Annotated in this window: 110 protein-coding genes and 4 pseudogenes (1 of these 114 cut by a window edge); 55 read left to right on the top strand and 59 right to left on the bottom strand. The window is 73.6% G+C overall.

All coding sequences use genetic code 11. From position 1 onward, the window contains the following. The 3 genes from H0H10_RS13470 to H0H10_RS13460 form a co-directional block, all read right to left on the bottom strand. Positions 1-150 carry the 5' end (the start) of a flavoprotein gene (locus tag H0H10_RS13470; RefSeq protein WP_188181167.1) on the bottom strand. Its footprint begins 396 nt before the window's first position, so 150 of the gene's 546 nt are visible here — the first part of the coding sequence; its start codon is at positions 148-150; its stop codon lies off the left edge, out of view. An 87-nt stretch (positions 151-237) separates the two neighbouring features. Further along, positions 238-450: a ferredoxin gene (locus H0H10_RS13465; RefSeq protein ID WP_188181166.1), complete on the bottom strand. Its 213-nt coding sequence runs from the start codon at positions 448-450 to the stop codon at positions 238-240. A gap of 12 nt (positions 451-462) precedes the next feature. Next, positions 463-1,656: a cytochrome P450 gene (locus H0H10_RS13460; protein WP_188181165.1), complete on the bottom strand. Its 1,194-nt coding sequence runs from the start codon at positions 1,654-1,656 to the stop codon at positions 463-465. Positions 1,657-2,111: 455 nt separating this feature from the next. On the opposite strand from H0H10_RS13460, the gene H0H10_RS13455 reads away from it, so the two are divergent. Beyond that, positions 2,112-2,561, top strand: a complete 450-nt coding sequence (locus tag H0H10_RS13455; protein WP_188181164.1) for a nitroreductase family deazaflavin-dependent oxidoreductase — start codon at positions 2,112-2,114, stop codon at positions 2,559-2,561. Positions 2,562-2,628: 67 nt separating this feature from the next. On the opposite strand, the gene H0H10_RS13450 is transcribed toward H0H10_RS13455, so the two are convergent. Beyond that, positions 2,629-3,549, bottom strand: a complete 921-nt coding sequence (locus tag H0H10_RS13450; protein WP_188181163.1) for a cation diffusion facilitator family transporter — start codon at positions 3,547-3,549, stop codon at positions 2,629-2,631. A gap of 177 nt (positions 3,550-3,726) precedes the next feature. Here H0H10_RS13450 and H0H10_RS13445 point away from each other — a divergent pair, with 177 nt between their 5' ends. Together H0H10_RS13445 and H0H10_RS13440 are read left to right on the top strand one after the other, a co-directional pair. Next, the gene (locus tag H0H10_RS13445) at positions 3,727-4,752 is read left to right on the top strand and encodes a glutathione S-transferase family protein (RefSeq protein WP_188181162.1); all 1,026 of its coding nucleotides are present in this window, start codon (positions 3,727-3,729) and stop codon (positions 4,750-4,752) included. A 49-nt stretch (positions 4,753-4,801) separates the two neighbouring features. Next, positions 4,802-5,101, top strand: coding sequence for a DUF4235 domain-containing protein (locus H0H10_RS13440; RefSeq protein WP_188181161.1), 300 nt, complete (start codon positions 4,802-4,804; stop codon positions 5,099-5,101). Positions 5,102-5,155: 54 nt separating this feature from the next. On the opposite strand, the gene H0H10_RS13435 is transcribed toward H0H10_RS13440, so the two are convergent. Together H0H10_RS13435 and H0H10_RS13430 are read right to left on the bottom strand one after the other, a co-directional pair. Next, positions 5,156-5,548 carry a VOC family protein gene (locus H0H10_RS13435; RefSeq protein ID WP_188181160.1) on the bottom strand — a complete coding sequence of 131 codons (393 nt, stop codon included), beginning with the start codon at positions 5,546-5,548 and terminating at the stop codon, positions 5,156-5,158. 79 nt (positions 5,549-5,627) lie between these two features. Beyond that, positions 5,628-6,350 carry a TetR/AcrR family transcriptional regulator gene (locus H0H10_RS13430; RefSeq protein ID WP_188181159.1) on the bottom strand — a complete coding sequence of 241 codons (723 nt, stop codon included), beginning with the start codon at positions 6,348-6,350 and terminating at the stop codon, positions 5,628-5,630. A gap of 135 nt (positions 6,351-6,485) precedes the next feature. On the opposite strand from H0H10_RS13430, the gene H0H10_RS13425 reads away from it, so the two are divergent. The 4 genes from H0H10_RS13425 (at position 6,486) to H0H10_RS13410 (ending at position 11,196) form a co-directional block, all read left to right on the top strand. Continuing rightward, entirely contained in the window at positions 6,486-7,988 is a 1,503-nt protein-coding gene (locus tag H0H10_RS13425) for an APC family permease (protein ID WP_188181158.1), read from the top strand. 34 nt (positions 7,989-8,022) lie between these two features. Continuing rightward, on the top strand, positions 8,023-9,654 hold the full coding sequence (locus H0H10_RS13420; RefSeq protein ID WP_188181157.1) for an amidohydrolase: 1,632 nt from the start codon (positions 8,023-8,025) through the stop codon (positions 9,652-9,654). Between the two features lie 56 nt (positions 9,655-9,710). Further along, entirely contained in the window at positions 9,711-10,661 is a 951-nt protein-coding gene (locus H0H10_RS13415; protein ID WP_188181156.1) for an NADP-dependent oxidoreductase, read from the top strand. Between the two features lie 148 nt (positions 10,662-10,809). Continuing rightward, positions 10,810-11,196 (top strand): anti-sigma factor antagonist, encoded by a 387-nt coding sequence (locus tag H0H10_RS13410; protein WP_188181155.1) that lies wholly within the window; start codon positions 10,810-10,812, stop codon positions 11,194-11,196. Here the strand turns inward: H0H10_RS13410 and H0H10_RS13405 are convergent. The 9 genes from H0H10_RS13405 to H0H10_RS13365 form a co-directional block, all read right to left on the bottom strand. Then, positions 11,162-12,115 (bottom strand): ribose-phosphate diphosphokinase, encoded by a 954-nt coding sequence (locus tag H0H10_RS13405; RefSeq protein WP_188181154.1) that lies wholly within the window; start codon positions 12,113-12,115, stop codon positions 11,162-11,164. The genes H0H10_RS13410 and H0H10_RS13405 overlap by 35 nt on opposite strands. Positions 12,116-12,274: 159 nt before the next feature. Next, positions 12,275-14,047 carry a complex I subunit 5 family protein gene (locus tag H0H10_RS13400; protein ID WP_188181153.1) on the bottom strand — a complete coding sequence of 591 codons (1,773 nt, stop codon included), beginning with the start codon at positions 14,045-14,047 and terminating at the stop codon, positions 12,275-12,277. Then, on the bottom strand, positions 14,047-14,394 hold the full coding sequence (locus tag H0H10_RS13395; protein ID WP_188181205.1) for a sodium:proton antiporter: 348 nt from the start codon (positions 14,392-14,394) through the stop codon (positions 14,047-14,049). The genes H0H10_RS13400 and H0H10_RS13395 overlap by 1 nt, the downstream gene beginning before the upstream one ends. A 19-nt stretch (positions 14,395-14,413) precedes the next feature. Next, complete coding sequence (locus H0H10_RS13390) at positions 14,414-15,199, bottom strand: MnhB domain-containing protein (RefSeq protein WP_188181152.1); 786 nt, start codon at positions 15,197-15,199, stop codon at positions 14,414-14,416. Next, positions 15,196-15,459, bottom strand: coding sequence for a hydrogenase subunit MbhD domain-containing protein (locus tag H0H10_RS13385; protein ID WP_188181151.1), 264 nt, complete (start codon positions 15,457-15,459; stop codon positions 15,196-15,198). The genes H0H10_RS13390 and H0H10_RS13385 overlap by 4 nt, the downstream gene beginning before the upstream one ends. Next, positions 15,452-15,904, bottom strand: coding sequence for a monovalent cation/H+ antiporter complex subunit F (locus H0H10_RS13380; protein WP_188181150.1), 453 nt, complete (start codon positions 15,902-15,904; stop codon positions 15,452-15,454). Before H0H10_RS13380 ends, H0H10_RS13385 begins: the two co-directional genes overlap by 8 nt. Then, a complete protein-coding gene (locus tag H0H10_RS13375; protein WP_373566837.1) occupies positions 15,901-16,056 on the bottom strand; it encodes a hypothetical protein in 156 nt (51 codons plus the stop codon). The genes H0H10_RS13380 and H0H10_RS13375 overlap by 4 nt, the downstream gene beginning before the upstream one ends. 419 nt (positions 16,057-16,475) lie before the next feature. Further along, positions 16,476-16,712, bottom strand: a complete 237-nt coding sequence (locus H0H10_RS13370; RefSeq protein WP_188181148.1) for a hypothetical protein — start codon at positions 16,710-16,712, stop codon at positions 16,476-16,478. 57 nt (positions 16,713-16,769) lie between these two features. Then, positions 16,770-17,579 carry an SDR family oxidoreductase gene (locus H0H10_RS13365; protein ID WP_188181147.1) on the bottom strand — a complete coding sequence of 270 codons (810 nt, stop codon included), beginning with the start codon at positions 17,577-17,579 and terminating at the stop codon, positions 16,770-16,772. A 137-nt stretch (positions 17,580-17,716) separates the two neighbouring features. Between H0H10_RS13365 and H0H10_RS13360 the strand changes: the two genes are divergently transcribed. The 4 genes from H0H10_RS13360 to H0H10_RS13345 all read left to right on the top strand — a co-directional run bounded on the left by H0H10_RS13360 (position 17,717) and on the right by H0H10_RS13345 (position 22,209). Next, on the top strand, positions 17,717-18,754 hold the full coding sequence (locus H0H10_RS13360) for a PHP domain-containing protein (protein WP_188181146.1): 1,038 nt from the start codon (positions 17,717-17,719) through the stop codon (positions 18,752-18,754). 74 nt (positions 18,755-18,828) lie between these two features. Continuing rightward, positions 18,829-19,485 carry an HAD family hydrolase gene (locus H0H10_RS13355; RefSeq protein WP_188181145.1) on the top strand — a complete coding sequence of 219 codons (657 nt, stop codon included), beginning with the start codon at positions 18,829-18,831 and terminating at the stop codon, positions 19,483-19,485. A 61-nt stretch (positions 19,486-19,546) separates the two neighbouring features. Beyond that, positions 19,547-20,827, top strand: coding sequence for an FUSC family protein (locus H0H10_RS13350; RefSeq protein ID WP_188181144.1), 1,281 nt, complete (start codon positions 19,547-19,549; stop codon positions 20,825-20,827). Between the two features lie 350 nt (positions 20,828-21,177). Beyond that, positions 21,178-22,209, top strand: coding sequence for an SDR family oxidoreductase (locus H0H10_RS13345; RefSeq protein ID WP_188181143.1), 1,032 nt, complete (start codon positions 21,178-21,180; stop codon positions 22,207-22,209). Positions 22,210-22,272: 63 nt separating this feature from the next. Here H0H10_RS13345 and H0H10_RS13340 read toward each other — a convergent pair whose 3' ends face one another. After that, complete coding sequence (locus H0H10_RS13340) at positions 22,273-22,626, bottom strand: hypothetical protein (RefSeq protein WP_188181142.1); 354 nt, start codon at positions 22,624-22,626, stop codon at positions 22,273-22,275. A 176-nt stretch (positions 22,627-22,802) separates the two neighbouring features. Here H0H10_RS13340 and H0H10_RS13335 point away from each other — a divergent pair, with 176 nt between their 5' ends. Next, positions 22,803-23,297: an FBP domain-containing protein gene (locus tag H0H10_RS13335; protein ID WP_188181141.1), complete on the top strand. Its 495-nt coding sequence runs from the start codon at positions 22,803-22,805 to the stop codon at positions 23,295-23,297. Positions 23,298-23,341: 44 nt separating this feature from the next. Here H0H10_RS13335 and H0H10_RS13330 read toward each other — a convergent pair whose 3' ends face one another. Continuing rightward, on the bottom strand, positions 23,342-24,703 hold the full coding sequence (locus tag H0H10_RS13330; RefSeq protein WP_188181140.1) for an erythromycin esterase family protein: 1,362 nt from the start codon (positions 24,701-24,703) through the stop codon (positions 23,342-23,344). Between the two features lie 238 nt (positions 24,704-24,941). On the opposite strand from H0H10_RS13330, the gene H0H10_RS13325 reads away from it, so the two are divergent. The 3 genes from H0H10_RS13325 to H0H10_RS13315 are packed head-to-tail and all read left to right on the top strand — an operon-like array spanning position 24,942 to position 28,596. After that, on the top strand, positions 24,942-26,216 hold the full coding sequence (locus H0H10_RS13325) for an FUSC family protein (RefSeq protein ID WP_188181139.1): 1,275 nt from the start codon (positions 24,942-24,944) through the stop codon (positions 26,214-26,216). Between the two features lie 48 nt (positions 26,217-26,264). Further along, positions 26,265-27,326 (top strand): hypothetical protein, encoded by a 1,062-nt coding sequence (locus H0H10_RS13320; RefSeq protein WP_188181138.1) that lies wholly within the window; start codon positions 26,265-26,267, stop codon positions 27,324-27,326. A gap of 46 nt (positions 27,327-27,372) precedes the next feature. Beyond that, complete coding sequence (locus H0H10_RS13315) at positions 27,373-28,596, top strand: lactonase family protein (RefSeq protein WP_188181137.1); 1,224 nt, start codon at positions 27,373-27,375, stop codon at positions 28,594-28,596. On the opposite strand, the gene H0H10_RS13310 is transcribed toward H0H10_RS13315, so the two are convergent. After that, positions 28,564-29,289: a DUF2470 domain-containing protein gene (locus H0H10_RS13310; RefSeq protein ID WP_188181136.1), complete on the bottom strand. Its 726-nt coding sequence runs from the start codon at positions 29,287-29,289 to the stop codon at positions 28,564-28,566. The genes H0H10_RS13315 and H0H10_RS13310 overlap by 33 nt on opposite strands. A 161-nt stretch (positions 29,290-29,450) precedes the next feature. Next, positions 29,451-30,059 carry a TetR/AcrR family transcriptional regulator gene (locus H0H10_RS13305; protein WP_188181135.1) on the bottom strand — a complete coding sequence of 203 codons (609 nt, stop codon included), beginning with the start codon at positions 30,057-30,059 and terminating at the stop codon, positions 29,451-29,453. Between the two features lie 109 nt (positions 30,060-30,168). On the opposite strand from H0H10_RS13305, the gene H0H10_RS13300 reads away from it, so the two are divergent. Further along, positions 30,169-31,698: a cytochrome P450 gene (locus H0H10_RS13300; RefSeq protein ID WP_188181134.1), complete on the top strand. Its 1,530-nt coding sequence runs from the start codon at positions 30,169-30,171 to the stop codon at positions 31,696-31,698. On the opposite strand, the gene H0H10_RS13295 is transcribed toward H0H10_RS13300, so the two are convergent. The 5 genes from H0H10_RS13295 to H0H10_RS13275 form a co-directional block, all read right to left on the bottom strand. Continuing rightward, the gene (locus H0H10_RS13295) at positions 31,660-32,490 is read right to left on the bottom strand and encodes a pentapeptide repeat-containing protein (protein WP_373566836.1); all 831 of its coding nucleotides are present in this window, start codon (positions 32,488-32,490) and stop codon (positions 31,660-31,662) included. The two genes, H0H10_RS13300 and H0H10_RS13295, sit on opposite strands and share 39 nt — an antisense overlap. Positions 32,491-32,578: 88 nt before the next feature. Continuing rightward, positions 32,579-33,487 (bottom strand): RNA polymerase sigma factor SigJ, encoded by a 909-nt coding sequence (sigJ, locus tag H0H10_RS13290; protein ID WP_188181132.1) that lies wholly within the window; start codon positions 33,485-33,487, stop codon positions 32,579-32,581. A gap of 4 nt (positions 33,488-33,491) precedes the next feature. Continuing rightward, positions 33,492-34,235, bottom strand: coding sequence for a PIG-L deacetylase family protein (locus H0H10_RS13285; RefSeq protein ID WP_188181131.1), 744 nt, complete (start codon positions 34,233-34,235; stop codon positions 33,492-33,494). A 42-nt stretch (positions 34,236-34,277) separates the two neighbouring features. Further along, a complete protein-coding gene (locus H0H10_RS13280) occupies positions 34,278-35,579 on the bottom strand; it encodes an alpha/beta fold hydrolase (RefSeq protein WP_188181130.1) in 1,302 nt (433 codons plus the stop codon). 109 nt (positions 35,580-35,688) lie between these two features. Then, positions 35,689-36,714, bottom strand: a complete 1,026-nt coding sequence (locus H0H10_RS13275) for a LacI family DNA-binding transcriptional regulator (RefSeq protein WP_188181129.1) — start codon at positions 36,712-36,714, stop codon at positions 35,689-35,691. Between the two features lie 236 nt (positions 36,715-36,950). Here H0H10_RS13275 and H0H10_RS13270 point away from each other — a divergent pair, with 236 nt between their 5' ends. The 4 genes from H0H10_RS13270 (at position 36,951) to H0H10_RS13255 (ending at position 41,051) form a co-directional block, all read left to right on the top strand. Then, positions 36,951-37,703: a (Fe-S)-binding protein gene (locus H0H10_RS13270; protein ID WP_188181128.1), complete on the top strand. Its 753-nt coding sequence runs from the start codon at positions 36,951-36,953 to the stop codon at positions 37,701-37,703. Beyond that, positions 37,700-39,178 carry a lactate utilization protein B gene (locus tag H0H10_RS13265; protein ID WP_188181127.1) on the top strand — a complete coding sequence of 493 codons (1,479 nt, stop codon included), beginning with the start codon at positions 37,700-37,702 and terminating at the stop codon, positions 39,176-39,178. Before H0H10_RS13270 ends, H0H10_RS13265 begins: the two co-directional genes overlap by 4 nt. Next, positions 39,175-39,831 (top strand): LutC/YkgG family protein, encoded by a 657-nt coding sequence (locus tag H0H10_RS13260; protein WP_188181126.1) that lies wholly within the window; start codon positions 39,175-39,177, stop codon positions 39,829-39,831. The genes H0H10_RS13265 and H0H10_RS13260 overlap by 4 nt, the downstream gene beginning before the upstream one ends. A gap of 65 nt (positions 39,832-39,896) precedes the next feature. Continuing rightward, on the top strand, positions 39,897-41,051 hold the full coding sequence (locus H0H10_RS13255) for an ABC transporter ATP-binding protein (RefSeq protein WP_188181125.1): 1,155 nt from the start codon (positions 39,897-39,899) through the stop codon (positions 41,049-41,051). A 26-nt stretch (positions 41,052-41,077) separates the two neighbouring features. Here the strand turns inward: H0H10_RS13255 and H0H10_RS13250 are convergent, their stop codons facing one another. From H0H10_RS13250 to H0H10_RS13240, 3 genes are read right to left on the bottom strand one after another with little or no spacing between them, the layout of a single operon-like run. Next, a complete protein-coding gene (locus H0H10_RS13250; protein ID WP_188181124.1) occupies positions 41,078-42,013 on the bottom strand; it encodes an ABC transporter substrate-binding protein in 936 nt (311 codons plus the stop codon). After that, positions 42,010-42,681 (bottom strand): ABC transporter permease, encoded by a 672-nt coding sequence (locus H0H10_RS13245; RefSeq protein ID WP_188181123.1) that lies wholly within the window; start codon positions 42,679-42,681, stop codon positions 42,010-42,012. Before H0H10_RS13245 ends, H0H10_RS13250 begins: the two co-directional genes overlap by 4 nt. Continuing rightward, positions 42,678-43,358 (bottom strand): ABC transporter permease, encoded by a 681-nt coding sequence (locus H0H10_RS13240; RefSeq protein ID WP_188181122.1) that lies wholly within the window; start codon positions 43,356-43,358, stop codon positions 42,678-42,680. The genes H0H10_RS13245 and H0H10_RS13240 overlap by 4 nt, the downstream gene beginning before the upstream one ends. 240 nt (positions 43,359-43,598) lie before the next feature. Here H0H10_RS13240 and H0H10_RS13235 point away from each other — a divergent pair, with 240 nt between their 5' ends. The 4 genes from H0H10_RS13235 (at position 43,599) to H0H10_RS13220 (ending at position 48,084) form a co-directional block, all read left to right on the top strand. Next, complete coding sequence (locus H0H10_RS13235) at positions 43,599-44,390, top strand: ABC transporter ATP-binding protein (protein ID WP_373566835.1); 792 nt, start codon at positions 43,599-43,601, stop codon at positions 44,388-44,390. A gap of 3 nt (positions 44,391-44,393) precedes the next feature. Further along, complete coding sequence (locus H0H10_RS13230) at positions 44,394-45,704, top strand: FtsX-like permease family protein (protein WP_188181120.1); 1,311 nt, start codon at positions 44,394-44,396, stop codon at positions 45,702-45,704. Between the two features lie 167 nt (positions 45,705-45,871). Next, complete coding sequence (locus H0H10_RS13225; RefSeq protein ID WP_188181119.1) at positions 45,872-46,729, top strand: AAA family ATPase; 858 nt, start codon at positions 45,872-45,874, stop codon at positions 46,727-46,729. After that, a complete protein-coding gene (locus tag H0H10_RS13220) occupies positions 46,726-48,084 on the top strand; it encodes a VWA domain-containing protein (protein WP_188181118.1) in 1,359 nt (452 codons plus the stop codon). Before H0H10_RS13225 ends, H0H10_RS13220 begins: the two co-directional genes overlap by 4 nt. 51 nt (positions 48,085-48,135) lie before the next feature. Here the strand turns inward: H0H10_RS13220 and H0H10_RS13215 are convergent, their stop codons facing one another. Together H0H10_RS13215 and H0H10_RS13210 are read right to left on the bottom strand one after the other, a co-directional pair. After that, entirely contained in the window at positions 48,136-48,495 is a 360-nt protein-coding gene (locus H0H10_RS13215) for a cupin domain-containing protein (protein ID WP_188181117.1), read from the bottom strand. A 140-nt stretch (positions 48,496-48,635) separates the two neighbouring features. Next, positions 48,636-49,613, bottom strand: coding sequence for a threo-3-hydroxy-L-aspartate ammonia-lyase (locus H0H10_RS13210; RefSeq protein WP_188181116.1), 978 nt, complete (start codon positions 49,611-49,613; stop codon positions 48,636-48,638). A 176-nt stretch (positions 49,614-49,789) separates the two neighbouring features. Here H0H10_RS13210 and H0H10_RS13205 point away from each other — a divergent pair, with 176 nt between their 5' ends. After that, positions 49,790-49,996: a hypothetical protein gene (locus H0H10_RS13205; RefSeq protein ID WP_223179821.1), complete on the top strand. Its 207-nt coding sequence runs from the start codon at positions 49,790-49,792 to the stop codon at positions 49,994-49,996. Between the two features lie 45 nt (positions 49,997-50,041). Here the strand turns inward: H0H10_RS13205 and H0H10_RS13200 are convergent, their stop codons facing one another. Further along, positions 50,042-50,347: a hypothetical protein gene (locus H0H10_RS13200; RefSeq protein ID WP_188181115.1), complete on the bottom strand. Its 306-nt coding sequence runs from the start codon at positions 50,345-50,347 to the stop codon at positions 50,042-50,044. Positions 50,348-50,672: 325 nt separating this feature from the next. Between H0H10_RS13200 and H0H10_RS13195 the strand changes: the two genes are divergently transcribed. Next, positions 50,673-52,337, top strand: coding sequence for an alkaline phosphatase D family protein (locus H0H10_RS13195; protein WP_188181204.1), 1,665 nt, complete (start codon positions 50,673-50,675; stop codon positions 52,335-52,337). A gap of 117 nt (positions 52,338-52,454) precedes the next feature. Next, positions 52,455-53,831 (top strand): trypsin-like serine protease, encoded by a 1,377-nt coding sequence (locus tag H0H10_RS13190; RefSeq protein ID WP_188181114.1) that lies wholly within the window; start codon positions 52,455-52,457, stop codon positions 53,829-53,831. A 100-nt stretch (positions 53,832-53,931) separates the two neighbouring features. On the opposite strand, the gene H0H10_RS13185 is transcribed toward H0H10_RS13190, so the two are convergent. The 6 genes from H0H10_RS13185 to H0H10_RS13160 all read right to left on the bottom strand — a co-directional run bounded on the left by H0H10_RS13185 (position 53,932) and on the right by H0H10_RS13160 (position 58,315). Beyond that, positions 53,932-55,011 (bottom strand): serine hydrolase domain-containing protein, encoded by a 1,080-nt coding sequence (locus H0H10_RS13185; protein WP_188181113.1) that lies wholly within the window; start codon positions 55,009-55,011, stop codon positions 53,932-53,934. Continuing rightward, the gene (locus tag H0H10_RS13180) at positions 55,008-55,928 is read right to left on the bottom strand and encodes a DUF6895 family protein (RefSeq protein WP_188181112.1); all 921 of its coding nucleotides are present in this window, start codon (positions 55,926-55,928) and stop codon (positions 55,008-55,010) included. Before H0H10_RS13180 ends, H0H10_RS13185 begins: the two co-directional genes overlap by 4 nt. Then, on the bottom strand, positions 55,925-56,962 hold the full coding sequence (locus tag H0H10_RS13175) for a DUF6895 family protein (RefSeq protein ID WP_188181111.1): 1,038 nt from the start codon (positions 56,960-56,962) through the stop codon (positions 55,925-55,927). Before H0H10_RS13175 ends, H0H10_RS13180 begins: the two co-directional genes overlap by 4 nt. Beyond that, on the bottom strand, positions 56,959-57,666 hold the full coding sequence (locus tag H0H10_RS13170) for a hypothetical protein (RefSeq protein ID WP_188181110.1): 708 nt from the start codon (positions 57,664-57,666) through the stop codon (positions 56,959-56,961). The genes H0H10_RS13175 and H0H10_RS13170 overlap by 4 nt, the downstream gene beginning before the upstream one ends. Before the next feature lie 22 nt (positions 57,667-57,688). Beyond that, positions 57,689-57,877, bottom strand: a complete 189-nt coding sequence (locus H0H10_RS13165) for a hypothetical protein (RefSeq protein WP_188181109.1) — start codon at positions 57,875-57,877, stop codon at positions 57,689-57,691. Positions 57,878-58,057: 180 nt separating this feature from the next. After that, positions 58,058-58,315: a hypothetical protein gene (locus H0H10_RS13160; protein ID WP_188181108.1), complete on the bottom strand. Its 258-nt coding sequence runs from the start codon at positions 58,313-58,315 to the stop codon at positions 58,058-58,060. 164 nt (positions 58,316-58,479) lie between these two features. Between H0H10_RS13160 and H0H10_RS13155 the strand changes: the two genes are divergently transcribed. Further along, positions 58,480-59,217, top strand: a complete 738-nt coding sequence (locus H0H10_RS13155) for a D-Ala-D-Ala carboxypeptidase family metallohydrolase (RefSeq protein ID WP_373566834.1) — start codon at positions 58,480-58,482, stop codon at positions 59,215-59,217. A 77-nt stretch (positions 59,218-59,294) separates the two neighbouring features. Here the strand turns inward: H0H10_RS13155 and H0H10_RS13150 are convergent, their stop codons facing one another. Continuing rightward, on the bottom strand, positions 59,295-59,930 hold the full coding sequence (locus tag H0H10_RS13150) for a class I SAM-dependent methyltransferase (protein WP_188181107.1): 636 nt from the start codon (positions 59,928-59,930) through the stop codon (positions 59,295-59,297). A gap of 228 nt (positions 59,931-60,158) precedes the next feature. Between H0H10_RS13150 and H0H10_RS13145 the strand changes: the two genes are divergently transcribed. The 8 genes from H0H10_RS13145 to H0H10_RS13110 are packed head-to-tail and all read left to right on the top strand — an operon-like array spanning position 60,159 to position 68,322. Continuing rightward, positions 60,159-60,515, top strand: a complete 357-nt coding sequence (locus H0H10_RS13145) for an NADH-quinone oxidoreductase subunit A (RefSeq protein ID WP_188181106.1) — start codon at positions 60,159-60,161, stop codon at positions 60,513-60,515. After that, on the top strand, positions 60,506-61,714 hold the full coding sequence (locus H0H10_RS13140) for a hypothetical protein (RefSeq protein WP_188181105.1): 1,209 nt from the start codon (positions 60,506-60,508) through the stop codon (positions 61,712-61,714). Before H0H10_RS13145 ends, H0H10_RS13140 begins: the two co-directional genes overlap by 10 nt. Continuing rightward, positions 61,707-62,651, top strand: coding sequence for an NADH-quinone oxidoreductase subunit H (locus H0H10_RS13135; protein WP_188181104.1), 945 nt, complete (start codon positions 61,707-61,709; stop codon positions 62,649-62,651). Before H0H10_RS13140 ends, H0H10_RS13135 begins: the two co-directional genes overlap by 8 nt. A 31-nt stretch (positions 62,652-62,682) precedes the next feature. Beyond that, a complete protein-coding gene (locus tag H0H10_RS13130) occupies positions 62,683-63,243 on the top strand; it encodes an NADH-quinone oxidoreductase subunit J (protein WP_188181103.1) in 561 nt (186 codons plus the stop codon). Continuing rightward, the gene (nuoK, locus tag H0H10_RS13125) at positions 63,240-63,545 is read left to right on the top strand and encodes an NADH-quinone oxidoreductase subunit NuoK (protein ID WP_188181102.1); all 306 of its coding nucleotides are present in this window, start codon (positions 63,240-63,242) and stop codon (positions 63,543-63,545) included. The genes H0H10_RS13130 and nuoK overlap by 4 nt, the downstream gene beginning before the upstream one ends. Then, entirely contained in the window at positions 63,542-65,389 is a 1,848-nt protein-coding gene (locus H0H10_RS13120; protein WP_188181101.1) for an NADH-quinone oxidoreductase subunit 5 family protein, read from the top strand. The genes nuoK and H0H10_RS13120 overlap by 4 nt, the downstream gene beginning before the upstream one ends. Before the next feature lie 6 nt (positions 65,390-65,395). Continuing rightward, entirely contained in the window at positions 65,396-66,901 is a 1,506-nt protein-coding gene (locus tag H0H10_RS13115) for a complex I subunit 4 family protein (RefSeq protein WP_188181100.1), read from the top strand. Continuing rightward, positions 66,898-68,322: an NADH-quinone oxidoreductase subunit N gene (locus H0H10_RS13110; RefSeq protein ID WP_188181099.1), complete on the top strand. Its 1,425-nt coding sequence runs from the start codon at positions 66,898-66,900 to the stop codon at positions 68,320-68,322. The genes H0H10_RS13115 and H0H10_RS13110 overlap by 4 nt, the downstream gene beginning before the upstream one ends. Here the strand turns inward: H0H10_RS13110 and H0H10_RS13105 are convergent. Beyond that, positions 68,310-69,116, bottom strand: a pseudogene (locus H0H10_RS13105) (cytochrome c oxidase assembly protein); the annotation flags it as partial. The gene H0H10_RS13110 and the pseudogene H0H10_RS13105 overlap by 13 nt on opposite strands. Next, on the bottom strand, positions 69,116-69,664 hold the full coding sequence (locus tag H0H10_RS13100; RefSeq protein WP_188181098.1) for a DUF2243 domain-containing protein: 549 nt from the start codon (positions 69,662-69,664) through the stop codon (positions 69,116-69,118). The gene H0H10_RS13100 and the pseudogene H0H10_RS13105, both read right to left, overlap by 1 nt. Before the next feature lie 221 nt (positions 69,665-69,885). Here H0H10_RS13100 and H0H10_RS13095 point away from each other — a divergent pair, with 221 nt between their 5' ends. After that, positions 69,886-70,320 (top strand): TIGR03618 family F420-dependent PPOX class oxidoreductase, encoded by a 435-nt coding sequence (locus H0H10_RS13095; protein ID WP_188181097.1) that lies wholly within the window; start codon positions 69,886-69,888, stop codon positions 70,318-70,320. Between the two features lie 42 nt (positions 70,321-70,362). Here the strand turns inward: H0H10_RS13095 and H0H10_RS13090 are convergent, their stop codons facing one another. Then, positions 70,363-71,736: a PP2C family protein-serine/threonine phosphatase gene (locus H0H10_RS13090; protein ID WP_188181096.1), complete on the bottom strand. Its 1,374-nt coding sequence runs from the start codon at positions 71,734-71,736 to the stop codon at positions 70,363-70,365. A gap of 290 nt (positions 71,737-72,026) precedes the next feature. Between H0H10_RS13090 and H0H10_RS13085 the strand changes: the two genes are divergently transcribed. From H0H10_RS13085 to H0H10_RS13070, 4 genes are all read left to right on the top strand, one after another. Continuing rightward, a complete protein-coding gene (locus tag H0H10_RS13085; protein ID WP_188181095.1) occupies positions 72,027-73,949 on the top strand; it encodes an NAD(P)-binding protein in 1,923 nt (640 codons plus the stop codon). A 94-nt stretch (positions 73,950-74,043) separates the two neighbouring features. Beyond that, complete coding sequence (locus H0H10_RS13080) at positions 74,044-74,595, top strand: SRPBCC family protein (protein ID WP_188181094.1); 552 nt, start codon at positions 74,044-74,046, stop codon at positions 74,593-74,595. Between the two features lie 153 nt (positions 74,596-74,748). After that, positions 74,749-75,252 (top strand): hypothetical protein, encoded by a 504-nt coding sequence (locus tag H0H10_RS13075; RefSeq protein WP_188181093.1) that lies wholly within the window; start codon positions 74,749-74,751, stop codon positions 75,250-75,252. A 26-nt stretch (positions 75,253-75,278) separates the two neighbouring features. Continuing rightward, a complete protein-coding gene (locus tag H0H10_RS13070) occupies positions 75,279-75,932 on the top strand; it encodes a phosphoribosyltransferase (protein WP_188181092.1) in 654 nt (217 codons plus the stop codon). A 36-nt stretch (positions 75,933-75,968) separates the two neighbouring features. On the opposite strand, the gene H0H10_RS13065 is transcribed toward H0H10_RS13070, so the two are convergent. After that, on the bottom strand, positions 75,969-76,796 hold the full coding sequence (locus H0H10_RS13065; protein ID WP_309141782.1) for an alpha/beta fold hydrolase: 828 nt from the start codon (positions 76,794-76,796) through the stop codon (positions 75,969-75,971). Positions 76,797-76,965: 169 nt separating this feature from the next. Here H0H10_RS13065 and H0H10_RS13060 point away from each other — a divergent pair. Both H0H10_RS13060 and H0H10_RS13055 read left to right on the top strand, forming a co-directional pair. Then, a pseudogene (locus H0H10_RS13060) lies at positions 76,966-77,142 on the top strand (ABC transporter ATP-binding protein); the annotation flags it as partial. Between the two features lie 72 nt (positions 77,143-77,214). Further along, positions 77,215-77,792, top strand: a pseudogene (locus H0H10_RS13055) (CobW family GTP-binding protein); the annotation flags it as partial. On the opposite strand, the gene H0H10_RS13050 reads toward H0H10_RS13055, so the two are convergent. The 5 genes and pseudogenes from H0H10_RS13050 to H0H10_RS13030 form a co-directional block, all read right to left on the bottom strand. Beyond that, positions 77,789-78,817 (bottom strand): LacI family DNA-binding transcriptional regulator, encoded by a 1,029-nt coding sequence (locus tag H0H10_RS13050; protein ID WP_188181091.1) that lies wholly within the window; start codon positions 78,815-78,817, stop codon positions 77,789-77,791. The pseudogene H0H10_RS13055 and the gene H0H10_RS13050 sit on opposite strands and share 4 nt — an antisense overlap. Beyond that, a pseudogene (locus H0H10_RS13045) lies at positions 78,814-79,017 on the bottom strand (hypothetical protein); the annotation flags it as partial. The gene H0H10_RS13050 and the pseudogene H0H10_RS13045, both read right to left, overlap by 4 nt. 49 nt (positions 79,018-79,066) lie before the next feature. After that, positions 79,067-79,621, bottom strand: coding sequence for a glycosyl hydrolase 2 galactose-binding domain-containing protein (locus H0H10_RS13040; protein WP_373566833.1), 555 nt, complete (start codon positions 79,619-79,621; stop codon positions 79,067-79,069). Continuing rightward, entirely contained in the window at positions 79,618-80,481 is an 864-nt protein-coding gene (locus H0H10_RS13035; protein ID WP_188181089.1) for a LacI family DNA-binding transcriptional regulator, read from the bottom strand. The genes H0H10_RS13040 and H0H10_RS13035 overlap by 4 nt, the downstream gene beginning before the upstream one ends. After that, positions 80,478-82,973, bottom strand: a complete 2,496-nt coding sequence (locus tag H0H10_RS13030) for a glycoside hydrolase family 2 protein (protein ID WP_188181088.1) — start codon at positions 82,971-82,973, stop codon at positions 80,478-80,480. Before H0H10_RS13030 ends, H0H10_RS13035 begins: the two co-directional genes overlap by 4 nt. Positions 82,974-83,122: 149 nt before the next feature. Between H0H10_RS13030 and H0H10_RS13025 the strand changes: the two genes are divergently transcribed. Then, positions 83,123-85,306 carry an alpha-galactosidase gene (locus tag H0H10_RS13025; RefSeq protein WP_188181087.1) on the top strand — a complete coding sequence of 728 codons (2,184 nt, stop codon included), beginning with the start codon at positions 83,123-83,125 and terminating at the stop codon, positions 85,304-85,306. Positions 85,307-85,370: 64 nt separating this feature from the next. Here H0H10_RS13025 and H0H10_RS13020 read toward each other — a convergent pair whose 3' ends face one another. Genes H0H10_RS13020 through H0H10_RS13000 form a run of 5 tightly spaced genes read right to left on the bottom strand, consistent with a single transcriptional unit; the run spans position 85,371 to position 90,945 of the window. Then, positions 85,371-86,273 carry an ABC transporter ATP-binding protein gene (locus H0H10_RS13020; RefSeq protein WP_188181086.1) on the bottom strand — a complete coding sequence of 301 codons (903 nt, stop codon included), beginning with the start codon at positions 86,271-86,273 and terminating at the stop codon, positions 85,371-85,373. Further along, complete coding sequence (locus tag H0H10_RS13015) at positions 86,270-87,193, bottom strand: ABC transporter ATP-binding protein (protein WP_188181085.1); 924 nt, start codon at positions 87,191-87,193, stop codon at positions 86,270-86,272. Before H0H10_RS13015 ends, H0H10_RS13020 begins: the two co-directional genes overlap by 4 nt. Next, entirely contained in the window at positions 87,190-88,197 is a 1,008-nt protein-coding gene (locus H0H10_RS13010; RefSeq protein WP_309141781.1) for an ABC transporter permease, read from the bottom strand. The genes H0H10_RS13015 and H0H10_RS13010 overlap by 4 nt, the downstream gene beginning before the upstream one ends. Positions 88,198-88,217: 20 nt before the next feature. Then, positions 88,218-89,207, bottom strand: a complete 990-nt coding sequence (locus H0H10_RS13005) for an ABC transporter permease (protein WP_188181084.1) — start codon at positions 89,205-89,207, stop codon at positions 88,218-88,220. A 52-nt stretch (positions 89,208-89,259) separates the two neighbouring features. Next, the gene (locus H0H10_RS13000; RefSeq protein ID WP_188181083.1) at positions 89,260-90,945 is read right to left on the bottom strand and encodes an ABC transporter substrate-binding protein; all 1,686 of its coding nucleotides are present in this window, start codon (positions 90,943-90,945) and stop codon (positions 89,260-89,262) included. Positions 90,946-91,306: 361 nt separating this feature from the next. On the opposite strand from H0H10_RS13000, the gene H0H10_RS12995 reads away from it, so the two are divergent. Further along, on the top strand, positions 91,307-92,608 hold the full coding sequence (locus tag H0H10_RS12995; protein WP_188181082.1) for an ROK family transcriptional regulator: 1,302 nt from the start codon (positions 91,307-91,309) through the stop codon (positions 92,606-92,608). Between the two features lie 174 nt (positions 92,609-92,782). Further along, positions 92,783-93,607, top strand: coding sequence for an alpha/beta hydrolase family protein (locus tag H0H10_RS12990; protein ID WP_188181081.1), 825 nt, complete (start codon positions 92,783-92,785; stop codon positions 93,605-93,607). On the opposite strand, the gene H0H10_RS12985 is transcribed toward H0H10_RS12990, so the two are convergent. Further along, positions 93,597-93,785 (bottom strand): hypothetical protein, encoded by a 189-nt coding sequence (locus H0H10_RS12985; protein ID WP_188181080.1) that lies wholly within the window; start codon positions 93,783-93,785, stop codon positions 93,597-93,599. The genes H0H10_RS12990 and H0H10_RS12985 overlap by 11 nt on opposite strands. On the opposite strand from H0H10_RS12985, the gene H0H10_RS12980 reads away from it, so the two are divergent. The 4 genes from H0H10_RS12980 to H0H10_RS12965 all read left to right on the top strand — a co-directional run bounded on the left by H0H10_RS12980 (position 93,784) and on the right by H0H10_RS12965 (position 97,395). Continuing rightward, entirely contained in the window at positions 93,784-94,554 is a 771-nt protein-coding gene (locus H0H10_RS12980; RefSeq protein ID WP_188181079.1) for an SDR family oxidoreductase, read from the top strand. The genes H0H10_RS12985 and H0H10_RS12980 overlap by 2 nt on opposite strands. 43 nt (positions 94,555-94,597) lie before the next feature. Then, positions 94,598-95,377: an SDR family NAD(P)-dependent oxidoreductase gene (locus H0H10_RS12975; protein ID WP_188181078.1), complete on the top strand. Its 780-nt coding sequence runs from the start codon at positions 94,598-94,600 to the stop codon at positions 95,375-95,377. Between the two features lie 234 nt (positions 95,378-95,611). Then, positions 95,612-96,940, top strand: a complete 1,329-nt coding sequence (locus tag H0H10_RS12970) for an MFS transporter (protein WP_188181077.1) — start codon at positions 95,612-95,614, stop codon at positions 96,938-96,940. A 44-nt stretch (positions 96,941-96,984) separates the two neighbouring features. Then, entirely contained in the window at positions 96,985-97,395 is a 411-nt protein-coding gene (locus tag H0H10_RS12965; protein WP_188181076.1) for an SRPBCC family protein, read from the top strand. Here the strand turns inward: H0H10_RS12965 and H0H10_RS12960 are convergent. Beyond that, positions 97,392-98,588: a nuclear transport factor 2 family protein gene (locus H0H10_RS12960; RefSeq protein ID WP_188181075.1), complete on the bottom strand. Its 1,197-nt coding sequence runs from the start codon at positions 98,586-98,588 to the stop codon at positions 97,392-97,394. The two genes, H0H10_RS12965 and H0H10_RS12960, sit on opposite strands and share 4 nt — an antisense overlap. Positions 98,589-98,683: 95 nt before the next feature. Between H0H10_RS12960 and H0H10_RS12955 the strand changes: the two genes are divergently transcribed. Further along, positions 98,684-99,583: a LysR family transcriptional regulator gene (locus H0H10_RS12955; RefSeq protein ID WP_188181074.1), complete on the top strand. Its 900-nt coding sequence runs from the start codon at positions 98,684-98,686 to the stop codon at positions 99,581-99,583. A gap of 72 nt (positions 99,584-99,655) precedes the next feature. On the opposite strand, the gene H0H10_RS12950 is transcribed toward H0H10_RS12955, so the two are convergent. The 5 genes from H0H10_RS12950 to H0H10_RS12930 all read right to left on the bottom strand — a co-directional run bounded on the left by H0H10_RS12950 (position 99,656) and on the right by H0H10_RS12930 (position 104,027). After that, positions 99,656-100,342, bottom strand: coding sequence for a TetR/AcrR family transcriptional regulator (locus tag H0H10_RS12950; RefSeq protein WP_188181073.1), 687 nt, complete (start codon positions 100,340-100,342; stop codon positions 99,656-99,658). 118 nt (positions 100,343-100,460) lie between these two features. Continuing rightward, positions 100,461-101,648 carry a CaiB/BaiF CoA transferase family protein gene (locus tag H0H10_RS12945; protein ID WP_188181200.1) on the bottom strand — a complete coding sequence of 396 codons (1,188 nt, stop codon included), beginning with the start codon at positions 101,646-101,648 and terminating at the stop codon, positions 100,461-100,463. 162 nt (positions 101,649-101,810) lie between these two features. Further along, complete coding sequence (locus H0H10_RS12940; protein ID WP_188181072.1) at positions 101,811-102,242, bottom strand: MerR family transcriptional regulator; 432 nt, start codon at positions 102,240-102,242, stop codon at positions 101,811-101,813. Positions 102,243-102,279: 37 nt separating this feature from the next. Continuing rightward, positions 102,280-103,359: an MDR family NADP-dependent oxidoreductase gene (locus tag H0H10_RS12935; RefSeq protein WP_188181071.1), complete on the bottom strand. Its 1,080-nt coding sequence runs from the start codon at positions 103,357-103,359 to the stop codon at positions 102,280-102,282. Positions 103,360-103,475: 116 nt separating this feature from the next. Next, the gene (locus H0H10_RS12930; protein WP_188181070.1) at positions 103,476-104,027 is read right to left on the bottom strand and encodes a MarR family winged helix-turn-helix transcriptional regulator; all 552 of its coding nucleotides are present in this window, start codon (positions 104,025-104,027) and stop codon (positions 103,476-103,478) included. Positions 104,028-104,066: 39 nt separating this feature from the next. Between H0H10_RS12930 and H0H10_RS12925 the strand changes: the two genes are divergently transcribed. The 4 genes from H0H10_RS12925 to H0H10_RS12910 all read left to right on the top strand — a co-directional run bounded on the left by H0H10_RS12925 (position 104,067) and on the right by H0H10_RS12910 (position 107,288). Further along, positions 104,067-105,050: an EamA family transporter gene (locus tag H0H10_RS12925; RefSeq protein WP_188181069.1), complete on the top strand. Its 984-nt coding sequence runs from the start codon at positions 104,067-104,069 to the stop codon at positions 105,048-105,050. A 14-nt stretch (positions 105,051-105,064) separates the two neighbouring features. After that, a complete protein-coding gene (locus H0H10_RS12920; protein ID WP_188181068.1) occupies positions 105,065-105,508 on the top strand; it encodes a CBS domain-containing protein in 444 nt (147 codons plus the stop codon). Positions 105,509-105,674: 166 nt separating this feature from the next. Then, on the top strand, positions 105,675-106,412 hold the full coding sequence (locus H0H10_RS12915) for a DUF899 domain-containing protein (protein ID WP_188181067.1): 738 nt from the start codon (positions 105,675-105,677) through the stop codon (positions 106,410-106,412). Positions 106,413-106,472: 60 nt separating this feature from the next. Beyond that, positions 106,473-107,288 (top strand): DUF2182 domain-containing protein, encoded by an 816-nt coding sequence (locus tag H0H10_RS12910; protein WP_188181066.1) that lies wholly within the window; start codon positions 106,473-106,475, stop codon positions 107,286-107,288. Positions 107,289-107,396: 108 nt separating this feature from the next. On the opposite strand, the gene H0H10_RS12905 is transcribed toward H0H10_RS12910, so the two are convergent. Further along, complete coding sequence (locus H0H10_RS12905) at positions 107,397-109,478, bottom strand: DUF5005 domain-containing protein (protein WP_309141780.1); 2,082 nt, start codon at positions 109,476-109,478, stop codon at positions 107,397-107,399. Positions 109,479-109,579 lie beyond the last annotated feature (101 nt).

The following is a 109,579-nucleotide window of genomic DNA, read 5'->3' as shown; positions in this document are numbered from 1 at the left end:
GCCCATGGCGGCCGGCGTCGCGATCACGCCGACCTCCCAGTCGCGCTCCTGCGCGGCGGTGATCAGCTTGCTGACGTCCGCGGCGATGCCGGCGGCGCAGACGACGACGTAGAGGAACCGCCGGTCGGCGTTCGGGGCCTGTTCGCTCACGCCGGAACCCTACTGAACGGGTCCGGAGAACGGACAGGGGCCGCCCCTGCTCCGCCGTGGGACGGGGCCGTCGGCGCCGGCCGGCTGTCAGCGCACGGCCTCCGGCACGGTGATGGCTCCCACGGGGCAGGCCCGGGCCGCCTCCCGCACCAGCGGGCTGCCGCCGCCGTCCTCCCGGCCGGGCAGCAGCGTGCTGTAGCCCTCGTCGTCCTGGGTGAAGACCTCCGGCGCGGTCAGGGCGCACTGGCCCGCGCCGATGCAGAGGTCCTTGTCGATGGTGATACGCGTGTCACTGTGCATGTCCGGAGCCTCCTACCAGGCCACGGGGAGTTCCAGCATCCCCTGGATCGTGTCGCCGGGTTTGAAGGGGATCTCCTCGGCGGGAGCGGCCAGGCGCAGCGTGGGCAGCCTCTCGAAGAGGGTGTGCAGGGCGATCTCCAGTTCGGCGCGGGCGAGGTTCTGGCCGAGGCACTGGTGGATGCCGAAGCCGAAGGCGACGTGGTGGCGGGCCGGGCGGTGCCAGTCGAGGGTGTCCGGCTCGGGGTAGAGGGTCTCGTCGCGGTTGATGACGGAGGTCGAGAAGACGACGCCGTCACCGGCTCTGATCGTCTGCCCCGCCACCTCGATGTCCTCGGTGGCCAGCCGCAGCAGGCCGTCCGCGATCGACAGCACGCGCATCAGTTCCTCGACCGCGCCGGGCAGCAGCGAGGGGTCGGCTCGCAGCTCGGCCAGGCGTTCGGGGTGCTGCAGCAGCGTGTAGGTGCCGAGGGAGATCATGTTGGCGGTCGTCTCGTGGCCGGCGACGAGCAGGATGACCGCCAGGGCGACCAGTTCCCCGCGGTCGGCCGGGCCGTCGTCCGGCTGCCTGCGCACCAGGTCGTCCAGCAGTCCCGTGCCGGGCTCCCGCCGTTTGCGGTCGATCAGCTCGCCCAGGTACGCCTCCAGCCGGTCGCGGGCGTCCTGGGACTCGGCGGCCGTGGGTCCGCGCAGCAGCCGCCGGGACTGCGCCTCGAAGAAGTCGTGGTCGTCGTAGGGGACGCCGAGCAGCGCGCAGATCACCATCGAGGGCACGGGCAGTGCGAAGGCGTTCACCAGCTCGGCGGGCGGGCCCTGGGCGATCATCGCGTCGAGGCGTTCGTCCACGATCCGCTGGATCCGCGGGCGGAGGGCGGCGATGCGTTTGAGGGTGAACTCGGGCTGCACCGTCTTCCGCTGGGCGCGGTGCTCGGGGTCGTCGACGCCCAGCAGCGCGGTCCTGCGGCTGCGCACGGCGAAGCGTGCCGTCGTGACGGGGAAGCCGTCGCGGGTGCGGTCGGTCGACAGGCGCTGGTCGGCCAGGAGCCGGCGGGCGGTCTCGTGCCCGGTGACCAGCCAGGCCGTGCGGCCGTCGTAGAGGGTGACGCGGGCCAGTGGCCGGGTGGCGCGCAGGGCGTCGTAGGCGGCGGGCGGGTGGTAGGGGCAGGTCCGGTCCTGGGGGTAGGCGACGGGGTGGTTCGTGTCCGTCATGGAAGACCTCGCAGACGAAGTGTGCGTCGTGCCGTCCTCATTAGATGCCCGGGGCATCTAATCGGCGACGGGTACTTCGGCCAGATCGGTGCCGGGAGCGAACTGGCCGGGCATCGCCCCCGGACGGGCGGCGCGACGGCCGCGCGGCGGGCGCCGGCCGCGGCGTGACCGTCCTCGTAGCCATGATGACCGGCCCCGGGGCCGTCCCGCACGGCCGGCCGCGAGGGCGGACGTGGCGCGATGAGGGCGCTCGGGGGCCGGGACGACCTGCCGGATCCCGCCGGGCACCGGTGTCCCGTCCGGTGGCGCGGGGGCCGCGGAACGCCTCCGCGGACGGGACGATCGTGCGGCCGTGGGCGGTTCACGGGCGGAATGGGGTAGGGATGGAACCCGCACCGGTCGGTTCCATACACGGTGCCCGTAAGCCGTTACGACGCGACGATGGGACGGATGCCATGCCTCTTGAGGGCGAGTACGAACCCAGCCCGACGCAGTGGGTGCGCGAGCAGGTGGAGCTGTACGAGAGTTCCGGCGGCACCAAGGGGACGACGCTGCTGGACACGGGCCTGCCCGTGATCGTGCTGACCACCCTGGGCGCCCGCAGCGGCAAAATCCGCAAGACGCCGCTGATGCGGGTCGAGCACGAGGGACGCTACGCCGTGGTCGCCTCCCTGGGCGGGGCGCCCAAGCACCCGGTCTGGTACCACAACATCAAGGCCCATCCCCACGTGGAGCTGCAGGACGGTCCGGTCAAGCAGGACATGACGGCCCGTGAGGTCACCGGCGCGGAGAAGGCCGAGTGGTGGGAGCGGGCCGTCGCCGCCTATCCGCCGTACGCCGACTACCAGAAGAAGACGGACCGGGAGATCCCGGTCTTCGTCCTGGAACCGGCCGGCGGGAGCTGATCCACGGGCGGGAGGCGATTTTCCCGGGCCCTCGCGCATGGACCGGCGTCCGCCGGGCACACGTGGGTCAGGCCCCGCCGCGTTCCCCCGTCGCGGCGGGGCTTTCCTCTGCCTCCCGCGCGGGGCGGTCGGTCACGTCGAGGAAGATCTGCTCCGCCTGGGGGACGGTGCGCGCGATGGACCGCTTGATGCGGACGGCGGCCTCCTCGACCCGCTCGCTGTCCAGGCCGGGCACCAGGTCGACGCGGGCGGCCACCAGGGCGGAGTCGAGTCCCGTCTTCATCGTGAACAGCGCCTCGACGCTGTCGATCTCCGGCTGCGCCTGCAGCAGGGCACGGATCCGGCCGCTGGCCTCCGGATCGGCGGCCTCGCCGATCAGCTGGTCACGGGCCTCGCGGCCGAGCCGGTAGGCGACGTACACGAGCAGCGCGCCGATGGCGAGCGAGGCGCACGCCTCCCACACCACCTGCCCGGTGACCAGGTGCAGCACCATGCCGATCGCGGCGAGGGTCACGCCGAGCACCGCGGTGCCGTCCTCGGCGACGACCGTGCGCAGGGCCGGGTCGCGCAGGCCGGCGGACCGCCCGCCCTGCCGTCGCACCTGGTGCAGGGCGCGCAGCAGCGAGGCGCTCTCGGCGACGAAGGCGACGGCGAGCACGACCAGTCCGGCCACGTAGCCGCCGAGGTCCTCCCGCGCGCCCGTCCGCAGGGCCTCGACGCCCTGGAAGAACGAGAAGCAGCCGCCCATCACGAAGATCCCGACGGCCGCCAGCAGCGACCAGAAGAACCGCTCCTTCCCGTAGCCGAAGGGATGCCGCCGGTCGGGCGGGCGACGGCTGCGGCGCAGGGCGGCGAGGAGGAAGACCTCGTTGAGGCTGTCGGCCACCGAGTGCGCCGCTTCGGACAGCAGGGCCGGCGATCCGGCGAGGAAGCCGCCGGCGGCCTTGGCCGCCGCGATCACCAGGTTGGCCGCCAGGGCCACCAGCACGGTGACACGTGTCCTGCGATCCGGCTTCCGGCCCGTCCCGGCGCTCGAAGATGTCCCGCTCACCTTCGCCGTCTGCCCCGGCCGGGGCGGCTCACACCCGCGTTCGGACGGCTCACCAGTGCCGATGGCCGAAAACGGGGAACGTGTCCACCAGGGCACACCACCACAGGAGGGCGCATGAGCGGCGACAGCGCGCAGTTCGGCAACAGCGCGTACGGCAGGAAGGCGTTCAAGCGGTCCAGGAGCCACTTCGCGGACCGGATCACCGCGGACGGCCGGGACGGCTGGCCGGTGGAGGCGGGCCGCTACCGTCTGGTGGTCAGCCGCGCCTGTCCGTGGGCGAGCCGGGCACTGGTCTCCCGGCGGCTGCTGGGCCTGGAGGACGCCCTGTCCCTGGCGATCGCCGACCCGATCCAGGACGACCGCAGCTGGCGGTTCACACTGGACCCGGACGGCCGCGATCCGGTCCTCGGCATCCGCTTCCTCAGCGAGGCGTACGACCGGCGGGAGACCGGGTACCCGGGCGGGGTGAGCGTGCCGGCGATCGTGGACGTGCCCAGCGGAAAGCTGGTCACCAACGACTTCCAGCAGATCACGCTGGACCTCGCGACCGAGTGGACCGCCCTGCACCGGCCGGGGGCGCCCGACCTGTATCCGCGGGCACGGCGCGACGAGATCGACGAGGTGATGGCGGGCGTCTACGAGGACGTCAACAACGGTGTGTACCGGGCGGGTTTCGCCACGGGCCAGGAAGAGTACGAGGCCGCCTGCTCGGGCGTGTTCCGGCGGCTGGAACAGCTGACGCCGAGGCTGGAGAGGCAGCGCTACCTGGTCGGCGACACGATCACGGAGGCGGACATCCGGCTGTTCACCACGCTGGTCCGCTTCGACGCCGTCTACCACGGCCACTTCAAGTGCAACCGCTGGAAACTGACGGAGAATCCGGTGCTGTGGGCGTACGTCCGCGACCTCTTCCAGACGCCGGGATTCGGCGACACCGTCGACTTCGACCACATCAAGCGCCACTACTACCAGGTGCACACCGGCATCAACCCGACGGCCGTCGTCCCGCTCGGCCCGGACCTGTCCGGCTGGCTCACGCCCCATCACCGCGAGGAGCTGGGCGGCCGGCCGTTCGGCGAGGGCACACCACCGAAACCGGTCCGCGCCGAGGAGGAGGTCCCGGCCCGGGGCAGGCCCTGACCGCCCCCTTCCCAGGCCCCGTTCCGCTCACCGACCGAAGGAGATCCCCGTGGGCAAGAAAAAGAAGAAGCTCCCCCTCGCCTACAAGCCCGTCGGCTTCGTGCTCGGCTGGGCGGGCGGCGCGCTGGCCGGGATGGCCTTCCAGAAGACGTGGAAGATCATGCGGCACGAGGACGACGCGCCCGACGCGCTGGACCCGGACCGCGGCTGGGGGGAGATTCTGCTGGCCGCCGCGGTCCAGGGCGCCATCTTCGCGGTGGTGCGCAGCGCCGTGGACCGTACGGGTGCCAAGGCCATCGCACGCTCGACCGGTGTCTGGCCGACGAAGGAAGCGGGCGGGCGGGACTGACCGCAGCCCGTCCCTCCCGCCGCACCGCGGCGCCGACGGCACGCGGGCAGGGCCTCAGCCCTGCTTGGGTGCCGTCGGCGCCATGCGGCGCAAGGTGAAGGAGTGACCCGCCGGGTCGGCGAAGCCGCGCTCCTCGTAGGGACCCGGGGCGTCCTTCGCCTCCAGCGGGCGCCCGCCGAGGCCGACGACGCCCCGCTCGGCCGCGTCCAGGTCCTCCACCACGAAGTCCAGATGGGCCTGGAGGGAGTTCTCGGGGCGGGGCCAGCTCGGCGGGGTGGCGTTCGCGTCCCGCCGGAACGCCATGCGGAAGCCGTCGGCTCCCCTGATCTCGATCCGGTTGGCGCTCACCTCCGTGTGCTGCGCGCCCAGCAGCGCCGTGTAGAACTCGGCGAGCTTCTCGGGCTCGGCGCAGTCGAGCACCACGACGCCCGCGTTCACCAGTGCCATGTCTCCTCCGAAGGGTCACGGGGACGGGACGGTCGTGTCCCGTCGCCCCGTACCTTGCGGATGTCCCGTCCGGCCGCGTTCACTCGGCCACCGGCCGTCGCTGACACGCCGTCAGCCGTGCCTCGGCCGCCTCCAGCAGCAGCTCCAGGGCCGCGGGGTAGGAGCTGCGGGGCATGTCGGCGACGAGGTGGCGCGCCGTCGCCGCGATGTTGGGGTGGGTGCCGGCGGGCAGCCGGGCGTACGTCGCGCGCCACACCGACGCCTCCGCGGCGCGGGCGGGCCCGGGCAGTGCGGTGGAGGCCGAGTCGAGGGCGCCGAAGGCGAGGGTCTGGTCGACGAAGGCGTGGTAGATCCGCACCGCCTCGGCGTCGGGGAAGCCGGCGCCGCGCAGCACACCGAGGATGGCCTCCACGGCCTCGATCTCGTGCACGCGCCCGGTCACCCGGTAGGAGCTGAGGACGGCCGCCCGGGGGTGGGCGAGCGCCCCGGCGTGCATGCGCAGGCCGAGTTCGCGCAGGTCGGCGCGCCAGTCACCGGTGGGGTTCCAGGTGCGCAGGGTACGCCCGATCAGTTCGTCGGCGATGGCGAGCATCAGATCGTCGGTGTGCCGGAAGTACCGGTAGAGCGAGCTGGGGTCGGCCCCCAGGGCCCGGCCGAGGCGGCGGACGGACAGGGCGTCGGCGCCGTGTTCCTCGATCAGCCTGAGGGCCGTGGCGACGATCAGTTCCTCCGACAGCACGACGCCCTGTTTGGTGGGCCGTCTGCGCCGCCGGGCGGCGGGCGGGACGACGCGCTCGGTCATGACATGCCTCCTGCGGTGCCGTGGACAGCCGTGTGCGCACCTTATGACAACAGCGTTGACCTGTTGAGTACCCGGGCAGTTTCATGTGCGGTCACCGGGGCCGACCGGGCCCCCTGGTGCGAGCGGAGACCCGGCATGACCGACGAGCCCTACGGCAGCGACCCACCGGCGCGGCCCGTGCTGCGCAAGTCCCTCGGCGTGGTCGACGGCATCGCGATCGCCGCGTCCAGCACGGCCGCGACCACCAGCATCGGCATCGGCCTGGGCGTCACGGCCGGGGTGGTCGGGCTGCACCTGCCCGCGATCATGCTGCTGGCGTTCCTGCCGGTGCTGGGCATCGCGGGGGCCTACGCCCGGCTGAACCGCGTGGAGCCGAACGCGGGCAACGGCTATGTGTGGGTGGGGCGTTCGCTCAGCCCCTGGCTGGGTTTCCTGGTCGGCTGGGTGAACATCGTGGCGACGGTGGCCTTCCTCGCGTACACCACGGCGGTCACCGGGTCGGCGCTGATCCAGCTCGCCCAGGACGCCGGGGCGCACCGCGTGGGCGGCCTGGTACTGGATCCGGGGTCGACGGCGCAGACCACGGCGCTGGGCGTCGTGGTGCTGGCGGCGGTGACGCTGACCGCCGTGCGGGGTGTGCGGACGGCTGCGCGGCTGCAGACCGGGCTGCTGGTCTTCGAGTACGTGGTCCTGCTCGGCTTCTGCGGCTACGGCATCGTCACCGGCCCGCACCCCTTCAGCCTCTCCTGGTTCGACCCGTTCGCGATCCCGTCGGCCACCGCACTGGCCCAGGGGCTGCTGCTGACGGTGTTCTGCTACTGGGGCTTCGAGACCGCGTTCAGCGTCGGCGAGGAGGTGCGCGACTCCCGGGACGCCTCCCGCGCCGGACTGATCACCCTGGTGACGATGCTGGGGCTGTTCCTGCTGGGCTCGGTCGCCTTCCAGCGCGTGCTGTCCGAGGAAGAGCTGGCGGGCCACGGCGCCGAGGGGCTGGCGTACTTCGGAGAGCGGCTCGCCGCCCAGCCGCTGGCGGCGCTCCCGCTGGTGGCGCTGATGTTCTCGGCGGTCGCCTCGCTGCAGGCCGGGGTGATCCCGACGGCACGGGGGATGTTCGCGATGAGCCGGGACCGTACGCTCGGTCCGGTGTGGTCCAGGGTCAGTGCCCGGTACGGGACACCGGCCGTCGGCACACTGCTGGTCGGCGCGCTGGCGACGGCGGTCGCGGCGCTCGCCCTGGTCGTCCCGCGCCTGGCCGACATGATCATGGCGACGGTCAACGCCGTGGGGATCGTGGTCTCCCTGTCGTACGCGCTCACGGCGCTGGCGGCGGCCGTGCGCTTCCGCTCCCTGCTGCGCGAGGACTGGCGGCAGGGGCTGCGCGCGGTGGTGCTGCCCGCGCTGAGCGCGGCCGTGCTGCTCGCCCTCGGCGGTTACCTCGGCTGGTCGTTCTACAGATCCGCCGACCATCTGGAGGTCAGCCCCGACAACGGCTGGTTCCTGCTGCTCACTCCCCTGGTGATGATCGCGTCGGGCCTGGTGGCCGCCGCGTGGGCCAAGTGGGTGCGCAGATCGCCGTACTTCCGCACCGGCGAGGGCACCGACGCCGACGCGCCCCGCCTGGTCCCGGCCCCCGAGTGACAAGCCCCGTTCCCCCAGCGACAAGGAAGTGACCATGCACGCCGACCTGCTCTTCACCGGCGGACCCGTCCTCACCCCCGAGGGACGCACGGCGACGGCCGTGGCCGTCACCGGTGACCGCGTCACCGCCGTCGGGCACGACGAGGTCCGTGACCTCGCCGGGCCGCGCACGGAGGTCGTCGACCTCGCCGGGCGGCTGCTGCTGCCCGGCTTCCAGGACGCGCACGTCCATCCGATGCCCGCGGGCCTGGAGCTCGGCCGGTGCGACCTGACCGGGACCCGGACCGCCGAGGAGACCGTCGCCGCGGTCCGGGCCTACGCGGCCGCGCATCCGGAACAGGAGTGGATCACCGGCGGCGGCTGGTCCATGGAGGCGTTCGCGGGCGGTACGCCGGCCAAGGAGCTGCTGGACGCGGCCGTTCCCGACCGGCCGGTCTACCTGCCCAACCGCGACCACCACGGCGCCTGGGTCAACAGCAGGGCCCTCGAACGCGCCGGCATCGGCCGCGACACGCCCGACCCGGCCGACGGACGGATCGACCGGGACGCCGCCGGTGAGCCGAGCGGGACGCTGCAGGAGGGCGCGATGCAACTGGTCGGGCGGCTCACCCCGCCGGCCGGGCCCGCCGAGCGGCTGGCGGCGCTGCTGCGCGCCCAGCGGCATCTGCACGCGCTCGGCATCACGGCCTGGCAGGACGCGCTCGTCGGGGACTTCCTCGGCATGGAGGACCCGTCGCAGGCGTATCTGGCCGCCGCCCGCGCCGGCTCGCTCACCGCACGGGTCGTCGGCGCGCTGTGGTGGGACCGGGAGCGCGGGGCCGAGCAGATCCCCGAACTCGTCGAGCGGCGGGCGGCGCTGACCCACGGCCGGTTCCGCGCGACCAGCGTCAAGCTGATGCTGGACGGAGTCGCCGAGACGGGCACCGCCGCCCTGCTGGACCCGTACCTGGACGGGTGCGGCTGCGCCACCGCCAACCGGGGCACGGCCTTCCTGGACCCGCAGGAGCTGCCCGAGTACGTGGCGGAACTCGACGCGCTCGGGTTCCAGTGCCACTTCCACGCGCTCGGTGACCGGGCGGTGCGCGACGCCCTGGACGCGGTCGAGGCGGCCAGGCGGGCGAACGGGCCGAGCGAGACCCGGCCGCACCTCGCGCACCTCCAGGTGGTGCACCCCGACGACGTGCCGCGCTTCGCCCGGCTCGGCGCCACCGCCACCGTCCAGCCGCTGTGGGCCGCCCACGAGCCGCAGATGGACGAGCTGACGATCCCGTTCCTGGGGCCCGAACGGGCCGCCCGGCAGTACCCGTTCGGCGCACTGCTCGCCTCCGGCGCCCGGCTCGCGGCGGGCAGCGACTGGCCGGTCAGCAGCCCGGACCCGCTGCAGGGGATCCATGTCGCGGTGAACCGGGTCGGACCGGACGGCGACGCGCCGGTGTTCCTGCCGGAGCAGCGCATCGGCCTGGCGGCGGCCCTGACGGCGTACACGGCGGGTTCGGCGTACGTGAACCACCTCGACGACACCGGCCGGGTGTGCGCGGGGGCCCTGGCGGACCTCGTCGTCCTGGACCGCGACCCGTTCGCCGGACCCCTGGAGGAGATCGCGTCGACGCGGGTGGCGCTGACGTACGTGGGAGGCGAGAGGGTCTACGCGGCTGCCGAGGTGTGAGCGCGCCGCGACCGCGCCGTGGCACGGGCGAGCGCGAGCGGGCAGGCTGGGTCACCATGGACGACGTGAACATGATGCGAGCCATCAGCCAGGACGTCCTCGGCGGTCCCGAGGTCCTGAAGGAAGTACGGCTGGAGCGGCCCGAACCGCGCCCCAACGAGGTGCTGGTGCGCGTGCGGGCCGCCGGAGTGAACCCCACGGACTGGAAGCACCGGGCGAACGGCGGCTTCCTCGGTGCGCCGCCCTTCGTGCTGGGCTGGGACGTCTCCGGCGTGGTGGAGGCGGTGGGGATCGGGGTCGCCGCGTTCCGGCCGGGCGACGAGGTCTTCGGCATGCTGTCCTACCCGTTCGGGCACGGCTCCCACGCGGAGTACGTCACGGCCCCGGCGCGCACCTTCACGCACAAGCCGGCCGGGATCGACCACGTCCAGGCCGGGGCGCTCCCGCTGGTCTCGCTGACCGCCTGGCAGGCCCTGGTGGAGCGGGCGGACCTCCGTCAGGGGCAGCGGGTGCTGATCCACGCGGCGGCCGGCGGCGTGGGCCATGTGGCCGTGCAGATCGCCAAGGCCCGGGGTGCGCACGTGATCGGCACCGCCAGCGCGGGCAAGCACGACTTCCTGCGCTCCATCGGCGTGGACGAGCCGCTGGACTACCGGGAGACGGACTTCGCGGAGGCCGTGAAGGACGTCGACGTCGTCCTGGACACGATCGGCGGCGAGACCTCCGTCCGGTCGCTGCGCGTGCTGCGCCCGGGCGGGGTGGTGGTGTCGATCCTGCCGATCGGGTCGGACGACTTCTACGAGGAGGCCGAGCGGCTCGGCGTACGGGCGGTCCGGATGCTCGTCGACGCCGACCGGAGCGACATGCGGGAGATCGCCGGTCTGGTCGAGGCGGGCGGGCTGCGCGCCACGATCGCGCAGACGTTCCCGCTGGCCGACGCCGCCCGGGCGCACGCCGCCGGCGAGACCGGGCGCACCACCGGCAAGCTGGTGCTCGTGGTCGACTGACCGACCGGCTCTGAGAATTCGATGACATATGTCAATCGAACATGCTCAAATTCATTCCATCGAGGGTAACTTGCTGGGTGAGCAAGGCTGTTGGAGTCACCTGTGGTTCCCGCAGTCCCCCCACCCGCAGGCTGGAGGCGTTGTCGTCGTGCGGCAGGAATCCGCGTCGCCCACCCGGCATCTGCGTGTTCATCGCCACCGGGGTCACACGGTGCTGGAGTTCCGGGGTGAGATCGACATCGCATCGGCCGCGGAGATCGCCCCGCATCTGGACCGGGAGACGGGGCGTCCCGGCGCCCGGATCGTGATCGACCTGCGCCGGATCGAGTTCTTCGACTGCTCCGGACTGCGGCTGCTGTACCGGGCCCGCCACCAGGTGCTCGAACAGGGCGGCCAGGTGCACCTGGTGTGCACCCACCCCCTGACGCTGCGCATGCTGCGGATCACCGGTCTGGCGGGGATGCTGCCCCCGCGGCCGACCCTGGAGGAGGTGCTCGGCGTCAGTCTGCCGGCGGCGCGTCGAACAGGGCGCTGACCGACTCGCCGTTGTGGATGCGGCGCACGGCCTCGGCGAGCGCGGGGGCGATGGACAGGATCCGCAGCTTGTCCGTGTGGTCGTCGGCGGGCACCGGCACCGTGTTGGTGCACACGATCTCCAGCACCTCCGGCTGCTCGCTGAGCCGCTTGAGGGCACCGGCCGCGAACAGCCCGTGCGTACAGGCGAGCCGGACGCTGCGCGGGCCGGCCTCCCGCAGCCGGTCGAGGAGTTCCAGGACGGTGCTGCCCTTGGCGATCTCGTCGTCGAGCACGATGACGTCGCGGCCGGCGACGTCGCCGATGACGGCGCTGATGGTGACCCGGTCGTCGGCGTACCGCTGCTTGGCGCCCGCGGCGACCTGGGCGCCGAGCATCCGGGCGAAGGCGGCGGCCTCCTTGGCGTTGCCGAGGTCCGGCGAGACGACCGTCGTACGGGACAGGTCGTACCGGCGGAAGTGCGCGGCCAGTTCACGCAGCGCGTGCAGGTGGTCGACGGGCACCGAGAAGAATCCGTGCACCTGCGGCGAGTGCAGCGTCATGGCCAGCACCCGGCCGGCGCCGGCCGCCACCAGCAGGTCGGCGACCAGCCGCCCGCCCAGGGAGATGCGGGGTGCGTCCTTCTTGTCGGAGCGGGCGTAGGAGTAGTGCGGCATCACGACCGTGATGCGCCCGGCCGAGGCCCCGCGGGCCGCGTCGCACATCAGCAGCAGTTCGACGAGGTGCTCCTGGACCGGTCTGACCAGCGGCTGGATCAGGAAGACGTCGCGTTCGCGGCAGTTGGCCCGCAGCTGCACCTCCAGACAGTCGTTGGCGAACCGGCTGACCCGGGTGGGGCTGAGGGGAACGCCGAGGTGGGCGCAGACCTCCTCGGCCAGGTCGGGGTGGGCACTACCGCTGAACACGGCGATGTCTCGCACGGACCGCTCCTCGCGTGATCCTGTCCGGCCGGGAATCTCATGCTACGGAAGACCGGAGCCGGGGGCCCCGGGGAGAACGCACGGCACATCCGCCCCTCCCGCCGCGCGAGCCGAGACGTGCCGGCCGTCCCGGAGTGCGCCGGGCGGGCCTGCGACGTGTCACCCCGTCAGGACCGCGGGCAGGGCGAGGACGCCCAGGACGGTGGTGCCCACCAGCAGCCACGCCACGTAGTCCCCGACGTGCCCGGACTGCAGCCGCCGCAGCGGCAGCGCCCGCGCCGGCGGCGCGAGCAGCTCGGGACGGGTGACGGCGACGGCCGCGAGGCCCACCGCGAGGAGCGTCGACACCAGCCCGAGCACGATGCCGACGGGCGTCCAGTGCACGGAGGTGTGGACGAGACCGGCGGTGGTGGCCTCGCTCATGGCACGGGCCACCGCGTCGGCGAAGCCGGGGACGGCCCCGGCGGCGAGCGCCCCGGCGAGCAGGAGCGCGGGGACCGCCGTCATGGTGTCGGGGACCCGGACCAGTCGCTGCTCCGTCTCGGGCTCCTCGCCGTTGCCCGTCGTCTCGTAGGCGTCCTCGCCCCGGGCTTCCCGCGGCCTGGGACCGAGCCCGAGGAACACCCGGGCGGCGACCCGCAGCACCGCCCCGGCGGTCACCGCGCTCACCACGACGTACAGCACGGTGAGCGGGCCGCCCACGGCCTCCTCGGTGACGGACTTGCCGAGTGCCGTGCCGAAGGGCGGCAGGCCCGCCAGGCCCAGCGCCGCGGCGGCGAACATCACGGCGACACCGCGCAGCGCCCCGGCCCGGCCGTGCAGGACGTGTTCGTCGACGCTGCCGAACCGGTCCAGGAGGATGCCGGTGCACGCGAACAGCGCGGCCTTCACCCCGGCGTGGCCGATGACGTACAGCGCGACACCGTCGTCGCCCTCGGGCGTGAGCGTGCCGACGCCGAGCAGGAACAGCCCGGTGTGGGCGATCGTCGAGTACGCCAGCAGCCGCTTGATGTGGCGCTGGTACCAGCACATCAGCGCGCCGATCGCGGCGGTCACCGCGCCGAGCACCATCAGGACCCGTTCCACGTCGCCGGCCGGCAGCCCGCCGGGCCCGGAGAACACGGTGCCGTGGATCCGCCAGACGCCGAACACGCCGAGCTGGACCATGACGCCGGACAGCAGCATGCACACGGGGGTGGGGGCGACCGCGTGCGCGTCCGGCAGCCAGAAGTGGAACGGCACCGCGGCCGCCTTGACCAGCAGACCGGTCAGGACGAGGACGAAGCCGGCGAGCACGAGCGCGTCGGGTGGGCCCCCGGCGTCCAGTCCCCGCCCGATCTCCGCCATGGCCAGCTCGCCGGTGCGGGCGTACAGCAGCGCGATGCCCATCAGCAGGGCGTACCCGCCCAGGGAGTTGACGATCGCGAAGGTCAGCGCCCCCTGCACGGCCCTGGCCTCCTCTACCCGGTGGCCGGTCAGGGCGTAGGCGACGACGCCCATCAGCTCGAACCAGACGAACGCGTTGAAGAGGTCCCCGGCGATCGCGAAGCCGCACATGCCGGCCTGGAAGAGCAGCATGAGGGCCGGGAACGCCCCGGTGTGCCCGTGCGGCGGCTCGTCGAAGGAGCGCCAGGAGTACGCCAGGGCGGCGAGCGTCAGCAGGGAGACCAGCGCGGCCATGCCGAGGCCGGGGCCGTCGCCGACCAGGACGATGCCGACGCCGTACCCCCGCACCGGTTCCCAGCCGCCGGCCCACTCGACCAGCGGCGGCGAGGAGTGCGGCAGCAGCACGACCGCGAGCGCCGCGGTCCCGGCCGAGACGGCGCAGCCCACGCTCTCCGCGACGACCCGCGGCAGGACACGGCCCAGCGCGGCCAGCAGGGCGGCCCCGAGCAGCGGCACGGCGACGAGGAGCGGCAGCAGACGGTGCATCAGCCGCGCAGCTCGGTCAGCTCGTCCGGGTCGACCGTGCCGTGCCGCTTGGCGACCTGGACGACGAGCGCGAGCAGCAGGGCGGTGACGGTGGCGCCGACGACGACGTCGGTGAGGGCCAGCGCCTGCACGACGGGGTCGACCACGGGGCGCGTGCCGGGCGCCATGTCGGAGAAGACCGGCGCGGTCGCGCCGTCGCGGTAGCCGACGGCCAGCAGCAGGACGTACGTGGCGGCCTGGCAGACGGACAGACAGCCGACGGCGTGGATCAGATTGCGGCTGGTGGCCAGGCCGTAGGCGCCGGCCAGGAAGACCCACGCGGCGACCAGGTAGGGCAGGACGTGCAGTACGGCGGTCACAGCGGCATCACTTCCCGGGCTCCTCGTGGTCGTGGCCGTCGTCGTCGCGCTCGCCGTCCTCGCCCTCTTCCACGATCTCCACGGCCTGGTCCAGGAACCCGGCGAGCAGGACGACCACGGCGCAGGCGACCTCCATGCCGACGGCCGCGTTCAGCAGCGGGACGGTGCCGCCGGAGGCCAGGGTGTTGAACATGCCGTACGGCAGCAGTGTGTTGGCGAGGAACGCGGAGCCGCCGATCAGGCCCGCGACGCCGGTGACGAGGTACGCCGAGGTGGCGAGCGCGTCACCGGCCTCGTACGGGCCGATCGGCCGGACGCGTTCCAGGGCGCGGTAGTCGGCGCCCAGGTAGAGCAGGTGCAGGGCGGTCGCGGCGACGACGCCGCCCTGGAAGCCGCCGCCGGGGCTGAGCTGCCCGTGCGCGACGACGTACAGGCCGGTCAGCAGGGCGACGGGGAGCACCAGCAGGGCGTAGCGGCGCACGGGCAGGGCCACGTCGGCGGGTTCGGGAGGGGCCCGGTGCTCGTCGCGGGTCTGGCGCAGCAGGACCATGCAGCCCAGTACCGCCGCGAACAGGATGGTCAGCTCGCCGAGGGTGTCGAAGGCCCGCTGGTCGAAGTTGACGGAGGCGACGGTGTTGGCGACATGGCGTTCGAGGGAGGCGCGGACGGCCCGGTCGCCGTAAGGGTGCCGGTCGCCGCCGAAGTCCGGCAGCCGCAGGCAGGCGGCGACGAGCAGGGCGGCGAGGCCCGCACCGCCCGTCGCCACCAGCCACAGCCGGGTGCGTGGGTTCACGGCCCGCCCTCCTCGTCCCGCCGGCCGCGCCGTCTCACCTTCCGCACCGTCAGCAGGAGCAGCAGCGGCGTCAGGGCCGAGCCCACCGCCAGCTGCGACAGGCCGACGTCGGGCGCCTGCAGCACGGTGAACAGCACGGCGAGGACGACGCCGAGGACGGCCAGGACGAGGGACTGGCGCACGGGGTCGCGGACGGCGACCGCGGCGGTGGCGGACACGGCGACCAGCAGCAGCGCGACGACGATCACCGCCTCAGCCACGCCGGGCCCCGGTCATCCCGCCGGACAGCGCCCGCGACGCGAGGAGGTTGCCGCCGACCAGCAGCGCGCCCACGACCAGCAGCTTCACCAGTGCGCGGCTCGGCCCTTCGACGACGCACAGAACCAGCACCACGCCGGCCCCGAGCGCCGCGGCCGACCAGGTCAGGGCCCCGGCGCGCGGCGGGTCGCCGGCCAGTTCCCCGGCGAGCAGCCGGGCGAAGACGAGGGTGCCGACGGGGCCGAGGAGGGCGAGGACGAGGGCGAGGTCGACGTAGGCGGGACGCTCGTAGCCCTGGGCGAGCAGCAGCAGGGCGGGGCAGGCCAGCGCGGTGGACAGGTTCTGGGCGACGACCCGGCGGCGCAGCGGCCCGGTGGCCACGCCCCACAGGGTGGCTCCCACACCCGCGCCGAGCACGGCGGTCACGGTCAGGATCCAGCCGTTCACCGGCCGGTCACCGCCCGCCGGGCCGCTCGTGCCACGAGCGCCGTCATCCCGGCGGCGCCGGCGCCGACCGCGACTTCGAGGGGGTCGACGGCGCTGACGAACACCAGCCACAGCGCGACGAGGGCCGCCCACCAGGCGGCCACCTCGGCCACGGCGAGGAATGTCCCGCGCCGGTTCACCCGCCACCTCCACGGCCCGTCCGGATGCCCGCTCTGCCGCATTCGCCCCTTTTCGCGTCGCCCTGGCGGTCATCCAAGCACTGCACGGACGGTGCCGGGCGGCGGCGCGCTGCGGCGTCCCGGCCGGAGTGCCCCGGCAGGGCGAGGGAAAACCGGTGGGACGGACGGCCGGAAGATCCGTGTACGGCGTGGACCGTCGGTGGAGCGGCGCGGAACCGGCCTGAGCCACGGGGCAGTTGACGGCTGGCGTACGACCGCCCGGCGCCCTCGGTCCGCGGCGCGCGCGGGAGCCCGTGCGCCGCGCCGCCCGGGGGCCGCGCGCCCGGCCGGGCCCCCGTGCCGCCGGGCGCGGCCGCTCCCGGCCGGCCGGGTCCGCCACGGTCCCGCAGGGGCTAGTGCACCGTCCAGGTGAACTTGTCCCCGCCCACCCAGCGGACCACGTCCGGGTCGTCCAGGTCGTGGACCGTGATGCCGAAGGCCGCGGCGGCCTCCAGCACGTCGGTGACGGCCCTGGCCTCACCGACCACCTGGCCGTCGATTTCCACGATCCGGAAGGGCGGCGTGCCCGGCTGCACCCCGAGCACGAGGATCCGCGGACTGCCGATGTGCGGGCTCGCGATTTCGGTCATGCATAGAGGGTAGGCCGCAACCGGCGGTAGCGGCGGTGCGCGCAGGCCACGGGCCGCTCAGGGGCGCCGCCAGTCGTCGCTCGTCAGATGCGATCCGGCCATCGGCCCCATCCGGAGCATGCCGCCGTCCACGCTCCAGGACGCGCCGGTGACGTACGTGGCGTCCGGCCCCGCGAGGAAGGCGATCACGGCGGCCACCTCGCGGGCGTCGCCCGGCCGCCCGAGCGGCACGCCGGGACGGCGCTCGGTGTGCGGGTCGACGTCCTCCTGACCGGTCATGGGGGTGGCGATCTCGCCGGGGGCGACCGCGTTGACCGTGATGCCGTGCTCGGCGAGCTCGATGGCCATCACCTGGGTGAGCAGGCCGAGGCCGCCCTTGGCCGCGCAGTACGGGGCGGCGCCCACCCGCGGCTGGTGTTCGTGGACGGAGGTGACGTTGACGATCCGGCCGCCGCCGCCCTGCCGGATCATCCGCCGCGCCGCCTTCTGCCCGCACAGGAACGGGCCGGCCAGGTCCACGTCCAGCACATGGCGCAGGTCGTCGAGCCCCAGGTCGAGGAAGGGCGTCGCGGTGCCCGTACCGGCGTTGTTGACCAGGACGTCGATCCGGCCGAGCCGCTCGCAGAGCTCGTCGACGGTGTCCGCGGCGGCGGGCAGCCGGGTCAGGTCCACCCGGGCGACCTCCGCCCGCCGGCCCCGGGCGCGGACCTCCTCGGCGGTCCGCTCGGCGCCCTCGGCGTCGGTGTGCCAGGTGACGCCGATGTCCATCCCAGCCTCGGCCAGGCGTACGGCGGTGGCGCGGCCGATCCCGGAGTCGGAGCCGGTGATGACGGCCACCCTGGCGTCGGACGGCGTGGCAGCGGACATGGCGGGTCTCCTCGTCGGGGCGGTCCGGTGTGACGGGGCACCGCAGTACCCGGGCGTGGTGCGGGCAAACCGCTCGGCCCGCCGTGCGGACCCCGTGGTGCTGGGGAACCCTTGAGGAGCCGGAGGAGGAGGTGGCGATGGACCCCGTCGAGGCGCTGGACCGGATCGCCTTCCTGCTGGAGCGGTCCCAGGCGCCGACGTACCGTGTCCGCGCCTTCCGGACCGCCGCCCGGGTGCTGCGCGAACTTCCCGGGGACGAGCTGCGCGAGCGGGCGGAGGCCGGCTCGCTGGAGTCGCTCCAGGGCGTCGGCCCGAAGACGGCGCAGGTGGCGCGCGAGGCGCTGGCCGGCCGGGTGCCCGGCTACCTGGAGAAGCTGGAGGGCGAGGCGCGGACCGAGCGCCCGCGGGACGGTGAACGGCTGCGGCAGCGGCTGCGCGGCGACTGCCATCTGCACTCCGACTGGTCGGACGGCGGCAGCCCGATCGAGGAGATGGGCCGGGCGGCCGCCGCGCTCGGCCACGAGTGGGCGGTGCTCACCGACCACTCGCCCCGGCTGACCGTGGCGCGCGGACTGTCCGCGGACCGGCTGCGCGAGCAGCTGGACGTGGTGGCGGAGCTGAACGGGACGTGGGCGCCGTTCCGGCTGCTCACGGGCATCGAGTGCGACATCCTCGAGGACGGCTCGCTGGACCAGGAGCCGGAACTGCTCGAGCGGCTCGACGTCGTGGTGGTGTCCGTGCACTCCAAGCTGCGGATGGACGCCCGCTCGATGACCCGCCGCATGGTGGCCGCCGTACGCAATCCGCACGCGGACGTCCTCGGGCACTGCACCGGGCGGCTGCTGAGCGGCCGGGGGCGTCCGGAGTCGGAGTTCGACGCGGACGCGGTGTTCGCGGCCTGCGCGGAGTCCGGCACGGCGCTGGAGATCAACAGCCGGCCGGAACGGCTCGACCCGCCCCGGCGGCTGCTGCGCCGGGCGGTGGAGGCGGGCGTGCTGTTCTCGATCGACACCGACGCGCACGCGCCGGGGCAGCTGGACTGGCAGATCAACGGCTGCGCCCGGGCCGAGGAGTGCGGGGTGCCCGCCGAGCGGGTGGTGACCACCTGGACCCGTCGGGAGCTGCTGGCCTGGACCCGGGAGGGCCGTACGCCGTCCGGAGTGGCGGCCCGCTGACGTGGTACCCGCGGGGCGACCGGGCACGAGAGCGGTACCAGAGTGGCGACCGGGCACGAGAAAGGGAACGGTGCATGGAACGGGCGGCCGTGTTCGACGTGGACGGAACCCTCGTCGACACCAACCATCTGCACGTGGTGACTTGGTGGGAGGCGTTCCGGCAGGCGGGACACCGGGTGCCGATGCACGCCGTGCACCGCGCCGTGGGGCTGGCCTCCACCGACCTGATCGCCCACCTGCTGGGCGACGACCGCGACAAGGACGGCGACGCGTGGCTGAGCCAGGCCCACAAGGCGCTGTACGGGCAGTACTTCGACCGGCTGCCCGCCCTTCCGGACGCCGGGGACCTGCTGCGGCGCCTGTCCCGCGACGGCTGGAAGGTGGTCCTCGCCACCTCCGCGGGCGGCGCGGAACTGAGCGCGCTGCGGCGGGCGATCGGCGCGGACGACGCCATCACCGCCACCGCGAGCGCCGACGACGTCGACGCGGGCAAGCCGGCGCCCGAGCCGGTCGAACACGCGCTGGAGCTGGCCGGGGTGCCCGCCGAGCGGGCCGTGTTCGTCGGCGACACCGTCTGGGACATGCGCGCGGGCAGCAGGGCCGGGGTCCGCTGCGTCGGCGTGCTGTGCGGCGGTCTGCCCCGCGCCGACCTGGAGGAGGCGGGTGCGGAGGCGGTCTACGCCGGCCCCGCCCATCTGCTGGCGGCCCTGGCGGACAGCCCGCTGGCATGAGCCGGCCCGGGACGCGCGAGGGCCTTGTGCGCCGCCCGGCCATGCGGACACCCGGCATCACATGGACCGTGTGACGGACGCGGCGCGCCGCAGGCTGCGGCGCGCCCGGCGAGCGGACCGGGACGACGCCGCGGGCGCTGCGGTACGGCACCGGGGCCGGTGGACGAGCGCCGCCCGGCAGGCGCTGCGGGGGCTGCGGCCGGTGGACACGGTACGGCGCGGGGCGTGCGCCGTGGGACGGTCGGTCCGGGCCGCGTGGCGCGGGCCGGGCCGCGAGCGCGACCTGGTCGTGCAGTCGCTGAAGGCGGCGGGCGCCGCGCTGATCGCCTGGGCCGTGGCGGGGGTCTGGCTGGACGATCCGATGGCGCTCATGGCGCCCTGGGTCGCACTGGTCCTCGTGCAGGCCACCGTCTACAGCTCGGTGCGGCAGGCCGCGCAGCAGTTCACGGCGATCTGCGCGGGGGCGCTGCTGGCGTCGCTGGCCCAGGCCGTCACCGACGACACCACCGGCGCGCTGGCGCTGTCCCTGCCGGTGCTGATGCTGCTGGCCAACTGGTCGCGCTTCGGCGACCAGGGCGTCTACGCGGCGACCACGGCCGTGTTCACCCTGGCCTCCGGGACGGCCGTCTCGACGTCCGCGGTCGGGCACCGGGTGGGGCAGGCGGCGCTCGGCGCGGTCATCGGCGTGGCGGTCAACGCCCTGGTGCTGCCGCCGATCCACCTGCGGGACGTCCGGGAGAACCTGGTGGCGCTCGCGCGGCAGGCGGGCGACGTCCTGCACACCGTCGCCACCGACCTGCGGGAGACCGAGTGGGACGCGCAGACCGCGGCCGGCTGGTCGAGCGAGGCGGCGCGGCTGCAGCGGCGCCTGGACGCGCTGGCCTCGGCCCGGTCCTGGAGCCAGGAGAGCCTGCGCCTGACGTACGGCCCGCTGCGTGCCCTGCGCCGCGCACCGCCGGCCGCCCCGCCCGAGGAGGAGGACCAGCGCTGGAGCCGCGTGACCGGGAACATCACGGCGCTGACCCGGACGCTGGCGGTGGCCGCCGACGAGCAGCGGACGCCGGCCGCGCCCGAAGGACCGGTGCTGGACCTGTACGCGCACCTGCTGGAGCTCATCGGCGACGCCTGCCACGCCGAGGCAGGCCGGCTGCTGGGCGAGGCGGCACCCACCCGCCTCGAAAGCGCGACGGAGGCGACGATGAGGGAGCTGCACCGCCGGCTGCAGGACGGGCTGCGGGACCCCGCCGGGCGGGGACCCGCGCGGACCGCGGTCCTCGGCACCCTGCTGCTGCAGGCCGAGGACGTGTGGGCCGAGGTCGTTCCGGACATCGAGGAGCAGTGACTCAGATCACCCCAAAAAGCGACAGACGGTGGAACACGGGGAGCTCGTTCCCCGTTGAGGAGGGCGTGGGTACGGATGGGACAGTGTCCCCGGGCCTCACCTATCGCCCACAGGGAAGATCGTTCGGCTGAAGCCCTGTGGAGCCCTTCGCCGAGAGGCGACCGCCATCCGTATCCACCACAGACCGCCCCGACCGTGATTCCCCCGTCCGGTCGGGGCTCTTCCTTTTCCCGCCCCGCTTTGCCCGGTTCCGCCCCGGTCCCGCCTCCGGCCGTGCGTCACGTGCCGCCCGGGCGAGGCGGGGTACCCGGTGACCTCCGCCCGAGGGGAACGGCCGAGAGGAGCCGAAGGTGAGCAGCGGAACGGGCAGCAGGATCGTGGTCACGGGCGCCACCGGCAACGTGGGGACCAGCGTGGTGCGACTCCTCTCCGAGGATCCGGAGGTCGGGTCCGTCCTGGGTCTGGCCCGGCGGATCCCCGAGTGGTCGCCGGCGAAGACGGAGTGGGCCGCCGTCGACCTGGCCTCCGGGCAGGCGGACCTGACCGGTCACTTCGCGGGCGCCGACGCCGTGGTCCATCTGGCCTGGGCGTTCCAGCCGACGCACGACCCGGCGACGACCTGGCGCACGAACGTCCTCGGCTCCATCCGGGTGTTCGAGGCGGTGGCCACGGCCGGGGTGCCGACGCTGGTGCACGCCTCCTCGGTCGGCGCGTACTCGCCGGGGCCGAAGGATCACGCGGTGGACGAGAGCTGGCCGACGCACGGCTGGCCGGACGCGGCGTACTGCCGGGAGAAGGCCTACCTGGAGCGCGCCCTGGACACCTTCGAGCGCGATCATCCGGGCATCCGCGTGGCCCGGATGCGGCCCGCGTTCCTCTTCAAGCGCGAGTCCGCCAGCGAGCAGCGCCGGATCTTCGGCGGCCGGTTCCTGCCGGGCCCGCTGGCGCGCCCCGAACTGCTGCCCTTCCTGCCGGACGTCCCCGGCCTGCGCGTGCAGGCGCTGCACACCGACGACGCCGCGGGCGCCTACCGTCTGGCGGTGCGCTCCGGCGAGGCCCGGGGCGCGTTCAACCTGGCGGCCGAGCCGCCCGTCGACGCCACGGTGCTGGCCGAGATGTTCGGGGCCCGCCCGGTGCGGCTGCCCCGCACCGCGGCCCGCTCGGCGATCGCCGCCGCATGGGGCCTGCATCTGCTGCCCGCCTCCCCGCACCTGTTCGACGCGGTACTGCGGCTGCCGCTGATGGACTGCACGCGTGCGCGTGCGGTCCTCGGCTGGCACCCGGAGCACACCGCGACAGAGGTGCTGGAGGAGTTCCTGCAAGGGCTGCGGCAGGGCGCGGGCGCCCGGACCGAGCCCCTGCGCGGCCGCAAGGTCGGCTGAGCACCGGGCCGCTTGAGCACCCGGCCACCCGGCCACCCCGGCCCCGCCCGCAGCGGCAGGCGGTCAGCCGGAGGACTCGTCGGGGACGGGGTGCTCGGGGTGTACGGCGCCGGAGTGCGGAGCCCCCTGGCGCCCGGTCCCGGCCTCGTCGGTGTCGGGGACGTCGGTGGCCACGCCGGAGTCCGGCCCGGCCGGCGGGGCGGACTCGTCGCCGCCGGCGGTCTCCTCGGACTCCGCCGGCCCGGCGCTCCTGTCGTCGGACTCCCCCGGCCCGGCCGTCTCGTCGCCCTGCTCCGGGCCGGCCTCGGCGGGTGCGACCTCCCACGGGTCCTCACCCATGCCGGCCTGCTGGTCCGGCATGTCCCGCGGCACGGGGGAACCGCTCTCGCCCGGTCCTTCGGGGCGCTGGTCGGTCACGGCGCTCTCCCTCGCTGTCGTCCTGGTCCGAGCCGCATCGGGTACCTCCGCGATGACCAGCGAAACCTCCCGCGAAAACCATTGGCCTCTCTCTTTGAGGCTACGTAGGCTAGGTGAAAACCTAGGCTTCCTAGGTTCTACTTAGTACAGCGCTACACGGCACCGGGAGACTCCCCATGAGACCACTCACCGAGCAGGACATCCGCGGCTCGTTCATCAACTGCTCCAAGGGCGAGGCCAAGCGGCTGGCCGTGCCCCGTGATCTCGGGGAGCTGCCCTGGGACGACCTCGACTTCCTGGGCTGGCGGGATCCGGGAGCGCCCGACCGCAGCCATCTGGTCACCGAGCGCGGGGACCGCCTCGTCGGCGTGGCCCTGCGCTTCCAGCCCGCCCAGCGCGGCTTCTTCCACCGCAGCATGTGCTCACTGTGCCTGACCACCCACCCCAGGGGCGGTGTGTCGCTGATGACCGCGCGCAAGGCGGGCCCGGCCGGCCGCGAGGGCAACTCCGTCGGCCTGTACATGTGCACCGACCTCGCCTGCTCCCTCTACCTGCGCGGGAAGAAGGTGCCGGAGACCGGCGCCCGCTTCGAGGAGAGCCTCACCCTGGAGGAGCAGATCGCCAGGACCACGGCGAATCTGTCCGCCTTCCTCGACAAGCTGACCGCCTGACCCGCGACGAGCCCGCCGCCTGACCGGCCGCCGCCCGGGACGGCTCACCGGTCCCGCAGCCGTGCCGCCTCCACCTGGTGGAGGTGGATCAGCACGTCGTGGCTGCGGGCGAGCGCTATGTCGTACGGGCCGTCGGGATAGTCGGTGCCGATGCTGCGCGTCGGCCGGGCCCGGGCGAGCCACGCCCCGGCCGGGGACCCGACGGTCCGCAGGTCGGCGATGTAGTCGCGGTGGCGCACCCGGTCCAGCGTCCGTTCGTTGCTGCCCGGGCCCGCCGGTCCCAGCGTCCAGCGGTGGATGGCGCCGTCCGGCCCCGTGGCGTTGAACGAACCCCGGTCGAAGGTGAGGCCGATGCCGAGGTATCCGGCGCCGAGGCGGTCCCGCAGGAAGGCGCCCTGCATCCTCGGGTAGTGCGCGGGATCCATGGTCTCGTACGCGATGTGGGCGTTGTGCGCGGACAGCAGCACCTTGGTGCCGGTGTGCCGCTGCCACCAGACGACGTTGGCGGCCATCGCCTCGTCGCGGTACCGCATGGCCGCGGCGGTCTGCTCCGGGTCGTCGAGGTCGAAGGCGTACTGCCCGGCGGTCCGGTCGATCGCGGTGGCGTGCTGCACGGCCCGGTCGTAGGCCTCCCGGTCGCGGCCCGGTCCCTGGCGCCGCAGCAGCCGCAGCGCCTCGCCGGTGCGCTCCGCCATCTCCTTGCGGTCGGTGAGCGGCTTGTTCAGGTACTGCTCGATGTACGTCCCCGTCGCCACGGTGGGCCGCAGACCGCGGTAGAGCTCGGCGAAGCGTGCGCTCAGCCCGGGGCGGGTCTCGGCCACGTACCGGGTGACCGCGTCGTACAGCTCGGGGCCGGTCCAGGCGGTGTCGTCGCCCATGAACCGCACCGGGTCGCCGGGGTGGCGCACGTTGTACGCGCGCATCCATTCCACGAGCCGCAGAAAGTCGGTGTTGTTCCACCACAGGTAGTCGCGCTGGAACTCGTCGCGCATGATGCGCCGCGGGTCCCCCTTGCCGTGCACCACGTACTCGTCGAGCCGCAGGCCGGTGCTCCACGGCGCTTCCAGCGCGAACGTGCGGAAGCCCTTCGCCTCGACGAGGTGGCGGAAGACGCGGTCCTTGAGGGAGAAGAAGTCGTGGGAGCTGTGCGTGGCCTCGCCCAGGCCGACCACACGCGCGTCGCCGGTCATCCGGTCCAGGGGGCGCAGATCTCGGGTGTCACCGCCCGGTTCCACGGTACGCAGGGGGTGCGCGGCCCGGTCCAGGGCGGCGACGACCGGGGTGGCCGACTCGGCCACGCGGACGGGCGCGGCCGGGGCGTGCGCCGCCACGGCCGGGGTGCCGGCCGTGACCGTGCCGAGGGTGACGAACAGGGTCACAACGGTTGCGGTCCGATGTCGTTTCATGATCCAAGGCTGCCGCGCCGCCGGGGTCCGGCACCATGCGGTGTCCCACCGACCTGGGGTGCGGACAACCACCGGACGTCGCTGGGGTTTTCCTCAGTGCCCCCTTCCGCACCGGGCCCGACCGGCGCCGACTCGTCCGGCGGTGCCCGGCGCGTGAGACCGAATCCGGCCGCCTGCGTCCGGTTACCGTCCTGTCCAGATACGTTCGATGCGCCTGGGGAAGGGGAACAGCCCGAGGATGCTGGATGTACGAGAGGCTGCCGCGTCCGCCGCGCGCCTGGTGAAGTGGCACCGGGATCCCATGGCCGTGCAGGCGGTGCGCTCGGCCGCCGCGGCGTCGATCGCCTATGTGATCGCGGTGCGGCTGAGTCCTGACGACGCCCCACCGCTCACCGCGCCCCTCACCGCGCTGCTGGTCGTTCAGGTCACCCTGTACGCCACGCTCAAGATGAGCATCCGCCGGGTGAACTCCGTGGTGGCCGGCGTCCTGGTCGCCATCGTCTTCAGCGCCGTGGTGGGGCTGAGCTGGTGGAGTCTGGCCCTGATCATCCTGGCGGCGCTCGGCGTCGGGCACCTGGTGCGAGCGCACGAGTTCGTGGCCGAGGTGGCGATCAGCGCGATGCTGGTGCTCGGTGTGACCGCGCACGGGGCCCTGGCCTGGGCCCGTGTGGTGGAGACGCTGATCGGGGCGGTCGTCGGACTGGCCTTCAACCTGCTCTTCGCCCCGCCGGTGTGGGTGGAACAGGCCGGCCAGTCGATCGAGGGGCTGGCCCGGCGGGTACGGCAGCTGATGCTGCGCATGGGCGAACAGGCCGCCGGCCGCACCCCGTACCTCGAGGCGGCGGCCCGCCTGCACGAGGCCCGGCGGCTCGACCACGACATCTCCCAGGTGGACGAGGACCTCCGGCAGGCCGAGGACAGCCTGCGGCTCAACCCCCGGGTCCGCGAGGGACTGCTGCACCGGGTCGTGCTGCGCACCGGCCTGGACACGCTGGAGATCTGCACGGTCGTCCTCCGGGTGCTCGCGCGTACCCTCACCGACCTCGCCAAGGAACGCGAACCCGAACCCCTGTTCCCCCAGGAGACGGGTGCCACCATCGAGCAGCTGCTGTCCGAGATCGCCGACGCCGTGGTCAGCTTCGCGGTGCTGGTGACCACCAGCGTCAGCGACGACGCGGAGTCCGCGGAGGAACGGCTCGCCGCCGAGCTGCGGCAGGCCGCGATCACCCGTGACAAACTCGCCAAGCTGCTCCTGCAGGAGGTCCAGCAGGATCCCCGGCAGTGGCAGCTCCATGGCGCGGTGCTCACCGAGGTCAACCGCATCATCGACGAGATGGACACCGAGCACCGCTCGCGCCGGCTGCTGGAGGAGCTGGACCGCCACACGAGCGAGCAGCGGGAGCGCCGGCCGCGGCTGACCCGGCTGCGCGACCGGCTGCTGGGCTGGCTGCGCCGGATCGGGCCGCGGCGCCGTGGCCGGAACCGGACCGCGGCCGGGCGTCGTTCTCAGTGACGTACACCGAAAGTGACGTACGCCGAAACGGAACGAGGGGGCCTACGGATGACCGACACGACCGTGCGGATCGACGGAAACACGCTGCGGCTGCCGGGCGGTGCCGCGGTGCGGTTCATCCGCACGCTGCGGCTTCCCGAGACGGGCACCCACCCGCTGCCGCCGGGTCTCGGCGAGTTCCCGGTCCGCCGGGTCGCCGACCACACCGACACCGTGCCCGAGGCCTGGCGGTCGCGCGGCGGCGTGATGCTGCCGGTGTACCTGCGCGAGGCGATGTGGCTGAGCTTCGCCGGCACGACGGAGCCCGCCGCCCTCCAGGTCGGGGTCGGCAAGGTGTGCGCGGTCTCGGGCAGGCCCTGGAGCGACCGGCTGTCCCGCGATCCGCAGAACTACGTGGTGCTCCCCCGCCAGCCCTGGCTGGACGGCATCAACTCCGGCACGGGCACGGTCCGCCAGTTCGTGGCCGTGCCGCTGGGGCTCGGGGCGACCGTCGAGGGCCAGGTCACCGGCGAGGAGGTGTGGGGCGGCGTGCAGCTCCAGTCCTTCCCGCTCGGCGACCGGGCGCTGGCCCGCTGGCGTGAGGAGGAGCGGCGCCGCGCCGAACTCGCGCGCAGGGCGGCCGGCCCGGCCCCGGGCTACGGGGCGGCGATGCCGATGAGCGCGCCGCCCGCTCCGGGCGCGGCCCCGGCGGCCCCCGGAGCGGCTCCCCGGGGGCGCTCCGCCGCCATGGGGCTCGGCGTCGGGGGGTCCATGCGGCAGGAGGTGTACCGCGACGAACGGCCCCTGTCGGACTGGTCCGAGCGGCCCGCCGGCCGGGTCTTCGTGCACCTGGTGACGCCTCCGGAGTGGCGGCGCATCACCGGGGAGGCGCCCCCGCCGTCCCCCGTGGACCGGGCCGCGTACACCCGGGCCGGTCTGCCCTGGTACGACTACTACGACCAGGACGCCGACGACCTCGCCCCGAGCGGGACGCTCCAGGACGTCAAGCCGGTCGGCGACTGGATCGGCGACGACCACGAGCCCTGGCAGGAACCGTCCCCGCAGCAGGTGTGGCCGCTCAAGGACGCGCCGGGCGCGCCGGGCGCGCCGGTGGAGGACGGCGACTGGTAGACACGGTGGCGACCGGGACGGCCGACGCGGGCTGGGGTGCGCAGGGATGGGCAGTGGTGGCTGGAGCAGACGGCGGTTCGTCGGCGCTCTCGCGCGGACGGCCGCCGCGGCGGCGGCTCTCCCGGTGGCGACGGCGTGCGGCGGCTCGCCGGCACCGGGGTCCGCTCCAGCGTCCGCCGCGCCCCCGGCACCCGTGACCGGTACCGGCGCGTCGGGCGGGGCCCGGGCGTCCTCCGGTCCGCGTCCGCTCTGGATCGGGACGTACACCTCGGCCGAGGGCGGCGGCAAGGGCATCGGCCTGGCCGAGTACGACCCCCGCACGGGCCGGATCACCGGCTTGGGCACCCTCACCGGCGTGGGCGACCCCTCGTATCTCGCACCGCACCCCGACGGCCGCACCCTGTACGCGGTGAACGAGCGCGAGCACGGAGCAGTGACCGCCGTGCGGCTGTCCGACCGCACCGTGCTGGGCAGCCGGAGCACCGGCGGCGCCGGTCCCTGCCATCTGTCCGTGCACCCGGGCGGCCGCTGGCTGCTGAGCGCCAACTACGGCTCGGGCAGCGTCGCCGTGCACCCGATCGACGACTCGGGCGCGCTCGGGGAGCGCACCGACCTGGTCGTGCACTCCACCGCCGAGCCCGGACCGGGGCAGCAGGGGCCGCACGCCCACCAGTTCGTGACCGCTCCCGACGGCGGGCACCTCCTGGCCGTTGACCTGGGCACGGACACCGTCCACACCTACCGCCTGGACGAGATGGCCGGCACGCTGACCGAGACCTCGCGGGCGCGGGCCCGGCCGGGCGCCGGACCGCGGCACCTCACCTTCCACCCCGCCGGGCGGTACGCCTACCTCGCCAACGAACTCGACGACACGGTCGCGGTCTGCGCGTACGACCCGGGCGACGGCCGCCTCACCATCGGCGAGGCGCAGTCCACGGGCGCGGGCACGGGGCGGGGCACCAACCATCCCGCGCAGATCCTGGTGACCGCGGACGGCGCGTACGCCTATCTCGCCAACCGGGGCCACAACAGCCTCACGCGCTACGCCGTGGAGGGCGACGGCTCCGGGCTCCGGCTGCTGGACACGGTGCCGGTGGGCGGCGACTTCCCGCGGCACATCGCCTTCTCGCCGGACGGCGGGCTGCTGTTCGCGGCCAACCAGAAGTCCGGCACGGTGACCGTGTTCCACGTCGACCGGGGCAACGGGGACCTGCGGCCCGCCGGAGAGCCGTTCGCCTCACCCGTCGCCGTCTGTGCGCTGCCGCTGTAGGGCGCGCGGGCAGGACGCGGCGCTCGCCTGCGTGAGCAGCACGTGCATGCGCTCCGTGAGCTGGGCGACGTCGTCGGCGGGCGCGTGGAACGGCAGCCGTACGTCGCCGTGGGCGCGGGCGCGCTCGATCCGCAGCGTCAGCCCGTGCCGGTCGACGGCGAGCGGGCGGACCCGGACCGCGCCGTGCAGGCTGTCGGCGTCGACGAGCCGGGTGAGCCGCTCCACCGCGTCGCCGTGGCAGTCGGCGAGATGGGTCAGCAGCCGGGCCTCGGCCATGGCCAGCGGGTCGGGTGCGGCGGCGGCGAACTCGTCGAGGCCGACCACGACGGCACCGGACGGCCGGCGCAGCACGACGCGCGTGGGACGGAACGCCAGGTGGCCGTCCTCCGGGGCCAGCCGGCCCGCGAGCCAGAGCCGGGCCCTGATCCGGCCCCGCACCGGGACGGGTGCGACGTCGGCGAACTCCAGCACGGCGGACGGCTCGCCGCGGGGCGCGCAGATCGCCGCCGCGAGCAGCGCGCTGTCCTCGGGCACGTGCAGGAGCACCCGGCCGTCGTCGGCCACGGTGTGCGCGCCGACGAACTCCTCGCGGCCGCCCTCCGCGGTCACCGCGCAGGACCACGCGGCGGCGAGCACGGAGCGGGCCTGCTCCGCCGCGGCAGGCGCGGCCGTCCAGGTGTGGCTGTCACCCATCCCCAACCTCCGTCATCAGTTCTTTAGGTAAGGCTTGCCTAACCTATCGGAGTTCCGAGTGCGCGCCAACCAGGTCCTGCGGTCTTTGCGAGATCTTTCAGCGCACGAAGGGGCGCATTTCAGCGGGCTGTGCGCATGTTTCGAAGTGCAACCGGTCCAGGTCAGGGTGCGATGGCGCCCAGCAGGGCACGCGCGCACAGGTCGCGGACCTGCCCCCGGGTCAGCTCCGGGCCCCGCAGCCACTCCAGGCAGACCGCGGTGGTGAACGCCAGCCAGCCGCGCACCGCCAGCCGAACGTCGGCGCGCTCCTCGAAGACCGGCCCGAACTCGGGGTCGGCCATCAGCGCGTCGAGGATCTGCCGCTCCTGCGCGGCCAGGGCCCGGTGGTAGACCCGGCGCACGGCCTGGTCCCCCGCCGCGTCGGCGCGGTGGAAGGCGCGGTAGCCGTGCGCGTGGGCCTCGACGTACTCCAGGTACGCGTCGAGTCCGGCGGCGAGCTGCTCGCGCACCGGGACGCCGGGCACGGCCGCCGTCATCCGCAGCATGCGCTCGCTCTCCCGCTCCACGACCGCGGCGAAGAAGTCCCGCTTGGTCGGGAAGTAGTGGTACAGCAGCCCGCGGGAGACCCCGGCGATCTCGGCGACCCGCTCGATCCACACGTCGTCGTAGGGGCTCTCCGAGAACAGCCTCGCCCCCACCGACAGCAGTTGCTCCCGGCGCTCCTCGGTGCTGAGCCGGCGGCGCGTGCGCCCGCCCTGGTCGGCGGCCATGCACGGCACTCTACTTGACGCCGGTTCAACAGCGGGAGAAGACTGGGAGGTGCTATTGAATCCACGTACAACACGCTCAGCACGTCACAGCGTCGAGGGAGATCGCGTCATGGCGGAGAGGACCGAGGCGCCGGCCGGGGACGGACTGCCCAAGGGATTCCGCAGCGCCGAGCTGGGCTGGCCCGAGCTGCACCGGATACCGCATCCGCCCCACCGGCTGCCCCTGCTCGGGGACGTGCTCGGGGTGAGCCGGCGCACCCCGATGCAGGACTCGCTGCGGTACGCACGGCAGCTCGGGCCGATCTTCCGGCGCCGGGTGTTCGGCAAGGAGTTCGTGTTCGTGTGGGGTGCCGGGCTCGCCGCCGATCTGGCGGACGAGTCGCGCTTCGCCAAGCACGTCGGCGTCGGCGTGGCCAACCTGCGGCCGGTCGCCGGGGACGGGCTGTTCACCGCCTACAACCACGAGCCGAACTGGCAGCTCGCGCACGACGTGCTGGCACCCGGCTTCAGCCGGGAGGCGATGGCGGGATACCACCCGATGATGCTGGACGTGGCGGACCGGCTCACCGCCCACTGGGACCGCGCGGTGGCGGCGGGACGGCCGGTGGACGTGCCCGGCGACATGACCAAGCTGACCCTGGAGACGATCGCCCGCACCGGGTTCGGGCACGACTTCGGGTCCTTCGAGCGCTCCCGGCCCCACCCCTTCGTCACCGCGATGGTGGGCACGCTCACCTACGCGCAGCGTCTCAACACCGTGCCCGCACCGCTCACCCCCTGGCTGCTGCGCGGTGCGAGCCGCCGGAACAAGGCGGACATCGCCCACCTCAATCGCACGGTCGACGACGTGGTCCGGGCCCGCCGCGGTGCGCGCGGGAAGGGCGACCTGCTCGACCGGATGCTGGAGACGGCCCACCCCGCGACCGGTGAGCGGCTGTCGGCCGAGAACGTCCGCCGGCAGGTCATCACCTTCCTGGTCGCCGGTCACGAGACCACGTCCGGCGCCCTCTCCTTCGCCCTGCACTACCTCTCCCGGCACCCCGGCATCGCCGCCCGGGCGCGTGCCGAGGTGGACCGGGTGTGGGGCGACGCGGCGGTCCCGGCGTACGAGCAGGTGGCGAAGCTGCGCTACGTGCGCCGGGTGCTGGACGAGTCGCTGCGGCTGTGGCCGACCGCGCCCGCCTTCGCCCGGGAGGCCCGTGCGGACACGGTGCTGGCGGACACGCATCCGATGCGGCGCGGCGCCTGGGCGCTGGTGCTGACGCCGATGCTGCACCGCGATCCCGCGGTCTGGGGGCCGGACGCCGAGCGGTTCGACCCGGACCGCTTCGACGCGAAGGCGGTGCGGACCCGGGCCCCGCACGCCTTCAAGCCGTTCGGAACGGGGGCTCGGGCGTGCATCGGACGGCAGTTCGCGCTGCACGAGGCCACGCTCGTCCTCGGCCTGCTGCTGCGCCGCTACGAGCTGCGGCCCGACCCCGGCTACCGGCTGCGCGTCACCGAGCGGCTGACGCTGATGCCGGAGGGGCTGCGCCTGCGGCTGGAGCGGCGCGCCCCCGGGGACGCCGCCCCCGCCCCGGTCGCCGAGGAGGCCGTGCCGTCAGATCCGCGCTGTCCAGTGCACGGGACGGGTGACTGAGCCCGGCAGCCGGGTGCCGGCGCCGCCGCGGGCCGCGTCGAGCTGGGGCTGGGTCAGGAAGAACGCGCCCGTCAGGTCCGCGTCCGTCAGGTCGGCGTCGCGCAGGTCCGCGCCGATCAGGTCCGCGCCCCGCAGGTCGGCGCCGGTCAGGTCGGCCGCGATGAGGTAGGCGCCGCGCAGGTCGGCACCGCGCAGATCGGCGCCCTTGAGGCGGGCCCCGATCAGGTCCGCGTTGCGGCGGTTCTTCTTCCGGCCGCCCGTCCCGGCCCGTACCAGCTCGCTGGTGCGCAGCAGCAGCCCGTTGACCTCCTGCCGGTGCGCGGCCACGTCCAGCGCGGCCAGTTCCCCCGCGGACGAGCGGGTGAGCCGTTCGGTGTCGGCCAGCATCCGGCGCAGGTCGGCGTGGACCGGGCGGGCGGCGGGCAGGGTCAGCGCCTCGGTCAGGTACCAGAGCAGTTCGTGGAGCTGCCGGACCACGGGGAACACGTCGAACATGCGGCGGGCGTGCTCGGGCGGGGCGGTGCGCCAGTCCTGTCCGGCGAAGGTGACCTGTGAGACCTTCTGTCCGGCGCCGAAGCAGTCGTAGACCGTGCAGCCGGTGAAGCCCCGCTGCCGCAGCCGCGTGTGGATGCCGCAGCGGTGGTCCGTGCCGAGGTTGGGGCAGGGCTTGCCGGCCTCCTTGTCGATCTTGAAGTCCGCCGACGCGGAGAAGGGCAGGGCGACGCAGCACAGGCCGAAGCACCGTGCGCAGTCGCCGCGCAGTCCGGCCAGGTCCGCCGTGTGTTCTTGCATGGGGTCGAGCATACGGAACGGCCGCGGCCGTGATCGCCGGGTGGGCCGGGGCGCGGGAGAGGCGGGCCGGAGCCTGCCGGACGCGTCCTCAGGCATTGCCCTTCTCCAGCGGGGGCAGTTCCAGGCGGGCCAGTCGGTCGGGGTCGGCGAGGATGTACAGGGCGGTGATCCGGCCGTCGGCGACGGTGACGCCCATGACCGACTGCGGCCGGCCGCCGGGAGCGGTGACGGTGCCGACCGTGCCGTTGACCAGCACGACGTGCGAGTCCCCGGCGAACCTCCGGAAGAGCATCGCCTGTGCGGCCACCGTCCGTGCGCCGCGCAGCTGCTTGGACGCCGACGGTCCGCCGAGCGCCCCCGAGTCGGCGCGCAGCACCACGTCCGGGTGGAGGACGGCGACCAGGGCCTCGAAGTCCCCGGACCGGCTGGCGGCCAGGAACGCCTCGATGGCCTCCCGCTGCCGGCCGAGGTCGGGGTCGGCCACCGGGGTGGCGTCGCGGACCCGGCGCCGGGCGCGACTGGCCAGTTGCCGGGTGGCGGCCGGGCTGCGCTCCACGATCCGCGCGATGTCGTCGAACGGCACGGCGAACATGTCGTGCAGCACGAAGGCCAGACGCTCGGCCGGTTCCAGGGTTTCGAGGACCACCAGCAGGGCGAGGCCGACGGAGTCGGCGTGCAGCGCCTCCTGCTCCGGATCGGTCCCGGACAGCGGGCGGAGCACGGGGTCGGGGACGAAGGTGTCGAAGCCGTCGGTGATCGGCTCCTCGCGGCGCGCGGTGCGCGAGCGCAGCATGTCGAGGCAGACCCGGCCGGTCACCGTGGTCAGCCAGGCGCCGAGGTTCTCGATGCCGTCCGCGCCGGTGCGGCCGAGTCTGAGCCAGGCCTCCTGCACGGCGTCCTCCGCCTCGGGCAGGGAGCCGAGCATGCGGTAGGCCACCGCCTTCAGCTGACCCCGGTGCTCCTCGAACCGCTCGGCCAGGTTCTCTCCCGTGTCCATGCCGCTACCTGCCCAGGAGTTCGAAGGCGACCGCCGGCCGGCCACCGAACCGCTCGCCCGTGGCCCGGGCGTACCCGGTGAGGAATCCCCTGACGTACGTCTCGGGGTCCTCGTCCGTCAGCGCCTCGATGTAGGTGCGGTGTTCCAGCAGCGAGCGGACCGCGCGCTCCAGGCCCGGGGACGCGTCCACGGCGTGCGTGGGCGTGGTGGAACCGGCGACGGCGACCCAGCGGACGCCGTCCCAGGGTTCGAGGCCCTGCTCGGTCAGCTCGGGGAAGATCCACCGGTTGCCCGCGTCGGCGGCCGCGTCGAGCGTGGCGCGGCCGACGGCGCGGTGGTCCGGGGTGTTCCAGGCCACCCCTCCCCAGGTGTCCCGGTGGTTGAGGGTGATGACCAGCTCGGGCCGGTGCCGGCGGATGGCGGCGGCGATGTCGCGGCGCAACGCGATGCCGTACTCGACGACGCCGTCCCGGTGGTCGAGGAACTCGACCTCGCTCACCCCGACAACGGCCGCGCTCGCCCGCTGCTCCCGCTCCCGCAGGGCGCCGCACTCGGCGGGCGACAGCGTGTCGATGCCCGCCTCGCCCCGGGTCGCGAGCACATAGGCGACCTCGCGGCCCTCGTCGGTCCAGGCCGCGATCGCCGCCGAGCAGCCGTACTCCAGGTCGTCGGGGTGGGCGACGACGGCGAGGGCGCGCCGCCAGTCGCCGGGCATGGGCTCCAGTTGCGTGATCGTCGGCTCCGTCATGCCCGCACACTAACCCCTGCCACTGACATCACACTCGGTGATTCACGCCTCGTCACGGGCGAGCGCCAGCAGCCGGTCCAGGACCCGGGGGCCGCCCGCCCGCACGCCGTCGTGCTCGAACTCGTCGGTGACCCAGGTGCGCAGGCCGCGGATGGCGCGGGCGGTGGTCAGCGCGTGGGCGGTGTCCACGTACATGTCGTCGTGGTAGACGGCCGCGGCGACCGGCACCTCGTTCCCGGCGAGGCGGGCGGGGTCGTACAGGGGCGTCCAGTCGGTGCGGGCGGCGAGCAGTTCGGCGGTCTCGCGCAGCGGGCGCAGCGCCGGGTCGCAGTCGAACATCCAGGGGTGGATGGACTCGCCGGTGAACATCAGCGGCTCGTCGCCGGCGAGCGTCTTGGCGGCGTCGAAGCGCGGGAACTCGGCGCGGACCCGCTCGGCCGACCAGTTGGTGGAGCGTTCGTCCTGGCCGTAGATGGCCTCGTGGACGAGGGCGTACAGCGGGTGGCCGGCGTAGGAGAGCAGGTTCTGCACCTGCTCCTGGAAGGCGTCGGACAGTTCCGGGCCCCGCGGGGTGGGTACGAAGGCGTCCTCCAGGAGGTAGTGCAGCCGGTGGCTGCCCTCGCCGCCGCCGAGGAGGATGCCGAGGGACTGGAAGGCCTCGACGGTGAGCCGGTAGCCGTTCGGCAGGACCACGTCGTGGCTCAGCAGGTGGTCGGCGATGCGGCGGGCCCGCTCGACGTCCTGCGGGTAGCGGGCGTAGTGCGCGGCGACCTTGCGCTCGATCCGCGGGTAGGCGGCGCGGTAGACGTCGTCGGCGTGGGCGTCCAGGGAGGGCAGGCCGCCGGTGATCAGGGCGGTGCTCAGGCCCTCGGGGGCCAGGGACAGGTAGGCGACGGTGCAGAAGCCGCCGAAGCTCTGGCCGAGGACGGTCCACGGGGCGCCGCCGGTGACCTCGGACCGGATGGTCTCGCAGTCGCGGACGATGGAGTCGGCGCGGAAGCGGGTGAGGTAGTCGGCCTGCTCGGCGGGGCCGCCGCGCAGCGGCAGCGTCTGCCGGTTGGCGGGCGTGGAGGCGCCGGTGCCGCGCTGGTCCAGGAGCAGCACGCGGTAGTCCTTCAGGGCGCGGCCGAGCCAGGCCGGACGGCCGACGAAACGGTTCGCCCCGAAGCCCGGGCCGCCCTGGAGGTAGACCAGCCACGGCAGGTCCTGCCCCGCCTTGTCGCTCGCCACGACCTCGCGTGCGTACAGCTCGATCGTCTCCCCCGCCGGGTCGTCGTGGTCGAGGGGCACGGTGAAACGGCGGTCGGTGAGGACGACGCCGGGCTGACGGTAGCTGACGCTCAACGGGGCTCCCTGGACGGACGGATTTCTCGGCCGTGTCCCAGTTCAGCACATGGTCCTGCGGCCGCCGCCCCCCGGGATCATGAAATCGTGCCGTACGGCGGACGGCGGTTCAGCGGGCGGACAGGCTGGAGCGCCGCACCACCAGTTCGGGCTGGAGGACGACCCGCCGGTGGGTGTGCGTGCGGTCCGCGCCCTCGGACTCGGTCTCCTCCAGCAGCAGTTCCGCGGCCATGGCGCCCATGGTGACGGCGGGCTGGCGCACCGAGGTGAGCGGGACGGCCGCCGCCGCGGCGAACTCGATGTCGTCGTAGCCGACGATGGCGAGGTCGTCGGGGACGGCGACACCGGCCGCGTACATCGCCTGCAGGACGCCGAGAGCGAGCAGGTCGTTGGCGCAGAACACGGCCGTCGGCCGGTCGGCGAGGCCGAGCAGGCGGGCGCCGGCGTCGCGGCCGGCGGCGACGTCGAGCCGTTCGGTGGGCAGTTCGCGCAGGGCCTCGGGGCCGAGGCCGGCCTCGGCGAGCGCGCCGAGGGCGCCGGTGCGGCGGTCGCGCACCTGGTTGAGGCCGGGCGGTCCGCTGACGTAGGCGATGTGGCGGTGGCCGGCGTCGACGAGGTGGCGGACCGCCAGCGCGCCGCCGGCGACGTCGTCCACGGACACCGAGCACTCGGTGGTGCCCTCGGCGACCCGGTCGACCAGCACGAAGGGGATGTTGTGGCGCCGGAAGGCCTCGATGTTGCGTCCGGTGGCGTCGGCCGGGGTCAGCAGCACGCCGCGCACCCGCTGCTCGGCGAAGAGCGACAGGTACTCGGCCTCCTCGCCCGGGCTCTGGGCGCTGTTGCAGACCATCACGCCGAGCCCGGCCCCGCGCGCGGCCCGCTCGGCGCCGCGTGCCACGTCGACGAAGAACGGGTTGCCCATGTCCAGGACGAGCAGCCCCATGATCCGGCTGCGGCCCGCGCGCAGCTGTCGCGCGGACTCGCTGCGGACGTAGCCGAGCCGGTCGATCGCCGACAGCACGCGCGCGCGGGTCTCGACGGCGACGGTGTCCGGACGGTTGATGACGTTCGAGACCGTGCCCACGGAGACTCCGGCGGCGCGAGCGACGTCCTTGATACCCACCGACTGGGCCATCGGGCAGGGACCTCCAGGGTCGAGACTAGGGGAAACGCACCAGGGGACGCGGGGCGGCCGGATGACCTTCACATTACCGTCGCCGCCCGCGGCACCGGACCGGTCGGGGCCGGAACGGCCCGCTCCGGGGGCGGACCCGCCGCAGGACGTGCGGGCCTCCGTCTCCCGGCGCCTCGGCCCGCCGACTACCCTGCCTCTGGTCCGATGATCGAGGTGATCGAGCCCGAGGAGCCGCGATGCGTGTCGCCCTGTTCCTGACCTGCGTCAACGACACGCTCTATCCGGACACCGGCCGTGCCGTGGTGACGCTGCTGACCAGGCTGGGCGTCGAGGTCGACTTCCCGGCGGCCCAGACCTGCTGCGGACAGGCGCACTACAACACGGGGTACCGGCACGAGGCGGAGCCTCTGGCCCGGCGCTTCGCCGATGTCTTCAAGGACTACGAGGCGATCGTGACGCCGTCGGGTTCGTGCGGCGCGATGGTGCGGGAGCTGTATCCCCGCATGGGCGAGCGGGCCCGGGCCGAGGGCCGCGGCGGCGCTCTCGCGGCCGCCCTGGCGCCGGTGGTGCCGAAGACGTACGAGCTGACGGAGTTCCTGGTGGACGTGCTGGGGGTGACGGACGTGGGGGCGTACTACCCGCACACGGTGACGTACCACCCGACCTGCCACGGGCTGCGCGGCCTGGGCCTCGGCGACCGGCCCCGGCGGCTGCTGGAGGCGGTGAAGGGGCTGGAACTGGTCGAACTGCCCGGGGCGGAGGAGTGCTGCGGCTTCGGCGGCACCTTCGCCCTGAAGAACTCCGACGTGTCGGCGGCGATGGGCGCGGACAAGGTGCGCAACGCCGCGTCGACGGGCGCCGAGGTGTTGTGCGCGGCCGACAACTCCTGTCTGATGCACATCGGCGGGACCATGGCGCGGCTGCGGACGGGCATGCGTCCGGTGCACCTCGCGGAGATCCTGGCGAGCACGGAGGGGGCGGCCGCATGAGCGGGACGTACCTGGGGATGCCGGCCTTCCCCGAGGCGGCGCGTGCGGCCGTGCGCGACGAGACGCTGCGCGGCAACCTGCGCCACGCCACGCACACCATCCGCGCCAAGCGGGCAGGGGCCGTCGCGGAGGTCCCGGACTGGGCGGCGCTGCGCGAGGCCGGCAAGCGGATCAAGGACCACACGCTGCGGCACCTCGACCGCTATCTGGTGCAGGTGGAGGAGTCGGTGACGGCGGCGGGCGGCCTCGTCCACTGGGCCGCCGACGCCGACGAGGCCAACCGGATCGTGACGCGGCTGGTCGAGGAGACCGGCGAGTCCGAGGTCGTCAAGGTCAAGTCGATGGCGACGCAGGAGATCGGTCTCAACGAGGCCCTCGAAGCGGCGGGCATCCGCGCCTACGAGACCGATCTCGCCGAGCTGATCGTGCAGTTGGGCAGGGACCGGCCCTCGCACATCCTGGTGCCGGCCATCCACCGCAACCGGGGCGAGATCCGGGACATCTTCCGCTCCGAGATGGGCGAGTGGGGCCGCCCCGCCCCCGACGGCCTGACCGACACGCCCGCCGAACTCGCCGAGGCGGCCCGGCTGCACCTGCGGGAGAAGTTCCTGCGCGCCAAGGTCGGCATCTCGGGCGCCAACTTCGTCGTCGCCGAGACGGGCACGCTGGTCGTCGTGGAGTCCGAGGGCAACGGCCGGATGTGCCTGACCCTGCCCGAGACGCTGATCTCGGTCGTCGGCATCGAGAAGATCGTGCCCACCTGGCGGGACCTGGAGGTGTTCCTGCAGACCCTGCCCCGCTCCTCGACGGCCGAGCGGATGAACCCGTACACGTCGATGTGGACGGGCACCACGGACGGGGACGGCCCGCGGACCTTCCACCTGGTCCTGCTGGACAACGGCCGCACCGACACCCTCGCCGACGAGGTCGGCCGCCAGGCGCTGCGCTGCATCCGCTGCTCGGCGTGCCTGAACGTCTGCCCGGTGTACGAGCGGGCGGGCGGGCACGCCTACGGGTCGGTCTACCCCGGTCCGATCGGCGCGATCCTCAGCCCCCAGCTGCGGGGTACGGGCAGTGCGGTCGACGCCTCCCTGCCGTACGCGTCCTCCCTGTGCGGCGCCTGCTACGAGGTGTGCCCGGTCGCCATCGACATTCCCGAGGTACTGGTCCACCTGCGGGAACGGGTCGTCCAGGGCGGACCGGCGACCCGGCACGGCAACCGGGTGGTCCTGAAGCCGGCCAAGGGGCACGCCGCCGAGCGGGCGGCGATGCGGGCGGCTCGGTGGGCCTTCACGCATCCGGGTGCGCTGCGGGCCGGCCAGCGGCTGGCGTCGCGCACCTGCCGGTTCCTTCCGCGCACGCTGCCGGGTCCGGGGCGGGCGTGGACCGGCAGCCGGGACCTGCCCGAGGTGCCCTCGGAGCCGTTCCGCGACTGGTGGCAGCGGACGCGCGGGGGAAGGGACGGGACGAAGTGAGCAGCCGGGAACGGATTCTGGGCCGGGTGCGGCGTGCCCTGGCGGACGTGCCGCGCGACGACGCCCCCTACGAGCGGGCGATCGCGCGGGACTATCTGCGCGAGCACGGCGAGCGGACCGTCGCGGAGACGGTGGAGCTGCTCGCCGAGAACCTCGCGGACTACCGGGCGATCGTGCACCGGACGACCCCGCGGGAGCTGCCGTCCCTCATCATGCGGTTGCTCGCCGAGCGCGGCCCCCGGTCCGTGCTCGTGCCGCCCGGCCTGCCGCCGGAATGGCTGTCGGCCGCCGATCCCACCCTTGTCCACGACCGGGCCCCGAGCACACCCCGCGAACTGGACGAGGTCGAGAGCGTGGTCACCGGCTGCGCCCTCGCCATCGCCGAGACGGGCACGATCGTCCTGGACGGCTCCCCCGACCAGGGACGGCGCCGGATCACGCTCGTCCCCGACCACCACATCTGCGTGGTGAGGGTCCCCGGTCAGGTCGTCTCCTCCGTCCCCCAGGCCCTCGAACGCCTCGACCCGGCCCGACCGTTGACCTGGATCTCGGGTCCGTCGGCGACCAGCGACATCGAGCTGGACCGGGTCGAGGGGGTGCACGGTCCGCGCACCCTGGAGGTGGTGCTGCTGGAGGACCGGCCGGCGGACTGAGGCGGGTCAGCCGGCAGGACGCCGCCGGTGGGCGCCGGGCGGCACCCGCGCCTAGCGTGGTGGTCATGATCCGGTTCGAGGACGTCACCAAACGGTATCCGGACGGTACGACGGCCGTGGACGGCCTGAGCTTCGAGGTATCCGAGGGGGAACTGGTCACGCTCGTGGGGCCGTCGGGGTGCGGCAAGACGACGACCATGATGATGGTCAACCGGCTGACCGAGCCGACCTCGGGCCGGATCCTCCTCGGCGGCGAGGACGTCGCCGCCGTCGACCCGGTGCGGCTGCGGCGGCGCATCGGGTACGTCATCCAGCAGGTCGGGCTCTTCCCCCATCGCACGGTGCTGGACAACACGGCGACCGTGCCGGCGCTCATCGGCTGGAAGAAGGCCAGGGCACGGGCCCGCGCCGCCGAGCTGCTGGACCTGGTGGGCCTGGACCCGGCGACGTACGGACAGCGCTATCCGGAACAGCTCTCCGGCGGGCAGCGGCAGCGGGTCGGGGTGGCCCGGGCGCTGGCCGCCGATCCACCGGTACTGCTGATGGACGAGCCGTTCGGCGCGGTCGACCCGGTGGTGCGGGTGCAGTTGCAGGACGAGTTCCTGCGGATGCAGGCCGCCGTGCGCAAGACGGTGCTGATGGTCACGCACGACATCGAGGAGGCCGTGCGGATGGGCGACCGCATCGCCGTGTACGGGCAGGGGCGCATCGAGCAGTTCGACACGCCCGGTGCGGTGCTCGGCAGCCCCGCGACCCCGTACGTCGCCTCCTTCGTGGGCGCCGACCGCGGCCTGAAGCGGCTGTCCGTCACCGAGATCGAGCCGGGCGACCTGGAGCAGCCGCCGGTCGCCCGGCTGGACGAGCCCGCCGGGAGGGCGGCGGCGGAACTGCGGGCCCAGGGCGCGCGGTGGGCCGTCGTGCTGGACCACGGCGGCGAACTGCACGGCTGGGTCGGGATCGACGATCTCGGGACCGACGGCCCGGTCGGCTCCCACGCGCACCGGATGAACGCCTGGGTGCCCGTGGGGGCGCCCTTGAAGCAGGCGTTCGGGGTGATGCTGCAGCACGACGCGGGCTGGGTCGCGGTCCTGGACGGGGCACGCTTCCTCGGCGTCCTGACCCCCGCCAAGCTGCACGAGGCGCTGCGCAGGTCGGTGGACGCGGACGCGCTCGGCGTGCCGCGGGACGAGGTGCGGTTCGACTCGGTGGCGGACGCCTGACGGACACCGGCCGCCGGGCCGTGCCCTCACTTCAGCAGGCCCTTGTCCTCCAGGTACGACCGGGCCACGTCCTCGGCCAGCCGGCGCCAGCTGTCCACCTGCCGGTTCATGGCCGCCAGGTCGGCCGTGGTCAGCACCGCGCCCAGTCTGCCGAGTGCCTTGGCGACCCCCTTCCCGCCGGCCTGGGCCCGGTTGACGACCGGGACGACGTTGTCGGCGTTCTGCAGGTGTCTGTCGTCGGCGAGGAGCACCAGGCCGAAGGCGTCGAGGGTGGCGTCCGTGGTGGTGGTCAGCACCATCTGGTCCTCGCCGTTCTGCACCGCGCGTTTCGCCTGGGTCGTGCCGACGCCCTTGGGGTCCACCGCCGTGATGTCGATGCCGTAGGTCTTGCGCAGGCCGGGTGCGCAGTACGGCCGCCGCACGCACTCGTCGCCGGCCGCGAGCCGCACCCGCAGTCCCGAGGCGCCGAGGTCGCTGAGGGTCCTCAGTCCGTGCCGCCGGGCGTAGGAGGCGCTCACGGCGAAGGCGTTCTGGTCGACGGCCCGGCCGGGGTCCAGGACCGTGAGCCCATGGGGTGCGGCCAGCCGGCGCAGGGCGTCCATGGTGGCGCCGAGGTCGGGCGAGCCGACGGGCGGGGCGTCGGCGCCGTGGGTCCGGGCGTTCAGCCAGTCGGCGAAGGTGGCCGCGTACTCGGGGACGACGTCGATCTGGCCGGACTCCAGGGCGGGTTCGTACAGCTCGCGGTTGGCGACCGTGAGCAGTGAGGTCTCGTATCCGGCGTCGTCCAGCAGCAGGGCGTACATCTGGGCGAGCAGGTCGCTCTCGGTGAAGCCGGCGGAGCCGACGGTCAGCCGGTGGCTGTCGCCGGGCGGCTCGGTGACCTTCCCGCGGTTCTCCAGGGAGGGTCCGGTGACACAGCCGGTGAGCAGCAGCAGGGCGGCGAGGGCCGGGGCCCGTCTCATCGCGCGCCCCTCGCCCAGCGGGGCGCCAGCCGTTCCACGACTTCGAACAGGGCCTCGACGACCAGCGCGAACGCGGCGACGAGCACCGCGCCGGCCACCACCTGCGGTGTGCTGGCGAGGTTGAAGCCCGCGGTGATGATCCGGCCGAGTCCTCCCCCGCCCGCGAGGGCGGCGATGGTGGCGGTCGCGACGAGCTGGACGGCGGCGATGCGCACCCCGTTCAGCACCATCGGGAGCGAAAGGGGCAGTTCCACGTGAAACATCAGCTGGCGCCCCGTCATCCCCATGCCGCGTGCCGCCTGCACCACGCCCCGGTCGACCTCGCGCATGCCCACGTAGGCGTTGGTGAGCAGCGGCGGTACGGCGAACAGCACCAGCGCCACCACGGTGGGCCCCTCGCTCCAGCGGCCCACGGGGGTGAGGAGCAGCAGGACCAGGACGGCGAAGGTGGGGACGGCCCGGCCGACGTTGGAGATGTTGACGGCCAGCGCCCCGCCCTTGCCGAGATGGCCGAGGACCAGGGCGACCGGCAGGGCGATCAGACAGCTGACGACCAGGCAGACGGCGGTGAGGACCAGGTGCTGCAGGAGCCGGCGCGCGATGCCGTTCTCGCCCGGCCAGTGCGCCGGGTCGGTGAGCCAGTCCCAGGCGGCGGTCAGCGTGTTCATGCGCGGGCCGCCCTGGTCCACGGCGTCATCAGCCGCTGCGCGCCCAGGAGGAGCAGGTCGGCGGCGACGGCGATGACCACGCAGAGCACCGACGCGGTCAGCACCTGGGCCTTGAAGTAGGTGTTCATCCCGGAGTAGATGAGGTTGCCGAGGCCGCCGAACCCGACGATCGCGCCCACCGTGACCAGGGAGACCGCGGAGACGGTCGCGATGCGCAGTCCGGCCATCGCGGCGGGCAGGGCCAGCGGCAGTTCGACGGCGAGCAGGAGCCGGACGGGGCCGTACCCCATGCCGAGCGCGGCCTGCCGGGTCTCCTCGGGCACCGCGCGCAGACCGGCGAGGATGTTGCGCACGAGCAGGGTCAGGGAGTACAGGACCAGCCCGGCGACGACGAGACTGCCCGACAGCCCGTACAGGGGCAGCAGCAGCGAGAACATGGCCAGGGACGGGATCGTGTAGAGGATCGTGGTCACGGCGAGCACCGGCCCGGCGGCCCAGCGGCGGCGGCGCGCCAGCACGGCGAGCGGCACGGCGACGACGAGCCCGATGAGCACGGACGCGGCGGTCAGCTCGAGGTGCTGGACCACCGCGTCGAGGAGGATCTCGCGGCGCGTGCTCAGATACTCGCCGCAGATCCACTCGTTGCGCGCGAGGCAGTCGTCCGGAGGCGCGGTCATCCCACCATTGCACCGGGCGGTGTGCGGCCGGGCGCGTTGTGGTGGCCCGTACGGGGCCCGGTGGGCGCGGTGGTGCCGGACCGGTCCCGAGGACCGCGGTGGGCGGCGTCGTGGCGCTGTCCGGCCGGAGGTGTCACTGAGTACACCCCGCGATACGGGTTCTGCGCCCCGTGTGGTCCGGCCGCCGGCTCCGTAGCGTCGTGGACGAGGCACCGCACAGGGCGTGCCGCACGGAAGGTGATGACGATGTTTCGCACGCGGGCACGAGGCGACCACGACACGGGCCCCGCCCCCGAGGCACTGCGGCTGGTCAAGGTCTCCAGGACCTACGGCACCGCCGACAGCGCCGTGACCGCGCTGGACGGGGTGACACTGGGCCTGGGGCGCGGCACGTTCACCGCGGTGATGGGACCGTCGGGCTCGGGCAAGTCGACGTTGCTGCAGTGCGCCGCGGGACTGGACCGGCCGGACAGCGGCATCGTCTACGTGGACGGCACGGAGCTCACGGGCGGCACCGAGGCGGAGCTGACGAAGTTCCGGCGCGGCCGGGTCGGGTTCGTGTTCCAGCAGTACAACCTGCTGGAGACGCTGACGGTCGCGCAGAACACGGTGCTGCCGCTGAAGCTCGCGGGCCGGCGCGTCGACAAGCGGCGGGCCCGGGAGATCCTGACCGCGGTCGGCCTCGGCGACCGGCTCGGCCACTTCCCCGGCGAGCTGTCCGGCGGCCAGCGGCAGCGGGTGGCGATCGCCCGCGCCCTGGTCACCGAGCCGCGGGTGATCTTCGCGGACGAGCCGACGGGCGCCCTGGACACCCGCAGCGCGCGGCAGGTGATGCGGCTGCTGCAGGAGGCGGTGCGGGTCCACGGCCGGACCGTGGTGATGGTGACGCACGACCCGGTCGCCGCCTCGTACGCCGAGTCGGTGCTCTTCCTCGCCGACGGGCGGCTGGCCGGACGGCTGGACGCGCCGACCCCGGACGCGGTCGCCGAGCGGCTCGCGCACCTGGGCGACGACGTGACGGCGGGGGTGTGAGGGATGTTCGTACTGGCCATGCGGTCGATCCGGCACCGGCCCGGACGGTTCCTCGCGACGCTGCTGTCCGCCTTCCTGGGCGCGGCGATCGTCATGACGTTCAACTCGATGCACGACACGGCCGCGCAGGACGGCGTGGACCCGGTCAGCTCGGAGACCCTGGGCACCGCGGCGGGGGTCGTGGGCGGCTACGGCACCCTGCTGGTGTTCTTCGCGGTGGCCTCGACGCTGACGGTCAACGTGCGCCAGCGCGCCGCCGAGTTGGAGCTGCTGCGCTGCTCGGGGGCCACCCCGGCGCAGATCAAGCGGATGGTCGTGGGTGAGGCGGTGGCCGTGGCCCTGGCGGGCGCGGCGCTGGCCGTCGGCCCGGCCGTGCTCGGCGGGCGGGCGCTGCTCGGGATGTTCCAGGACAGCGGCCAGGTCGCACGCTCGGTCGACCACTCCTTCGGTCCGGTCGCGCTGATCAGCGGGGTGGACATCACGCTGCTCGCGGCGGCGGGCGCGGCGTTCCTGGCCGTGCGGCGGGTGACACGGAAGAGCCGGCAGCGGTCCGGCGCACGGCGGCTGCTCGCCTGGGCCGCGCTGGGCACGGGTGCCGTGGGGGCCTGCTCGACGTTCGCCCTCTCCGCCACGGACGAGGTGCTGATGGCGCCGCCCGCCTACGGGGCGATCCTGCTGTCGGTCGGCTTCGCGCTGATGGCTCCGCGGCTGCTGTCCGGTGTGCTCAGCGGGCTGCCGCTGAGCGGCGCGAGCGGCTGGCTGGCCGTGCGCAACCTGCGCGAGCGGGCCGGTCACCTCGCCGGCATCCTGATGTCGCTGATCATGTTCACCGCGGTGTCCACGGCGACGCTGACCATGCAGGCGGTGGAGAACGACGCGGTCGCGGCCTCGGGGCTGGTGAAGTCGGTCGACGCCAAGAACCTGGAGACGCTCAACCTCACGGTCGTCGGCATCATCGCGGTCTTCGTCTGCGTCATGCTGGTCAACTCGCTGTACGCGGCGACGACGTACCGCTCCCGCGAGTTCGGGCAGCAGCGCCTGGCGGGGGCGACGCCGGGGCAGGTGCTCGGCGTGGTGGGGGCCGAGGGCCTGATCCTGACGGTCACGGGGGTGCTCTTCGGCACGGTGGCCGCGCTGGCGGGCGTGGTGCCGTTCACGGTCGTGCGGACCGACGGTGTGCTGCCGGACCAGTTCTTCGGTGTCTGGGTGGCGATGGCGTCGATCGCGGCGGCGGCGACGCTGGGCACGAGCCTGGCGACGGCCCGGCAGGTGCTGCGCACTCCGGCGGTCGGCGCGGTGACGCTCGCCGCGTGAGCACGGCTGAGCGGGGGCGTCCGTGCCGACGGGCGCCCCCGCTCAGCCGTCGGGGGATGCCTCCGTTCCGTCGTCGGCGGCCGCCCCGCGCGTCGCCGTTCACGTGACAGCTGCGGTGAACAAGCGCTTAGATAGGGCTCGGTTACCGTCCCGAGCTGGAGGCCCCGGTGTTCACTTCCGTCGACGACGTCTCCGCCCGTCTGGCCGAGACCGGCTATCTGGCGTCGCCCGCGGTCGCCACGACCGTCTTCCTCGCCGACCGCCTCGGCAAGCCGCTGCTGGTGGAGGGACCCGCCGGGGTCGGCAAGACGGAGCTCGCGAAGGCCGTGGCCCGCGTCACGGACGCCACGTTGGTGCGGCTCCAGTGCTACGAGGGGGTCGACGAGTCCCGCGCGCTGTACGAGTGGAACCACGCCAAGCAGCTCCTGCGGATCAGCGCGGGCCGCGACGAGAGCTGGGACGAGACCCGGACGGACATCTTCAGCGAGGAGTTCCTGCTCACCCGCCCGCTGCTGACCGCGATCCGCGGCGACGACCCCAAGGTGCTGCTGATCGACGAGACCGACAAGGCGGACGTCGAGGTCGAGGGCCTGCTCCTCGAAGTGCTCAGCGACTTCCAGGTGACGGTTCCCGAGCTCGGTACGATCACCGCGACCCGGCGCCCGTTCGTCGTGCTCACCTCCAACGCGACGCGTGAGCTGTCGGCGGCACTGCGCCGCCGCTGTCTGTTCCTGCACATCGGCTTCCCCGAGGAGGAGCTGGAGCGGCGGATCGTGCGGCTGAAGGTGCCCGGCCTCGACGAGGCCCTCGCCGCCTCGCTGGTGCGGGTGGTGGGCGCGCTGCGGGCCATGGACCTGCGGAAGGTGCCGTCGGTCGCCGAGACCATCGACTGGGCCCGCACGCTGCTGGCGCTCGGTGCCGGCCGCCTCGACGAGACCGTCGTACGGGACAGTCTCGGTGTGGTCCTCAAGCACCAGGACGACGTGCTGAAGGCGGCCGCCAAGCTCGACCTGGACGCCCTGTGACCACCGGCGTCGCCGAGCGGCTGACCTCGCTGGTCGCGGCGCTGCGGGCGCACGGCATCCGGATCGGCACGGGTGAGACGGTGGACGCAGCTCAGGCGGTCGAGGCGCTCGGGCTGGCCGACCGGGAGCGGCTGCGGGAGGGGCTGGCGGCGACGCTGCTGCACACCGCGGGCCAGCGGCAGGTGTTCGACCCGGTCTTCGACCTGTACTTCCCGCGCGCGGTCGGGGACCCCGGGCCCGGGTCGGCGTCCGCCGGCCGCGAGGAGCTGCGGGACCGGCTCGCCGCCGCGCTCGCCGACGACGACCGGGCGCTGATGGAGCGGCTGGCGGTGGCGGCGGTCGACGGCTTCGGCGGGTACGGCTCCTCCCCCGGCTCGGACGGCTGGTCGTCGCACCAGGCACTCGACCGGCTCCGCCCGCAGACGCTGCTCGCCCGGGTCCGCGACGAGGTCCGGGCCCGGGGCGGGGGCGCGGGCTTCGCCGACCGGCTGCTGGAGGACGAGATCCGGCGGCGTATCGAGGGCTTCCGCCGGATGGTGGCGGCGGAGGCGCGGCGCCGGGTCGCCGAGCGACGCGGACGGGACGAGATCGCCCGGCGGGCGGTGGCGCCGACGGCCGACCGCGTCGACTTCCTGCTCGCCGACAAGGACCGGCTGGCCGAGCTGCGCAGGAGCGTGGCGCCGCTCGCCCGCAAGCTCGCCACGCGCCTCGCGGCACGCCGGCGCCGCGCCTCCCGCGGCAGCATCGACCTGCGGCGCACCCTGCGCGGATCGCTGTCCACGGGCGGGGTGCCGATGAAACCCGTGCTGCGCCGGCGCCGTCCCGTCCGGCCGGAGCTGGTGCTGCTGTGCGACGTGTCGGGCTCGGTGTCGGGGTTCTCGGACTTCACGATGCTGCTGGTGCAGGCGCTGCACGACCAGTTCGGCAAGGTGCGGGTGTTCGCCTTCGTCAACCGGATCGACGAGGTGACCGGGCTGCTCGTGCAGGGCGCCGCCGATGCCGAGGGCCTCGGTGCCCGCATCCGCGCGGAGGCGACGCTCACGGGCTGGCACGGCAGCAGCGACTACGGGGTCGCACTGGGCGAGTTCGCGGAGCGGTACGGCGACGCGGTCGGCCCGCGCACGACCGTGTTCGTGCTCGGGGACGCCCGTACGAACATGAGCGACCCGAACCTCGCGGCCGTGCGGCGGATCGCCGACAGGGCCCGCCGGATGTACTGGCTGAACCCCGAGCAGCGCTCCCGCTGGGGCACGGGCGACTCCGCGGCGCCCGCGTACGCCGAGCTGGTCGAGATGCACGAGTGCCGCAACGCCCGCCAGCTCGGCGCCCTGGTGAGCCGGCTCCTCCCGGTGTGACCGGCCGGCCGGCACCGTCACTTCCCTGCGACCCGAGCCGGACGACAGGGACTACTCGGTCTTCGCGTACGTCTGGGCCATGGGTCCCGCGAAGTCGTAGACCACGCACTGCTCGTCGCTGACGACCCAGGCGTCGTGCCCGGGCGAGCAGACGAAGACGTCGCCGGGGCCCACCTCGCTCTCGGCTCCGTCGTCCATCCGGATGCGCATGCGGCCCCGGGCGATGTAACCGTTGTGGTGGATCTGGCAGCTCTCGGTGCCCGCGATGGGCGCCACGGACTCCGACCAGCGCCAGCCCGGTTCGAAGGTCGCCACGGCGAAGTCGAGCCCCTGGAGGTGTACGGCTTCGAGGTGACCGCGGGGGAAATCGCGCCGCTCGTCAGGCTTGTCGAGCGTCTTGACCTCAAGCATGACGCTTCTCCTTTCCGGCCGCGTCGGCATGCGGCCGGGGCCGGTCTCCGTCTGCCGAGGTGTCCCCCACGCGCGGCCAGGACGCGCCGGCCCCACCACTCCATCGTCCGCCCGTCACGTGGGCGTCGCCATCCAAGGCGTCAGCGGGCGGTGCCGCAGAGCCGGGCGAAGCGGCCGGCGTCCACGTTGCCGCCGGAGACGATCACTCCGACCCGGCGGGGCAGGCGGCCGGCGCGGCCGGTGAGCAGGGCGGCCAGCGGGGTGGCGCCGCTGGGCTCGACGACGATCTTCAGCCGCTCGAAGGCGAACCGCATCGCGTCCCGGATCTCGTCGTCGGAGACCAGCACGATCCCGTCGAGCAGCCGCCGGTTGAGGGAGAAGGTCAGCTCTCCGGGGGTGTGCAGGGCCTGGCCGTCGGCGATGGTGCGCGGGACCGGGACGGTGACCCGCCGCCCCGCTTCCAGGGAGCGCTTGGTGTCGTCTCCGGCCTCCGGTTCGACGCCGAGCACCCGGATCCCGGGGTGCAGGGCCTTGGCCGCGGTGGCGCTGCCGGCGATCAGACCGCCGCCGCCGACCGGTGCCACCAGGGCGTCGAGCTCCCCCGTCTCTTCGAGGAGTTCGAGGGCGGCGGTGCCCTGACCGGCGATGACGTGGGGGTGCTCGTAGGGCGGGATCAGGCTCAGTCCCCGTTCGGCGGCCAGGGCCTCGGCGATGGCGACGCGGTCGCCGCCGTAGCGGTCGTAGGTGACGATCTCTGCGCCGTAGGCGGCCGTGGCCTCCCGCTTGGAGGGGGGCGCGTCCTCGGGCATGACGATCACCGCGGTCGTGCCGAGTTCCCGGGCCGCGAGGGCCACGGCCTGGGCGTGGTTGCCGGAGGAGTAGGCGGCGATGCCCCGGGCGCGCTGCTCTGGCGTGAGGCGGGAGGCGGCGTTGTAGGCGCCGCGGAACTTGAAGGCGCCCACCCGCTGGAAGTTCTCGCACTTGAGGAAGACCTCGGCGCCGACGAGCGCGTCGAGGGTGCGCGAGCGCAGGACCGGCGTGCGGTGCGCGACGCCGTCGAGGCGGGCGGCGGCGTCGCGGACGTCGTCGAGGGTGACCGGCGGGGTGGTGGTCGTCACGCGTTTCCTCCAGCGGAGTCGGGTGCCGTGCCGGCGGCGGGGCGGGCCTGGAAGGACGTCACCAGGGTGCCTCGGGACCGGGTGTTCGACATCCATGCTCCCAACACCGTGTTCCGGGCCTGTCGCGCCCTGGAGCAGGCCGGCCCGGTCCGGTCGCGGCGCGGCGCGGCCTCTTCGTGACGCGGTCGCCGGTGCGGCCCGGCACGGAGGACGGCTCGCCCCTGCGCGCCGGACTCGCCGAGTGGGTGGCACGGGCCCGGTCGGCCTGGCTCGGACGGGACGACGTACTCGCGCTGGTCACGGCGGCCCTGGACGCGCACAAGCGACCGGCGGCGGCACGAGCACGACCCGGTGACCGGGGAGAGGAACAGGAGGACGCATGACCGGACCGCGTCAGCCGCGGGCCCCTGCCCGCGCAGGGCCGCGCCCTACGGCCGGGGGTTGGTGCGTCGCCAGGCCGGGCGGGCGTCCGTGCCGCGCCGGCCGGCCGCGGCGGCGCAACGCGGGCAGACCCGGCGGACGGCGTCGGCGGCGCCCCCTGACTCGGGCAGGACGTCCGCCCAGGTGACGCCGGGGAAGCGGGTCAGCCGCGACCGGTGGAGGGACAGACCGCACACGGTCTGGTTCGTGCCCTGCTCCCAGGCGTGCACCTCACCGGCCGGCAGCCGGCGGTTGTCCTCCTCGTCCCACCAGCCGCCGGAGGCGGCCACGTCGTAGCGCCGTGTCCTGGCCATGGGCTCCGCGCCGCCCTTCTCTCCGCGTCCGTGGTCCGGCCTCCCCCGGGTGCCCCTGCGGACGGTCCGCACACTCCGCGTACCGCCTCCTGTGTGATCACTCCGCAAGCCCTTCGGATTTGGCGCGTTTTGTCTGCTTAGCATGCATGGTCCGCGTTTCGCGGGTCGGCGTCACCGCGCGACGGGGCCCCGCGTGGACTGCGCATGCCTGCTCGCGACCAGCGAAGACCCCGTGCCGGCCTGCGCGGGGCGACCGCCCGGGGGCCCACCCCACTCCCCGTGCCGTTCGCCCATGGCCACGCCCGCCCGTACGAGAGGACTCCAGATGGCGCCCACGGGCCGTCACCGTGCTCTGGCCGAGCACGCCTTCTCCCCGCACGACGCCGTGCTGGGCGCCGCCGGCCGGCACCTGCGCCGCCGGCGTTTCCTCACCGTCACGGCGGCCGCCGCCGCACTCGCCTTCACCACCAACCTGCCGGCCCGCGGTGCCGCCGCCGCACGCGAACTCGGCGGCGCCCGCATCAGCAGCGACCCGTTCACGCTCGGCGTCGCCTCCGGGGACCCGCTGCCGGACTCGGTCGTGCTGTGGACGCGGCTGGCGCCGGAGCCGTTCGCGGTGGACGGCGGGCTGGCCCAGGAGCGGGTGTCGGTCCAGTGGGAGGTGGCCCTGGACGAGTACTTCGCCGTCGTGGTGCAGCGGGGCACCGCCCTGGCCCATCCCGAGTACGCCCACAGCGTGCACGTCGACGTCCGGGGACTGGCGCCGGGCACGGTGTACTACTACCGCTTCCGGACCGGCAGCTGGTTCAGCCCCAGGGGCCGCACCCGCACCGCCCCCGCGGCGGGCGCCGACGCCTCGTCCCTCAAACTGGCCGCCGTCGCCTGCCAGGCGTACCAGGACGGGTACTACACGGTCCACCGCCACCTCGCCGAGGACGACGTCGACGTGGTCTTCCACCTCGGCGACTACCTGTACGAGTACGCGGTCAACGCGGCGGGCGGAGAGCGCCGGTACACCGGCATCACCCTGCCCGACGTGTTCAACCGCGAGACGATGACCCTCGCCGACTACCGGATGCGCTACGCGCTCTACAAGAGCGACGAGGACCTCCGGGCCGCGCACGCCGCCCACCCGTTCGTCGTCACCTGGGACGACCACGAGACCGAGAACAACTACGCCGCCGGCATCCCCGAGAACGACGTCCCGCCGGAGGAGTTCCTGGTGCGGCGGGCCGCCGCCTACCGGGCCTACTGGGAGAACCAGCCGCTGCGCGCCGCCCAGTTGCCCCAGGGACCCGACGCGCAGCTGTACCGCCGGCTCCACTGGGGCACGCTCGCCCAGTTCGACATCCTGGACACCCGCCAGTACCGGTCGGACCAGGCCTACGACGACCGGCCGCACGCCCCGGGGCCCGAGTCCGAGGACCCGGCGCGCACCCTCACCGGCGCCGCCCAGGAGGAGTGGCTCATCGACGGCTGGCAGAGCTCGACCGCGCTGTGGAACGTGATGCCCCAGCAGGTCTGCTTCTCCCGGCGCAGGTTCGACCTGACCGCCGAGGCCGCGGTCTCCATGGACGCCTGGGACGGCTATCCGGCCTCGCGCGACCGGATCGTCGCCGGGGCGAAGGCGGCCGGGGTCGACAACTGGCTGGTCCTCACCGGGGACGTGCACGTGGGGTACGCCTTCGACATCAAGGACGATTTCGACGACCCGCAGTCCGCCACCCTCGGCACGGAGATCACCTGCAGCTCCGTCGCCAGCGGGCGGGACGGGCAGGAGAAGCCCGCCAACTGGGACACCTACATGCGGGCCAACCCCCACATGAAGTTCTACAACGGCAAGCGCGGCTACGTCCGCGTCGAACTGGGCCGCCAGGCGGCCCGGTTCGACTTCAGGACCGTCTCCGCCGTCACCACACCCGGCGCCCCCGTCACCACCGCCGCGTCCTTCGTCACGGAGGCGGGCGCCCCGGGGCTGAAGCCCGCCTGAGCACGGCGCCGGTACCGGTGCCGCGCCTCGCCCCGTCCGCCGGTCCCCTCACACCCCTTCGCACCGTTCCACCACGCCCCCACCCCTTCCCCACCCCTTCCAAGGAGGCACATCACCATGGTCGGCAGACACGCCGCGGGCAGCCGCCGAGCCGCACTGGCCGCGCTCGGCGCCCTCGTCCTGACCGCACTCCCCTCGGCCGCGTCGGCCGCGCCGCCGCCCTCACCGGGCGCGTCCCCCGGCGCCGCGCAGACGCTCGGCGCCGACAGGCCGCCGGCGGGCCTGCTGCACGCGCTGGAGCGCGACCTGAAGCTGACGCCGGACCAGGCGGCCGGCCGGCTGGTCAACGAGGCGGAGGCCGGCACCCGCGCGGGACGCCTGCGCAACGCCCTGGGCGAGCGCTTCGCCGGGGCCTGGGTGAGCGGCGCGACCTCGGCCGACCTGACCGTCGCCACCACCGACGCCGCGGACGTGGCCGCCATCGAGGCCCAGGGCGCCAGGGCGGCCGTCGTGAAGAAGTCCCTGGGCGACCTCGGTGCCGTCAAGGCCAGGCTGGACGCCGCCGCCGCGCGTGTGAAGACCTCGGACACACCGGTCTGGTACGTCGACGTGCCGGCGAACCGGGTCGTGGTCCGGGCCGTCAGCGAATCCGCGGCGGCCTCCTTCGTCCAGGCGGCCGGGGTCGCGGGGCAGGACGTGGGCGTCCAGGTGTCCGCGGACCGGCCGCGGCTGCTGGCGGACGTCGTCGGCGGCGACGCCTACTACATCGAGGACGAGGCCCGCTGCTCCGTCGGCTTCTCCGTCACCAAGGGCGCACAGCAGGGCTTCGCCACGGCCGGGCACTGCGGAGACCCCGGCGACACGACGACCGGCTACAACCGGGCCCCCCAGGGCACCTTCCAGGCGTCCACGTTCCCCGGCAAGGACATGGCCTGGGTGGGGGTCAACGCCGACTGGACCGCCACCCCGGACATCAAGGCCCAGGACGGCCAGCGGATCCAGATGGCCGGCTCGGTGGAGGCACTCGTCGGGGCGTCGGTGTGCCGCTCCGGCTCCACCACCGGATGGCACTGCGGCACGATCCGGCAGCACGACACGAGCGTCACCTACCCCGAGGGCACCATCGACGGACTGACGGAGACCACGGTGTGCGCCGAGCCGGGCGACTCCGGGGGACCGTTCGCCGCGGGCGCCCAGGCGCAGGGCGTCACCTCCGGCGGCTCCGGCAACTGCACGAGGGGCGGGACGACGTTCTACCAGCCGATCAATCCGCTGCTCCGCGACTTCGGCCTCACCCTGAGGACGACCGGCACCGCCGAGACCCAGACGCCCGCCCCGCAGGACGGCGCGGCGGACGCGTGGACGGCCGGCCGCGTCTACACGGCCGGCACCACCGTCACCCACGCCGGCGTGCGCTACCGGTGCCTGCAGAACCACCAGGCGCAGGGTGCCTGGTCGCCCGACGGCACGCCGGCGCTGTGGCAGCGTGTGTGACGGCCGCTGAACAGGCACGCGGCGTCCGGCGCGAGGGGCACCGTCCTCGCGCCGGTCGCCGTGTCGGCGCGGGAAGGGCCGGAAGCGTCGGAAGGGCCGCCTATGCCTCCGCGAGGAACGCGTAGGCGGCGGCCACGAAGGGGTCGCGGGCACGGAACCGGCGGGTGCACAGGGCGGCCAGGGCCGTGCCGGTGTCGGGCCGGAAGCCCAGGAACGCCTGCTGGCCGAGGGTGGCCCCGCCGTGGAAGTACATCGGCCCGCCGTCGGTGGGGTGCCGGAACCACGCCACGGTGTGCTCGTGCCGGTGCCCCATGCCCCGCCGCAGCACCGGCACCCGCGCGGCCCGCAGCGCACCGGCCAGCGGTGAGCCGGACGGGTCCAGATGGGCTTCGAGGAAGGTGAGCAGGTCGTGCGGGGTGGCCCTCAGGGCCCCGGCCGCCTCGAACCCCCCGGCGTCGAAGGCCGGGACGGGGGTGCGGCCGTCCTTGCGGTGCCCGACGGCGTCGGTCTTGACGTCCTCCGCCCGCAGGGCCGTGCCGCTCAGGCCGAGCGGGCGCAGGACGTGCGCGGTCAGCAGGTCCTCCCACGCCGTGCCGGTGGCCGCGGCGAGGGCGTGCCCGAGCACGGAGACGCCGAAGTTCGAGTAGTGCCACCGCGTGCCGGGCCGGCGCCCGGGGCGGTGCCGCAGAAAGGCGTCGGTCACCCGGGCGGCCGGGTAGCGGGCGTAGGGGTTGGTCCGCCAGGCGGGCAGGGCGCGGACCAGGAAGTCGGCCGGCAGGGCGGGCAGTCCGGAGGTGTGCGTGATGAGGTGGGCGAGCGTCACGGGGTGGGTGCCGGGCGGCCGGCCCGGGTCGAGGCAGGTGGCGGCCGGTTCTCCCCCGGTCAGTTCGCCGCGCCCGATGAGCCGGGCCAGCAGCAGTCCGGTGAACGCCTTGGAGGCGGACCCGATCTCGTAGCGCAGGTCCTCGCGGGGTACGTCCGGGGGCGGTGCGGTGCCGCCGCAGTGCAGGGTGCGCCGGCCGTGCCGGGAGACGGCGAAGACGACGTCCGGTGCGTCGGCGGCGTCGACGGCGGCGGACAGCCGCTCGCGCAGCGGCCCCTCGTCGGGTGGTCCGGCGGCCGGCGGGGCGGCCTCCGCGTCCTCGGGGGCGCCCGGCCAGGGCGTGGCGCGGGGCGTCACGACGCGGTCCGCGCGAGCTGTGTGAAGGCCCGGGAGGTGGCCAGCACGGAGGCGAAGGCGGCGACCAGGGTCGGGTGGTAGACCATGTCGAACACCGTGTCAGGGTCTCCCTCGGGCATCGTCCGTACGGCGGGCATGGCACCGTCGGGCTGCTGCGCGGCGGCGAAGCCCTGCCAGGCCCGCTCGTCCAGGGTGGGGCGGGGCAGGCAGGCGTCGACGACGAGGAGTTCGCCGAGCAGGTCCCAGCGCTCCAGGTCCAGCCAGTCGTCGAGCCAGACCGGCAGCCAGGTGGCGAGGTAGTCCGCGATGCGGGGCGGCAGGGCGTCGGGGTCCTCGCCCCAGTCGGTGAGGTGGAACACGGTGTGGGTGATGTCGTAGGCGGTGTGTCCCTCGACCGTCCACGGCTCGGGGGTGCCGGCCAGCCAGGTGGTACCCACCAGATCGGCCTCGGGCGGACGGGCGGGCAGGCCGAAGCGGCGCTGGAACGCGGACAGTCCCAGTCGCCGGGTCGGCGTCACCCCGAACGTCACCCAGCTGTCCAGCCGGTGGTTCAGGACGGTGGCCCGCTCCACCTCGGGCTGGCTGTAGCCCAGCTCCTTGAACGGCAGGTACACCTCGAACGGGATGGGCGAGAACGGTTCGATCCGCTGCCCGCGCACCAGCATCCGGCCACCGTCCAGGGTGTCGCGCCAGGCGTGGTCGAGCAGTTGCCGGGCCAGCTGCGCCTGGCGCGACCCGGCGACGCCCTCGCGGAACAGCACCGCGCAGATGAGGGCGAGTTCGCCGACCGGCTTGAAGCGTTCCAGGAAGCCCACTTCGGGGTCCACGTCGGTCTCCAGCCGGAATCCGTCGCGGTGGGCCCACAGCCACTCCATGGCGGCGACCCCGACATGGTGGATCAGGCGGGTGTCCGTCATCCCGGCACTCCTTGTCCGCTGCGCCGCTCGTGGTGGTGGCCGGCCGACGGCGTCCACACCAGTGCCGGCACAGGCCGTTCGGTGCCCCGGTCCGCTTCGAGGGGCGGTGCCGTGGTCAGCGCCGCCGCGTACACCGCCATCAGGGTGGAGTGGTAGCAGTCGGTGAAGTCGTAGGGTTCGGGGCCCGGTTCGGGCCCCGGTCGGTGCGCCGCGTCGTGCACGGCGCCCTCCTCCGGGATCGCGCCCGAGGTGTGCTGCGCCGCCGCGAGGCGGTGCCAGGCGTCCTGAAGGACGGCCGCGTCGGGGGCGGTCGGCAGGCTCGCCGCCACCGCCAGCAGCTCGCAGCTCAGGTCCCACATCCGGGCCTCCAGGCAGGTGTCGAGCCAGGGTGGCAGCCAGTGGAGCAGATAGGCCGCCAGGTCCGGTGGCACCCCTCGGGCCGTGCGTCCCCAGTCGGTCAGGTGGAAGACGACGTGGGTGAGCGCGTAGCCGGCCGCGCGCTCGAAGGTCCAGGGCTCCGGCAGCCCGCCGAGCCAGGTGCGCCGCAGTGCCTGTGACACCCGTCCGTGCGGCGGGACGCCGCTGCGCCGCTCGGCCCCGATGACGCCCAGCCGCCGGGTGGGGCACTGCTCGGTCAGCCGCCAGCCGCGGGTCCGGGCCACCACGGCGGCGGACGCCTCGTAGCCCGCGTGCCGGAGCCCGGCCGAGGCGAAGGCGGCGTACACCTCCAGCGGATAGGTGGCGAAGGGCTCCAGCGCCTGCATCCGCAGGAACAGCTCGCCCCGGCCGGTCTGCTCCCAGGCGAAGTCCAGCAGGCCGGACACGCACGGCCGGAGCGGGTCCGACGGGGGGATGCGCCCGGACACGGTCGCGCAGACCTGGGCCAGTTCGCCCAGCGGTTTCCAGGTGCCGTTCACCCGGCCGTCGGCCGCCAGCGCGTCGTCCCCCAGCGCGAAGCGGTCGCGGTGGGCGGACAGCCAGGTCAGTGCGGCCTCCTCGACGCGCCGCGCCTGCCGCGCGACCGTCGCGGTCACAGGAGTACTCCGGCCGGCATCAGCCGCGCCGCCTCCAGCTGGAGGGCAACGCGCGGGTCGCTGCCGCCCATCAGGCGCACGAAGTCGAGTCCCGTTTCGAGGCCGAGGGTGTCGGGCACGCCGTCCAGGAGGGTGAGCCAGCGCCCGGCTCCGGCCGCCTGCTGCCAGTCCCTGCGGCGCACCGCCCGTACGAAGCCCCGGGCGACGTCCACCGGACGGCTCCGGGCCACGCGGGACACCGCGCACTCCTCGCCGGGCAGCGCCAGGGGGGCGAGCACGGCGAGCTGGTGGGTCAGCGACTGCCATCCGGCGTCCTCCAGCCAGCCGGCGCCGGGTTCCGTGCCCTCGTCGCCGGCCGGCGCTCCGGGGAGGGGGTCGTCGAGCCGTCGCAGGGCCCGGGTCATGGCCCAGTGGCTCCATACGACGGTGGGGGCGGCGTCGGCGCGTGGCGGATGGGCCGTCACGGCCTCCCTGAACACGGCGAGTCGCCCGGGGTCGGGCGGAACCCGCAGGAGGGTGGTGGGCAGCAGCGCATCGGCGCCCAGGACGCGTACCGCGGCACGTGCGATGTTCCCGCCCGCGCCGTCCGTCGTCGGGGCGCCCCCCGCTCGCGCGTGGTCTCCGCCCCGAAGGGCGGAGACCACGTCGGAAGCGAGGTCCAGCACCGTGCCCTGCAGAAGGGCTGACGTGCTCGACTGCTCCATTTTCGCTGCTCCCGTCGGCCCGTCAGCCCTTCTTGGGCCGCGGGGTCGGCGGCGAGAGCAGCATGTGGCCACCTCCGGAATGGAGGGCAAGACCGGCGCATTCACGGCTGTCGCGGAACACGCCGTCGGGCTCGACGGGGTCGAGTGCCGCCTCGATGTCGACGGTGTCGATGCCGGCGGCTTCGTCGAGCGCCTTGTCCGTGGAAGGCATTTCATCTCCCTCTGGTAGCCGAAGGTCTACGTCACCACGTGTGTCCGAGAAGTCACAGAACATGCCTCTTTTCTTAAAAATTCACAGACAGTAACTTTTGCCATAAATCGGACAGTTACTGCACGGCGCAGCGGTTGACGCGCGGACTCGGCCGGGAAGCCGGCACCCGCCGCGGACCGGTCAGCCGCCGGACTCCTCGTCGCGGTCGCCGCGGGACGGCGCCCGGCGGGACGCGTCCTTCGTCTCGACGCCCTCCAGCGGCTCACCCGCCCCCGTGCCGCGCTCCGGCTGGTAGCCCTCACGGGCGCTCGCCGTGCCCGGCACCGTGCGATCACGCGCCTGACTCTCCCCGCCCGAGTGCGCACCGGGCTCCTCGTCGCCGCGCGCCCGGGAGAACCGGTCGTCCCGGCGGTCCCGCTGGTCCTTTTCGCCACTCATCTCCGCACCTCCGGTCGGCGTTCGGGTGCTGCGGGTTCCCGTGCCCCGGACCCGGAAACGAGGCCCGGCGGTCTTGCTTCCGGCCGGTCCGTGCACCATGGTTGACGCGCGTCACATGCCCTTCACGCTCGGCCACACCCCTCGTCACCCGGCATGGAGATCACATGTACACACGTGTCGTCAGACTCGTCACCGCCTTTGTCATGATCATGGCAGGCGTCTGGGCGGGCACCCTCGCCACCGCCGGCACCGCCCACGCCGACGGCTGCTACACCTGGAACCGCACCCTGTCCCAGGGCGCCTCGGGCGCCGACGTCACCCAGCTCCAGATCCGGCTCGGCGGCTACCCGGGCTACGGCGCCGTCCTGGCCGTCGACGGCGAGTTCGGCCCGGCCACCACCGCCGCCCTCAAGCGCTTCCAGTCGGCCTACGGACTCACCGCCGACGGCGTCGCCGGTCCGAACACCTTCAACAAGCTCTACGCGCTCCAGGACGACGACTGCACGCCGATCCACTTCAGCTACAGCGAGCTGAACGACTGCAACACCACCTGGTCCGGCGGAGCGGTCAGCGCCGCGACCGCGAAGGCCAACGCCCTGCGCACGATGTGGAAGCTGGAGGCCCTGCGGCACGCGCTCGGCGACCAGCCGATCACGGTGACCAGCGGCTTCCGCTCGTACGCCTGCAACGACGCCGTCGGCGGCGCGAGCAGCAGCCGCCACCTCTACGGGGACGCCGCCGACCTCGGAGCCGGTCCGCACTCCCTGTGCACCCTGGCCAAGCAGGCCCGCAACCACGGCTTCCGCGGCATCCTCGGCCCCGGCTACCCGGGCCACAACGACCACACCCACGTCGACCACCGCAGCAGCCAGTACTGGTCCGCACCCACCTGCGGCATCTGAGCACCGGCGGCCGATGGCGGAGGCGAGCCACCGGCCGCGCAGCCGCGTCCGCTCCCGCCCCTGTCCCGCCCCGCGTCTCAGACGCGCTGGAAGCGCCACACGTGGTCGTCGCGGTGCCCCTCCACGCCCTCGGGGGACACGCTCCGCCTGCGGACGGTCTCCATGGTCCGGACGGCCCACTCGCCCTCCGGCAGGGCCAGTTCGGCCACCACCCCGTCCAGGGTGGGGAAGACGGCGTCGAAGGGCGGTTCCGTCTGCCAGGACGCCCAGGCGGCGTGCATGACGACCAGCAGGGTGCCGTGGTCCGCGACGGCGTTCGCCGCGCCGCGCAGGATGCCCTGCTGGTCGAGGGCGACCGGGGACTGCAGGTAGTGGGCGCTGACCAGGTCGAAGGAGCCCTCGGGGAACGAGCGGCCCAGTTCGTGGCGCTCCCAGGCGACGCGGTCCCCGACGCCGGCGTCGGCGGCGTGCCCGGCGGCGCGTTCGAGGGCCGTGGCGGAGATGTCCACGCCGGTGACCCGCCAGCCGCGCGAGGCCAGCCACACCGCGTCGCCCCCCTCGCCGCACCCCAGATCCAGCGCCGCCCCCGGTGCCAGGTCGCTCACCTCCCTGACCAGCAGTTCGTTGGGACGGCCGCTCCACACGCGGCCGGCGTCGCGGTAGCGCGCCTCCCAGAACTCCTCGGCGGGGGCCGGCGCGGGCATGTCGTTCATGGTTCCTCCTGATGCGGACGAGGTCGGCCGGACGCGAGATGACCGGGCGCCCTGCACGCAGGCTGCACCGGCGGGGACCGCACCGACAATCAGCTTTGCGGATTCCGCAAAAACCGGTCCGCCGGGGAATCCACGGCGAACGCGGTGTCGTACGTGTCCTGGGTCACATCCGGCTGACATGCTGCCCGGCGGGGAACCGTCCCCCGGGTCTCGTCGGAAGGGAGCGGCGTGCGGACGTCCGACTGGCAGCCGGTGCTGGTGCTGCTCGTGCCGGCCGTGGCAGGCGTGTTCCTGCTCCACGCCCTGTCCGCCGCCGTGCGGCCGGTCCGCGAACCCCTGCGCACCGGGCCGTTCCTCGGGGGTCTCGAACCTCGCGAGCACGCGCTGTCCCGGTTCCACGTCCGCTGGTACCCGGTGACCATGGTCTTCCTCGCCTTCGACATGGAGATGCTGTTCATGTATCCGTGGGTGAGGGTCGTCACGGCCGTGGGCCCGAGCGCGGTCGTGGAGATGTTCCTGTTCCTCGGGATCCTGCTCGCGGGGGTCCTGTACGCCTGGCGCGAGGGGGCGCTGCGGTGGACCTGAGGGGCAGGATCGTGCGCGCGGCCCTGGGCCGTCCGAGAGTCCTGGCGGCCGTGTCCGCGGGGGCCACCGAGCGGCGCCTGGCCGTCGAGGCGGAGCTGGCCCGCCGGGGGTGGCCGTGCGCGGCTGCCCCGGCCGAGGCCGATCTCCTCGTCGTCGCCGCCGACCCCGGCCCCGGCACCGCCGGGGCCGGCACCGCCGACTGGGTCGCACGGCTCTGGGAGGCGATGCCGGCGCCCAGGGCACGGGTGCCGCTCGCCGACGCCGGCGAGGCCGCGGCCGTTCTCGACCACGGCCTCGCCGAACTGCGGCGCCGGGGCGGCGCCCGTCATGGCGGCGGCCACCGCGGCGGGCACGCGCCTGCCCCGCCGGCCGGGTCACCGGACAGCCCACAGGACCCGGACGGCCCCCACGCCGGGCACGACAGCGGTCTGGTGGACGGTCTGCCCCTGGCCGGGCGCGCCGACGACCGGGACGGGCTGCGCCTGGACCGGCTGCACCTCCCCCTCGGCCCGGCGCTGCCCGACTGGCCCGCCGGGCTCGTCCTGCGCGTGGCCCTCCAGGGAGACGTCGTCCAGCGGGCCGCCGTCGAGGCCGACCCGCCCGGCCCCGGCCGCCTCCCCTTCTGGAACGAGCCGTGGCTGCGCGCCGCCGCCGGTGAACGCGTCGCACGCGGGGAGGCGGCACGGCGGCTGTGCGCGGCGCACCTGGACAGCCTGGGCCGGTTCTTCGCCGTGACGGGCTGGCCCGACCTGGCGGCCCGCGCCCGGTACGCCCGCGACCGCGCCCTGGGCGGGGCGGGGGCGGCCGAGCTCTCCGCCCTCGTACGCCCGTTGACCCGTCGGGCGCGCGGATCGCGCACCCTGCGGTGGCTGACCGCGGGAGTGGGGGTGCTGCCCGCCGGACGCGCCCGCTCGCTCGGTGTCGCCGGCGACGCGCACGGCCGGATGCTGGGGTGGCTGGACGCGGTGGCACGAGCCGCGTCCGCCTGCGACGACGGCGCGCCGCTGGCCGCAGACCCGGCCGTGGGTCCGCGCGGGCCGGTCCACGGGCCGGTGCCCGCCTCGCGGGCCCTCCTGGACGCGCTGCCCGGGCTGCTGGAGGGCGCGGAGTTCGCCTGCGCCCGGATCGTCGTCGCCAGCCTCGACCCGGACCTGGACGAACTCGCCCGCGCGCCGCTGCCGGGAGCGGCCCATGGCTGAACATCCGCCTTCCTGGGCGGTGTTCGCGCTGCCCGTGCTCCTGGCCGCGGTGGCTCTCGTGACCGCCGGGGCCGATGCCCTGCTCGCCGCCGGTGCCCGCGCCGGGCCCGCCCGGTCACCGCGGGAGGCGGCGGCCCGCGCCGCCGCACCCGCTCGCGGGGTGCTGCGGGAGCTGGTCCGGCAGCCGCGGCGCACCCGGGCGGCCGACGTGGCGCTGGTGCGCGTCGGGGCGGCCCTGCTGCCCGTCGCCGCGATGCTGGCCGGTGTCGTCCTGCCGCTCGGCTTCCGCTCGGTGAGCGACCTGCCGGAGGGCGTCGTCTGGTACAACGCGATGGAGGCGCTGGCCTGGGCGGCGGTGTGGCTGGCGGGCTGGGGACCGAACTCGGCGCTCTCGCTGATCGGGGGCTACCGCTTCCTCGCCCAGGGGCTGGCGTACGAGGTGCCGCACATGCTCGCGATCACCACGGCCGCGCTCGGTGCCGAGTCGCTGCGGGTGGGCGGCGTCGTGGACGCCCAGTCGGGGCTGTGGTTCGCCGTGTGGATGCCGGCGGCCTTCGGGATCCATCTGCTCAGTGCCCTGGCGATGGCCTTCTGGGGGCCGTTCGACCGGCCCGCGGGGCGGGACGTCGCCGGTGGCGCGGCCGCCGAGCTGTCGGGCGTGGACCGCATACTGCTGCTGGGCGGCCGGTGGCTGCTGCTCGTCGTCGCGGCGGCGATGAGCGTGCCGCTGTTCCTGGGCGGCGGGCACGGTCCGCTGCTGCCCGGCTGGGCGTGGACGGTGGTCAAGACCGCGGCCGTGCTGGCCTTCCTGCTCTGGGCCCGGCGCCGGGTCCCGGCGCTGCGCATGGAGCGGTGGACGGAGGCGGCCTGGGTCGTGCTGACCCCGCTGGCCGTCGTGCAGGCCCTGGTCGTGGCCGTGGTGGTCCTCCACCGGTGAGGCGGAGGCGTGAGCGAGGAGTCGTACGTCCATGGAGTTCGTGGTCTTCTGGGTGCCGGCCGTGCTCGCGGTGGGCTGCGGCGCGCTGGTGTTCCGCTTCGACTCCATGGCCCGGGCGACGTTCTCGCTGCTGGCCTCGCTGCTGTGCACCGGCGGGCTGGTCGTGCTGCTGGGGCTGGACTACCTGGGTGTCGTCGTCGTGCTGATGATGACCCTGGAGATGTCCGTCATGGCCGTGTTCATGGTGATGTACATGATGAACCCGGCCGGTCTGACGCCGATGACGATGACGCACAACACCAGGGCTGCGGCCGTCGTGTGCGGGCTGCTGTTCGCGCTGCTGGCCGCCGGCATCCTGTCGGCACCGTGGCCGGACCGCCGGGGCCGGCCCCCGGACGACCCGACCCTGGATCTCGGCATGTCGCTCATGGGCCCCCAGATGCTCACCATGATGACGCTGGCAATGGCGCTGTTCGCGACGATCGTGGCCACGGTGGTGCTGGCCACGCGCCGGGGGCGGTACGACCGGCTCGGCGACGGCCTGCGGGCCCGCCGCGCGGACGATCCGGTACCGGGCGGTGTGGGCCGGTGAGCGCGGAGCCGTTCCTGCTGCTCGCCGCGGCGCTGTTCTGTGTCGGACTGTTCGGCGCCCTCACCCAGCAGTCGATCGTCATGCTGATGATGGGCCTCGAACTGATGCTGGGCGGCGTGATCCTGGCCGCCGCCACCGTCTGGCGCCACTTCGCGCCGGCGACCGCGGACGGGCAGGTGCTGATCATCGTGGCGGTCACCGCGATGGCCCTGGAGATGGCCGTCGGGTTCGCCGTCGTCACCGCCCTGTTCCGGTCCCGGGAGACCGACATGACCGACATGGCGGCGGAGTTGAAGGAGTGAGCGCCCTGCTGTGGGCGCTGGTCGCCGTACCCCTCGTGTCCGGCGCGCTGCTCCTGGCGGCGGGCCGTGCGGCCGACCGGCTCGCGCCCGGAACCGGCCTGGCGGCGGCCACCGCCGGCACGGGACTGGCCGTGGCGGCGGCGTTCCGGCAGCCGGAGACCGCGGCGCCGTTCCTCGACGGGCTGCCGGTGCGGCTGGCGGTGGACGGGCTGTCCGGGCTCCTGGCCGTGACCGTCACGGGCGCCACGCTCGCCGTACTCCTCCACAGTGCCGCCGGGTCCGGCGCGGGCGAGGCGCGGGCGAGGTTCTTCGGGCTGATGCTGCTCTTCTCCGGGAGCATGCTGGTCACGGTCACGGCGGCGACCCTCCCCGTCCTGCTGCTGGGCTGGGAGGTGATGGGCGCCACCTCGTGGGCGCTGATCGGCTACCGGTGGCGGGATCCGGAGCGCGCCCGCGCGGCCGGCACGGCGTTCCTCACCACCCGGGCCGCCGACCTGGGGCTGTATCTGGCGGCGGGTGCCGCGCTCGCGGGCGGCGGGAACCCGGCCCTGTCGCTCGCCGGACTGTCCGCCGCGCGGGAGCCCTGGCTGTCCTTCGTGACGGCCGGCGTCGTCGTCGCCGCGCTCGGCAAGTCGGCGCAGCTGCCGCTCAGTTTCTGGCTGTCGAAGGCCATGCTGGGCCCGAGTCCGGTCTCGGCGCTGCTGCACTCGGCCGCCATGGTCGTGGCGGGCGCCTACCTGCTGCTGCGGACCGGGCCGCTGCCGGCGGCCTCCGGCTGGGGCGACGACGTGGTCGCATGGACCGGCGCCGCCACCGCGCTGTCCCTCGGTCTGGTGGCGGTCGCCCAGAGCGATCTCAAGCAGCTGCTCGCGGCCTCGACCTGTGCGCAGACCGGCTTCATGGTGCTGGCGGCCGGTGCCGGAGCCCGTACCGGCGGCGTCCTGCAACTGATCGCGCACGCGGCGGCGAAGAGCCTGCTGTTCCTGGTGGCCGGGTCCTGGCTGAGCGCGCTCGGCACGCAGCGGCTGAGGGAGCTGCGCGGCGCGGCCCGCCACTCGCCGGCGGCCGGCGCGGCCTTCACCGTGGCCGCACTCACCCTGGCCGGGCTCGCGCCCCTCTCGCTGTGGGCCGCGAAGGACCTCCTGCTCGCCGGGGCGCTGCGCACCGGTCCGTGGCTGTACGCCGCGGGGCTGGCCGCGGCCGTACTGTCGGCGGTCTACAGCGCGAAAGCCCTCTGGTTCGTGTGGCGCCCTCCGGTGCCGCGTCCGGGGGCCCGCCCGGTCCCCGGCGGTGCGGTGGCGTCCCTGGTGCCGCAGGCCCTCGCCTGCCTCGCGCTGACGCCTCTGGCCTTCCCGCCGCTCCTGGACCGGGTGGCGCGCGTCCTCGGCTCCCCCGGCGAACCGGCTCCCCGGCCGTGGGAGTTCGCGCTGTCCGCGGGGCTCGCGCTGACGGCGGCCGCGCTCACCTGGGCCCGCTCGGCGCGGCCGCTGCCGCTGCCCGGGGCGGTCGCCACGGGCCTCGCGGAGTGGCTGTTCCTGGAGCGTGCCGCCGGGCGTCTCCTGGTCGGCCCGGTGCTGCGCCTGGCGGCCGCGGCCGCGGCCTTCGACGACCGGGTGCTGGACCGTGCGGTCGACACTGCGGCCACGGCGGCACTGCGGTGCGCCCGCTGGACGGACCGTGTGGCGGAGCGCTCGGTCGACGCGGCGGTGACCGCGGTCGCCGCCGGGACACGTGCCCTGGGCCGGCGGGCGCGCCGCCCCCAGACGGGGCAGCTGCACCAGTACCTGATCCAGGCGGTCGCCGCCTTCGCCCTGCTCGCCGCCGTGCTCGTCCTCGTGAGGTGACCCCGCTTGCTGACCGCCCTCGTCTTCGTGCCCGCGGCCGTCGCGCTGCCGCTGTTCGCCCTGCCCCGCCGTACGCCGGCGTCCGTCGTGCGGTGGGTGTGGGTCGTGGTCTGCGCGTTCGAACTCGCCCTGGTCGTCACCCTGTGGGCGGGCTACGAAACCACGGGCGGCCTGCAGTACGAGCAGCGCGCCCGGTGGATCCCCGGCGCCGGAGTTGGCTATCACGTCGGCGTCGACGGGCTGTCGCTGCCGCTGCTCGCGCTCACCTGCCTGCTCTTCCTGGCCTGCGCGCTGTACTCGCTGCGGGAGACCCGCCGGGTGCGCGAGCTCGCCGCGCTGTTCCTCTTCCTGGAGACGACGTGCCTGGGCCTCTTCGCGGCCCTGGACCTGATCCTCTTCTTCGTCTTCTTCGACCTGTCCATCGTGGCGATGTACTTCGTCATCGCCGGATGGGGCCACCGGCAGGCGGGGCGCGCCGCGCTGAAGTTCTTCCTGTACACCTTCACCGGCTCGCTCGCCCTGCTGCTGGGCTTCATCGGTCTGTACCTCGCGGCGGCGCCGCACACCTTCGACATGGTCGAGCTGACCGAACGCAACCCGCTCGCCGGCCGCGCCGCGTACGGCGCCGTCGTCCTGCTCGCCATCGGGGTGGGGCTGGCGGTCAAGACGCCGACGGTGCCCTTCCACACCTGGCTGCCGCCGGCGCACGTGGAGGCGCCGGCGGCGGGCTCGGCGATCCTCGCGGGGGTGCTGCTGAAGATGGGCACGTACGGATTCCTCCGCATCGCCATGCCGATGCTGCCCGGGAGCTGGCGCCGCTGGGCGCTCGCCCTGGTCGTCGTCGGCGTCCTCTCCGTGCTGCACGGTGCCCTCGTCGCCCTCGCCCAGACGGACCTCAAGCGGATGGTGGCGTACACCTCCGTGAACCACATGGGCTACGTGGTCGTCGCCGTCGGCGCGGCCGCCGCCACGGCCGGCACCTCCGCACAGGCCCGGTCCCTGGCCGTCACGGGAGCGGTGACGCAGATGGTCAGTCACGGGCTGCTGACGGGGGCGCTGTTCCTGCTCTGCGGGGTGCTGTACGAGCGCGGACGGACGTACGACATGGCGTCCTACTCCGGGGTCGCCGCCGTGGCGCCGGTGTTCGCCGCGCTGACCGGCGTGGCGGCCTTCGCCTCGCTCGGACTGCCGGGCTTCTCGGGCTTCGTCGCCGAGTTCCAGATCTTCACCGGCAGCCTCGGGCCGCGTCCCGTGGCGACGTCCCTCGCGGTGCTCGGCATCCTCCTCACGGCGGGGCTGTTCCTGCGGGCGCTGCGCCAGGTCCTCATGGGTCCGCTGCGTCTTCCGGACGGCCCCGGCACACCGCGCGCCTTCCCGGACATCCGCGCCCACGAGGCCCTCGCGGTCGTACCGCTGCTCGGCATGGCGGTGGTGCTGGGAGTGGCGCCGCGCTTCCTGCTGGACGTCGTCGAACCGGCCTCCCGCACCGTGCTGGAGCTGCTCGCCCGATGACCGGGGCGCACGAGAACCCGCTCGGCCTGCTGCCGGAGGTGCTGCTCGCCGGGTCCGCCGTGCTCGGGCTGCTGCTCGGCTCCTGGCTGCCGCGGGCCCGGCAGTGGGCCGTGGGCGCGCTGGCGCTCGCGGCCTGCGCCGCGGGGGTCGCCGCCGCGTCCGTGGCCGCGGCCGGGCCGGTCACGACGGTCTTCGGCGGGGCCTTCGCCCTCGACCCCGTGACCGCCGCGTCGCGGATCGTGATCCTGGCAGGCACGCTCGCCGTCCTCGGCCTCTCGTTCCCGGCGCTGCGCGGGGACGCGCGGGAGAGCGAGTACTACGTCCTGGTACAGCTGGCCGCGCTCGGCGCGCTGATGACGGCCGGCGCCCAGGACCTGCTGCTGCTCGCCGCCGGGTACCTGCTGGCCGGTATCCCGGCCTACGCCCTGGTGGGATTCCGCAAGGACGGTCCCGGCACCGAGGGCGCACTGAAGTACTACGTGCTCGGCGCGCTGCTGGGCGTCCTCATACTGACCGGCATCGTGATCCTGTACGCGGCGGGCGGCGCGACCTCCTACCGGGTCCTGGGTGAGGCGTTCCGCGACGCTCCCGCCGCGCTGGTCGCGGCCGGCGCGGCCGGGCTGCTGGCGGGCCTGCTGTTCAAGGCCGGCGGCGTACCGGCGCACTTCTGGGTGCCGGACGCCGTCCAGGGCGGCGCCCCGCCGGTGGCGGCGCTCCTGACGACGCTGCCGAAGACCGGCGCCCTGGCCGCGCTGTTCCGCCTCGGCGGCCAGGTCTTCGCGGACGCCGCGCTGCCGTGGTCCGCTCTTGTCGCCGTCCTCGCCGCCGCGTCGATGACGCTCGGCAATCTGGGCGCGTTCTTCCAGCAGGACGTCAAGCGGCTGCTGGCCTACTCGACGATCAGTCAGGTCGGCTACCTGCTGATGCCGGTGGCCGTCGCGGGGCGCTCGGACCTCGCCCGGCAGGCCCTGCTGTACTACCTCGCCGCGTACGCGGTGACCAACCTCGGTGCCTTCGCCGTCGTCTGCGCGCTCCCCCGCGCCCGCGGTCTCGACGACTGCCGGGGGCTGGCCGGGCGACGTCCGCTGCTGGCCGCGTGCCTCGTCGTCTGTCTGCTGGGGCTCGTCGGCACGCCGCCCACGGCGGTCTTCCTCGGCAAGCTGGAGGCGTTCGGCGCCGCGCTCGACGGCGGGTACGCGTGGCTCGCCGTGCTGGCCGCCGTGAACACGGTGGCCTCCCTGTTCTACTACCTGCGCTGGATCGTGCCCGCGGTCTCCTCCAGCGGCCCCGCGTCGCGGTCCCCGGACGGCGGCTCCCGTACGGCGCGTGCCGTGGCGTACGCGGCGACGGCGGTCTCACTCGGTCTGGGTGTGGCGGGCGGACCGGTGCTCGACGCCGTGGCGTCACCGGCCGGCCGGTGACGGACCCCGCGGCGCTCGGGCCGCCAGGTGGCCACCAGAGCCGCGGCGAGGAGCAGTTCGGCGATGTCCCCGGCGTAGTACATGATCTCTGCTCCCTGCCGTACCTGTGCGGCGGGCGCGTGGACGCCGACGAGGAAGCCGCCGTACATCGCCTGGGCGATCAGGGCGTGGGCGGCGATGGCGACGCCGAGGCAGACCAGCCGGGCCGGTACGCCGGGCCGCGCGGGCGCGGGGTCCGGCCCGGCGACGGCGTGGGCGAACAGGCACCCGGACACCAGGAAGTGGGCGTTCATCAGCCAGTGCCCGGCGGGGTGGCCCATGGCCGCGTTCAGCAGCGGGGTGGAGTAGAGCACCCCCAGGGACCCCGTGCTCAGCGCGAGCGCCACGGCGGGGTGGCCGGCCAGGCGCGCGGGGCGGCTGTGCAGCAGTGCCGTCGTCCGGCGCGCCCGGGCCGGCGGCAGTACGCGGAGCAGCAGGGTGACCGGCGCCGCCAGTACCAGCGCGAGCGGGGCGTACATGCCGACGAGCATGTGCTGCGCCATGTGTCCCCGGAAGTCGGTGTGCGCGGCCGGCCCGACCGGCGGCAGCAGGGCGAGGGCCAGCACGGCCAGTCCGAGGAGGAACGACGCCGACCGCCAGTCGCTCCAGCCCCGGACGGGGTTGCGGCGGCGGGCCCGGCGTACGGCCAGCAGATAGGCCGCGGCCGCGGCGGTCAGCACCAGCACCGTGAGCACCGCCGCCAGGGAGCCGCCGCTTCCGGTGCCGTCGTGGTGCCCGGGGTGGACGGCGTCCATCAGACGGCGCCCCGGGGAGCGCCGGGGTCGACGGGCCGGCCGCCGCGCTGCAGCAGGTAACCGCCCGCCAGCAGCAGCGCGCCGAGGACGAGGAACCCGGCGTCCCACCATGCCTGGTGCGGGCCGCCGTGGACGTGGTGGATGCCCAGGATCTGGTGGTCCAGAAGGCCTTCGACGAGGTTGAACAGACCCCAGCCGGCCAGGACCCAGCCCCAGAGCACCCGTGAGCGCCACACCGCCCGCCGGTTGTGCGTGACCCGTGAGTACAGCACGGCCAGACCCACCAGGACGGCGATCCAGCACACGGCGTGGAAGATGCCGTCCCAGACGGTGTTCATCTCCAGCCCGGAGACGGTCCGCGGGCTGTAGTACTTCACGCCGATGCGGTCGTGGTCGGTGCTGGTGAGCATGTGGTGCCACTGCAGGAGCTGGTGGAGCAGGATGCCGTCGACGAACCCGCCGAGCCCCACACCGAGGAGGATGCCGGGCAGCCGGATACTGACCGGCGGCGTCGGGGCCGTCCGGGCGTCGCCCGCCGTGGTGGCCATCACCTGTGTTCTCCGTCCCGTCGACCGTGCTCGGATCTTCCGGACACGGTTTCCCGCTCCGCCCGCCCCGGTCACCCGTCCGCCCGTGCGTTCCGCCGTTTCACCCACACCGGGCCGCGTCGGGCGTGTCTCGTATGATGGCGCGGTGATCACCGGCGGCGTGGCCCGGACACGTGCCACGGGCGCGTGGGCACGACCGGCCCCGGTCGTGAGGAGGGCCGATGGACACTGAGCAGCGGGACGACGCGGACGCCGATTTCGAGAGGTTCTGGCAGGAGCGCCGGGTGTGCTTCCTGTCCACACCGCGTCCCGACGGGAGCCCGCACCTGGTGCCGGTCGGTGTGACGTACGACCACGCCACCCGCACGGCGCGGGTGATCACGAGCCGCGACACCGCGAAGGTCCGCAACGTCGAGCGGGCGGACCGGCCCGTCGTCGCCGTGAGCCAGGTGGACGGCCGCCGCTGGTCCACCCTGGAGGGGACCGCGACCGTGCGGGACGACGCGGACGCCGTCCGCGACGCGGAGGCCCGCTACGCCGCACGCTACCGGCAGCCGCGGGCGAACCCGGCGCGCGTCGTGATCGAGATCAGCGTGCGGCGCTTCCTCGGCACCGTGCGGCCCCGCCCGGACGTCCCCGGAGCCGGCGGCCGGTGACCTCGCGTCCCGCGCCGGGCCCGCCCGGCCGGGCGCCCCGCCTCAGGTGCGGGCGTAGCCCGTCAGCGGCGGGGTGCGCAGGGCTATGACCGCCATGTCGTCGTGGCCGTCGCTGGGATGGTTCTCGGCCAGGGCCCGGCACAGTTCCTCCGGAGTCCGTCCGGCGTACCGCGCGGCGGTGACGGCCAGCGCGTCCAGTCCGCGGTCCAGCGGCTGGCCGGGGATCTCCACCAGGCCGTCGGTGTAGAGGACGACCGTGCTGTCCACCGGTACCGCCTGGCTGTGGTCGGGCCGGGGCAGGTCCACGGCCACGCCGACGGGGACCCCGGGCTCGGTGTGCAGGTAGCGGACCCGCCCGTCGGGCAGCAGCAGGAGCGGCGGCGGGTGCCCGGCACTGGACCAGTGCAGCTGCCAGGCTCCGTCGGCCGGTTCCAGACGGGCCAGCAGGGCGGTGGCGAGGGGGGCCTCGTCCACGACCTGCAGGATGCGGTCGAGCCGGGCCAGGGAGGTGCTGGGCGGCACGGCCGGGTCGTATGACAGGGTCCGCAGCATGTTGCGGAGCTGCGCCATGTCGGCCGCGGCCCGCAGGTCGTGGCCCACCACGTCGCCGATGACGACCGCGCACGCCCCGTCGGGCAGCAGCATCGCGTCGTACCAGTCACCGCCCACGGCGGCGGGGGCGCTCGCCGGGCGGTAGGCCGCCCCGGCGGCGAAGGGTCTCAGGTCCGGCAGCCGGGGCAGCAGCAGCCGCTGGAACTGTTCGGCGCTGTTGCGGACCTGCTGGTAGAGGCGGGCGTTCTCGATCGCCACGCCGGCGGTGCCGGCGAGTGCGCGGACCACGCCCTCGTCGTGCCGGTCGAAGGGCTGCCCGTCCTCGCGCTCGGAGAGGTAGAGGTTGCCGTAGATCCGGCCGCGTACGCTGATGGCGACGCCGAGCAGGGTCCGCATGGGCGGGTGGCCGGGCGGGAAGCCGGCCGACTCCGGATGGCGGGCGATGTCCTTGACCCGCAGCGGCTCCGGGTGGTGGATCAGGTGTCCGAGCAGACCCCGTCCGCGGGGCAGTTCCACACCCTCCAGCGCCGCGAGCTCCCTCGCGGTGAGTCCCAGGGGGATGAACTCCTCCAGGAACCTGCCGTCCTCGTCGAGCACGCCCATGGCGCCGTAGCGGGCGCCCACCAGGTCCATGGCGGTGCGGACGATACGGCGCAGCACCGCGGGCAGCTCCAGTTCGCCGGTGATGTTCACCACCGCCTGGAGCAGCTCCTGGAGCGTGCTCTGGGCACGGGCCAGTGCGTGCAGCTGCTCGCCGATGCGGTTCAGATCGGAGCTGAGCGGCAGGTCGAGCAGTGACATGTACGGCTCCTCGGGCTGCCGGGCGTCACCCGTGCCCCGCGGCTCCAGCCAGTCCTCCGCCATCACCACCGCCTCACTTCCGCTGTCAGCTCCGGGTGCCCCTGTTGCACGACGCGCATGCGGGCGGGGCGCACGGGCCGGTGCGGCCGCCCACGGCGCATGCACCGTGCCACGCTTCCTCCCGCCCCGCGACCGGTGACACGCCCCGCACCCCGACGACCCGGCTTACCGATCCCGCATCAAAAGGCCGTGTATGCGACGGAATTCGTACTTCATAATCGGAGATACGACTCGTTAGCATTCCTGGCACGCAGCTCCGCTCCGAAATCCGCAGATCGATGTGGGGGTCTCGCATGGCCAGGTTCAGCGATCACGAGCTCGGTATGGGACGGAAGATCACGCGCCGGGACTTCCTGGACGGGGTGGCCGTCACCACCGTCGCCGCGGCCGCGGCGACGGCCCTTCCCGGCGCCGCGCACGCACACGCCCCGGGCCACGGGCAGGGCAGACCCCCGGTGCCCTACCCGCCCACCGGGACCGGTCTGCGCGGGCAGCAGCCCGGGGCGTACGAGGTGGCACACGCCGTACGGGACGGGGACTTCGCACCGGGGCACATCGTCGACACGCACGAGTCCTACGACCTCGTGGTGGTCGGCGGCGGCCTCAGCGGCCTGGCCGCGGCGTACCTGTACCGCAAGCACGCCGGCCCGCGGGCACGCGTCCTCGTCCTGGACGCCCTGGACGACTTCGGCGGTCACGCGCGGCGCAACGAGTTCCACGTCGGCCGGACGATGCTGCTGTCCAACGGCGGCACCGTCAACATCGACACCCCCAGCACCTGGTCGCGCGAGGCCCGCGACCTGCTGACCGAAGACCTCGGGGTGGACCTGAAGGCACTGGAGGCCACCGTCAAGGACGACGCCTACGCGCGGTACTCGCTGCGCGGCGGCACCCTGTTCAACTCCGAGCGCTGGGGCGAGGACCGGCTGGTGATCCGGGAGCCGGGCGAGTCCTGGGCGTCGTACGTCACCAGGCTCCCCCTGTCCGAGGAGAGCCGGGCGGCGCTGGTGCGGCTGTACGCCTCCGCCGGGGACCACTACCCCGGGCTGACGGACGCCCAGAAGAAGGAGATCCTGGCCCGCACCCCCTACGAGACCTATCTGCGCGAGAAGATCGGCCTGGACGACGACGCCCTGGAGATCGTCAGGCGCGGGACCAACGGGCTGTGGGGCGTCGACGTCGACCGAGTGGCCGCGGCCGACGCCTGGGCGACCGGGCAGCCGGGCTTCGACGGTCTGGGACTCGCCCACACGCCGTGGCCGGGAGCGGGCGCCACCCCGCTGATGCACCTGGCGGCGACCGAGGAGGACGGCAACTTCTACTTCCCCGAGGGCAACGCCTCGCTGGCCAGGCTGCTGGTCAGCAGGCTCGTCCCGCACGCCTTCGACGTGCGCGGGCCCGACTGGCGGGAGATCGTCACCGCGAAGGCGGACTACTCCCGCCTCGACCACCCGGGCAACCGCGTCCGCATCCGGCTGTCCAGCACGGCCTTCCAGGTCCGCAACGACGGCCCGCACGGCGCGGTGGTCGACTACTCCCGGGACGGCCGCAGCCACCGCGTGCGCGCGAAGGGCGTGGTGATGGCCTGCTGGAACTCCGTCACCTCCTACGTCGTCCCGGAACTGCCGGCCGACCAGGCCGCCGCGATGCGGTACGGCGTGAAGGTGCCCCTGGTGTACGCGCGGGTGGCGCTGCGGGACTGGCAGCCCTTCGCCAGGGCGCGTGTCTCCCGGGTGAGCACCCCGTCGATGTTCTTCTCCGGATTCGGCCTGCCGACGGTCACCGAGATCGGCGACTTCAGCATGCCGCACCGCCCCGAGCTGCCCACCGTCGTGTCCCTGTCGGCCACCCCGAACTCCCCGGGCCTGGTCTGCCGCGAGCAGCACAAGGCGGGGCGGCGCACCCTGATCCGCATGGCCTTCGAGGACTTCGAACGCGAGATCCGCGACTCCATGGCCCGCTCCCTGGGCGCGTACGGCTTCGACCCGGGCCGCGGCATCACCGCCATCACCGTCAACCGCTGGGCGCACGGCTACGCCTACGAGTACAACTCCCTCGACGACCCGGCGCTGTTCCTGCCCGAGCCGCAGCGGCCGTACGTGAAGGCGCGCCGCCCGGTCGGCAGGATCGCGATCGCCAACTCGGACGCCGAGGCCTTCGGTTACACGCACGCCGCCTTCGACGCGGCCCACCGGGCGGTGGCGCACCTGCTGTGATCCGGGCGTCGCCCGGCTGCCGGCCACGACGCCCGGCTAGCATCCGGCCTACGCACCATGCGAACGGCGATCCGGACGACACGGGGGGGGCGACGTGAAGTACGCCGATGGACCGACCGTGACCTGCGAGGTCCACATCCGGGCCGATCGGGCGAGGGTCTGGGCCCTGGTGACCGACATCCACCTGCCCGCCCGGCTGAGTCCCGAACTGCAGCGGGTGGAATGGATCGACGGCGCGGCCGGGCCGGCCGTGGGTGCGGCCTTCGCCGGGTACAACCGCCATCCCCTGCTCGGCGAGTGGCGGACCGTCTCCCGCGTGGTGGAACTGCACGAGCCCCGGGTGTTCGGCTGGGTCGTCCTGGACCAGGACGGCAGGTTCGCCGGGTCCGGGCCGGCCCCGGACGAGCCCATGGCCACCTGGCGTTTCGAGTTGGAGCCCGATGTCTCGGGTACACGTCTGAGGCAGTCGGTGCGCGTGGGGCCCGGGCGTTCCGGGGTCAGCCTGGCCATCGACCGGATGCCCGACCGCGAGGAGGAGGTGGTCGCCCACCGCCTCGGGGAGCTCCGCGCGAACATCGACGCGTCGCTGCGCGGGATGAAGGATCTCGCGGAGGCGGACGGCCGGCCTGCTCCGGGGAATACGTGAGGGACCGGGAGCAGGCCGGCGTCACCGGACCGGAGTCCGCCGGCGGCCGACCGTCCGGCGCGGGCCCGCCGTGCGCTGCGAGGTTCGTGCGCACCGGGAGGTGAGTGCCGGGGGGATGGCGGTTACCCGGGTCGGGGACGAACGGAGCGAATCATGGTGCGCAAGAAGATGGAAGGCGACGAAGAGCAGCGCCGCGCGGCGGCCCACGAGGCCCGACGGGCAGGTGAGTCTCCCAGCGCCCGGAGCGGGACGACCGGGGCGTCGAAGCAGCGCACGCATCTGACCGGTCACGACACCCACGAGGAGCGGATGGGAACGGTCCACCGGGGCAAGCAGCAGTGGCCCGCCGCGGGCGCGGGCGAACAGGAGGTGACGGGCAGGCCCACGCAGGAGGCCGGGCGGACCTTCACGGGGCGCGGCCGCCCCGGCTACGGCGCCGAGCACGAGCAGGTCTTCGTCGCGCTGAGCGAGACGCAGGCGCGCCACGACGGCGAGGCCGTCGACCTGGACGAGATCGCCCGGACCGCCGGGCTGCCGGCGGAGGAGACCCGTGACCTGCTGCACGACCTGACGCAGGTCCACCGCCTGGTCACCGAACTCTCCGGGTCGGACCGACCGGACATGGGGCCGCGCTTCCAGGTCAAGCCCCGGCTGTGAGCCCGCCGGCGACGAGGGAGCGAGCCGTGCGATTCCGCGACCGTCGGCAGGCCGGGCAGGAGCTGGCCGCCAGACTGCTGGAGTGGGCGGGCAGCGGTGATCTCACCGGCGTGACCGTGCTGGCGCTGCCGCGCGGCGGTGTCCCGGTCGGGGCGGAGATCGCCCGGGCGCTGAAGGTGCCCCTGGACGTCCTGGTCGTCCGCAAGATCGGCGTGCCCGGGGCTCCGGAGGTGGGTATCGGGGCGATCGCCGGGGACGATCCGCCGGTCTTCGACCGCATCGGGCTGGAAGCCATGCACCTCTCGGAGGACAAGCTGGGCCCCGACGTGGCCCGCGAGCGCACCGAGTTGCACCGGCGCGAGCGGGTCTACCGAGGGGGGCGACCCGCCGTGGACGTGCGCGGCCACAGCGTCGTGCTCGTGGACGACGGCCTGGCCACGGGCGTCACCGCCCGCGCGGCCCTGCGGCATCTGCGGCGCCGCGACCCGCAGCGGCTCACCCTGGCCACGCCCGTGTGCAGCCCCGCGACGGCCGCTGCGCTGCGGGGCGAGGCCGACGACATCATCTGCCTGCACCAGCCCAAACGCCTGCGGTCCGTGGGCGAGTGGTACGCCGACTTCCACCAGGTCTCCGACGAGGAGGTACTGCAGGCCCTGCGGGAACTGCATCCGACGGTCTGACGGCGGCGTCACCGGGGCCGGACCGGACGGCCGGACTCACCCGCCGGCGGGGCCGGAGCCGTGCCCCGTCCTTTCGGCCAGGTCCCGCACGGGCCCGCACCACGCGTCCGGGGCCGGCCACACGAAGGTGTGGGCTCCCGGCACCTCGGTGTACGTCCCGTCGGACACCAGCGTGGTGAGCCCGCGGCCCCACTCGGCCGTGCTGATCCGGTCCTCGCTGCCTCGGATCACGAGCAGGGGCACCCGCAGCCGGGTCACGGACTCCTCCAGGTCGTCGGCCACGTGGACGCGGGCCATGTGGACCATGCGCCGCAGCCCGGCCCGCTTCCACTCCGGGCGGTGGGACTCCGACAGGCCGGAGGGTTCCCGGCGGGAGTCCAGCCGCCAGCGCAGCAGCAGCCGGGGCAGACTGCGGGCGGCGGGGTCGACCGTGGGACTCGCCAGCACCAGCGCCACGACTCCGGGGGCGTCCAGGGCCGCCCGCGCGGCGATCTGGGTGCCACTGGAGTGGCCCAGCAGGACCACGGGCGAGGGGCACCGCTCCCGCAGCCACTCGGCTACGCAACGGCCGTACTCGGGCACGTCCAGCTCGTGCGGCGGCTCCCCGCTGCCCGCGAGGCCGGGCAGCTCCAGCAGGTGGGCGCGTGTCCAGCGGCCGAGCGCCGCGAGTGCGGGCAGGAGGTAGTCGGAGACGCCCATTCCCTGGACCAGCACGGCTTCGGGCAGGGGCGGCCGTGCCCGGCCCACCGCGCGGCTGCGCATGCGCCCGAACTCCCCTTCGTAGAAGGAGATGTCGGTGCCCTCGGGGAACGGCGGTGCCGGCGCACCGGCCGGCGGTCGAGCCGTCCGTCGTCGCGCTGCCACTCGGCGCCTCCTCCGGTCGGCCCCTCGCTCGCGGGCCTCCGGGTTCCCGTGGACCCCGGCGCTCACACCTGTGACGGGCAGGGCCGGGTCGCGGGCGGGCGCCGGATCAGTGGGCCGCGGCGACGCCGGACAGTTCGTTCGTGCTCTTCGGCAGGGTCACGGACGTGACCTTCTGGCCGAGTTGGTCACCGACGGAGTGACGGTCGTCCAGGCCACCCACGACCTCGAAGCGGCACGCTCGGCGGACACCTGCCTCCTGCTCCGCGACGGCCACCTGGCGGAGCAGGGGCGTCCCGAACAGGTCCTCAGCACATCGGCACTCGCCCGCCTCTGGGACGCCGCCTGACTTCCGGCAGCCCCCGAGCCGACAGAAGCCGCGATCGCAGTCCCACGCCCCCGCACCCCCTACCCCTGCCACGGCCTCGCCCTGTACGAGGACGACGAACGCACCGTGAGCGACCTGCTGGCCCACCAGGTGGAGTTCGCCGACGTGCTGGTGCTCAACAAGCTGGACCTGGTCGACCGGGCCGACACCGACCGGCTGCGCGGGGTACTGACCCGCCTGAACCCCGAGGCCCGCCTGGTGACCGCGGGTGCACGGCCGTGTCGACGCCCGCGACATCCTGCAGAGGGGCCGCTTCGACCTGGAACGCGCGCAGCAGGCGCCGGGCTGGGTGCGGGAGCTGAACGGCGACCACGTCCCGGAGACCGAGGAGTACGGCATCTCCTCACTGGTCTTCCGGTCCGCCTCCCCGTTCCGTCCCGGACGCCTGTGGGACTTCGTCACCGGGGACCTGGACAGCGGCCGGCACGGGCGGGTCCTGCGCTCCAAGAGAGCTGGTGTTCATCGGCGTCGGCCTGCGGGCGGCGGGGCTGCGCGACGCCCTCTCGCGCTGTCTCATGGCCGAAGGCGAAGCCGCGCCCGCGACCGACCCGTTCCCCGCCTGGGACACCGGGGACGTCTGCGACCACGAGCACGTTGCTCCGGCCCCCTAGGGACGAGGCGGCGCCGTCGACGCGCGGGGTACCAGCGAGGGTGTCGCCACGGGCCGGAACGGGACGTCGCCACCCGCGATCACGTCGAACAGCAGCCGTGCCACCTGCGCGCCGAACGCGTGCACGTCGTGGCTCATGGCCGACAGCGTCGGATGGGTCAGCCGGCACAGCTGGGAGTCGTCCCAGGCCAGCAGGGACAGGTCGTCCGGCACGGTGAGGCCCATCTCGGCGGCGACGCCCAGGCCGGCGACCGCCATGATGTCGTTGTCGTAGACGATCGCCGTGGGCCGGTCGGGCGCCAGCAGCAGCGACCGTGTCGCACGGGCGCCGTCCTCCCCGGAGAAGCCGGTTTCCAGGTGCAGGCCGCCGTCGAGGCCGAGCTGCGCCGTCGTCTCCTCGAACGCGGCCGAGCGGATGGCGCTGTGGCCGAGCCCCGCCGGGCCGCCCACCCGGGCGATGCGCCGGTGCCCGAGGGCCGCCAGGTAGCGCACCGCCTCGGCGACGGCCGTGGCGTCGTCGGTCCACACCGAGGGGAAACCACCGGTGAGGGAGGGGTGGCCGACCGCCACGGCGGGAAGTCCGAGCCTGCGCAGCGGGGCGATGCGCGGGTCCTCCCGGTGGAAGTCGACCAGGACGGAGCCGCCGACCTGGCGCTCCCGCCACCACCGCTCCTGGAGGTGGATCTCCTCCTCCAGGCTGCCCACCAGGCGCAGCAGGAGTGAGCAGGACCGTTCGGTGAGGATGCTTTCGATGCCGGAGACGAACTCCATGTAGAACGGTTCCAGACCGAGCAGCCGCGCGGGCCGGCAGATGGCCAGCCCGATGGCGTCCACCGACTGCCGGGACAGGCTGCGCGCCGAGGAGTTCGGCGCCCAGCCCAGCTGCCGGGCCACGGCGAAGATCCGTTCCCGGGTGGCCTCGGACACGCCGGGCTTCTGGTTGAACGCCAGCGACACCGCGCCCTTGGACACCCCGGCGGCCGCGGCGACGTCCTTGATGGTGACGCGCTCGGTGGACGCGCTCACGCCGGCTCCACGCAGAAGAGGGCCGCGCGCACGGCGGTGGCGCCGGTCTCGGCCGCGCCCCGGATCCCCAGCCGGACGCTCTCGCCGGGCAGCAGGGTGCGCAGGCCGGTGTCGCAGGCAGCGTGCGGGCCGAGCCGGTCGGCCTGCAGGAGCAGGTCTCGTATGAGGGTGTGTGCTGTCACCACGACGTCGAGGTTACCTTCAGTGGCTCCCCCGGGAGCCGCTCCTCGGGGCCCTCCTCGACGAGGGTCACGTCCAGGTCGTACAGCGGCTGGTCGCCGTATCCGCGCGGCCACCACGGCGCGCACCGCGAGCGCGCGGCCGGCGCCCTGTTCGGTGCGCTCGACGTCGACGTGCGCCTCCACCCCGTCCCGTGCCGCCGGCGACCGTCACCAGCGGGCGCACCCCGGCCAGCCGGGCCGTCGACCAGCGCTCCGGCCGGACGGGACGCCACATCCCGGCGGTCGCCGGCGTCGGGCCCCCGGGGTGGGCGTTGGGCCGGTCACCGGTCCGCGACCGCACGGACTCCGGCTCCTCGTACGCCGAGGCGAACTCGACGTACAGCCCGCCGTGGCGGCCGGTGAAGACCAGGTCGACGCGCTCGTGCGCGCCCGTGGCCGTGTCCTCGGGGTCCAGCGCGCGGCTGTACGTCCACGCACGGCGGCCCATCCACTGCACGTCGCGCTCGTTCGGACCGGCGTGAGGGTCGGGGATCAGCCCGGCGGCGAGCAGATCGGTGTGGACGCAGCCGGGCACCCGGGCGGGCAGCAGGGCCCCGCCGTGCTCACCGAAGCACGGTGTCACTCGGGAGCCGGCCCCGTCGATCCCCGGGGCACGAAGTGCGCGGCCGGCGACCAGCGGTCCTGGGCGGGGCGGCCGTCGATGCAGTCGAGGGCCGCCTCGGCGACCAGGACGCCGTAGCGGTGGACGTCCACTGTCATGGTGGTCAGCGGCGGGGAGGCCAGCCGGCACAGGGTGGAGTCGTCCCAGGCGATGAGGGAGAGGTCGCCGGGCACCGCGAGGCCCAGTTCCTTGGCCGCGCTCAGTCCGGCGACGGCCATCACGTCGTTGTCGTACAGGATCGCCGTGGGCCGCTGGTCACGGCCGAGCAGTTCGGCGGTGAGCCGCTGCCCGGCCTCCGCCGAGTAGTCGCCGTCGACGACCAGCAGCTCGATGCCCGCCTCCTTGCACGCCTCCTCCTGTGCGCGCAGGCGTGCCCCGGTGTGCAGCAGCGACGGGGGGCCTCCGACCCGGGCGATCCTGCGGTGTCCCAGTTCCATGAGGCGGGCCAGGGCGTCGCGCACGGGCTTGCCGTCGTCGGTGCGGACGACCGGCATCCCCGGATCGCCCTCCCAGGTGCCGACGAGGACCGCCGGCAGGCCGAGTTCGCGCAGCACCTGCGGCCTGCGGTCGCCCTCGGTGAGGTTGACCACCGCGACCGCGTCGACCAGGCGGCCCTCGGCCCATCGGCGGTATGCGGCGATCTCCTCCTCGTGCGTGGTGACGACGTGGAGGAGCACCGACATGTCCCGCGCGACCAGGCTCTCCTCCATCCCGGCGATGAACTCCATGAAGAAGGGTTCCACCCCGAGCAGGCGGGTCGAGCTGGCGAGGACGAGGCCCAGGGCTCCCGGACCCGTGCGAGCACGGGAGGCGGGGTTCATTCGGTCTCCGGCAGGGCGTGGCAGAGGCTGTTCACCGAGCGCAGTACGGGGGCGGAGGTCAGGACGTCCGGGTCGATGACGCGGTCGGTGCGGACGTGGAAGGAGTGGGTCTCGCCGGGCAGCAGGGTGACCAGCATGTCGTCCACGACGGCGTCGGGGGCGGCCCGGTCGGCGAGTACGGCGATGTCGCGGGCGAAGGAGCGGGCGCGGACGTCGACCCGGTATCCGCCCGGCACGGCGTGCGCCTCGGCGCTCAGCGCGTCGGGCCGGTAGGCGAGGTCCCGGTCCTCGCAGAAGGTGTGGACGGCGCGCACGTCCTTCGAGGACGCCACGAGCACCTCCTGCCTGACATCGTCCGGGGTGAGCAGTGCGTCGTCCGGTTCGATGAGCACGACCGAACGGGGCGCCGCCTGGATGTCGACTTTAGCATCGGCGAGAACCGCTCCCTGGAGCGTCCGGCGCTCCAGCGTCAGGTGCCCGGTCCAGGGTTCACCGGTGTCGTTGACGACGGCGAGGGCGAGCCGGCCCGCCCGGGGCTGGAAGGTGAGCAGGCGCGGGGCGTAGGCGTCGCGCAGCGCGTACCACAGGGGCTTGGGGCGCTCGTCGCCGTCCACCGCGGCCCAGGAGGTGACCGGCCAGCAGTCGTTGAGCTGCCACACCAGGGTGCCGGCGGTCCGCGGCCACCAGGAGCGGAAGTGCTCGACGCCGAAGGCCACGGCCCGGGCCTGGTTGAGCTGGGTGGCCCAGTGCCAGTCCTCGAAGCTGCGCGGGGCGGGCAGGTGCGGCTCGAGGCCGCGGTCCAGCTTGGCGTTGCCGTCCTCCGCCTTCTGGTGGAGCAGGAAGGCGGGCGAGGTGGCGCCGAGCGGTTCGTCGTGGATCCAGCGGGTGAGCGTGGCCCAGGTGGGCGGCCCCTGGAATCCGAACTCCGAGCAGAAGCGGGGCGTGTGGTCGCGGTAGGCGGTGTAGTCGAGCCGGTTCCACACCTCCCATTCGTGGCGGGTGCCGTGGTCCTGGTCGTTGGGGTGGATGCCGCCGACCGGGGCACCGGGGGTGTACGGGCTGCCGTCGGCGTAGGGCGTGGTGGGGTCCAGCTCGGCGACGATCCGGGGCAGCAGTTCGGTGTAGTAGCCCAGTCCCCAGGTGCGGCCGGCCAGTTGCTCGGGCCAGCCCCAGTCGGCGAAACCCCACAGGTTCTCGTTGCCGCCGTTCCACAGGGCCAGGCTCGGGTGGCCGGCCAGCCGTGCGACGTTCTCCCGGGCCTCGGCCTCGATCTCGCCGCGCAACGGCTCCTCCTCGGGGTAGGAGGCGCAGGCGAACGGGAAGTCCTGCCAGACCAGCATGCCGCGCTCGTCGCAGACCTCGTAGAAGTCGTCGGTCTCGTAGATGCCGCCGCCCCAGACGCGCAGCATGTTCATGTGGGCGCCCAGTGCCTGGTCGACGCGGCGCTCCAGGCGCTCGCGGGTGATCCGGGTCAGGAAGTGGTCGTCGGGGATCCAGTTGGCTCCCTTGGCGAAGATCCGCGTGCCGTTGACGACGAAGGTGAAGGGGGTCCCGGTCTCGTCGGGCGTGGTGTCGACGGTGACGGTGCGGAAGCCAACCCGGCGGTGGAAGCGGTCCAGCTCCGCGTCGTCAGGTCCGGGTCCGGTGAGGACCACCTCCAGGTCGTACAGCGGCTGTTCGCCGTATCCCGCGGGCCACCACAGCCGTGCGTCGGGCACCGTGAGCCGCAGTACGGCGGTGGTGGCGCCCGCGGCGAGCACGGTCCGGGCGCTCGATCCCGCGATCCGCGCGGACAGTTCCACGGCGGGCTCGTCCACCGCGCCCGCGACACGGGTGCGTGCGATGTCCGCGTGGACCTCGACCACACCGCTGCCGTCCGGGGCCACGCTCACCAGCGGGCGCACCCGGGACAGCCGCGCGGTGCGCCGGCGCTCCAGCCGCACCGGCTTCCAGATCCCGGCGGTCTGCAGGTCGGGGCCCCAGTCCCAGCCGAAGCTGCAGGCCATCTTGCGCACCATGTTGAACGGGTGCGGGTAGACGTGCTCGCGGCGGCCCAGCACCGCCTCCGTCTCCTCGGCGTACTCCAGTGCCGAGCGGAGGTCGACGACGAGCTCGTTGGGGCCGTCGGCGAGGTGGTCACGCACGTCGAAGCGGTAGGAGCGGTGCATGTTGGCGGTGGTGCCCAGCACGTGGCCGTTGAGGGTCACCGTCGCCACCGTGTCCAGCCCGTCGAAGACCAGGTCGACCAGCTCGTCCGGCGCCGCGGCGGGCGCGTCGAAGGCGAGCCGGTACCGCCAGTCGGTGCGGTGCATCCAGGTCAGTTCCTCCTCGCCCCGGTCGAGGTAGGGGTCGGGTATCAGCCCGGCGGCCATCAGATCCAGGTGCGCACTGCTCGGAACCACGGCACGTATCTCACGTCCCCTGATGGTCTCGGGGACCGGCCCGCGGGTGGTGCTCAGCAGCCAGCCCTCGTGCAGGGGCGTCTGTGCCATGTTCACTCCTGTCGGATCCAGGCGATCCGGGGCGAGTCCGTCTGCACCGGACCCCTGTTGTTCCCCGGCGGAAGCGCCTACGATTCTTACGTCGGCAAATTAAGTAAGTCAACGGGTGGTCATCCCGCTCCCCTCGAGAAAGCCTCCACGTGACAACTGACTCGCTTCTCCCCCCGCACGGCCTGGTTCTCCTGCGTGCCTCGGGTACCTCGCTCGTCCTGGACACCTCCGGCGGCACCCTTCCCCGGGTCCTGCACTGGGGCGCCGATCTCGGTGACCTGTCCGCCGCCGCCCTGGAGGCGCTGCGGCTGTCGTCGCGCCCCCAGCCGATCGGGTTCTCGGTCGACGGGCCGGTCGAGGTGTCCGTGCTGCCCGAGCAGTCCGCGGGCTGGCTCGGCACCCCCGGGCTGGTGGGCAGCCGGGACGGTGCGGACTTCTCGACCGCCTTCCGTGTGGTCCGGGCCGAACTCGCCGAGGACGCGGCCCCGTCCGGTGACCGGCCCGGCCGCCTCCTCGTCCAGGCCCAGGACCCGGCCGCCCGCCTGGACCTGGAACTGGTCGTCGAGCTGACCCCGGCGGGACTGGTGCGCCAGCGCGCGACCGTGACCAACCGCGGCAGCACCCCGTTCGCGGTGGACGCGGTCAACCTGACCCTGCCGGTCCCCGCCGCGGCCGCCGAACTGCTCGACTTCACGGGGCACCACCTGCGCGAACGCAGCCCTCAGCGGACGGCGTTCACCCAGGGCCTGCGCCTGCGCGAGAACCGCACCGGCCGCACCGGCTACGACTCGGCCTATCTGCTGGCCGCCGGCACCAGAGGCTTCGGCAACCGCGGCGGCGAGGTGTGGGCGGTGCACACCGCATGGTCGGGCAATCACCGCACCTTCGCCGAGCGCACCTTCCACTCCGTGTCGCTGCTCGGCTCCGGTGAACTCCTGCTCTCCGGCGAGGTGCTGCTCGGCCCGGACGAAAGCTACCGCACGCCCTGGCAGTACGGGTCCTACGGCCGCGGTCTGGACGAGGTGTCCGCCCGCTTCCACCGCCATCTGCGCGCCCGGGCGCACCATCCGCGCTCACCGCGGCCGGTGGTCGTCAACACCTGGGAGGCGGTCTACTTCGACCACGACCTCAAGCGTCTGCGGCACCTGGCGGACGCCGCCGCCGCGGTGGGCGCCGAGCGGTTCGTGCTGGACGACGGCTGGTTCGGCGCGCGCCGCGACGACCGGCGGGGGCTCGGCGACTGGTACGTCTCCCCCGAGGTCTGGCCCCAGGGCCTCGGCCCCCTGATCGACCATGTCACCGCGCTGGGCCTGCAGTTCGGGCTCTGGGTGGAACCCGAGATGATCAACGAGGACTCCGAGCTGGCCCGCGCCCATCCGGACTGGATCATGGCGACCGGCGGCCGGCTGCCCGGCGCCGCCCGCCACCAGCAGGTCCTCGACCTGGCGCGCCCCGAGGCGTACACGTACATCCTGGAACGCCTGGACGACCTGCTGTCCGCGTACCCGATCGCGTACCTGAAGTGGGACCACAACCGGGACCTGGTGGAGGCGGGCCACCAGCCGGGCGGCCGGGCCGGGGTGCACGACCAGACGGCGGCGGTCTACCGCCTGCTGGACGACCTGCGCGCCCGCCACCCCGGCGTCGAGATCGAGTCGTGCTCCTCCGGCGGTGGCCGGGTGGACCTGGGCATCCTGGAACGGACCGACCGGGTGTGGGTGTCGGACTGCATCGACGCGCTGGAGAGGCAGCAGATCCAGCGGTGGACCAACGCCCTCGTCCCGCTGGAGCTGATGGGCACGCACGTCGGCTCCCCGGTGTCGCACACGACCGGGCGCACCCATCCCCTCGACTTCCGTGCCGGAACCGCGCTGTTCGGCCACTTCGGCATCGAGTGGGACCTGACGTCCGCCGACCCGGCCGACCTGGAGCGGCTGGCCGAGTGGGTGGCCCTGTACAAGGAGCTGCGCCCGCTGCTGCACTCGGGCACCGCGGTGCACGGCGACCATCCCGACCCGGCCTACTCGGTCCACGGGGTGGTCGCCGAGGACCGGTCCGACGCGGTCTACGCCCTCGTGGCCACCGGTACGTCCGAGCTGTACCCCACCGGACCGGTCCGGCTGCCCGGCCTGGACCCGCACGCCGTCTACCGGGTGCGCCCGCAGGCCCCCGGCGACGTACCGGACGGCAACGCCCACCACTGGGGGGCGCACCTGCCGTGGTGGACGCCGCAGGGCGTCGACCTTCCCGGTTCCGTGCTCGCGCAGGCGGGGGTGCAGGCGCCTGTGCTGTACCCGGAGCGGATGGTCCTGCTGCGGGCGACGCGGCGGTAGCGCGTGGCCCGCAGGGGGCCGGCGGTCGGCCCGTCGGCCCCCGGTGGCCGGGCTTGCGCGGGGCTCACGCCGCCGCGGCGTCGGTGCCCTCGGCGTCGACGTCGATCCAGCGCCCGGCGAAGTGGTCGTAGGTGAGGTGGTCGCGGTCGGAGGCCGTCTCCGGTTCGGGCTCCGCCGAGCCGAGGCGGCCGCGCAGCTCGGGGTCGGGGGCGGCGGCGGCCAGCAGCTGTGTGTACGGGTGCCGCGGGCCGAGGATGACGTCGTCGGCCGGGCCCCGCTCGACGACCCGGCCGCGGTTCATCACCAGGATGTCGTCGGAGAAGTGCCGTGCGGTGGCCAGGTCGTGGGTGATGTAGAGGACGGCGAGGTCGTCCTCCCGCTGGAGCCTGGCCAGCAGGTTGAGCACGCCGAGGCGGCTGGAGACGTCCAGCATGGACACGGGCTCGTCGGCGACGACGACCTGTGCCCCCGGGGCGAGGGCACGGGCGATGGCCACCCGCTGGCGCTGGCCGCCGGACAGTTCGTGCGGGCGCCGGTCCATGACCGCGGCGGCCGGCAGGCTGACCCGCTCCAGGAGCTGCGCCACCCGCTCGCGGGTCTCGTCGCGGCCGCGGCTGCGCCCGTGCAGCAGCAGGGGCCGGGCGATGTGGTGCTCGACGGAGTGGAACGGGTTGAGCGAGGCGAACGGGTCCTGGAACACCATCTGCACGTGGTCCCGGTAGCGCGGGTCCTCGACCCGCCGCCCGGCGGAGTCGACGGCCGTGATGGCGCCGGAGGTCGGCTTCTCCAGCCGGGCGATCATCCGGGCGACGGTGGACTTGCCGGAGCCGGAGGCGCCGACCAGTGCGACGGTCCGGCCCGGCACCAGGGTGAACCCGACCCGGTGCACGGCCCGCAGCCTGGAGCGGCGCAGTCCGGAGCGGAGCGTGAAGTCCTTGACCAGGTCGCGTACTTCGAGCGTGGTCATCGCGCGTCCTCTTCTCCGGGTGCGTCGGAACGGGCGGCCGCACCGGTGCGCAGGAAGGCGCCGCGGTCGCCGGTGAGGCTGGGGAAGGAGTCCAGCAGGGTGCGGGTGTAGGGGTGCCGGGGCCGCCGGTGGATCGTCTCGGCGGTGTCGTACTCGACGATCTCGCCGCGCAGCATCACGGCGATGCGGTCGCTGAGCTCCAGCAGCAGCGGCAGGTCGTGGGTGATGAAGACGACGGCGAAGCCGAGCCGGTCGCGCAGGCGCAGGATCTCGCGCAGGATGCCGCGCTGGACGAGCACGTCGAGCGCGGTGGTCGGCTCGTCCATGATCATGACCTGCGGGTCGAGCAGCAGGGCCATGGCGATCATCACGCGCTGCCGCATGCCGCCGGACAGCTCGTGCGGGAAGGAGTGCATCCGGCGGGGCTCGACGCCGACGAGCCGCAGCACCTCGGCGCAGCGCTCCCGCCGCTCCTGCCTGGACATGCCGGGGCGGTGGGTGGTGAGGACGTCCTCCAGCTGGGCCCGTACGGAGATCACCGGATTGAGCGCGCTCATCGCGCCCTGGAAGACCATGGAGAGCTTGGCCCAGCGGAACCGGCGCAGTTCCTCGTCGCGCAGTGCCAGCAGGTCGAGGTCGCCGCCGTCCCGGTCGTGGAAGGTGACGGAGCCGGAGGTGACCTCGGCGGGCCATTCGTGCAGCCGGTTGACCGCGTACGCCAGGGTGCTCTTGCCGCAGCCGGACTCGCCCGCGAGGCCCAGGATCTCGCCCCGGTTGAGGGTCAGTGAGACGTCCTTGACGGCGTGGACGGGTGGGTCGGTCCGATACACGACGTTGAGGTCGCGGACGGTCAGCACCGCCTCGGGCGGGGTGTTCCCGGCGGCCGGCCGTGCGGCAGCCGGTGCGATGTCGTTCGTCATGCGGCGGTGCTCCTCGTGACGCGCTCGGTGTCCCGGCCGGCCTTGGCCGCGGCCCTGCGCCTGCGGCCCGCCTCGCGCAGCCGCGGGTTGATGATCTCGTCGAGGCTGAAGTTGATCAGTGCGAGTCCGCAGCCGAAGGCCGCGATGACCACGCCGGGCGGTGCGAACCACCACCACGCCTCGCGCTGGAGGGCGAAACCGTTCTGTGCGAAGTACAGCATCGTCCCCAGCGTCGAGGAGTTGGAGGCGCCGAGGCCCAGGAAGGACAGGCCGGCCTCGTTGAGGATGGCGGCGATCACCGAGAAGACGAACTGCGAGGCGAGCAGGGGCAGCAGGTTGGGGAGGATCTCGACGCAGATCACGCGCCAGGGCTTCTCCCCGGCCACCCGGGCCGCGGCGACGTAGTCGCGGCCCCGCAGCGACAGGGTCTGGGCCCGCAGCACGCGCGCCGCCGCGGCCCAGCCGGTGATCGCCAGGACGACGGCGATGGTCCATGAGCCACGCTGGTCGGCGGGGACGAAGCCGGAGATGACGATCACCAGGGGCAGTCCCGGAATGACCAGCATGACGTTGGAGAACAGCGAGAACGCCTCGTCGGCGAAGCCGCCCGCGTAGCCGCCGATGATGCCGAACAGCGCGGACAGGGCGGTGGCCATCACGCCGACCAGCAGCCCGATCTGCAGTGAGCCGCGGGTGGCGTGGACCAGCTGGGCGAGGACGTCCTGCCCGGTCTGGGTGGTGCCGAGCAGGTGCTCACCGCTGGGCGGGGTCAGGCCGATGTTCCGGATGGTGTCCGGGTCCCCGGTGAACAGCGGGCCGATCAGGCCGAACAGCGCGATCGCCACGACCAGGCCGAGGCCGATGCCCAGCTTGGGCGACCAGGTGGGCAGCAGAGCCCGCCGGCCGCCGCGCCGGCGGGCGGTGGGCGGCAGGGCCGCCGTGCCGTCTCCGGTGCCCGGAGGTGACTCCTCAAGGGCCCGGTCCGGCGGGATGACACTGGTCACGGGAGTGGGTTCCTTCCTGGTCAGTGGCTCGTTCGGGTGCGGGGGTCGATCACGCCGTACAGCAGGTCCACCAGCAGGTTGGCGCCGAGGACCGCCACGGTGATGACCAGGAAGATCCCCTGCATCAGGGCGTAGTCGTTGTTCTGCACGGCCTGCAGCAGCCGGGTGCCGACGCCGGGATAGGAGAAGACCTGCTCGGTGACGACCGAGCCGGACACGACGAAGCCGAGCGAGGTGGCGAAGCCGGCGATGGAGGGCAGCGCCGCGTTGCGCGCCGCGTAGCGGACCATGATGCGCCGGTTGCGCAGTCCCTTGGCGCGGGCGGTGAGCATGTAGTCCTCGGAGATCGTGGAGACCATCATGTTGCGCATCCCGAGCAGCCAGCCGCCGACGGAGGAGATCACGATGGTCAGCGCGGGCAGCGTGCCGTGGTAGACGGCGGAGGAGATGAACTCCCGGTTCCAGCCCAGCTGCAGGGCCACGTCGTAGCCGCCGAGCAGCGGGAACCAGTGCAGGGTGGACGACAGCAGTGCGGCCAGCACCAGCGCCAGCCAGAAGTAGGGCACCGCGGCCAGCACGGTGGTGGCGGGGACCACGGAGTCCAGCCAGGATCCGCGCCGCCAGCCCACCACCGTGCCGAGCAGCAGGCCCAGGGCGAAGGAGATCAGGGTCGCCATGCCCACCAGCACGATGGTCCACGGCAGCGACTGGCCGATCACCTCGGACACCCGGGCCGGATAGGCGCTCACCGAGACTCCGAAGTCACCGCGCAGGACGTTCCCCAGGTAGGAGACGTACTGCTGGAACAGCGACTCGCTGCGGTCCGCGCCGAGCAGCAGCTCGTACGCCTTGCGGGCCGCCGGGTCCACCGTTCCGCCGCGCTGCTGGAGCTTCGCCATCAGGGTGTCGACCGGATTGCCCGGCATCATCCTGGGGATGAAGAAGTTCAGCGTGAGGGCGGCCCAGAGGGCGACGAGATAGAAACCGATCTTGCGGGCGAAGTACGTCATCCGATGCCGCCGATCACCTTGGGCTCTTGGGTGCGCATGTGCTGTCCGGGCCTCACTCGCCGGCGGGCTTCAGGTTCAGGTAGATCTGCGAGTTGTCGGGGCGGCCCCACACCGCGGGGAAGGCGTAGAGGTTGTCCTGGGTGGGCCAGCCGGTGAACTTCCTGGCGTTGAACTCGCTCGTGGTGCCGCCGGTGAGCATCGGGATGTACGGCATCGACTCCTCGATCCGGGTCTGGATCGTGTCGTAGTACGGCTGCCGGGCCGCGGTGTCCTCCATGGCGATGCCGGCCAGGGCGGCGAGGGCCTCGTCCACCTTCGGGTCCTTGAAGCGGGCGAAGTTGGGGTTGGCGGTCCGGCCGACGGGTGCGGTGGTCCTGCTGGAGAAGAAGTAGTTGTACAGGTAGTACGGGTCGGGCGCCGGGCCCTGGTACAGCGAGTCCATCAGCAGCTCGTACTGGCCGCGGCCGCGGGCGTCGGACCATTCGTTCCAGGACAGCTGCTGGACGGTGAGCTTGATGCCGGCCTTCTTCAACTGCTCGGCGGCGGTGTTCACGGCGGTGATGTAGTCGGTCCAGCCGGCGACGACCTTGACGGTCAGGGCCAGTTGCCTGCCGCCCTTGGTGTAGATGCCGCCGGACCCCTTGGTCCAGCCGGCGCCCTCCAGCAGTCGCCTGGCGGTGCCGGGCTGCGGCTGCATCGGGGCGACGGGGTCCTTGAGCCTGTCGGAGACCAGCGCCTTGTCGCGGCCGGGCAGGGCGAAGCCGGGGGATATCTCGCTCGCGGTGTTCTCGAAGGCCAGCGCGTTGAGCTGGGTGCGGTCCATCGCGTAGTAGACGGCTTTGCGCACCGCCGGGTCGGTCTGCGGTCCCTTGCAGCCCAGGTCGGCGTTGGAGCAGGTGAACAGGGCCGCCTGGTTCATCGGGACGGTGATGGCCCGGTAGCCGGGGTAGTTCTTCTCGACGTTCTTGATGTCGGGGACGGGGCCGGTCTGCCAGTCGATCTGGCCGGCCTTGAGCGCGTCGGCGCCGGACTGGTTGCCGGACAGCGCGACGTAGCGGATCTTCTTCAGCGCGGGGGCGCCGTCGTAGTAGTCGGGGTTGGCCTCCAGCGTGAAGGCCTGCGGCTTGAACTCGGCCAGTTTGAAGGGGCCGGTGCCCACGGGGTTCTTCATCACGTCCTCGGCGGGTTTGCCGATCTTCGCCCAGAGGTGCTTGGGGACGATCCAGAACTTGCCGAGGATCTGCGGGCCCTCACTGAACGAGGGCTTGTCGAAGGTGATCTTCACGTGGGTGTCGTCGACCGCCGTCGTCTTCCCGGTGAACCCGGTGCTGTTCATGGTCGGGTTGTCGCGGACCATGTCGAAGGTGAAGACGACGTCGTCGGCGGTGAACGGGCGGCCGTCGGTCCACTTCACGCCCTGCCGCAGGGTGACGGTGAGCTCGGTGCCCTTGTCGTTCCAGGAGAACTCCGTGCCCAGGCGGGGCTTGGGCTCGTCCTTGCGGGCGACGTTGTAGAAGAACAGCGGCTCGTAGATGGAGCCCGGGCCGTCGATCATCGTCGGCGAGTACGGGTTGAAGTTGATCTGGTAGTCGCCGCTCTGGCCGGTGTAGGCGACCAGCGTGGTGGAGCCGCCGGCACCGCTGCCGCCCCCGTCGGCGGTGCATCCCGACGCGGCGAGGCCGATGGCCGCCACCCCCACGACACAGGCATTGCGGAACCTGATCTGATATCTGGACATACGACCCACTCTCCTGGGGAGGTCCATATCGGACGGCCGGGGCCACGCTCCCTGGGAGGGCCGGGCCACGCACATGTGTCGAGATTGTTAAGCTGGCGAAGAAAGAAGTCAACACTTCGACTTGGCCTTTGGCCGGCAGTGGCCGGCGCGCCCCCCGCGCCGTCGGCCCGCGTGGTCCCCGCTCCGGTGCCACGGCCAGGCGGAACGCCTGCGGCCTCGGAGGAGGCCGGACGACCGGCACCCGCCGGTCGGTTACGTCGTACTGCAAATAAACTGGGCCCGGTGCACCGGAGGGACCGGCGCGGTGCACCGCAGGAACCGGCTGAGGGCAGCGCCCGCCTGGGGCGCCGGGAGGGTATCGATGGGCGGGCTCGCGAAAGGCATGCCGCACGCGACCAGCAGGGCCGCGGTGCTGGACGTGATCAGGGCGGCCGGGACCATCAGCAGGGTCCGGCTGATCCAGGCGACGGGCTTCACCGGTGCCACCATCTCGACCGTGGTCCGTCGCCTCATCGACGACGGGCTCGTCACCGAGATCGGGCGCTCCGAATCGACCGGGGGGAAGCCGCGGACGCTGCTGGCGCTCAACCAGAGCGCCCGGTACGCGGTCGGTGTCCACCTGGACCACTCCGGCATCACCTATGTGCTCACCGACCTCGGCGGTGCGGTGATCGCCCGGATGTCGAGGGCCGGGGCGGGCACCGACGACCCTCCCGTGGTCGTGGCCCGGATGGCCGGCGAGGTGGACACCCTCATCCAGGGGGTCGGCATCGGCAAGGACCTGGTGCTGGGGCTCGGCCTGGTCTCCCCCGGCCCCCTCACTCCCGCCAGCGGCATGCGCCTGACGCCGCCGGCCATGCGCCACTGGGAGGACTTCCCCCTCGACAAGGCCCTGGCAGAGGCCACCGGACTGCCGGTGACGCTGGACAACGACGCCACGGCCGCGGCCCTCGGGGAGCACTGGGCGGGCGTCGTGCGCGACACCCCGAGCTTCGCCGCCGTCTACATGGGCAGCGGCATCGGCGCCGGCCTGATGATCGACGGCGTCATCTACCGGGGCACCAGCGGCAACGCCGGGGAGATCGGCCACATGTGTCTCGACGTGGACGGGCCCGACTGCTGGTGCGGGGGGCGCGGGTGCACGGAGGCACTCGCGGGCCCGGCCGCCGTGGTGACCCAGGCCCGTGCGGACACCCGGATCTCCCGCGCGGCCGGGCTGACCCTGGGGCCGGGCGGCCAGCGTCCCTCGGTGAACGCCGACTTCGCGGCGATCGCACGGGCGGCCCGGCGCGGGGACCACGGCGCCCGTGAACTCCTGGAGGGCTCCGCACGCCGGCTCGCTCTCGCCACACGGGCCCTCGCCAACGTCATGGACCTGGACGTGCTGGTGCTCACGGGCCCCGGAATGGCCGTCGCGGGCTCGGTGTACCTGCCGGTGCTTCAGGAGGAGTTGGACAGGGCCTTCTTCGCGAGGGCGGCGCATCCGGTCGTCGTACGTCTGTCGGACTCCGCGGCCACCGCCCCCGCCGTCGGCGCGGCCACGATGGTGCTCCAGACCGAGCTGGTACCGCTGCGCCAGGGACACCTGCCCCTGCCCGGCGCGCTCGGCGAACCCGAGCGGGAGGCGGCGGCCGCGGTGCCGGCGCCCGGCCACCGCGGATGACATCGGGACGGAAACGGGTCTGACAACTTTAGAAGCCAACCAAACTTAGCCCCTCCCCTCCCCTGCCCTCCCCTCCTTTGGGTCGCACGCCCTTCGATCTGCCGTGAGCAGAAGTGGGGTCGCGGTCCCCTTCGGGCTGCCTACGGTGGTGGTTCCACGAGCCGAGGAGGAGCCATGGAAACGATCACTGGCACCGCGGCCGGGGTACCGTTCACGGCGCTTCCGCCGCCAGGAGCCGTCGAGGGTCCTGCGCCGTTGATCGTGACCTGGCACATGCTGGACGCGCCGCGTACGGACGCGGCGTTCGCGGCCGCCCTGCCCATGTCCGGGGTGCCTGCCTGGCGGGTCCACCTGGGCATGCCGATGTGCGGTGCGCGGATGGTCGACGGCCGTGTCGACGCCGCCGTCGCACTCGCCCGTCAGGACGTACTGCTGGCGTTCCTGGCCCCGTTCACGCATCAGGCCGCCGACGAGTTCCCGGCCGCGCTCAGCGCACTGCGCGATCAGCTGCCGGTCGACGACGAACCGGTCGGCGTTCTCGGTGCCTCGCTCGGCGGAGCCGTGGCGCTGCAGGTGCTGACGGCAGGGAAGGTTCCGGTGAAGGCCGTCGCGCTGGTCAACCCGGCGGTGCGGGTCCGGTCGGCCGTCGGGCTCGCCGAGGGCCTGGCCGGGCGGCCGTACCGGTGGACCGCGGAGTCCCGCAAGGCCGCCGACGAACTGGACTTCGTCGCCCGTGCCGGGGACGTCGCACGACAACCGCCGCTGCTGCTGGTGAGCGGGGAGCATGACCATGCGGTACTGCGCACGGACGCGGCCGCCCTGGTCGATGCACTGCGCGAGCGGTACGCACACCCGGACGAGGTCGAGCTGGTCACCGTGCCGGGCCTGGCGCACCCGTTGGCCGACGAACCGGGCCTGGAACCGGCTCCACAGCTGCCCGTGGCCAGGGCGGTCGACGAGATCCTGACGCAGTGGTTCCGCCGGCAGCTCACGCGCTGACGACGAGCTGCCGAAGGCCGGGGCCGACGTGCTCGCCGGCGGCGGTCCGCTGACGGCCCTGCTCCAGGCGGACGCAGTGGTCGATGCTGCTCGGGCCGGCGGCGTGGGTGGGTGTGCTGCTCCCAGGGTGCAGCACACCCTTCCAGCCGCCGGCCGGCTCGGCCAGGGTCGACGTCATGCAAACGAACCCATCACTGCCCGGTACGTCGGCCTCCCGCAAGGTCGTCCTCGTCACCGGGGCCAGCAGCGGCATCGGTGAGGCCGTCGCCGCCCGGCTGGTGCGCGAAGGGCATCACGTGGTCGCCGGTGCGCGGCGGACCGATCGTCTGGAGGCGCTGGCCGAGCGCACCGCGCAGGCGGCCGCCCGCTCCGGCGGGAGTCTGCACCCGGTGCGTCTGGACGTGACCGACCGCGCCGGCGTCGGCGCCTTCGTCACGGACGCCCGCGACCGCTTCGGACGGGTCGACGTCCTGGTGAGCAACGCCGGGGTCATGCCGCTGTCGCGGCTCGACTCCCTGCTCGTCGACGAGTGGGACCGGATGATCGACGTGAACGTCCGCGGGCTGCTGTACGGGATCGCCGCGGCGCTGCCGGTGTTCAGCGCACAGGGCGGCGGCCACTTCGTCACGATCGCCAGCATCGGCGCCCACCAGGTCGTGCCCACCGCCGCCGTCTACTGCGGCACCAAGTACGCCGCCTGGGCGATCACCGAGGGCCTGCGCCAGGAGTGCGATCCCTCGATACGGGTCACGACCATCTCTCCGGGAGTGGTCGCCTCCGAACTCGCCGACTCCATCACCGAACCCGGTGCCGCGCAGGCCATGCGCACCTACCGGGCGCACGCGATCGACCCGGACGCGATCGCCGGGGCCCTCACCTACGCGCTCACGCAGCCGGCCGACGTCGACGTCAACGAGATCGTCGTACGGCCCGTCCGCCAACGCTGATCCCGTCCGACACGACCACATCGATCGACTTCCGAAGGAACTCATGAGCACCGCCCCCATCCCGTCGCCGCTTCCGTCCTCCTGGGACCTGACCGGACAGGTCGCCGTCGTCACCGGCGCCGCCCGCGGCATCGGCCGCGCCACGGCCGCCCTGCTGCGCCAGCGCGGCGCCCGCCTGGTCGTCACCGACCGCTCCGACACCGTCGAGGAGCTCGCCGCGCACGATCCCGACAACATCGCCGCACTGGTCGGCGACGTCGCCGACGAGGACCTCGCCCGGGCGACCATGCGACTGGCCACCGACCGGTTCGGACGCCTGGACATCCTGGTCAACAACGCCGGCCGCACCCTGAACAAGCCGATCACCCAAACCAGCGTCGCCGACTTCGAGGACATCCTGCGCGTCAACGCCCGCGGCAACTTCGTGCAGGCCCGCGAGGCGTTCGCCGTCATGGAGGCCGCCGGCGGCGGCTCGATCGTCTCGGTCGCCTCGGTCTCCTCCGTCGTCGCCTTCGAGACCCAGACCGCCTACGCCGCCTCGAAGGGTGCTCTCGCCCAGATCACCCGCGTCCTCGCGGTCGAGGGCGGGCCCAAGGGCATCCGCTCCAACGCCGTGCTGCCCGGGGTGATCGACACCGACATCATGGAGGGCGTCGTCGACAACGGACGCGACATGCTGGCCTCCTTCGGCCCGGCCCACCCGATCGGCCGGATCGGGCGCCCCGAAGAGGTCGCCGAGACCATCGCCTTCCTGGCCGGCGACGCCGCCGCCTTCATCACCGGCGCGCTCGTCGCCGTCGACGGCGGATGGACCGCCCGGTGAGCCTTTCGCGGCGGGCCGCCGACGGCTAGGGTTCGGACGCAGTGAGGCACCCCCGAGGAGCTGAGACATGGTCGGTCTTCCGAGCGCGCGTTGACGTCGTAGGCCGTCACCGGCCTGTCATCGCGTGCTGCCCTTGATGTTGCGGCACAGCGAGCCTTTTTTCCTGCCCGAACGTCGGTGCACCTTTCGTGTGCTCGGCGGCGGGCCTCGTTGTCGGTAACCCAAGGGATCCCCGTGCCGTCCGCTTCCTCCGCCGTATCCGATTCCGGTCGGTCCGTTCCGCCGAGCCTGTGGCGGAACGCCGACTTCCGCAGACTCTGGGTGGGGCAGACGGCCTCCCAACTCGGTGAACACACAAGTCTGGTGGTCCTGCCGCTCTTCGCCGTCCTGACGTTCGACGCCAGTGCCGGTGAGCTGGGCGTCCTTCGCGCGGTGGGGCAGGCGCCGGTCCTGTTGCTCTCGCTCTTCGTCGGCGCGTGGGTGGACGGGCGGCGTACCCGCACGACGATGGTGCTCACGGACGCCGGCCGGGCCCTGGTCCTGGGCGCCGCCGCCGCGGCCGGCCTCTCCGGCCGGCTCGGACTGCCCGCGCTGCTCGCGCTCGCCTTCGCCGCCGGGGCCCTGTCCGTGTTCTTCGACGTGGCGTACCAGGTGTCTCTCGTACGACTGGTGGAGCGCGACCAGCTGGTGCGAGGCAACAGCGCGCTGGAGGGCAGCCGGTCCGCTGCGCAGATCGGCGGTCCGGCTGTCGGAGGCGCGCTGGTCTCCCTGCTGTCGGCGCCGGTCGCCGCCGCCTCCAACGCGCTGTTCTTCGCGCTGTCGTGCGTGTCGATCCGGCGGATGCGCCGAGCCGAACCGATCCCGGAGCGCCCGGAACACGCCCCCCGGGTCTGGCGGCGGATTCGTGAGGGCCTGCGCTTCGTCGCCGGCGACGCCGCGCTCCGGGCCGTGTGCGTGGCTTCGGCCGCCTTCCAGTTCTCCTTCGCGGCCGTGATGACCGTCTATCTGCTCTTCCTCCCGCGCGAACTGCACCTGTCGGGCACCGTCGTGGGCCTGGCACTCGCGGCGGCGGGACCGGGCGCGCTGCTGGGCTCACTGCTGGCCGCCCGCCTGCCGGGCCGGTTCGGTTACGGCGTGGTGCTCGTGTCCGCGGCAGCACTCGGCGACGGTGTGTTCCTGTGTGTGCCCGCCCTGCACGCCTCCTCCGCGCTCACGGTTCCCGCGCTGCTCGCGGTCGGCTTCGTGTTCGGGCTCGGCGGCCAGTTGGTGAATGTCGCGGTCATGGCCGTCCGGCAGGCCGTCACTCCGGACCGGATGCAGGGCCGCGCGGCCGCGACGATCACGTTCGTCGGCATGGGGGTGACCCCGCTCGGTTCCCTGCTCGGCGGAGTGCTCGCGCAGGAGTGGGGGCTGCGCACCGGCCTCCTGATGACGGCCGCAGGCATGCTGCTGTCCCCGGCGGTGATGGCTCTGTCCCCGCTGGCGCGCCTGGGACGGCACCTTCCGGCCTCACACGACGCGCCGGGCGGCGTCGACGGTCCGCAAGACCCGACCCGTGTCTGATTCGTTCAAGAGAACAGTGACGGTGGCCCGCTACCGTCACTGCCATGAACAACACCGGCAAGGAGTCGCGCCACCTCAGCGTCTACATCGACCGCACCGTCGACGCTGTCTACGCCTACGCATCGGACCCGGCCAACCTGCCCGCGTGGGCCCATGGCCTGGGAGACTCCATCGAGAAGGCGGAGGACCGATGGGTCGCGGAATCCTCCCCCATGGGACGGGTCACGATCACCTTCACACCACGTAACGAGCTGGGTGTACTCGACCACGAGGTCACGCTGCCCTCCGGGGAGACCGTTCACAACCCGGTCCGCGTGATCGCCAACGGCGCAGGGAGCGAGGTGGTGTTCACCCTCCACCGGCAGCCGGGCATGAGCGACGCCGACTTCGAACGCGACGCCGGCATGGTCGCTGCCGACCTGGCCCGGCTGAAAGAGCTGATGGAGTCCGTCTAGGGACTCTGCACGGCCCGCGGACCACGGGGCCGAGGGTGTGCCCGGCGGTGATAGGCCTTGTTGGCTATGCGCCACCCGGCGTCGACGCGGACCAGCAGGAAGACGTCGGTGAACGTGTCCGCGCCGTGCCGGAGCGTCATGGTCGCGGTCGCGACGGTGCCGTGGACGTCGACGGCGTCGATACGGCGGGACCGGGTCGGTTCGTCCGGCGCCGGCTGCCCCGGGAAGAGAGCGCAGTACTCGTCCAGCGGCCACGAGACGAACGCGCCGTCCCGGATGCCCTCGATGTGGGCGGTGGGCAGGAAGGCGTCGTGGAAGTGGGCCGGGTCGCCGGTGGCGTGTCCGCGGATGTAGGCGCGCAGCGGTTCGAGCACCGCGTCCTCCACGGCGGGTGCCGTGGCGGCGACCGCGATGTCGTCCTCGGGGGCGGCGGGGGTGTCGGCCAGGCCGGATGCGCTGCGCAACGGGGTGTTCGACGCGGCGGCCAGCAGAGCCAGGTCCTTGGCCAGTGCACCGATGGTGAATTCGGCCGTGGCGGTGGCCGACGGGCCGTGGAGGAAGGGGCGCTTGCGGGCCACGAGCCCGCCCAGCTGCCCGAGTTCGAGGACGTCCAGCACCTGGTCACGGGGCAGGCCGAGGGCGTCTGCCTGCCGCAGTGAGTCACGCAGCGCGAGAACGGCGCCGGCGAGGCTGCTGTTGGCGATCAGCTTGAGCGCGGCGGCGGTGGGGGCGTCCTCCACGCGCCGCACGGTGCCCAGCGCTTCCAGCACCGGCCGGGCACGCTCCAACGCGTCCTGATCGGCGGCGGCGAGAATCCCCAGGGTGCCTGCGGCGACGGCCGGCACGGAGCCGAGCACGGCCGCGTGGACGTAGGACGGGCCGAGTCGCCGGGCGAGCCCTGCGGCTTCGGCGGGGGCGATGGTGCTGGTGTTCAGCACGATCGTGTCCGCTCGCAGCGAGTCCCCGACGTCGTCGAGGACCTGTCGGCAGGCCGGACCGTCGAACAACGCCAGGAGCACGAGGTCGGCCTTCGCCACGGCGCCGCTCGCGTCGCCGGTCACCTGGACGGCGCCCGGCGCGCGACCGGAGCGTGTCCAGCCGACGACGTCCCGGCCCTGCGCGGTGAGTCGTGTCGCGATCGCCTCGCCCATGCGGCCCAGGCCGAGGACGGCGATCGTGTGTGGTTCGGTCATGTGCGCCAGCGTGGTCCAGCACGATCCATGTGACAAGCGCAGATTTCGCAGTCCCGCCCTGCGGGAGGCGCATACCGGCCGGGCATACTGGCGCCATGGAACTGACCGTCTGGCGGACCTTCGTGACCGTGTGCCGGCTCGGGTCGCTGTCGGCGGCGGCCGTCGAGCTCCATCACACCCAGTCGGCCGTCTCCCGGCAGATCGCCGGACTGGAGCGGCAGCTCGGCGTGCCTCTGGTGGAGCGCCATGCGCGCGGTGTGCGTCCGACGCCTGCCGGCGAGGTGTTCCGGCGTCACGCCCTGGCCACGCTCAACGAGGCCGACCGTGCGGTGCGCGCCGTGCGGGAACACCGCGACGGGGCGTTCGAGCGGCCGCTGGCCGTGGGAGCGACTCCCTCTCTTGCGGCAGGGGTCGTTCCCGAGGGCATCCGGGCCCTGCTGAAGCAGGCCGGGTCCCTCCGGTGGAGCCTGCTCCCCGACCTGAGCGCGGCGCTGCACGACCGCGTGATCGCCGGCGATCTCGACCTTGCCGTCGTCACCGACGCGCCCCCGGGGCTGCCCCATGACGCGCGGGTCGAACGGCGGTTCCTCGGCCTCGACGACATGGTCGTCGTGCTGCCCGTCGGCCATCCCCGGGCGGGGCGGGGCCCGGTGCACATGCAGGCGCTGGCCGAGCAGACCTGGGTCGAGGACAACGACGGCTCGGCAGCGCTGCTGCGCCAGCACGCCGCCCGCGCCGGAGTCAGTGCCCGCATCGACCTGACCGCGGCCGATCTGCTCGGCAAGCTGGCCCTGGTCGCCACCGGCCACGCCATCGCGCTGATACCCGGGGTGCTGACGTGCGCGCTGCGGACCGACGTCACCACCGTGACCCTCGTCGATCCCCCGACCCGCGGCATCTACACGATCACACCGCGGCGCAACCCCCACCCCTGGGCGGGACCCCTGCACGACCTGCTCGCCGAGTCGCAGTGCTGGGCGCGCGGGGTGCGCTAGCAGTGTTCCCCTCCTCCTGCGCCGCGAGCGGCGTGGGCTCGGGGGCCGGGACCGGACGCCGACGGGCAGGGTTCAGCTTCCCGGGGCCCCTTCGACGAGCCGCCTCAGTGACGGCAGCAGCGCGTCCAGGTCCTGCCCGGTCCGGAAGGCGACGACGGTGGTGCCGCCCTCGTGGGCGGCCGTCGGGGCGGAGCGGGCCGGGAAGAGGGCGAGCACCTCGCGCATCGCCTCGTCGAGCTCCTCGACCGGGTCGGAGGACTCTCCCCTCAGCCACCGTCGCAGCACGTGGTTGTGAGCCGCGACGACCGACGCCGCCATCAGCTCGGCCCGCAGCGAGGCCGACGCGGTCGGATCCCCCATCCAGTCCGCGATGAACTCGCGGAACAGCCGCTGGTAGCGCGCCACGCTGGCGATCTCCCGGTCGCGCAGGGCGGCCACCTTGCTGGTGAGCGCGTAGCGGCGCCGCGCGAGGTCGCCCTCCTCGATGTAGTGCAGGAGGACCAGGCGCACCGCGTCCGACACGGCGACCAGGGCGGTGCTGTGGCCGGCGGTCGCCAGCCGGTCCCTGATCAGCTCCAGCAGCCGGTCGTGGTCGGGGAAGATCACCGCTTCCTTGGACCGGTAGTGCCGGAAGAACGTCGTGCGTCCCACTCCGGCCCGTTCTGCGATGTCGTCGACGGTCGTCTGCTCGTATCCGCGCTCGTCGAAGAGCGCGAAAGCGGCGTCCGCCAGTCGGATCCGCGCGGGTGGCTTGCTCATGACCGCCCATCCTTCCCTGTCCCGGACTCCGCGGACCACTTGCCCACCGCAACGGTATGAGGGCCGTCAATCGGAGTTCAGCACCAGACAAGGGCCGGGGCGTGGGTTCCGCGCGCCGTCAGACGACGCCGTCGGCTCGCAGGCGCGCGATCCGGGCGGCGGTGAGCCCGAGTTCGGCCAGCACCTTCTCGGTGTGTTCGCCGACGGCCGGCACCGGTTCCATGCGCGGGTCGACTCCGGCCAGGTCCACCGGTGGCCGCAGGGCAGGCACCCGGGCGCCGCCGGGGACGGCCACCTCCTGCCAGCGCTCGCGGTCGGCGAGGACCGGGTGGTCGAGGAACTCCCGCACGTCGTTGACGCCGGCGTTCGCGATCCCGGCCTCGTCCAGCAGGCGCATCACCTCACCACTGCCGGACCGGCCGAACCGCTCGGCGACGATCGCGTCGAGCTCGTCGCGGTGGGTCACCCGGTCCGGGCCGGTGGCGAACCGCGGATCTTCCACCAGTTCCGGTCGGGCGAGGAAGTGTTCGCACAGAGCGGCCCACTCCCGTTCGTTCTGGACGGACAGCAGCACCTGCTTGCCGTCGGCGGCCGTGAAGGCGCCGTAGGGCGCGATGGTGGCGTGCTGCGTGCCGATCCGCGGGGGCTGGGTGCCGCCGTGCCGGGTGTAGTGGGCAGGCTGGCTCATCCACTCCGCCAGTGCCTCGAACAGCGAGACCTCCACCGCCCGCGCCACTCCCGTGGTCGCCCGCGTGTACAGCGCGGTCAGGATGCCGGAGTAGGCGTACATGCCGGCGGCGATGTCGGCGACCGACACCCCGGTCCGTGCGGTCTCCTCCGCCGTGCCCGTCAGTGAGACCAGGCCGGTCTGGCACTGCACGAGCAGGTCGTAGGCCTTGCGGCCGGCCCACGGGCCGGTGGTGCCGTAGCCCGAGATGGTGCACGGGATGAGCGACGCGTGCCGCTGCGTGAGGGATTCGGCGTCCAGGCCCAGCCGTGCCGCCGCGCCCGGCGCCAGGTTCTGCACGAACACGTCGGCCCGGCCCAGCAGTTCCTCCAGTACGTCGCGGCCGGATGGGGACTTCAGGTCCAGGGTCACGGACTCCTTGGACCGGTTGAGCCAGACGAAGTAGCTGGACAGCCCGTGCACGGTGGTGTCGTAGCGACGGGCGAAGTCCCCGCCCCCGGGACGCTCGACCTTGATGACACGCGCGCCCAGATCCGCGAGCTGGCGGGTGGCGAACGGTGCTGCCACGGCCTGCTCGACGCTCACGACGGTGATGCCGGAGAGCGGGAGTCCGGTCACTGCGACCTCCAGGAACTGGGTGGGTGACAAGCTGCTCGTGAGATCGCCGGCCGATCTCCGCAAGGGCACTTCATGATGGACCCGACAGCGCCACGCCACGGCGGAGGTGACGTTCACGTGACCTTGACCGGCCGGGCCGGGCAGCGATGGGCGGCACCGTGGTCACCGTGTGTCCGGGGCCGCGCCCGCCGCGTGGTCGCCGACGGTCGCGTGGCGCGGCGCCGGGTCGAGTCCGGCCCGCAGCGCGTCCCTCAGCCGGGTGAGGCGCTCGATCTCCGCGTCCAGCGCCTCGATGCGCCGCCGCACCACCGCCGTACCGACGAGGGCCGGTTCGCCGGGTGCCGCGGGGTCGCAGCGCCTCGGCGGGTGGACGGCGAGCAGCGGAAGGCGGTCGGCGATGCCGGCCAGGTCCTCGACGGTGAGGCCGAGGCCGAGGAGGTGCCGGATGACACGGAGCACGGCGAGGTCGTCGAGGGTGTAGTCGCGCTGGCCCGCCCGCGTGCGGCGTGGTGGCGGGAGCAGTCCCCGCTGCTCGTAGAAGCGCAGTGCCCTGGGTGTCGCGCCGACCGCTGCCGCGGCGTCCCCGATGCGCATGGTGTGTGCCTCCCACCCCTCCTCGTGGCCGCGGTGGTCAGCCGTGCCCGGGAAGGTCGACGACGACCGTGCCGAAGGTCTGTCCCCGCGTCAGTTCCCACAACGCCCGCGGGGCCCGTTCGATGCCCTCGAACCGGGTCAGCGGCAGCCGGATGTCGCCCGACCTCAGCCAGGCGCCGAACCGGCCGGTCCACTCCGCCTCCACGTCGGGATGGTCGACGCCGGTGTATCCCCGCACGGACACGCCCTTGACCACCAGCCGGAAGGCATCGATCCGGGTCGGCGCCGCGGCACCGGCGCCCGTCTCGGCGAGTTGCCCGGAGAGGGCTCCCACGAGGGCGAACCGGGCGCCGTGCCGTGCGGCGTCCACGGCCGCGGTGAGCTGGATTCCGCCGACGTTGTCCAGGAGGACGTCGATGCCGTCCGGCGCGGCCTGGGCGAGCTGCGCGGAGAACGCGCGGTACGCGGCGTGTTCGTCGGTTCCGTCCCGCCGCTCGCGCCACGACCCGCCGGTCAGTACGGCGTCGTAGCCGAGTTCGGACGTCAGGCGCTCCGCCTTGCCCGGTGAGCCCGTGCTGCCGATGACCCGGCCGGCGCCGAGCAGCCGGGCGATCTGTCCGGCCAGCGAGCCGACCCCGCCGGCGGCACCGGTGACCAGGACGACGTCCCCCTCGCGTACGCCGGCGAGCCGGGTCAGCGCCCCGTAGGCGGCTGAGCCGGAGGAAAGCCCGGCGGCAGGCTCGGGCAGGGCCGGGTCGAGCGGCAGGCACTGGGCGACGGGTACGAGGGCGTACTCACGCCAGCCCAGCAGGTGCGTCACCAGGTCGCCGGGGCGCAGCGGACTGCCGGGCGGCGCGACGACGACCTCGCCGACGGCCGGCCCGTACAGCGCGTCCCCGGGGTGCAGTCCCGGTACGGGCGTGCCCTCGGCCGCGCCTCCGAGGAGGGTGCGCAGGCCGCCGAAGACCTGGAAGTGCCGGTTGCGGACCAGGACGTGGCCCGGCGCCGGGGCGGGTGGTGCCGTCTCGGTGACGGTGAAGTCGGTCGGTGCGGGGAGCCCTTCCGGTACGGCGGCGAGCCGCACTTCGCGGCTGGTCCGGGGCAGAACCGTGGTCATGGGGCGGCCTCCTGGCAGCGGGATGACGGGAGTCGACGCTAATCCCTGACCCTTGGGTCAGGGGCAAGTCCGCCCCGGAACGGGTCGGCACGGGGGTGCGCCGATCCGTCGCGCGCTCAGCGGGGGATGCGGCGGTCGGACGCGGCGGGGCCTTCGACGCGGGCGAGCCAGGTGGCCAGGAGGGACTCCAGCGCCGACGCCTCCTCAGGGTGCAGGGCGCTCAGCAGCCGGTGTTCGTTGTGGATGTGGTCGGTGAAGGCACGGTCGAACAGCTCCCGCCCGGCCGCGGTCAGCGCGACGACACGGCCGCGGCCGTCGTCGGCGGCGCGGCGGCGGGTGACCAGGCCGGCCCGCTCCAGCCGGTCGATCCTCTTGGTCATGGCGCCGGTGGTGACCATGGTGTGGGCCGCCAGCTCCCCCGGTGCCCGTTCGAAGGGCTCACCTGCCCTGCGCAGCGCGGCCAGGACGTCGAACTCTCCCTCGCCGAGGCCGTAGCGGCGGTAGACGACGCACAGCTCCTGCGTGAGCAGCGCGGCCAGCCGGTGCAGGCGGCCGATGACGGCCTGGGGAGCGACATCGAGATCGGGCCGCTCACGCCGCCACGCCGCCTGGATGCGGGCGACGTGGTCCGGGAGCGGGGCGCGGGTGTCTTCGTCGGTACCTTCCATGGAAGAATAATACCTTCCCCGGAAGGTATATTGCCTTCCATGGAAGCCGATTTCCGGTGGATCGCCCTGACCGCCGTGGCTCCGGTCGCCTGGGGAGCCAACTACTACGTCACCCGCGAGTTCCTGCCCGCCGGCCATGCGCTCTGGGGTGCCGCACTGCGGGCCCTGCCCGCCGGATGCCTCCTGCTCGCCGCCGCCCGCGAACGCCCGCGGGGCGCCTGGTGGTGGCGGTCGGCCGTGCTGGGGGTGCTGAACACGAGCGCGTTCTTCGCACTCGTCTACGTGGCCTCGCAGTTGCTGGCCACGAGTACGGCGTCCATGGTCATGGCACTGACACCGCTGGTGCTGACGCTGGGCGCCTGGGCCCTGCTGGGCGAGCGCCCGCGCGTCGTCCAGCTGGCCGCCGCGGTGGTGGGTCTGGCCGGCGTCGCCCTGATGCTCGGCGGTCCCGGCGGGCAGGTCCGGCCGGCCGGTGTGGCGGCCTCCGTGGCGGCGCTGCTGGTCTCGGCGGCCGGGTTTCTGCTGAGCAAGCGCTGGGACACCGGCCGCCCGGGGGTGCTCGCCGTCACGGCATGGCAGCTCACGTGCGGCGGGGTGCTCCTCCTGATCGCCGCCGGTGCCGTGGAGGGCCCGCCGCCCCCGGTCGACGGCCCCGTCCTGGCGGCCTACGCCTACTCCTCCCTCGTGGCCACCGCCCTCGCCTTCCTCGCCTGGTTCGCCGGCCTGCGCAGACTCCCGGCCGGCACCGTGGGCCTGGTCGGCCTGCTCAACCCGGTCACCGGCGTCCTGCTCGGCACCACTGTGGCCGGGGAGGGCCTGAGCGTCCCGCAGGGCGCCGGGATGGTGCTGGTCGTCGCGGCGGTCCTGGGCGGCCGGCGCACACCGGCCGACGCACCGGCTCCAGATGCCTCGTGTCCCGACGGTCCGTCCCCCGGGGCCGGTCAGCGTGGCAGCCGCCGGGCATCCGTGTTGCGATGGAAGGACGGGAAGACCCGTTCCGGTACCCAACGGTGCGGCCCATGACGGGAGGAGCGATCATGGCACGGAACAAGCCGCTCAAGGCCCGCGACATCATGACGGAGGGCGCCAAGTGCGTCGGTGAGCACGAATCCCTGCAGGATGCGGCGAAGCTGATGCGCGAGCTGCATGTGGGCGCGCTGCCCATCTGCGGTGACGACGACAGGCTGCGGGGCATGGTCACCGACCGCGACATCGTCATCCAGTGCGTGGCCGACGGGGAGGACCCGGCCCAGGTCGAGTGCGGCTCCCTCAGCGGCGAACTGCACTGGATCGACGCGGACGCGTCGGCGACGGACGCCCTGCACCTCATGGAGGAGCACCAGGTGAAGCGGATTCCGGTGATCGACGTACAGAACGACCACCGTCTCTGCGGGATCATCTCGGAGGCCAACCTCGCCCAGAACCTCACCGACAAGCAGATCGCCGAGTTCGCCAGCCGCGTGTACGCGGGCGCCCACTGAGGCACCGCGGTCCGGGCGCGGCAGGCCTGGCAGTCCGCGGGCCGGGGCCGGCGCCGCCGCCGGGTGCCGGCCCGCTCGCGCGGCGCCGGTGCGGGCCCTGGCGCAGACCGCCACGGGCGACCGCACACGGTCCGGTGTTCTGCTCCCGCACAGGAGGGAGAAGGCAATGCCCGAGCACAGGGTCGGCACACGTGAGGAGTTCGAGGCGGCCCGCCAGGAACTGCTCGTGGAGGAGAAGCAGCTGACCCGGCGCAGCGACGAGCTCGCGCGGAAGCGGCAGGAGCTTCCCTGGGTGCCGGTCGAGCGGGACTACGGCTTCGAGACCGAGCACGGGACCAAGTCGCTCGCGGAGCTCTTCGACGGGCGCTCGCAGCTGCTCGTCTACCACTTCATGTTCGGTCCGCAGTACGAGGCCGGATGCCCGGTCTGCTCCTCGATCGCCGACACCCTCGACGCCAACGCGGTCCATCTCAAAGCCCGCGACGTGACGCTGATCTGCTCCTCGCGGGCACCGATCGACAAGCTGCTCGCCTACAGGGAACGGATGGGCTGGAGCTTCCCCTGGGTCTCCACCGTCGGCAGCGACTTCCACCGTGACCTCGGCTTCCTGCACACCGAGGAGGAGCTGAGGCCGTTCCTCGAGGGCGAGATCCCGGCGGCCGAGAGCCGGCTGGCGGAGGCGACCGGCACGGATGTGCTCGGGTACGTCACCGAGGGGCCCGGGCTGAGCGCCTACGCGCTCGCGGACGGCACCCCCTTCCTGACGTACGTCACCACCGCGCGCGGCCTCGAACCCGCCATGGCCTACTACGGCCTCCTCGACCGCGCGCCGATGGGCCGCCAAGAGGAGGAGGGCGAGGAGATTCTCTGGCTCCGCCGCCACGACGAGTACGGCACGACCTGAACCCCGGTCCGGATTCTCTCCCCCGCCCGGGCCCGCTCAGTCGACCCACGGAGGTGTGCCATGCCGCATCTCCGGCTCGCCCCGCCGGTGCCCACCCGGCCGGGAGTGCTGCTGCCGAGGCGTGATCTGGCCTTCGGCTGGGGCCTCCTGATGCTGATCGCCGCGCCGGCCTGGCTGCTCACCGCCGCCCAGTCCCGTGACATGGGTGCGGGGCCGGGCACCATGGGGCCGGCGTTCCCGCTCTTCCTGCTCCTGTGGGTGGTCATGATGGCGGCGATGATGCTGCCGTCGCTGGCGCCCGTCGCCCTCACCTGGGCGCAGGCGATCCGCCGTGGCACCTCGGGCCCCGTCCAGGTGCTGCGGACCGCCGGGTTCGTCGGCGGTTACCTGCTCGCCTGGACGGGATTCGGGCTGCTGGCCTACGGGGCCCTGGCCGCGACCGGCCACGTCGTCGACGACCACCCGGGCGCGGACCGCTGGATCGGTGCGGGGGCGTTCCTGCTCGCGGGACTGCAGCAGTTCGGCCCGCTGAAACGGGTGTGCCTGCGGCACTGCCGCAACCCCATGTCCCAGCTGCTGCGCCGTGCACGCTTCCGAGGGCGGGCGAAGGACCTGCGGGCGGGCGCGCACCACGGGCTCTACTGCGTCGGCTGCTGCTGGGGCCTGATGATCGTCCTGATCCCGCTCGGCTTCATGAACGTGGCCGCGATGGCGGGACTGGCCGTGGTGATCTTCCTGGAGAAGCTGTGGCGCGGCGGCCCCTGGCTCAGCCGGGCGGTCGGCGTCGCCTGCCTCGTGCTGGCCGTCCTCGCCCCGTTCCAGGACTGGCTGCTGCCGGGCCTCAGGATGTCCGGACCGTCGATGGACGGGATGTGAGCGGGGGTGCCACGCAGGCTCCGGCGGCACCGGCCCACCGATCATCAGCCGGGCGGCAGCCCGGCCCCGGCGCTTCTCCTGCGCGCCGGGGCCGTGCCGCCGCCCATGTCACAGGCTCGTCTCTCCGGCGAGCCCGAAGAAGTCGTGCCACTTGGCGCCGCCGACGAAGCCGTCGGTGCCGTTGGACACGTTCACGTACACGTCGGCCAGGTCGTTCTGGGTGAAGGTCACGATGTCGTCCTTGCCGTCCCCGTCGTAGTCGCCCACGTACGGGAACTCGCCGTCCAGGGCGAAGAAGTCCGCCCACTTCTGGCCCGTGCCGAAGACAGCGCCGTCGGACAGCGCCACGTAGACGTCCTTCGCCTCGCCCCCCGTGAAGGTGACGATGTCGTCCTTCCCGTCACCGTTCACGTCCCCGACGCGCGGCCTCTCGCCCTCCGGGGCGAAGTGGTCGTGCACCTTGCGAGGGGCGCCGAACCGGTCGCCCTCGTTGAGCGCCACGTACACGTCGTTGCTCGCGTCCTGGGTGAAGGCGATGATGTCGTCCCTGCCGTCGCCGTTCACGTCGCCGACCGCCGGGAACTGGGCCCAGGGCGCGAAGTCGTCGTGCCACTTCTGGCCGGCGCCGAAGGACGTGCCGTCCGACAGGGCGACGTACACGTCGGCGGTGTCCTCGCGGGTGAAGGTGGCGATGTCGTCCCTGCCGTCCCCGTCGAAGTCACCGACCGCGGGCACCTCGCGCCCCGGTGCGAAGTGGTCGTGCCATCTCGCGCCCGTGGCGAAGGAGTCGCCGTCCGACGGGGCGACGTACACCTCCGCCTCGGTCCCGTGGGTGAAGGTGACGGCGTCGTCCTTGCCGTCGCCCGTGAAGTCACCCGTCAGAGGGGTCTCGCCGCCCGGTGCGAAGTGGTCGTTCCACAGCACCGACTTCCCGGCGAACGCGTTGCCCGTGGACTTGGCCACGTACACCTCAGCCCTGTCGTCCTGGGTGAAGGTGGCGATGTCGTCCCGGCCGTCCCCGTCGAAGTCGGCCGGGCCGCCGCCCATGATGCCGCCGCCGGTGAGCCGGACGCGCATGAGGAACACGTTGTACGGCTGCCACTGCGACATCGTGAAGTACAGGTACGGGCTGTTGGAATCGGCCGACCACGGGTGGATGAACGACCCGTACAGCTGCGGGTAGTCCGCGCCCGACGCGACGACCTGCTTGTCGCTCCACGGGCCCCACGGCGTCGCCGACGTCCGCATGACGATCGAGCCGCCCGGGTCGTCCAGGTACATCATCACGAAGCGGCCGAGGTAGCGGCTGTACTGCACGGACAGCTCACCGACCGGAGCCCCGGCCACGGGCGTCGCGGCGTCGGGGTCGGTGACCCAGGAGCCGCCCGTCCAGTAGCGGTAGGCGCCCGGGTCGAGGAGCCCGCTCTCGGGGACGCGGGACAGGTGCACATGGCCGAACCGGCCGCCCGGCGTGCCGTACATGTAGACGTAGCCGCCCTGCTTGACCATCGCGGCCATCTGGAACTTGTTGCTGAAGGAGGCGTTGTTCTGCCAGCGGGCGTCGACGTCCTTGACCCAGTTCTCGCCGTTGTCGTCGGACCAGGCGATGCCCGAGTAGTTCGTGAACCATTCCCCCGGCCCGCCCCAGCGGCGTACCGACATGTAGTGCATGTACTGGCGGTTGCCCACCGAGATGCCCGCGGTGGGGATCGTGGTCAGCTCGTCGCCGTCGACGCGCTTGCACGGAAGCACCTGTTTGGCGTGGCCCGCGCGGTCCGTCGCCATGCTGTCGATGCTCATGCCGTCGGCGAGGTTGCGGTCACCGCTGCGGGCCAGCAGGTTGCAGCGCCAGTCGAGGGTGGCGGGGTCGCCGACGGCGGCTCCGGGGCCCGTCCAGCCGTTGCCGTACGAGTCGCCGAAGGCCGTCAGGACCTCGCCGTTGCCGTTGTCCCACATGATGCCGAGGTCGGTGGCCTTCAGCTGCCAGCGGACGTCGGTCGCGCTGGTGGAGCCGGGACCGGTCAGCTTGGCCACCCGTTCGGCACGCGAGACCACACCGGCGGCCTTGACGTCGGCGCCGCTCGCCGACTCCTTGGCCTCCGCGGTGGCGCCGCCGGCGAACACGCTGCCGATGATCAGTGAGGCGAGCGACAGCGCGGCCGGTATGCGTCTCCTGGTGGTGCGTTTCACCTATGTCCCTTTCCGTCAGAGGCTGATCTCGCCCGGGGTGCCGAAGAAGTCGTGCCATTTGCGGCCGTCGACGAAGGCGTTGGTCCCGTTGGACAGGCTCA

The organism is Streptomyces griseicoloratus (assembly GCF_014534645.1).
Lineage (GTDB): Bacteria > Actinomycetota > Actinomycetes > Streptomycetales > Streptomycetaceae > Streptomyces > Streptomyces griseicoloratus.
Note: the sequence above shows the minus strand (reverse complement) of the source record. Positions and strands in the feature narration are given on the sequence as shown.

What these genes read in the sequence shown, in the direction of transcription:
- H0H10_RS12915 (WP_188181067.1), top strand. Translation starts at nt 105,675, where the DNA reads ATGCCCGAGCACAGGGTCGGCACACGTGAGGAGTTCGAGGCGGCCCGC.
- H0H10_RS13285 (WP_188181131.1), bottom strand. Translation starts at nt 34,235, where the DNA reads ATGACGGAGCCGACGATCACGCAACTGGAGCCCATGCCCGGCGACTGG.
- H0H10_RS13270 (WP_188181128.1), top strand. Translation starts at nt 36,951, where the DNA reads ATGCGTGTCGCCCTGTTCCTGACCTGCGTCAACGACACGCTCTATCCG.
- H0H10_RS12965 (WP_188181076.1), top strand. Translation starts at nt 96,985, where the DNA reads ATGAACAACACCGGCAAGGAGTCGCGCCACCTCAGCGTCTACATCGAC.
- H0H10_RS13230 (WP_188181120.1), top strand. Translation starts at nt 44,394, where the DNA reads ATGTTCGTACTGGCCATGCGGTCGATCCGGCACCGGCCCGGACGGTTC.
- H0H10_RS13180 (WP_188181112.1), bottom strand. Translation starts at nt 55,928, where the DNA reads ATGACGGACACCCGCCTGATCCACCATGTCGGGGTCGCCGCCATGGAG.
- H0H10_RS13305 (WP_188181135.1), bottom strand. Translation starts at nt 30,059, where the DNA reads ATGGCCGCCGACCAGGGCGGGCGCACGCGCCGCCGGCTCAGCACCGAG.
- H0H10_RS13200 (WP_188181115.1), bottom strand. Translation starts at nt 50,347, where the DNA reads ATGGCCAGGACACGGCGCTACGACGTGGCCGCCTCCGGCGGCTGGTGG.
- H0H10_RS12985 (WP_188181080.1), bottom strand. Translation starts at nt 93,785, where the DNA reads ATGACGTCGACCCTGGCCGAGCCGGCCGGCGGCTGGAAGGGTGTGCTG.
- H0H10_RS13085 (WP_188181095.1), top strand. Translation starts at nt 72,027, where the DNA reads ATGGCCAGGTTCAGCGATCACGAGCTCGGTATGGGACGGAAGATCACG.
- H0H10_RS12920 (WP_188181068.1), top strand. Translation starts at nt 105,065, where the DNA reads ATGGCACGGAACAAGCCGCTCAAGGCCCGCGACATCATGACGGAGGGC.
- H0H10_RS13355 (WP_188181145.1), top strand. Translation starts at nt 18,829, where the DNA reads ATGGAACGGGCGGCCGTGTTCGACGTGGACGGAACCCTCGTCGACACC.
- H0H10_RS13155 (WP_373566834.1), top strand. Translation starts at nt 58,480, where the DNA reads ATGTACACACGTGTCGTCAGACTCGTCACCGCCTTTGTCATGATCATG.
- H0H10_RS12975 (WP_188181078.1), top strand. Translation starts at nt 94,598, where the DNA reads ATGAGCACCGCCCCCATCCCGTCGCCGCTTCCGTCCTCCTGGGACCTG.
- H0H10_RS13170 (WP_188181110.1), bottom strand. Translation starts at nt 57,666, where the DNA reads ATGGAGCAGTCGAGCACGTCAGCCCTTCTGCAGGGCACGGTGCTGGAC.
- H0H10_RS13360 (WP_188181146.1), top strand. Translation starts at nt 17,717, where the DNA reads ATGGACCCCGTCGAGGCGCTGGACCGGATCGCCTTCCTGCTGGAGCGG.
- H0H10_RS13275 (WP_188181129.1), bottom strand. Translation starts at nt 36,714, where the DNA reads ATGGCCCAGTCGGTGGGTATCAAGGACGTCGCTCGCGCCGCCGGAGTC.
- H0H10_RS12995 (WP_188181082.1), top strand. Translation starts at nt 91,307, where the DNA reads ATGGGCGGGCTCGCGAAAGGCATGCCGCACGCGACCAGCAGGGCCGCG.
- H0H10_RS13235 (WP_373566835.1), top strand. Translation starts at nt 43,599, where the DNA reads ATGACGATGTTTCGCACGCGGGCACGAGGCGACCACGACACGGGCCCC.
- H0H10_RS13315 (WP_188181137.1), top strand. Translation starts at nt 27,373, where the DNA reads ATGGGCAGTGGTGGCTGGAGCAGACGGCGGTTCGTCGGCGCTCTCGCG.
- H0H10_RS12910 (WP_188181066.1), top strand. Translation starts at nt 106,473, where the DNA reads ATGCCGCATCTCCGGCTCGCCCCGCCGGTGCCCACCCGGCCGGGAGTG.
- sigJ (WP_188181132.1), bottom strand. Translation starts at nt 33,487, where the DNA reads ATGGACACGGGAGAGAACCTGGCCGAGCGGTTCGAGGAGCACCGGGGT.
- H0H10_RS13020 (WP_188181086.1), bottom strand. Translation starts at nt 86,273, where the DNA reads ATGACCACGCTCGAAGTACGCGACCTGGTCAAGGACTTCACGCTCCGC.
- H0H10_RS13015 (WP_188181085.1), bottom strand. Translation starts at nt 87,193, where the DNA reads ATGACGAACGACATCGCACCGGCTGCCGCACGGCCGGCCGCCGGGAAC.
- H0H10_RS13425 (WP_188181158.1), top strand. Translation starts at nt 6,486, where the DNA reads ATGACCGACGAGCCCTACGGCAGCGACCCACCGGCGCGGCCCGTGCTG.
- H0H10_RS13335 (WP_188181141.1), top strand. Translation starts at nt 22,803, where the DNA reads ATGAGACCACTCACCGAGCAGGACATCCGCGGCTCGTTCATCAACTGC.
- H0H10_RS12925 (WP_188181069.1), top strand. Translation starts at nt 104,067, where the DNA reads ATGGAAGCCGATTTCCGGTGGATCGCCCTGACCGCCGTGGCTCCGGTC.
- H0H10_RS13245 (WP_188181123.1), bottom strand. Translation starts at nt 42,681, where the DNA reads ATGAACACGCTGACCGCCGCCTGGGACTGGCTCACCGACCCGGCGCAC.
- H0H10_RS13460 (WP_188181165.1), bottom strand. Translation starts at nt 1,656, where the DNA reads ATGACGGACACGAACCACCCCGTCGCCTACCCCCAGGACCGGACCTGC.
- H0H10_RS13330 (WP_188181140.1), bottom strand. Translation starts at nt 24,703, where the DNA reads ATGAAACGACATCGGACCGCAACCGTTGTGACCCTGTTCGTCACCCTC.
- H0H10_RS13035 (WP_188181089.1), bottom strand. Translation starts at nt 80,481, where the DNA reads ATGAACCCCGCCTCCCGTGCTCGCACGGGTCCGGGAGCCCTGGGCCTC.
- H0H10_RS13075 (WP_188181093.1), top strand. Translation starts at nt 74,749, where the DNA reads ATGGTGCGCAAGAAGATGGAAGGCGACGAAGAGCAGCGCCGCGCGGCG.
- H0H10_RS13130 (WP_188181103.1), top strand. Translation starts at nt 62,683, where the DNA reads ATGGAGTTCGTGGTCTTCTGGGTGCCGGCCGTGCTCGCGGTGGGCTGC.
- H0H10_RS13435 (WP_188181160.1), bottom strand. Translation starts at nt 5,548, where the DNA reads ATGGCACTGGTGAACGCGGGCGTCGTGGTGCTCGACTGCGCCGAGCCC.
- H0H10_RS13110 (WP_188181099.1), top strand. Translation starts at nt 66,898, where the DNA reads ATGACCGGGGCGCACGAGAACCCGCTCGGCCTGCTGCCGGAGGTGCTG.
- H0H10_RS12980 (WP_188181079.1), top strand. Translation starts at nt 93,784, where the DNA reads ATGCAAACGAACCCATCACTGCCCGGTACGTCGGCCTCCCGCAAGGTC.
- H0H10_RS13255 (WP_188181125.1), top strand. Translation starts at nt 39,897, where the DNA reads ATGATCCGGTTCGAGGACGTCACCAAACGGTATCCGGACGGTACGACG.
- H0H10_RS13365 (WP_188181147.1), bottom strand. Translation starts at nt 17,579, where the DNA reads ATGTCCGCTGCCACGCCGTCCGACGCCAGGGTGGCCGTCATCACCGGC.
- H0H10_RS12990 (WP_188181081.1), top strand. Translation starts at nt 92,783, where the DNA reads ATGGAAACGATCACTGGCACCGCGGCCGGGGTACCGTTCACGGCGCTT.
- H0H10_RS12935 (WP_188181071.1), bottom strand. Translation starts at nt 103,359, where the DNA reads ATGACCACGGTTCTGCCCCGGACCAGCCGCGAAGTGCGGCTCGCCGCC.
- H0H10_RS13300 (WP_188181134.1), top strand. Translation starts at nt 30,169, where the DNA reads ATGGCGGAGAGGACCGAGGCGCCGGCCGGGGACGGACTGCCCAAGGGA.
- H0H10_RS13430 (WP_188181159.1), bottom strand. Translation starts at nt 6,350, where the DNA reads ATGACCGAGCGCGTCGTCCCGCCCGCCGCCCGGCGGCGCAGACGGCCC.
- H0H10_RS13005 (WP_188181084.1), bottom strand. Translation starts at nt 89,207, where the DNA reads ATGACGTACTTCGCCCGCAAGATCGGTTTCTATCTCGTCGCCCTCTGG.
- H0H10_RS12950 (WP_188181073.1), bottom strand. Translation starts at nt 100,342, where the DNA reads ATGAGCAAGCCACCCGCGCGGATCCGACTGGCGGACGCCGCTTTCGCG.
- H0H10_RS13265 (WP_188181127.1), top strand. Translation starts at nt 37,700, where the DNA reads ATGAGCGGGACGTACCTGGGGATGCCGGCCTTCCCCGAGGCGGCGCGT.
- H0H10_RS13370 (WP_188181148.1), bottom strand. Translation starts at nt 16,712, where the DNA reads ATGACCGAAATCGCGAGCCCGCACATCGGCAGTCCGCGGATCCTCGTG.
- H0H10_RS13100 (WP_188181098.1), bottom strand. Translation starts at nt 69,664, where the DNA reads ATGGCCACCACGGCGGGCGACGCCCGGACGGCCCCGACGCCGCCGGTC.
- H0H10_RS13215 (WP_188181117.1), bottom strand. Translation starts at nt 48,495, where the DNA reads ATGCTTGAGGTCAAGACGCTCGACAAGCCTGACGAGCGGCGCGATTTC.
- H0H10_RS13240 (WP_188181122.1), bottom strand. Translation starts at nt 43,358, where the DNA reads ATGACCGCGCCTCCGGACGACTGCCTCGCGCGCAACGAGTGGATCTGC.
- H0H10_RS13160 (WP_188181108.1), bottom strand. Translation starts at nt 58,315, where the DNA reads ATGAGTGGCGAAAAGGACCAGCGGGACCGCCGGGACGACCGGTTCTCC.
- H0H10_RS13250 (WP_188181124.1), bottom strand. Translation starts at nt 42,013, where the DNA reads ATGAGACGGGCCCCGGCCCTCGCCGCCCTGCTGCTGCTCACCGGCTGT.
- H0H10_RS12960 (WP_188181075.1), bottom strand. Translation starts at nt 98,588, where the DNA reads ATGACCGAACCACACACGATCGCCGTCCTCGGCCTGGGCCGCATGGGC.
- H0H10_RS13445 (WP_188181162.1), top strand. Translation starts at nt 3,727, where the DNA reads ATGAGCGGCGACAGCGCGCAGTTCGGCAACAGCGCGTACGGCAGGAAG.
- H0H10_RS13350 (WP_188181144.1), top strand. Translation starts at nt 19,547, where the DNA reads ATGGACCGTGTGACGGACGCGGCGCGCCGCAGGCTGCGGCGCGCCCGG.
- H0H10_RS13320 (WP_188181138.1), top strand. Translation starts at nt 26,265, where the DNA reads ATGACCGACACGACCGTGCGGATCGACGGAAACACGCTGCGGCTGCCG.
- H0H10_RS12930 (WP_188181070.1), bottom strand. Translation starts at nt 104,027, where the DNA reads ATGGAAGGTACCGACGAAGACACCCGCGCCCCGCTCCCGGACCACGTC.
- H0H10_RS13455 (WP_188181164.1), top strand. Translation starts at nt 2,112, where the DNA reads ATGCCTCTTGAGGGCGAGTACGAACCCAGCCCGACGCAGTGGGTGCGC.
- H0H10_RS13000 (WP_188181083.1), bottom strand. Translation starts at nt 90,945, where the DNA reads ATGTCCAGATATCAGATCAGGTTCCGCAATGCCTGTGTCGTGGGGGTG.
- H0H10_RS13135 (WP_188181104.1), top strand. Translation starts at nt 61,707, where the DNA reads ATGGCTGAACATCCGCCTTCCTGGGCGGTGTTCGCGCTGCCCGTGCTC.
- H0H10_RS13195 (WP_188181204.1), top strand. Translation starts at nt 50,673, where the DNA reads ATGGCGCCCACGGGCCGTCACCGTGCTCTGGCCGAGCACGCCTTCTCC.
- H0H10_RS13295 (WP_373566836.1), bottom strand. Translation starts at nt 32,490, where the DNA reads ATGCAAGAACACACGGCGGACCTGGCCGGACTGCGCGGCGACTGCGCA.
- H0H10_RS13400 (WP_188181153.1), bottom strand. Translation starts at nt 14,047, where the DNA reads ATGCACCGTCTGCTGCCGCTCCTCGTCGCCGTGCCGCTGCTCGGGGCC.
- H0H10_RS13190 (WP_188181114.1), top strand. Translation starts at nt 52,455, where the DNA reads ATGGTCGGCAGACACGCCGCGGGCAGCCGCCGAGCCGCACTGGCCGCG.
- H0H10_RS13165 (WP_188181109.1), bottom strand. Translation starts at nt 57,877, where the DNA reads ATGCCTTCCACGGACAAGGCGCTCGACGAAGCCGCCGGCATCGACACC.
- H0H10_RS13090 (WP_188181096.1), bottom strand. Translation starts at nt 71,736, where the DNA reads ATGGCGGAGGACTGGCTGGAGCCGCGGGGCACGGGTGACGCCCGGCAG.
- H0H10_RS13415 (WP_188181156.1), top strand. Translation starts at nt 9,711, where the DNA reads ATGGACGACGTGAACATGATGCGAGCCATCAGCCAGGACGTCCTCGGC.
- H0H10_RS13420 (WP_188181157.1), top strand. Translation starts at nt 8,023, where the DNA reads ATGCACGCCGACCTGCTCTTCACCGGCGGACCCGTCCTCACCCCCGAG.
- H0H10_RS13325 (WP_188181139.1), top strand. Translation starts at nt 24,942, where the DNA reads ATGCTGGATGTACGAGAGGCTGCCGCGTCCGCCGCGCGCCTGGTGAAG.
- H0H10_RS13150 (WP_188181107.1), bottom strand. Translation starts at nt 59,930, where the DNA reads ATGAACGACATGCCCGCGCCGGCCCCCGCCGAGGAGTTCTGGGAGGCG.
- H0H10_RS13030 (WP_188181088.1), bottom strand. Translation starts at nt 82,973, where the DNA reads ATGGCACAGACGCCCCTGCACGAGGGCTGGCTGCTGAGCACCACCCGC.
- H0H10_RS13095 (WP_188181097.1), top strand. Translation starts at nt 69,886, where the DNA reads ATGGACACTGAGCAGCGGGACGACGCGGACGCCGATTTCGAGAGGTTC.
- H0H10_RS13465 (WP_188181166.1), bottom strand. Translation starts at nt 450, where the DNA reads ATGCACAGTGACACGCGTATCACCATCGACAAGGACCTCTGCATCGGC.
- H0H10_RS13310 (WP_188181136.1), bottom strand. Translation starts at nt 29,289, where the DNA reads ATGGGTGACAGCCACACCTGGACGGCCGCGCCTGCCGCGGCGGAGCAG.
- H0H10_RS12940 (WP_188181072.1), bottom strand. Translation starts at nt 102,242, where the DNA reads ATGCGCATCGGGGACGCCGCGGCAGCGGTCGGCGCGACACCCAGGGCA.
- H0H10_RS12955 (WP_188181074.1), top strand. Translation starts at nt 98,684, where the DNA reads ATGGAACTGACCGTCTGGCGGACCTTCGTGACCGTGTGCCGGCTCGGG.